This window comes from Nonomuraea sp. NPDC050394, assembly GCF_044459065.1.
In the GTDB taxonomy this organism is placed as follows: domain Bacteria; phylum Actinomycetota; class Actinomycetes; order Streptosporangiales; family Streptosporangiaceae; genus Nonomuraea.
Genome location: NZ_JBITIO010000014.1, coordinates 1 through 110,441 on the forward strand (window position 1 = coordinate 1; position 110,441 = coordinate 110,441).

The 110,441-nt window shown below is 70.7% G+C and carries 106 protein-coding genes and 1 riboswitch (1 of these 107 running past the window's edge); of the genes, 58 read left to right on the plus strand and 48 right to left on the minus strand.

From position 1 onward, the window contains the following. Positions 1-304: 304 nt before the first annotated feature. The gene (locus tag ACIBKY_RS40435; RefSeq protein ID WP_397105476.1) at positions 305-2,353 is read left to right on the plus strand and encodes a S9 family peptidase; all 2,049 of its coding nucleotides are present in this window, start codon (positions 305-307) and stop codon (positions 2,351-2,353) included. Continuing rightward, complete coding sequence (mgrA, locus tag ACIBKY_RS40440; RefSeq protein ID WP_397105478.1) at positions 2,350-3,339, plus strand: L-glyceraldehyde 3-phosphate reductase; 990 nt, start codon at positions 2,350-2,352, stop codon at positions 3,337-3,339. The genes ACIBKY_RS40435 and mgrA overlap by 4 nt, the downstream gene beginning before the upstream one ends. On the opposite strand, the gene ACIBKY_RS40445 is transcribed toward mgrA, so the two are convergent. Next, the gene (locus ACIBKY_RS40445; protein ID WP_397105480.1) at positions 3,336-5,741 is read right to left on the minus strand and encodes a YbhN family protein; all 2,406 of its coding nucleotides are present in this window, start codon (positions 5,739-5,741) and stop codon (positions 3,336-3,338) included. The two genes, mgrA and ACIBKY_RS40445, sit on opposite strands and share 4 nt — an antisense overlap. A 208-nt stretch (positions 5,742-5,949) precedes the next feature. Between ACIBKY_RS40445 and ACIBKY_RS40450 the strand changes: the two genes are divergently transcribed. The 3 genes from ACIBKY_RS40450 (at position 5,950) to ACIBKY_RS40460 (ending at position 10,938) form a co-directional block, all read left to right on the plus strand. Next, positions 5,950-7,245, plus strand: a complete 1,296-nt coding sequence (locus ACIBKY_RS40450; RefSeq protein ID WP_397105482.1) for a M28 family peptidase — start codon at positions 5,950-5,952, stop codon at positions 7,243-7,245. A 91-nt stretch (positions 7,246-7,336) separates the two neighbouring features. Next, positions 7,337-8,890, plus strand: a complete 1,554-nt coding sequence (locus ACIBKY_RS40455) for a M20/M25/M40 family metallo-hydrolase (RefSeq protein WP_397105484.1) — start codon at positions 7,337-7,339, stop codon at positions 8,888-8,890. Between the two features lie 56 nt (positions 8,891-8,946). Next, complete coding sequence (locus ACIBKY_RS40460) at positions 8,947-10,938, plus strand: molybdopterin-dependent oxidoreductase (protein ID WP_397105486.1); 1,992 nt, start codon at positions 8,947-8,949, stop codon at positions 10,936-10,938. Here ACIBKY_RS40460 and ACIBKY_RS40465 read toward each other — a convergent pair. After that, positions 10,925-11,854, minus strand: coding sequence for a GNAT family N-acetyltransferase (locus tag ACIBKY_RS40465; RefSeq protein ID WP_397105488.1), 930 nt, complete (start codon positions 11,852-11,854; stop codon positions 10,925-10,927). The two genes, ACIBKY_RS40460 and ACIBKY_RS40465, sit on opposite strands and share 14 nt — an antisense overlap. A gap of 75 nt (positions 11,855-11,929) precedes the next feature. On the opposite strand from ACIBKY_RS40465, the gene ACIBKY_RS40470 reads away from it, so the two are divergent. Continuing rightward, positions 11,930-12,370, plus strand: a complete 441-nt coding sequence (locus ACIBKY_RS40470; protein ID WP_397105490.1) for a hypothetical protein — start codon at positions 11,930-11,932, stop codon at positions 12,368-12,370. Here ACIBKY_RS40470 and ACIBKY_RS40475 read toward each other — a convergent pair. The 5 genes from ACIBKY_RS40475 to ACIBKY_RS40495 all read right to left on the minus strand — a co-directional run bounded on the left by ACIBKY_RS40475 (position 12,339) and on the right by ACIBKY_RS40495 (position 15,466). Next, positions 12,339-13,253: an NADPH:quinone oxidoreductase family protein gene (locus ACIBKY_RS40475; RefSeq protein ID WP_397105492.1), complete on the minus strand. Its 915-nt coding sequence runs from the start codon at positions 13,251-13,253 to the stop codon at positions 12,339-12,341. The genes ACIBKY_RS40470 and ACIBKY_RS40475 overlap by 32 nt on opposite strands. Further along, positions 13,250-13,717: an SRPBCC family protein gene (locus tag ACIBKY_RS40480; RefSeq protein WP_397105494.1), complete on the minus strand. Its 468-nt coding sequence runs from the start codon at positions 13,715-13,717 to the stop codon at positions 13,250-13,252. Before ACIBKY_RS40480 ends, ACIBKY_RS40475 begins: the two co-directional genes overlap by 4 nt. A 25-nt stretch (positions 13,718-13,742) precedes the next feature. After that, the gene (locus ACIBKY_RS40485) at positions 13,743-14,126 is read right to left on the minus strand and encodes a VOC family protein (RefSeq protein WP_397105496.1); all 384 of its coding nucleotides are present in this window, start codon (positions 14,124-14,126) and stop codon (positions 13,743-13,745) included. A 95-nt stretch (positions 14,127-14,221) separates the two neighbouring features. After that, the gene (locus ACIBKY_RS40490) at positions 14,222-14,548 is read right to left on the minus strand and encodes a DMT family transporter (protein ID WP_379613972.1); all 327 of its coding nucleotides are present in this window, start codon (positions 14,546-14,548) and stop codon (positions 14,222-14,224) included. 35 nt (positions 14,549-14,583) lie between these two features. Beyond that, a riboswitch (guanidine-III (ykkC-III) riboswitch) is annotated at positions 14,584-14,643 on the minus strand. A gap of 4 nt (positions 14,644-14,647) precedes the next feature. Next, positions 14,648-15,466 (minus strand): class I SAM-dependent methyltransferase, encoded by an 819-nt coding sequence (locus ACIBKY_RS40495; RefSeq protein WP_397105498.1) that lies wholly within the window; start codon positions 15,464-15,466, stop codon positions 14,648-14,650. A 103-nt stretch (positions 15,467-15,569) separates the two neighbouring features. Between ACIBKY_RS40495 and ACIBKY_RS40500 the strand changes: the two genes are divergently transcribed. The 3 genes from ACIBKY_RS40500 to ACIBKY_RS40510 are packed head-to-tail and all read left to right on the plus strand — an operon-like array spanning position 15,570 to position 18,654. Then, positions 15,570-17,375 (plus strand): acyl-CoA dehydrogenase, encoded by a 1,806-nt coding sequence (locus ACIBKY_RS40500; protein WP_397105500.1) that lies wholly within the window; start codon positions 15,570-15,572, stop codon positions 17,373-17,375. Between the two features lie 55 nt (positions 17,376-17,430). Continuing rightward, positions 17,431-18,369 (plus strand): MBL fold metallo-hydrolase, encoded by a 939-nt coding sequence (locus ACIBKY_RS40505; protein WP_397105502.1) that lies wholly within the window; start codon positions 17,431-17,433, stop codon positions 18,367-18,369. Between the two features lie 60 nt (positions 18,370-18,429). After that, entirely contained in the window at positions 18,430-18,654 is a 225-nt protein-coding gene (locus ACIBKY_RS40510) for a hypothetical protein (RefSeq protein ID WP_379613980.1), read from the plus strand. On the opposite strand, the gene ACIBKY_RS40515 is transcribed toward ACIBKY_RS40510, so the two are convergent. The 5 genes from ACIBKY_RS40515 to pdhA form a co-directional block, all read right to left on the minus strand. Continuing rightward, the gene (locus ACIBKY_RS40515; RefSeq protein WP_397105504.1) at positions 18,651-18,944 is read right to left on the minus strand and encodes a Dabb family protein; all 294 of its coding nucleotides are present in this window, start codon (positions 18,942-18,944) and stop codon (positions 18,651-18,653) included. The genes ACIBKY_RS40510 and ACIBKY_RS40515 overlap by 4 nt on opposite strands. 10 nt (positions 18,945-18,954) lie before the next feature. Then, entirely contained in the window at positions 18,955-22,122 is a 3,168-nt protein-coding gene (locus ACIBKY_RS40520) for a glycosyl hydrolase 2 galactose-binding domain-containing protein (RefSeq protein ID WP_397105506.1), read from the minus strand. Positions 22,123-22,254: 132 nt separating this feature from the next. Then, positions 22,255-23,670 (minus strand): dihydrolipoamide acetyltransferase family protein, encoded by a 1,416-nt coding sequence (locus ACIBKY_RS40525; protein WP_397105508.1) that lies wholly within the window; start codon positions 23,668-23,670, stop codon positions 22,255-22,257. Positions 23,671-23,684: 14 nt separating this feature from the next. Continuing rightward, positions 23,685-24,665 (minus strand): alpha-ketoacid dehydrogenase subunit beta, encoded by a 981-nt coding sequence (locus ACIBKY_RS40530; protein ID WP_397105510.1) that lies wholly within the window; start codon positions 24,663-24,665, stop codon positions 23,685-23,687. Beyond that, positions 24,662-25,753, minus strand: a complete 1,092-nt coding sequence (gene pdhA / locus ACIBKY_RS40535) for a pyruvate dehydrogenase (acetyl-transferring) E1 component subunit alpha (RefSeq protein WP_397105512.1) — start codon at positions 25,751-25,753, stop codon at positions 24,662-24,664. The genes ACIBKY_RS40530 and pdhA overlap by 4 nt, the downstream gene beginning before the upstream one ends. 295 nt (positions 25,754-26,048) lie before the next feature. Between pdhA and ACIBKY_RS40540 the strand changes: the two genes are divergently transcribed. From ACIBKY_RS40540 to purL, 5 genes are all read left to right on the plus strand, one after another. Next, the gene (locus ACIBKY_RS40540) at positions 26,049-27,494 is read left to right on the plus strand and encodes a hypothetical protein (protein WP_397105514.1); all 1,446 of its coding nucleotides are present in this window, start codon (positions 26,049-26,051) and stop codon (positions 27,492-27,494) included. Positions 27,495-28,684: 1,190 nt separating this feature from the next. After that, a complete protein-coding gene (gene purS / locus ACIBKY_RS40545; RefSeq protein WP_379613994.1) occupies positions 28,685-28,930 on the plus strand; it encodes a phosphoribosylformylglycinamidine synthase subunit PurS in 246 nt (81 codons plus the stop codon). 221 nt (positions 28,931-29,151) lie between these two features. After that, positions 29,152-29,535 carry an ATP-binding protein gene (locus ACIBKY_RS40550; RefSeq protein WP_397106002.1) on the plus strand — a complete coding sequence of 128 codons (384 nt, stop codon included), beginning with the start codon at positions 29,152-29,154 and terminating at the stop codon, positions 29,533-29,535. A gap of 178 nt (positions 29,536-29,713) precedes the next feature. Further along, complete coding sequence (gene purQ, locus ACIBKY_RS40555) at positions 29,714-30,394, plus strand: phosphoribosylformylglycinamidine synthase subunit PurQ (RefSeq protein WP_397105516.1); 681 nt, start codon at positions 29,714-29,716, stop codon at positions 30,392-30,394. After that, positions 30,391-32,646: a phosphoribosylformylglycinamidine synthase subunit PurL gene (gene purL, locus ACIBKY_RS40560; RefSeq protein WP_397105518.1), complete on the plus strand. Its 2,256-nt coding sequence runs from the start codon at positions 30,391-30,393 to the stop codon at positions 32,644-32,646. The genes purQ and purL overlap by 4 nt, the downstream gene beginning before the upstream one ends. Positions 32,647-32,695: 49 nt before the next feature. On the opposite strand, the gene ACIBKY_RS40565 is transcribed toward purL, so the two are convergent. After that, the gene (locus ACIBKY_RS40565; protein ID WP_397105520.1) at positions 32,696-33,616 is read right to left on the minus strand and encodes a hypothetical protein; all 921 of its coding nucleotides are present in this window, start codon (positions 33,614-33,616) and stop codon (positions 32,696-32,698) included. A 226-nt stretch (positions 33,617-33,842) separates the two neighbouring features. Here ACIBKY_RS40565 and ACIBKY_RS40570 point away from each other — a divergent pair, with 226 nt between their 5' ends. From ACIBKY_RS40570 to ACIBKY_RS40585, 4 genes are read left to right on the plus strand one after another with little or no spacing between them, the layout of a single operon-like run. After that, positions 33,843-35,852: an adenylate/guanylate cyclase domain-containing protein gene (locus ACIBKY_RS40570; RefSeq protein WP_397105522.1), complete on the plus strand. Its 2,010-nt coding sequence runs from the start codon at positions 33,843-33,845 to the stop codon at positions 35,850-35,852. A gap of 33 nt (positions 35,853-35,885) precedes the next feature. Beyond that, positions 35,886-36,548, plus strand: a complete 663-nt coding sequence (locus ACIBKY_RS40575) for a Crp/Fnr family transcriptional regulator (RefSeq protein ID WP_397105524.1) — start codon at positions 35,886-35,888, stop codon at positions 36,546-36,548. Positions 36,549-36,581: 33 nt separating this feature from the next. Beyond that, positions 36,582-38,024, plus strand: coding sequence for an MFS transporter (locus ACIBKY_RS40580; protein WP_397105526.1), 1,443 nt, complete (start codon positions 36,582-36,584; stop codon positions 38,022-38,024). Positions 38,025-38,042: 18 nt separating this feature from the next. After that, on the plus strand, positions 38,043-38,267 hold the full coding sequence (locus ACIBKY_RS40585; RefSeq protein WP_397105528.1) for a hypothetical protein: 225 nt from the start codon (positions 38,043-38,045) through the stop codon (positions 38,265-38,267). On the opposite strand, the gene ACIBKY_RS40590 is transcribed toward ACIBKY_RS40585, so the two are convergent. Then, positions 38,248-38,415 (minus strand): hypothetical protein, encoded by a 168-nt coding sequence (locus ACIBKY_RS40590; protein ID WP_397105530.1) that lies wholly within the window; start codon positions 38,413-38,415, stop codon positions 38,248-38,250. The two genes, ACIBKY_RS40585 and ACIBKY_RS40590, sit on opposite strands and share 20 nt — an antisense overlap. After that, positions 38,412-39,068 carry a TetR/AcrR family transcriptional regulator gene (locus tag ACIBKY_RS40595; RefSeq protein ID WP_397106003.1) on the minus strand — a complete coding sequence of 219 codons (657 nt, stop codon included), beginning with the start codon at positions 39,066-39,068 and terminating at the stop codon, positions 38,412-38,414. The genes ACIBKY_RS40590 and ACIBKY_RS40595 overlap by 4 nt, the downstream gene beginning before the upstream one ends. Before the next feature lie 73 nt (positions 39,069-39,141). Between ACIBKY_RS40595 and ACIBKY_RS40600 the strand changes: the two genes are divergently transcribed. Further along, positions 39,142-40,551 (plus strand): MFS transporter, encoded by a 1,410-nt coding sequence (locus ACIBKY_RS40600; RefSeq protein ID WP_397105532.1) that lies wholly within the window; start codon positions 39,142-39,144, stop codon positions 40,549-40,551. Here the strand turns inward: ACIBKY_RS40600 and ACIBKY_RS40605 are convergent. Then, complete coding sequence (locus ACIBKY_RS40605) at positions 40,515-42,395, minus strand: ABC transporter ATP-binding protein (protein ID WP_397105534.1); 1,881 nt, start codon at positions 42,393-42,395, stop codon at positions 40,515-40,517. The genes ACIBKY_RS40600 and ACIBKY_RS40605 overlap by 37 nt on opposite strands. A 44-nt stretch (positions 42,396-42,439) precedes the next feature. Continuing rightward, complete coding sequence (locus ACIBKY_RS40610) at positions 42,440-44,398, minus strand: PhoX family protein (RefSeq protein WP_397106005.1); 1,959 nt, start codon at positions 44,396-44,398, stop codon at positions 42,440-42,442. 202 nt (positions 44,399-44,600) lie between these two features. Here ACIBKY_RS40610 and ACIBKY_RS40615 point away from each other — a divergent pair, with 202 nt between their 5' ends. Then, complete coding sequence (locus ACIBKY_RS40615; RefSeq protein WP_397105536.1) at positions 44,601-45,038, plus strand: sterol carrier family protein; 438 nt, start codon at positions 44,601-44,603, stop codon at positions 45,036-45,038. Positions 45,039-45,040: 2 nt separating this feature from the next. On the opposite strand, the gene ACIBKY_RS40620 is transcribed toward ACIBKY_RS40615, so the two are convergent. Continuing rightward, positions 45,041-46,927, minus strand: a complete 1,887-nt coding sequence (locus ACIBKY_RS40620) for a hypothetical protein (protein WP_397105538.1) — start codon at positions 46,925-46,927, stop codon at positions 45,041-45,043. Between the two features lie 144 nt (positions 46,928-47,071). Here ACIBKY_RS40620 and ACIBKY_RS40625 point away from each other — a divergent pair, with 144 nt between their 5' ends. From ACIBKY_RS40625 to purM, 4 genes are all read left to right on the plus strand, one after another. Further along, positions 47,072-47,521, plus strand: a complete 450-nt coding sequence (locus ACIBKY_RS40625) for a MarR family winged helix-turn-helix transcriptional regulator (protein ID WP_397105540.1) — start codon at positions 47,072-47,074, stop codon at positions 47,519-47,521. Between the two features lie 40 nt (positions 47,522-47,561). Then, complete coding sequence (locus ACIBKY_RS40630) at positions 47,562-48,305, plus strand: SDR family NAD(P)-dependent oxidoreductase (RefSeq protein WP_397105542.1); 744 nt, start codon at positions 47,562-47,564, stop codon at positions 48,303-48,305. 51 nt (positions 48,306-48,356) lie between these two features. Beyond that, positions 48,357-49,793, plus strand: coding sequence for an amidophosphoribosyltransferase (gene purF, locus ACIBKY_RS40635; protein WP_397105544.1), 1,437 nt, complete (start codon positions 48,357-48,359; stop codon positions 49,791-49,793). 64 nt (positions 49,794-49,857) lie between these two features. Further along, positions 49,858-50,883, plus strand: a complete 1,026-nt coding sequence (gene purM, locus ACIBKY_RS40640; protein ID WP_397105546.1) for a phosphoribosylformylglycinamidine cyclo-ligase — start codon at positions 49,858-49,860, stop codon at positions 50,881-50,883. On the opposite strand, the gene ACIBKY_RS40645 is transcribed toward purM, so the two are convergent. Next, a complete protein-coding gene (locus ACIBKY_RS40645) occupies positions 50,880-51,701 on the minus strand; it encodes an SAM-dependent methyltransferase (protein WP_397105548.1) in 822 nt (273 codons plus the stop codon). The two genes, purM and ACIBKY_RS40645, sit on opposite strands and share 4 nt — an antisense overlap. A gap of 133 nt (positions 51,702-51,834) precedes the next feature. On the opposite strand from ACIBKY_RS40645, the gene ACIBKY_RS40650 reads away from it, so the two are divergent. From ACIBKY_RS40650 to ACIBKY_RS40670, 5 genes are read left to right on the plus strand one after another with little or no spacing between them, the layout of a single operon-like run. Then, complete coding sequence (locus tag ACIBKY_RS40650; RefSeq protein ID WP_397105550.1) at positions 51,835-52,719, plus strand: ATP-binding cassette domain-containing protein; 885 nt, start codon at positions 51,835-51,837, stop codon at positions 52,717-52,719. Beyond that, positions 52,719-53,444, plus strand: coding sequence for an ABC transporter permease (locus tag ACIBKY_RS40655; protein ID WP_397105552.1), 726 nt, complete (start codon positions 52,719-52,721; stop codon positions 53,442-53,444). Before ACIBKY_RS40650 ends, ACIBKY_RS40655 begins: the two co-directional genes overlap by 1 nt. Next, complete coding sequence (locus tag ACIBKY_RS40660; protein ID WP_397105554.1) at positions 53,441-54,559, plus strand: sensor histidine kinase; 1,119 nt, start codon at positions 53,441-53,443, stop codon at positions 54,557-54,559. The genes ACIBKY_RS40655 and ACIBKY_RS40660 overlap by 4 nt, the downstream gene beginning before the upstream one ends. Then, positions 54,556-55,149, plus strand: coding sequence for a DNA-binding response regulator (locus tag ACIBKY_RS40665; RefSeq protein ID WP_397105556.1), 594 nt, complete (start codon positions 54,556-54,558; stop codon positions 55,147-55,149). Before ACIBKY_RS40660 ends, ACIBKY_RS40665 begins: the two co-directional genes overlap by 4 nt. A gap of 16 nt (positions 55,150-55,165) precedes the next feature. Further along, positions 55,166-55,768: a GNAT family N-acetyltransferase gene (locus ACIBKY_RS40670; RefSeq protein WP_397105558.1), complete on the plus strand. Its 603-nt coding sequence runs from the start codon at positions 55,166-55,168 to the stop codon at positions 55,766-55,768. Here the strand turns inward: ACIBKY_RS40670 and ACIBKY_RS40675 are convergent. Then, positions 55,765-56,115 (minus strand): DoxX family protein, encoded by a 351-nt coding sequence (locus ACIBKY_RS40675; protein WP_397105560.1) that lies wholly within the window; start codon positions 56,113-56,115, stop codon positions 55,765-55,767. The two genes, ACIBKY_RS40670 and ACIBKY_RS40675, sit on opposite strands and share 4 nt — an antisense overlap. A gap of 87 nt (positions 56,116-56,202) precedes the next feature. Here ACIBKY_RS40675 and ACIBKY_RS40680 point away from each other — a divergent pair, with 87 nt between their 5' ends. Next, positions 56,203-57,093 (plus strand): LysR family transcriptional regulator, encoded by an 891-nt coding sequence (locus ACIBKY_RS40680; protein ID WP_397105561.1) that lies wholly within the window; start codon positions 56,203-56,205, stop codon positions 57,091-57,093. Positions 57,094-57,100: 7 nt separating this feature from the next. Here the strand turns inward: ACIBKY_RS40680 and ACIBKY_RS40685 are convergent, their stop codons facing one another. After that, positions 57,101-57,586, minus strand: coding sequence for a MarR family transcriptional regulator (locus ACIBKY_RS40685; protein ID WP_397105563.1), 486 nt, complete (start codon positions 57,584-57,586; stop codon positions 57,101-57,103). Between the two features lie 37 nt (positions 57,587-57,623). Between ACIBKY_RS40685 and ACIBKY_RS40690 the strand changes: the two genes are divergently transcribed. Next, positions 57,624-58,532 carry an NAD(P)H-binding protein gene (locus ACIBKY_RS40690; RefSeq protein ID WP_397105565.1) on the plus strand — a complete coding sequence of 303 codons (909 nt, stop codon included), beginning with the start codon at positions 57,624-57,626 and terminating at the stop codon, positions 58,530-58,532. Positions 58,533-58,798: 266 nt separating this feature from the next. Here ACIBKY_RS40690 and ACIBKY_RS40695 read toward each other — a convergent pair whose 3' ends face one another. After that, entirely contained in the window at positions 58,799-60,850 is a 2,052-nt protein-coding gene (locus ACIBKY_RS40695; RefSeq protein WP_397105567.1) for a BTAD domain-containing putative transcriptional regulator, read from the minus strand. Between the two features lie 59 nt (positions 60,851-60,909). Between ACIBKY_RS40695 and ACIBKY_RS40700 the strand changes: the two genes are divergently transcribed. Next, complete coding sequence (locus tag ACIBKY_RS40700; protein ID WP_397105569.1) at positions 60,910-62,388, plus strand: MFS transporter; 1,479 nt, start codon at positions 60,910-60,912, stop codon at positions 62,386-62,388. Here the strand turns inward: ACIBKY_RS40700 and ACIBKY_RS40705 are convergent. Continuing rightward, positions 62,368-63,354 (minus strand): sigma-70 family RNA polymerase sigma factor, encoded by a 987-nt coding sequence (locus ACIBKY_RS40705; RefSeq protein WP_397105571.1) that lies wholly within the window; start codon positions 63,352-63,354, stop codon positions 62,368-62,370. The two genes, ACIBKY_RS40700 and ACIBKY_RS40705, sit on opposite strands and share 21 nt — an antisense overlap. A 62-nt stretch (positions 63,355-63,416) precedes the next feature. Between ACIBKY_RS40705 and ACIBKY_RS40710 the strand changes: the two genes are divergently transcribed. Continuing rightward, positions 63,417-64,037, plus strand: a complete 621-nt coding sequence (locus ACIBKY_RS40710) for a maleylpyruvate isomerase family mycothiol-dependent enzyme (RefSeq protein WP_397105573.1) — start codon at positions 63,417-63,419, stop codon at positions 64,035-64,037. A 67-nt stretch (positions 64,038-64,104) separates the two neighbouring features. Further along, a complete protein-coding gene (locus tag ACIBKY_RS40715) occupies positions 64,105-64,641 on the plus strand; it encodes a dihydrofolate reductase family protein (RefSeq protein ID WP_397105575.1) in 537 nt (178 codons plus the stop codon). On the opposite strand, the gene ACIBKY_RS40720 is transcribed toward ACIBKY_RS40715, so the two are convergent. The 3 genes from ACIBKY_RS40720 to ACIBKY_RS40730 form a co-directional block, all read right to left on the minus strand. Further along, the gene (locus ACIBKY_RS40720; RefSeq protein ID WP_397105577.1) at positions 64,642-65,049 is read right to left on the minus strand and encodes a PPOX class F420-dependent oxidoreductase; all 408 of its coding nucleotides are present in this window, start codon (positions 65,047-65,049) and stop codon (positions 64,642-64,644) included. 80 nt (positions 65,050-65,129) lie between these two features. After that, complete coding sequence (locus ACIBKY_RS40725; RefSeq protein WP_379614054.1) at positions 65,130-65,363, minus strand: DUF3073 domain-containing protein; 234 nt, start codon at positions 65,361-65,363, stop codon at positions 65,130-65,132. Positions 65,364-65,513: 150 nt separating this feature from the next. Beyond that, positions 65,514-66,593, minus strand: a complete 1,080-nt coding sequence (locus ACIBKY_RS40730) for a Leu/Phe/Val dehydrogenase (RefSeq protein WP_397105579.1) — start codon at positions 66,591-66,593, stop codon at positions 65,514-65,516. Between the two features lie 108 nt (positions 66,594-66,701). Here ACIBKY_RS40730 and ACIBKY_RS40735 point away from each other — a divergent pair, with 108 nt between their 5' ends. Both ACIBKY_RS40735 and bldC read left to right on the plus strand, forming a co-directional pair. Continuing rightward, the gene (locus ACIBKY_RS40735) at positions 66,702-67,568 is read left to right on the plus strand and encodes a hypothetical protein (RefSeq protein WP_379614342.1); all 867 of its coding nucleotides are present in this window, start codon (positions 66,702-66,704) and stop codon (positions 67,566-67,568) included. Positions 67,569-67,903: 335 nt separating this feature from the next. Beyond that, positions 67,904-68,107, plus strand: a complete 204-nt coding sequence (gene bldC, locus ACIBKY_RS40740) for a developmental transcriptional regulator BldC (RefSeq protein ID WP_013133571.1) — start codon at positions 67,904-67,906, stop codon at positions 68,105-68,107. Positions 68,108-68,304: 197 nt separating this feature from the next. Here bldC and ACIBKY_RS40745 read toward each other — a convergent pair whose 3' ends face one another. Beyond that, the gene (locus ACIBKY_RS40745; RefSeq protein WP_397105581.1) at positions 68,305-68,976 is read right to left on the minus strand and encodes a TetR/AcrR family transcriptional regulator; all 672 of its coding nucleotides are present in this window, start codon (positions 68,974-68,976) and stop codon (positions 68,305-68,307) included. A 145-nt stretch (positions 68,977-69,121) separates the two neighbouring features. On the opposite strand from ACIBKY_RS40745, the gene ACIBKY_RS40750 reads away from it, so the two are divergent. The 4 genes from ACIBKY_RS40750 (at position 69,122) to ACIBKY_RS40765 (ending at position 72,941) form a co-directional block, all read left to right on the plus strand. Beyond that, entirely contained in the window at positions 69,122-70,159 is a 1,038-nt protein-coding gene (locus ACIBKY_RS40750) for a LacI family DNA-binding transcriptional regulator (protein ID WP_397105583.1), read from the plus strand. 94 nt (positions 70,160-70,253) lie between these two features. Then, complete coding sequence (locus ACIBKY_RS40755; RefSeq protein ID WP_379614062.1) at positions 70,254-70,502, plus strand: hypothetical protein; 249 nt, start codon at positions 70,254-70,256, stop codon at positions 70,500-70,502. Positions 70,503-70,530: 28 nt separating this feature from the next. Next, on the plus strand, positions 70,531-71,346 hold the full coding sequence (locus ACIBKY_RS40760) for an N-acetylmuramoyl-L-alanine amidase (protein WP_397105585.1): 816 nt from the start codon (positions 70,531-70,533) through the stop codon (positions 71,344-71,346). Then, complete coding sequence (locus ACIBKY_RS40765; protein ID WP_397105587.1) at positions 71,343-72,941, plus strand: beta-N-acetylhexosaminidase; 1,599 nt, start codon at positions 71,343-71,345, stop codon at positions 72,939-72,941. The genes ACIBKY_RS40760 and ACIBKY_RS40765 overlap by 4 nt, the downstream gene beginning before the upstream one ends. Before the next feature lie 26 nt (positions 72,942-72,967). Here ACIBKY_RS40765 and ACIBKY_RS40770 read toward each other — a convergent pair whose 3' ends face one another. Both ACIBKY_RS40770 and ACIBKY_RS40775 read right to left on the minus strand, forming a co-directional pair. Beyond that, positions 72,968-73,162, minus strand: coding sequence for a heavy-metal-associated domain-containing protein (locus ACIBKY_RS40770; protein WP_397105589.1), 195 nt, complete (start codon positions 73,160-73,162; stop codon positions 72,968-72,970). A 53-nt stretch (positions 73,163-73,215) separates the two neighbouring features. Further along, positions 73,216-74,661 (minus strand): DHA2 family efflux MFS transporter permease subunit, encoded by a 1,446-nt coding sequence (locus ACIBKY_RS40775; RefSeq protein WP_397105591.1) that lies wholly within the window; start codon positions 74,659-74,661, stop codon positions 73,216-73,218. A gap of 113 nt (positions 74,662-74,774) precedes the next feature. On the opposite strand from ACIBKY_RS40775, the gene ACIBKY_RS40780 reads away from it, so the two are divergent. Both ACIBKY_RS40780 and ACIBKY_RS40785 read left to right on the plus strand, forming a co-directional pair. Continuing rightward, on the plus strand, positions 74,775-75,485 hold the full coding sequence (locus ACIBKY_RS40780; protein WP_397105593.1) for a TetR/AcrR family transcriptional regulator: 711 nt from the start codon (positions 74,775-74,777) through the stop codon (positions 75,483-75,485). 68 nt (positions 75,486-75,553) lie between these two features. After that, positions 75,554-75,991 carry a DUF1772 domain-containing protein gene (locus ACIBKY_RS40785; RefSeq protein ID WP_397105595.1) on the plus strand — a complete coding sequence of 146 codons (438 nt, stop codon included), beginning with the start codon at positions 75,554-75,556 and terminating at the stop codon, positions 75,989-75,991. Positions 75,992-75,995: 4 nt separating this feature from the next. On the opposite strand, the gene lpdA is transcribed toward ACIBKY_RS40785, so the two are convergent. Then, positions 75,996-77,375 (minus strand): dihydrolipoyl dehydrogenase, encoded by a 1,380-nt coding sequence (gene lpdA / locus ACIBKY_RS40790; RefSeq protein ID WP_397105597.1) that lies wholly within the window; start codon positions 77,373-77,375, stop codon positions 75,996-75,998. A 78-nt stretch (positions 77,376-77,453) separates the two neighbouring features. On the opposite strand from lpdA, the gene ACIBKY_RS40795 reads away from it, so the two are divergent. Then, on the plus strand, positions 77,454-78,104 hold the full coding sequence (locus ACIBKY_RS40795) for a response regulator (RefSeq protein ID WP_397105599.1): 651 nt from the start codon (positions 77,454-77,456) through the stop codon (positions 78,102-78,104). A gap of 6 nt (positions 78,105-78,110) precedes the next feature. Continuing rightward, on the plus strand, positions 78,111-79,163 hold the full coding sequence (locus tag ACIBKY_RS40800) for a quinone-dependent dihydroorotate dehydrogenase (RefSeq protein WP_397105601.1): 1,053 nt from the start codon (positions 78,111-78,113) through the stop codon (positions 79,161-79,163). Between the two features lie 125 nt (positions 79,164-79,288). Here ACIBKY_RS40800 and ACIBKY_RS40805 read toward each other — a convergent pair whose 3' ends face one another. From ACIBKY_RS40805 to ACIBKY_RS40820, 4 genes are read right to left on the minus strand one after another with little or no spacing between them, the layout of a single operon-like run. After that, entirely contained in the window at positions 79,289-80,467 is a 1,179-nt protein-coding gene (locus tag ACIBKY_RS40805) for an ABC transporter permease (RefSeq protein WP_397105603.1), read from the minus strand. Continuing rightward, complete coding sequence (locus tag ACIBKY_RS40810) at positions 80,464-81,120, minus strand: ABC transporter ATP-binding protein (RefSeq protein ID WP_397105605.1); 657 nt, start codon at positions 81,118-81,120, stop codon at positions 80,464-80,466. The genes ACIBKY_RS40805 and ACIBKY_RS40810 overlap by 4 nt, the downstream gene beginning before the upstream one ends. Then, entirely contained in the window at positions 81,117-82,172 is a 1,056-nt protein-coding gene (locus tag ACIBKY_RS40815) for an efflux RND transporter periplasmic adaptor subunit (protein WP_397105607.1), read from the minus strand. Before ACIBKY_RS40815 ends, ACIBKY_RS40810 begins: the two co-directional genes overlap by 4 nt. Further along, the gene (locus tag ACIBKY_RS40820) at positions 82,169-82,669 is read right to left on the minus strand and encodes a hypothetical protein (RefSeq protein WP_397105609.1); all 501 of its coding nucleotides are present in this window, start codon (positions 82,667-82,669) and stop codon (positions 82,169-82,171) included. Before ACIBKY_RS40820 ends, ACIBKY_RS40815 begins: the two co-directional genes overlap by 4 nt. Positions 82,670-82,758: 89 nt before the next feature. Between ACIBKY_RS40820 and ACIBKY_RS40825 the strand changes: the two genes are divergently transcribed. Then, positions 82,759-83,403, plus strand: a complete 645-nt coding sequence (locus tag ACIBKY_RS40825) for a response regulator transcription factor (protein ID WP_397105611.1) — start codon at positions 82,759-82,761, stop codon at positions 83,401-83,403. Beyond that, positions 83,400-84,533: a sensor histidine kinase gene (locus tag ACIBKY_RS40830; RefSeq protein WP_397105613.1), complete on the plus strand. Its 1,134-nt coding sequence runs from the start codon at positions 83,400-83,402 to the stop codon at positions 84,531-84,533. The genes ACIBKY_RS40825 and ACIBKY_RS40830 overlap by 4 nt, the downstream gene beginning before the upstream one ends. 3 nt (positions 84,534-84,536) lie before the next feature. On the opposite strand, the gene ACIBKY_RS40835 is transcribed toward ACIBKY_RS40830, so the two are convergent. The 7 genes from ACIBKY_RS40835 to ACIBKY_RS40865 all read right to left on the minus strand — a co-directional run bounded on the left by ACIBKY_RS40835 (position 84,537) and on the right by ACIBKY_RS40865 (position 90,634). Continuing rightward, the gene (locus ACIBKY_RS40835) at positions 84,537-85,292 is read right to left on the minus strand and encodes a putative protein N(5)-glutamine methyltransferase (protein ID WP_397105615.1); all 756 of its coding nucleotides are present in this window, start codon (positions 85,290-85,292) and stop codon (positions 84,537-84,539) included. A 132-nt stretch (positions 85,293-85,424) separates the two neighbouring features. Further along, positions 85,425-86,132 (minus strand): NAD-dependent epimerase/dehydratase family protein, encoded by a 708-nt coding sequence (locus tag ACIBKY_RS40840; RefSeq protein ID WP_397105617.1) that lies wholly within the window; start codon positions 86,130-86,132, stop codon positions 85,425-85,427. Then, positions 86,129-86,878: a creatininase family protein gene (locus ACIBKY_RS40845; RefSeq protein WP_397105619.1), complete on the minus strand. Its 750-nt coding sequence runs from the start codon at positions 86,876-86,878 to the stop codon at positions 86,129-86,131. The genes ACIBKY_RS40840 and ACIBKY_RS40845 overlap by 4 nt, the downstream gene beginning before the upstream one ends. Beyond that, positions 86,875-87,807, minus strand: a complete 933-nt coding sequence (locus ACIBKY_RS40850) for a Gfo/Idh/MocA family protein (RefSeq protein WP_397105621.1) — start codon at positions 87,805-87,807, stop codon at positions 86,875-86,877. The genes ACIBKY_RS40845 and ACIBKY_RS40850 overlap by 4 nt, the downstream gene beginning before the upstream one ends. Then, positions 87,804-88,565, minus strand: coding sequence for an amidohydrolase family protein (locus ACIBKY_RS40855; protein ID WP_397105623.1), 762 nt, complete (start codon positions 88,563-88,565; stop codon positions 87,804-87,806). The genes ACIBKY_RS40850 and ACIBKY_RS40855 overlap by 4 nt, the downstream gene beginning before the upstream one ends. Beyond that, a complete protein-coding gene (locus ACIBKY_RS40860) occupies positions 88,562-89,404 on the minus strand; it encodes an NAD(P)-dependent oxidoreductase (RefSeq protein ID WP_397105625.1) in 843 nt (280 codons plus the stop codon). The genes ACIBKY_RS40855 and ACIBKY_RS40860 overlap by 4 nt, the downstream gene beginning before the upstream one ends. Positions 89,405-89,455: 51 nt before the next feature. Continuing rightward, positions 89,456-90,634 carry an enolase C-terminal domain-like protein gene (locus tag ACIBKY_RS40865; RefSeq protein WP_397105627.1) on the minus strand — a complete coding sequence of 393 codons (1,179 nt, stop codon included), beginning with the start codon at positions 90,632-90,634 and terminating at the stop codon, positions 89,456-89,458. A gap of 36 nt (positions 90,635-90,670) precedes the next feature. On the opposite strand from ACIBKY_RS40865, the gene ACIBKY_RS40870 reads away from it, so the two are divergent. Continuing rightward, complete coding sequence (locus ACIBKY_RS40870; RefSeq protein WP_397105629.1) at positions 90,671-91,396, plus strand: alpha/beta hydrolase; 726 nt, start codon at positions 90,671-90,673, stop codon at positions 91,394-91,396. Here the strand turns inward: ACIBKY_RS40870 and ACIBKY_RS40875 are convergent. Further along, on the minus strand, positions 91,371-92,210 hold the full coding sequence (locus tag ACIBKY_RS40875; RefSeq protein WP_397105631.1) for a Gfo/Idh/MocA family oxidoreductase: 840 nt from the start codon (positions 92,208-92,210) through the stop codon (positions 91,371-91,373). The two genes, ACIBKY_RS40870 and ACIBKY_RS40875, sit on opposite strands and share 26 nt — an antisense overlap. 94 nt (positions 92,211-92,304) lie before the next feature. Here ACIBKY_RS40875 and ACIBKY_RS40880 point away from each other — a divergent pair, with 94 nt between their 5' ends. Beyond that, positions 92,305-93,297: a Gfo/Idh/MocA family protein gene (locus tag ACIBKY_RS40880; RefSeq protein WP_397105633.1), complete on the plus strand. Its 993-nt coding sequence runs from the start codon at positions 92,305-92,307 to the stop codon at positions 93,295-93,297. Positions 93,298-93,405: 108 nt separating this feature from the next. On the opposite strand, the gene ACIBKY_RS40885 is transcribed toward ACIBKY_RS40880, so the two are convergent. After that, positions 93,406-94,332: a hypothetical protein gene (locus tag ACIBKY_RS40885; RefSeq protein ID WP_397105635.1), complete on the minus strand. Its 927-nt coding sequence runs from the start codon at positions 94,330-94,332 to the stop codon at positions 93,406-93,408. Then, a complete protein-coding gene (locus ACIBKY_RS40890) occupies positions 94,332-95,834 on the minus strand; it encodes a right-handed parallel beta-helix repeat-containing protein (RefSeq protein ID WP_397105637.1) in 1,503 nt (500 codons plus the stop codon). The genes ACIBKY_RS40885 and ACIBKY_RS40890 overlap by 1 nt, the downstream gene beginning before the upstream one ends. Before the next feature lie 159 nt (positions 95,835-95,993). Here ACIBKY_RS40890 and ACIBKY_RS40895 point away from each other — a divergent pair, with 159 nt between their 5' ends. From ACIBKY_RS40895 to ACIBKY_RS40915, 5 genes are read left to right on the plus strand one after another with little or no spacing between them, the layout of a single operon-like run. After that, a complete protein-coding gene (locus ACIBKY_RS40895; RefSeq protein WP_397105639.1) occupies positions 95,994-97,259 on the plus strand; it encodes an ABC transporter substrate-binding protein in 1,266 nt (421 codons plus the stop codon). After that, entirely contained in the window at positions 97,256-98,206 is a 951-nt protein-coding gene (locus ACIBKY_RS40900; protein ID WP_397105641.1) for a carbohydrate ABC transporter permease, read from the plus strand. Before ACIBKY_RS40895 ends, ACIBKY_RS40900 begins: the two co-directional genes overlap by 4 nt. A gap of 14 nt (positions 98,207-98,220) precedes the next feature. Further along, a complete protein-coding gene (locus ACIBKY_RS40905; protein WP_379614123.1) occupies positions 98,221-99,030 on the plus strand; it encodes a carbohydrate ABC transporter permease in 810 nt (269 codons plus the stop codon). Positions 99,031-99,032: 2 nt separating this feature from the next. Beyond that, positions 99,033-101,393: a DUF4838 domain-containing protein gene (locus ACIBKY_RS40910; protein WP_397105643.1), complete on the plus strand. Its 2,361-nt coding sequence runs from the start codon at positions 99,033-99,035 to the stop codon at positions 101,391-101,393. Beyond that, complete coding sequence (locus tag ACIBKY_RS40915; RefSeq protein ID WP_397105645.1) at positions 101,390-102,649, plus strand: mandelate racemase/muconate lactonizing enzyme family protein; 1,260 nt, start codon at positions 101,390-101,392, stop codon at positions 102,647-102,649. Before ACIBKY_RS40910 ends, ACIBKY_RS40915 begins: the two co-directional genes overlap by 4 nt. Positions 102,650-102,738: 89 nt before the next feature. On the opposite strand, the gene ACIBKY_RS40920 is transcribed toward ACIBKY_RS40915, so the two are convergent. Further along, positions 102,739-103,455, minus strand: coding sequence for a FadR/GntR family transcriptional regulator (locus ACIBKY_RS40920; protein WP_397105647.1), 717 nt, complete (start codon positions 103,453-103,455; stop codon positions 102,739-102,741). Between the two features lie 137 nt (positions 103,456-103,592). Here ACIBKY_RS40920 and ACIBKY_RS40925 point away from each other — a divergent pair, with 137 nt between their 5' ends. Next, on the plus strand, positions 103,593-104,768 hold the full coding sequence (locus ACIBKY_RS40925; protein WP_379614131.1) for a mandelate racemase/muconate lactonizing enzyme family protein: 1,176 nt from the start codon (positions 103,593-103,595) through the stop codon (positions 104,766-104,768). Beyond that, positions 104,765-105,637, plus strand: a complete 873-nt coding sequence (locus tag ACIBKY_RS40930; protein ID WP_397105649.1) for a dihydrodipicolinate synthase family protein — start codon at positions 104,765-104,767, stop codon at positions 105,635-105,637. The genes ACIBKY_RS40925 and ACIBKY_RS40930 overlap by 4 nt, the downstream gene beginning before the upstream one ends. Positions 105,638-105,642: 5 nt before the next feature. Here ACIBKY_RS40930 and ACIBKY_RS40935 read toward each other — a convergent pair whose 3' ends face one another. Together ACIBKY_RS40935 and ACIBKY_RS40940 are read right to left on the minus strand one after the other, a co-directional pair. Then, positions 105,643-106,542: an alpha/beta fold hydrolase gene (locus ACIBKY_RS40935; protein WP_397105651.1), complete on the minus strand. Its 900-nt coding sequence runs from the start codon at positions 106,540-106,542 to the stop codon at positions 105,643-105,645. A gap of 75 nt (positions 106,543-106,617) precedes the next feature. After that, positions 106,618-107,667, minus strand: coding sequence for a glucose 1-dehydrogenase (locus ACIBKY_RS40940; protein WP_397105653.1), 1,050 nt, complete (start codon positions 107,665-107,667; stop codon positions 106,618-106,620). 128 nt (positions 107,668-107,795) lie between these two features. Between ACIBKY_RS40940 and ACIBKY_RS40945 the strand changes: the two genes are divergently transcribed. Next, a complete protein-coding gene (locus ACIBKY_RS40945; RefSeq protein WP_397105654.1) occupies positions 107,796-108,380 on the plus strand; it encodes a TetR/AcrR family transcriptional regulator in 585 nt (194 codons plus the stop codon). Here ACIBKY_RS40945 and ACIBKY_RS40950 read toward each other — a convergent pair. Next, positions 108,377-109,486, minus strand: a complete 1,110-nt coding sequence (locus ACIBKY_RS40950; protein ID WP_397105656.1) for a serine hydrolase domain-containing protein — start codon at positions 109,484-109,486, stop codon at positions 108,377-108,379. The two genes, ACIBKY_RS40945 and ACIBKY_RS40950, sit on opposite strands and share 4 nt — an antisense overlap. Positions 109,487-109,624: 138 nt before the next feature. Between ACIBKY_RS40950 and ACIBKY_RS40955 the strand changes: the two genes are divergently transcribed. Together ACIBKY_RS40955 and ACIBKY_RS40960 are read left to right on the plus strand one after the other, a co-directional pair. Further along, positions 109,625-110,290, plus strand: coding sequence for a TetR/AcrR family transcriptional regulator (locus tag ACIBKY_RS40955; RefSeq protein ID WP_397105658.1), 666 nt, complete (start codon positions 109,625-109,627; stop codon positions 110,288-110,290). Between the two features lie 78 nt (positions 110,291-110,368). Beyond that, on the plus strand, positions 110,369-110,441 hold the 5' portion of the coding sequence (locus ACIBKY_RS40960) for a carboxylesterase/lipase family protein (protein ID WP_397105660.1). 1,541 nt of this gene lie beyond the right edge of the window; 73 of the gene's 1,614 nt are visible here — the first part of the coding sequence; its start codon is at positions 110,369-110,371; its stop codon lies off the right edge, out of view.

The window sequence follows — 110,441 nt, forward strand, 5'->3', positions numbered from 1 at the left end:
TCTTAATTCTTTCAGCCGGTCCGCTTGGTGTCAAATTGACACTCGCGGGCTGACCTGCGGGAATTTCGACCACCCCGTCTCCGGGGCAACCCCTCCAACTTACTCGCTCCGAGGCCGACAAGCAAATCGATCATCAGAACCAGCGCGTTGCAAGGGGATACCGACTCAGCACACGCCAGAGCCACCCGAGAGAGGTGGTTGGTTGCGCCGCACTGCGTCGGCTTTAGAAGATTAGCAGCGCCCCAGACCACTCGGGACACCTTCCGCAACACAGAACGATCACAGCCGAACATAGACTCCCCCCGTGAGCAGGAACACGCCGCCGACGGCGAAGAGGATCCCGACTGAGCGTCTCCATCACGGCGACACCGTGATCGACGAATACGCGTGGCTGACGGACAAGGAAGATCCGGACACGGTCTCCTATCTGGAAGCCGAGAACGCGTATCTCAAACAGGAGACGGCTCACCTGGGCGACCTCCAGGAGCAGGTTTTCCAAGAGATCAAGGGCAGGACGCAGGAAACCGACCTGTCCGTGCCCAGCCGTAAGGGGGCGTGGTGGTATTTCACCCGTACGGAGGAGGGCAAGCAATACGCCGTCTCCTGCCGGGTACCCGCCACCGGCGACGAACCTCCGGAGATCCAGCCGGGCAAGGTTCTCGACCACGAGCAGGTGCTGCTGGACGGCAACGCGCTGGCCGGCGACAGCCCGTTCTTCTCGGTCGGCACCAGCGCGGTCTCCCCCGACGGCACGATGCTGGCCTACTCCACCGACTACAAGGGCGCCGAGCGCTTCACGCTGCGCTTCAAGAACCTGACCACCGGCGAGACGCTCCCCGACGAGATCGAGGACATCTTCTACGGCGGCGCCTGGTCCGCCGACGGCTCGACGTTCTTCTACACCCGGGTGGACGACGCCTGGCGCCCCCACCAGGTCTACCGCCACACCCTCGGCACCCATGACGACGTCCTGGTGTACGAGGAGTCCGACGAGCGGTTCTGGGTCGGCATCGGCCTGACCCGCAGCGAGCGCTACCTGGTCCTGGGCGCCGGCAGCAAGATCACCAGCGAGGTGCGCCTCCTGGCCGCCGACGACCCTTCCGGCGAGTTCCAGCTGGTACGCCCCCGCGAGACCGGCGTCGAATACGGCGTCGAGCACGCCGGTGACTTCTTCTACGTGCTGCACAACAAGGCCGCCGAGAACTTCGAGGTCGCCACCGCCCCGCTGGGCTCCCCCGGCGACTGGACGCCGCTGATCGAGCACCGCGAGGACACCCGCCTGCTGGAGATCGACGCCTTCGAGAACCACGCCGTGGTGCACTTCCGCCGCGAAGGTCTCACCGGCCTGCGGATCCTGCCCAAGGACGCGGACGCGTACGAGATCGACTTCCCCGAGCCTCTCTACGACGTCGGCCCCGCGGGCAACCCCGAGTTCTCCACCGGCAGGCTCCGGCTGGCCTACACCAGCATGATCACGCCGCCCAGCGTCTACGACTACGACCTGGCCACGCACGAGCTGATCCTGCTCAAGCAGCGGCCGGTGCTCGGCGGCTACGACCCGGGCGACTACGAGCAGGTCCGCGAGTGGGCCACGGCCGAGGACGGAACCCGCGTCCCGATCTCGATCGTCAAGCGCAAGGACGCAGCAAAGCCCGCCCCCACCGTCCTGTACGGCTACGGCAGCTACGAGACCTCCATCGACCCGAGCTTCTCCGTGGCCCGGCTGTCCCTGCTCGACCGCGGGTTCGTCTTCGCCATCGCGCACGTGCGCGGCGGCGGCGAGATGGGCCGCCGCTGGTACGAAGAGGGCAAGATGACCCGCAAGAAGAACACCTTCACCGACTTCGTGGCCGCCGCGAAGCACCTGAAGGCGTCGGGCTGGAGCGAGCGGGTGATCGCCAGGGGCGGTTCGGCCGGCGGCCTGCTGATGGGCGCGGTCGCGAACCTGGCTCCGGAGGAGTTCGCCGGTGTGGTGGCTGAGGTGCCGTTCGTGGACGCGCTGAACACGATCCTCGATCCGTCGCTCCCGCTGACCGTGATTGAGTGGGACGAGTGGGGCGATCCGCTGCACAACTCCGATGTCTACGCCTATATGAAGAGCTACACGCCCTACGAGAACGTGGACGGCCGGCCGTACCCGCCGATCCTCGCGATCACGAGCCTGAACGACACACGCGTCCTCTACCACGAGCCGGCGAAGTGGATCGCCAGGCTACGGGCGGTCGCGAACGGCGGGCCGTTCCTGCTGAAGACGGAGATGGGCGCCGGGCACGGCGGCCGCAGCGGACGTTACGACGCGTGGCGCGAGGAGGCGTTCGCGCTCTCCTGGATCATCGAGAGGGGCACCGCATGACCTACCAGGCCGACGAGGGCCGGTATCAGGACCGCATGCCGTACAACCGGAGCGGGCGGAGCGGGCTCAAGCTGCCCGCGGTCTCGCTGGGGTTGTGGCACAACTTCGGCGACGACCGTCCGCTGGAGAACTCGCGCTCGATCCTGCGGCGGGCCTTCGACCTGGGCGTGACGCACTTCGACCTGGCCAACAACTACGGCGTGCCATACGGCTCGGCGGAGCGCAACTTCGGGACGATCTTCGCCCAGGACTTCGCGCGCTACCGGGACGAGCTGATCATCTCGACGAAGGCCGGCTATGACATGTGGCCGGGGCCGTACGGGGAGTGGGGCTCGCGCAAGTACGTGCTGGCCAGCCTCGACCAGTCGCTCGCCCGCATGGGGCTTGACCACGTCGACGTCTTCTACAGCCACCGGCCCGATCCGCAGACGCCGTTCGAGGAGACGATGGGCGCGCTCGACCACGCGGTGCGGTCGGGGAAGGCGCTGTACGCGGGCATCTCCAACTACTCGGCCGAGCAGACCGCGCAGGCGGCCAGGATCATGCGCGAACTGGGCACGCCGCTGCTGATCCACCAGCCCTCCTACTCGATGATCAACCGGTGGATCGAGGACGGGCTGCTGGACACGCTGGAGGACGCGGGGATGGGCTGCATCGTCTACTCGCCGCTGGCGCAGGGGCTGCTGACCGACCGCTATCTGAAGGACGTGCCGGCGGACTCGCGGGCGGCGACCAGCAGGTTCCTGTCGGCCGAGCGGGCGGAGCGCGACCGGGAGCTGGCCCGCGGTCTCAACGGCATCGCCGGGCAGCGCGGCCAGACGCTCGCCCAGATGGCCCTGTCCTGGGCCATGCGCGACCCGCGGGTCACCAGCGTGCTGATCGGCGCGAGCAGCGTGAAGCAGCTGGAGGACAACGTGGCCTGCGTGAACGGCCCAGCCTTCACCGAGGACGAGCTGGCCGGAATCGACAAGCTAACTGCCCGTTAGAGAGCCTCATGCTTCTGCAGCCAGGTGAAGGCCGCCCAGCCCGGTAGGACGGGGAGCCAGAACGTGAGCAGGCGGTAGAGGAGGACGGCGGAGGTGGCCACGGCGCTGTCGACGCCGGCCACCGTGAGGCCGCCCGCGAGCGCGAGTTCGACCGCGCCCAGGCCACCCGGTGTGGGCGCGGCCGAGCCGATCGCGTTTGCGGTCAGGAAGACCACGGCGACGGCGGTGAAGGAGATGTCGCCGCCGAACGCGGAGACGCAGGCGTCGAGGCAGGTCACGAACGCGATGGTGATCATCACGGTCCCGGCGAAGCCTTCGAACATCTTCCGCGGCGACTGCAGCACGTCCAGCAGGCGCGGCAGCACGTTCGAGAAGAGTGAGCGCAGCCGTTTGGTGAGCATCCTGCGCAGCGGCGGCACGCCGAGCACGGCCACGATCAGCACCGCGACGGCCAGCATCACCAGGACCAGCCCGCGCGTGGGCGTGAACGACGTGGCGGTGTTGGACCCGGTGATGTAGGCGAACAACAGCAGCAGGCTGATGTGCGCGATCAGCATGACGAGCTGCGAGGCGCCCACGCTGGCCACGGCCGAGGCGGGCGGAATGCCGCGCTTCTGCAGGTAGCGGGTGTTGATCGCGACGGCGCCCACCGCGGGCGGCGCGACCAGCTTCACGAACGACGAGGCGAACTGCACCAGCACCGTCCGCCACAGCGGCAGCGACTCCGGCACGAACCCGCGCAGCATGAGCGCGGCGGCGATGAAGCTGACGAAGGAGGCGGCCAGCGCCAGCAGCGACCAGGCCCAGTTGGCGGTGGTGACGACGGTGACGAGGTTGACCTGGCTGAGCTGGGACAGCAGGAAGTAGGCGGCCAGCGTGCTGGCGATGATCGTGACCAGCGTGCGCGGCCGGAACCGCTCCAGCCGGATCTCCTCGATCTTGGCCTGTGGCTTGAGCGCCTCGATCTGCTCCCGGATGGCCGACAGCAGGCCCTTGTCCTTGGCCAGCGCGGATCGTGTCTGGCGGGTCAGTGCGATCTTCTGCAGCAGCGGCATCGCCCCGGCCAGCGCGTCCTCGCCCACGACGCGGGCGGCGGAGGCGACCGAGCGTTCGGCCCCGACGCGCAGCGCGAGATAGGTGAGCAGCTGGACGACGTCGAGCCGCAGCAGCAGGTCGCCGGCGGCGATCTCGCCGCTTCTGGCGTCGGTGAGCACGACCCTGCCCTCGGCGTCGACGTGGATGCTGTCGCCGGTCAGCCGCCGGTGGGCCAGTCGTTGCAGGCGCAGCAGTTCGAGCTGCTCCCAGATCTGGGCGAGCAGGTCGTCGTCGATCTCGGAGTCGGGCAGCGCGTCGAGCGGGCGGGTGCTGAGGTGCTCGTAGGCGAGGAGCGCGGCTTCGGTGCCGACCTCGCTGGTGCCGAGCAGGCGCGGGGTCGAGGCCCCCGCCGCCTGCGCGGCGTAGGCCATGAGCGCCTCGCGTTCCAGCTCCGCGCGCAGCGACCTGATCGCCCTGCGCCTGGTCTCGGAGTTAAGCCTGATGCGCCGCCACAGCCGGTACGGCAGGCCGGCCACCTGCCGGTCACGGTCGAGAACGGTGACGTCGAGGCTGCTGCCGTCGTGGAGCCCGATGGCGTAGCGGCGGCTGCCCTGATGGTCGTCTTCGATCCGCCGGGCGCTGACCGGCTGGAAGGAGAGCTTGCGCAGGGCGGCGATCACCGCGGTGCCGGGGGGCCTGGTGTTGGGGCTGCCGACGCCGTACAGCGTGCCGTAGCCGATGGCCATGCCGGCCACGATGGTCACCATCGCGCTGGGCAGCGTGAGCTGCTTGCTGGTGAACAGCGAGAGCACGTCGAGCGCGATGACCGTCCAGATCAGCGCCCGCCAGGTGGGTCTGCGTGAGATGCGTACGGCGGTGCTGTAGGCGACCACCGAGGCGAGCAGGGTGTTGAACGGCTCCACCCCCGGCCGGTTGCCGGTGAGCAGTTGCCGCAGGTCGCCCGCGGCGTCGGAGGACATGACCCATTCGCCGATGAGGAACGAGCCGACCAGGCCGATGATCGCCGCGATGAGGCCCTCGGCCACGCGCAGGCCGTCGCGGTGGAAGACGCGCTCGACCGCGAAGGCGACCGGCACGACGAGCACCGCGCCGCCGCCGAGGAAGGCGGCGACCCGGCTGAGCAGGTTGGGCACGAGGTTGGCGCCCTCGGCCACGTCGCCGGCCAGGCCGTTCAGCGTCTGCTTGGCGACCAGCGACAGCAGGACGACCGCGGCGAGCGCGAGCAGGGCGGCGATGAAGCGGAGCAGGTCGGAGGGGCGGCGCAGGCGTTGCGGCAGGAGCGGTTCGACGACGTAGACCTCCGGGTCCTTGTCGTCGGCCTCCGTTTCATGGCGCGGCTCAGCCACGGCCGGTTCCCTCTCCGAGAGGTCCGCCGCGTTGTCGCGTTCTCTGATTTCCGCCACCGTCCGCGATTCTGCACCTTCCGGGCCAGACCGTACGATCTTTGGCCTCTAGTGTCCCCAATCGTCACCTGAGTCAACGCCCCGGGTAAGGACTCGACCAGCAACGACGCGTCTAACCCCGGTCCGCGGCCAACGTTGGCATCCTCAGGCCATGATCACTCATACGATGCTGATCCTGGCCCTAGCCGCGCCGGGCGAACCGCTCGTAGATGCGGTCAAGGTGGACAACGTACTAGGACATCTCCAGGCCTTCCAAGCCATCGCTGACGCACACGGGGGCACCCGGGCAGCCGGGACACCCGGATACGACGCATCTGCAGCCTATGTGGCCGCGCGGCTGCGTGACGCGGGTTACACCGTGCGGCTTCAGCCGTTCGCCTTCGACTTCTACCGGGAGCTGGCTCCGGCGGTGGTGGAGGGCGGCGGGCGGCGGCTCGCGGGGGTCACCACGCTGAGGTACTCCGGCGGCGGCGACGTGAGCGCGGCGCCGCAGGAGGCGGGCGAGGGGTGCGCGGCCCGTGACTTCAAGGGGTTTCGCGCCGGGCGGATCGCGGTGACGCGGCGCGGGACGTGCATGTTCGAGGTGAAGGCGCGCAACGCGGCGGCCGCGGGAGCCAAGGCGCTGATCGTGGTCGACCAGAAGGGCTCCTTCGCGGGGAGCGCGGGGACGCCGCAGCCGATCCCGGTGGTGGGGGTGCCGCCGGAGGCGGGCGCCCAGGTGACCAGGCTGAAGAAGGTCCGGGTCACGACGAAGACGGTGAGCGAGGAGCGCATCACGCACAACGTGCTGGCCGAGACGCGGGGCACGGGCAAGGTGGTGATGGCCGGGGCGCACCTGGACTCGACGCCGGACGGGCCCGGCATCAACGACAACGGCTCGGGCAGCGCGGCGATCCTGGAGATCGCGCTGCGGGCGGCGCGCACGCCGTTGCGGCAGCCGGTGCGGTTCGCCTGGTGGGGGGCGGAGGAGGTGGGCCTGCTCGGGTCCGGCCATTACGTGCGGAACCTGCCGGAGACCGAGCGCAAGAAGATCGAGGCCTATCTGAACCTCGACATGATCGCCTCGCCGAACCACACGTTCGCGATCTTCGACGGTGACGACTCCGAGCGCTCGGGCGCGGGAGCGGGTCCGAAGGGCTCGGCCAGGGTGGAGCGGGCCTTCCAGCGGTATTTCCGCGAGCGCGGGCTGCCCTTCCGCGCCGCCGACCTGACGGGCCGTTCGGACTACGGGCCGTTCATGGCGGCCGGGATCGCCTCCGGCGGCTTGTTCACCGGCGGCGACGAGAAGAAGACGGAGAAGGAAGCCGGTCTGTTCGGCGGTACGGCGGGCCAACCGCTCGACAAGTGCTACCACCAGGCCTGCGACACGTTGCGGAACGTCAGTGTGAAGGCGCTGGAGGTGACGGCGGATGCGGTCGCGGCGGTCGTCAGTCGCCTGGCCGCATAACAACTCCGGGGCAACACCTTCCCCAGTAACCCCCCTTCGGAATATTTTTCACGCTATCGGGGGGATCGTTTCGTCTTTACCGAGGAGCCATATGCGTCGTCGCCTGTCCGCAGGCGTGCTGGGTGCGGCCGCGCTCGCACTCGTCACCCCCCTGGCCCTGTCCGCTCCCGCCTACGCCGACCACGGCCGCGATCCCGCCCGCCAGCTCGTCCAGGCCGTCAAGGGCAAGCACGTCGAACGCCACCTGCGCGTGCTCGACCTGATCGCCAAGGCCGGCGGCGGCACCCGCGTCTCCAGCAGCCGCGGCTACGACCTGTCGCGTGACTACGTGGCCACGCTGCTGCGTGCCGTCGGTTACAAGGTGACGGTCCAGCCGTTCGAGTTCACCTTCGACGGCTACCGGACCAAGCCCGTGCTCGAACGGCTCTCGCCCAGTCCCAAGGCTTACAAGAACGGCTTCTTCAACGACTACGTCGCGATGGGCGACTCCCCCGCGGGCGGCGTCACCGGGCAGATCCAGGCCGTGGACCTCGTGCTGCCGCCGACGCCCCAGCCGTCGTCCACCTCGGGCTGTGAGCCTGCCGACTTCGCCGGCTTCGTCCAGGGGCGGGTGGCGCTGCTGCAGCGCGGCACCTGCAACTTCGGGGTGAAGGCGAAGAACGCGCAGGACGCCGGGGCCAGTGCGGTGATCGTCCTCAACGAGGGCCAGCCCGGCCGCACCGACGTGGACCTCAACCCGGCGCTCAGCGATCCGTCGATCACCATCCCGTCCTTCTTCACGAGCTTCGCCGTGGGCTCCGACCTGGCGGCGACGCCCGGTGCCACCGTGAAGCTGAACTGGGACCCGCTGGTCGAGCAGCGCACCACCTACAACGTGATCGCCGAGTCGCGCGGCGGCCGGGCCGACAACGTCGTGATGATGGGCGCCCATCTGGACAGCGTTCAGGAGGGGCCGGGCATCAACGACAACGGCTCCGGTTCCGCCGGCGTGCTGGAGGTGGCGCTCCAGATGGCCAGGTTCCAGCCGGTCAACAAGGTGCGGTTCGGGTTCTGGGGCGCGGAGGAGTTCGGGCTGCTGGGGTCGAAGCACTATGTCGAGTCGCTGTCGCAGGAGCAGAAGAACGCGATCGGGCTCTACCTGAACTACGACATGATCGGCTCGCCGAACTTCGCGTACCACATCTACGACGGTGACGGGGATGCGTTCGGGGTGCCGGGTCCGGCCGGGTCGGCGCAGCTGGAGAAGGACTTCCAGGGGTTCTACGGCGCTCGCGGCCTGCCGTTCAAGCCGAGCGAGTTCGACGGGCGCTCGGACTACAAGGCCTTCATCGACGCCGGGATCGCCGGCGGCGGGTTGTTCACCGGGGCCGAGAAGAAGAAGACCGAGGAAGAGGCCAAGCTCTTCGGCGGTACGGCGGGCGAGCCGTACGACCCGTGCTACCACAGTGAGTGCGACACGATCGAGAACGTCGACGAGACCGCGCTGGACGTGAACTCCGACGCGGTCGCGGCCCTGGCCGCCAAGTACACCTACAGCAAGGCGGCGCTGGACGCCATCCACAAGCCGGGGGCGCCGCACACGCCGCCCGCGGCGCGGATGGCCGCCACCGCCAGCCATGACAGGGTGCCCACGGCGGCGAGCTGACGGTGCCGGAGCGCCTCGGGGCAAGCCCTGAGGCGCTCTTTCGTAAGCTGTGCGTCATGGCGGGAAATCTGCAGGTTTTGGGGGCGTGTCCGCTGGACTGCCCCGACACGTGCTCCTGGGTCGTCACCGTCGAGGACGGCAAGGCCGTCAAGATGCGCGGGAATCCCGACCAGCCGTACACGCGGGGCGCGCTCTGCGTGAAGGTCAACCGGTATCTGGAGCACACGCGGGCGGCTGACCGGATTCTCCATCCGCTGCGCCGTACCGGGCCCAAGGGGTCTGGGCAGTTCGAGCGGATCAGCTGGGACGAGGCGCTCGACGAGATCGCCACCCGGTTGCGGAGCATCGTCGACGAGCACGGCGGCGAGGCGATCTGGCCCTACAACGGCACCGGGTCGCTCGGTTACGTGCAGGGGTGCGAGGGCGTGGCGGGGCGGCGGTTCTGGAACATGCTCGGCGCCTCCCGGCACTGGCTCAACATTTGCTCCTCGGCGGGCTCCTCCGGGCTGCGGCGCGCCAACGGCACCGCGGGCGGCATGGACCCGGAGAATCTCGCGCTGTCCAAGCTGATCCTGCTCTGGGGCACGAACACGCTGACCAGCGGGCACCACCTGTGGAAGTTCATCCAGGACGCGCGGGCCGACGGCGCGCACGTGGTGGCGATCGACCCGATCAGGACGCGTACCGCCGACCAGGCCGACGAGCACATCGCGATCCGGCCGGGCACAGACGCCGTGCTGGCGCTCGGCCTGCTCAACGTGGTGCTGGCCGAGGGCACACAGGACGAGGAATACCTGGCCGCCCATACCGAGGGCTGGGATGACTTCCGCGAAGAAATCCGGAAATATCCGGTGGAACGTGTGGCCGAGATCACCGGCATCCCCGCCGCGACCGTCCACAGCCTGGGGATGAGGCTCGCCCACACCCGCCCCACCGCTATCCGCGCCACGATGGGCATCCAGCGCCACGCCGGCGGCGGAACGGCCATGCGCACGATCACCGCCATCCCCGGCGTGACCGGCGACTGGCGCCACCCGGGCGGCGGCGTGGCGTACTCGACCAGCGACCACGTGCACTTCACCATCGACACCCGCGAGGACCTGCTGGCCCGGCCGGTGCGCACGCTGGCCATGACCCGCCTGGCGGCGGAGCTGCCGTCGGTGAAGTGCCTGTTCGTCTACGGCGCCAACCCGCTCGCCTCGACCTCCGACACCAACAGGATCCGCCGCGAGATGCTGCGCGAGGACCTGTTCACGGTGGTCATGGAGCACTTCCCCACCGACACCGCCGACCACGCCGACATCGTGCTGCCCGCGACCATGCAGACCGAGCACATGGACCTGCACGCCGGCTACGGCCACCTCTACCTGCTGTGGAACGAACCCGCGGTCGCGCCGCCCGGCGAGTGCCTGTCCACGACGGAGACCTTCCGCCGCCTGGCCGAGCGCATGGGCATGACCGAGCCGTCGTTGTTCGACACGGACCTGGAGCTGGCCGAGCAGCTCCTGTCGAGCGGGCATCCGTCGCTGGAGGGCGTCACGCTCGACCGGTTGCGCAAGGAGGGATGGATGCGGATGAGCTACCCCAAGCCCTTCGCGCCCTTCGCCGGCGGCTTCCCGACCCGGTCGGGACGGCTGCGCTTCCCGCCGCCGGGCAAGGCCTACGTGCCGCCGTACTCGGCGGGCAAGGACGGGCTGACGCTGATCACCCCGGCCGCGCACACGTTCCTCAACACGGTCTTCGGCAACAACCCGGAGCTGCGCAGAAGAGCGAAGGAACCCATCGTGCTGGTCAACGCGGCCGACGCGGCGGCGCGCGGGCTGGCCGACGGCCAGCGGGTGCGCGTGCACAACGCCAACGGCGAGTTCCTGGCCGACGTGGAGATCAGTGACCGGGTGGCCGCCGGGGTCGTGGCCTCGCCCAAGGGACGCTGGCCGAAGTTCTCCCCCGGCGGCGCCGGCCCGAACGCCGTGGTGGACGAGCGCGACGCCGACATGGGCAAGGGCGCCGTCTACCACGACAACATCGTCGAGATCACGCCGGTGTGAGCGGCAGCTTGAACCCTTCGTGGGACTGGGCGTAGCCGAGTGAGCGGTAGAAGCGGTGCGCTTCCTCGCGCTGCTTGTCCGAGGTGAGCTGCACCATCACGCAGCCGCGTGCCCGGCCCTTGGCGTGCGCCCACTCCATCATCTTGCGGCCCCAGCCCTGGCCGCGCAGGTGGGCGGCGACGCGTACCGCCTCGACCTGGAGCCGGGTTGCGCCGTTGCGGGAGATTCCGGGGATGTAGGTGAGCTGCATGGTGCCGACGATCTCGCCTTTCAGCTCGGCCACGATCAGCTCGTTGTTCGGGTCGGCCTGGATGGCGGCGAAGGCGGCCTCGTGGGCGGGGCCGTACGCGCCGGTGCGCCGGGCGGCGACCGCGTCGTCGGCGATGAGGGCCACCACGGCGGGGACGTCCTCGGATCTCGCCTCGCGGAACACCAGCGACAGCACGTACTGGGAGTCCTGGAGCGACGGGTTGGACGGCAGTCCCATGACCTTGCCCGTGGGCACGAACCCCTTGCCCGCGTACAGGGCGCGGGCGGCGGTGTTCACGTCGACGGCCCAGAGCTCGACCTCCTCGGCCTGCCTGCCGCGCGCCCAGGCGATCACCTCGTCCACCAGCCGCGAGCCGACCTTGGCTCCCCTGGCCTCCGGGGCGACCCACATGGACAGCAGGTGCACGTGTTCCGGCCGCTCGGCGAGGCCGTAGACCATGCCGTGGATCGCACCGTCCGCTGTGGCGGCGAAGAACACCGAATCCGGATTCTCCAGGCGTTCGACCCATTTCTCCGCGGGGAAGGCGGCCTCGCGTTCATAGGTGGATCCGAACGCGTCGGGAGAGTCGGCGAGGGCGCGCAGCCGTACCTCGCGCAGGCGCCCGGCGTCGGCCGTGGTCAGGCGTTCAATGGTGAATTCAGGCATGTCCGCATCATGTCAGGGACGGGTCAGGGTCCATCCCCGATGTGAACAGGGGCTGCGAAGGGGCAACCTGAGTCCATGAGCGAAATCAGCCGACGCGACGAGATGTCGCTTTCCGGCGCCGCCCTCCGCGGCGCCCCCTGGAAGGCCGCCGTGGTCGGTGGCGGCGCCACCGCCGCCATCGCCTGGGTGTTCTCCGGGTTCGACGACATGGCCTGGGCGCTCGGCCTGGGCATCAATCTGTTCGCGCTGATCGCCGCGATCGGCGCGATCGCCAAGCCGGACGTGAGCGACCGGGTGACCCGGCAGGCCAGGATGTGGTCGCTGAAGCACCCGTGGAAGTTCGCGCTCCTGCCGGCCGGAATCTCGGCGGTCCTGGACTACCCGGTGCAGCTGGTGCTCGACGGCGAGGGCGTCTTCGGGGCCGCATGGGGCGCGCTGTGGCACGGCGCGCTTGTCTACCTGATCGCGGCCGTCATGACGTTCGTCATGCAGGGACGAGCACGATCTTCCCAGTGACCCGACGCTCCACCAGATCCGCCATGGCCTGCCCCGCCTGCTCCAGTGGCCGCACCTGCGGCGCCACGGGATCGATGCCCGGCATGGCCAGCAGTTCCTCCAGCATCGCCCGGTTCTCCGCCGCATGGGTCATGGACCACGCGCCCCAGTCCAGGCCCATGGCGGACCGGCTGCGCAGCAGCATCTGGTTGGCGGGGAGCCGCGGGATCTCCCCGGAGGCGAAGCCCACCACCAGCAACCGCCCGCGCTCGCGCAGCGCGCGCAGGGCCTGCTCCGACAGCGCGCCGCCGACAGGATCGACCGCCACGTCCACTCCCCAGGCGCGCGCCGTGGCCTTGAGGTCGTCGTAGCCGACGGCCTCGTCCGCCCCGGCCCTGATCGCCACCTCGCGCTTGGCCGCGCTCGACGCCGCCGCCAGCACGTCGGCGCCCAGCGCCTTGGCCACCTGAACCGCCGCCAGCCCGACCCCGCCGCCGGCGCCCAGCACCAGCACGCGCTCGCCCGGTTGCAGCCCCGCCCGCTCCCGCAGCGCGAACAGCGCCGTGCAGTGGCTCTGCGCGAAGGCCGCCGCTCGCGCGGCGTCGAGATGATCAGGCAGCGGTACGGCCTGCGCCGCGTGCACCAGCACATGGCTGGCGAACCCGCCCAGCCCGGTGATGGCCAGGACCCGCGTGCCGTCGGGAGTGCGCCCCGCCACCTCGTACCCGGGTGTGAACGGCAGCGGCGGCCTGATCTGGTAGCCGCCGCGCACCATGAGCCCGTCGACGAAGTTCACCCCGGCCGCCTCTACCTCGATGAGCACCTGCCCGGGTCCCGGGACGGGGTCGGGGGCCTCGACGAGTTCGACCGGCTTGCCGTACCCGGTGCAGACGATCGCCTTCATCGGCGCTCCGCCACGCGCTTGAGGTTCTCCAGCGTCGTGGCCATGTTCGCGGTGTTGTGGCTGACCCGGTCGGGCACGTTGGTGGCCCAGCCGGCGACGACCCGCATGAGGGCGCCGCGGGTGTCCCAGGTCTTCTGCTCGACCAGGCAGCCGTCGTCGGTCGGGGTCAGGTCGAAGCGCCAGACGGCCACGTCGATCACTCCGGCGGCGCGCACGTGGTAGGCGAAGGCGCGGCCGGGTTCCGCGGCGGTGACCGTGCATCGGGTGGACCAGCGGCGGGCGCCGTTGCGGTTGCTGCCGACGAAGCGCGCGCCCCTTCTGGGCTCCTTGACCTCGCCGACCCAGCGTGCCCTGCGGCACTCGGAGTTCCACGTGCCGAGGTTGGCGAGGTCGGTGATGAGCTCGTAGACCCGCTGTGCGGGGGCGGCGATCTCGATGCGTGCGGACGCGCTTGGCTCGCTCATGCCGCCCAGTCTGATCGACCGAACTTTATTCGGGCAAGTTTCTCTCGGCCTGGCTTCTGCAGACGTCGAACTCGTTGCCCTCGGGATCGCGCATGACGACCCAGCCGACGCCGTCCTCGGTGCGGCGGTCGTCGAAGATCGTGGCGCCGAGGCCGACCAGGCGCTCGACCTCCTGGTCGCGGGTGCGGCCCTCGGTGCCGTTGACGTCGAGGTGGACGCGGTTCTTGACCGTCTTGCCCTCGGGGACCTTGACGAACAGCAGGTAGGGGTCCTGTTTGGTGCGCAACATCACTTCGTCGTCGCCGGGGACGTCGCCTTCGCCGAGCGGCAGGCCGGTGGCCTCGGACCACCAGGCGGCCAGCTCGTAGGGGTTGGCAGCGTCGATGGTGATGGCATGGATCTCAATCATGCGACCCACCTAATCGAACACCACCAAAGCCGTCAAGCAGGTTATGCGGCCGTGCGGCAGGGGAACCGACCGCACGGCCGAGCCCGTGAGGGGGGTCAGTGGGCGGCGCCGCCCGCCAGGTTGAGGCCGATGACGCCGATGACGATGAGCGCGATGCTGGCGACCCGGGCGAACGACACGTTGTCCCCCATGGCGAGCATGCCCACGATCGCGGTGCCCACCGCGCCGATGCCCGTCCAGACGGCGTAGGCGGTGCCGACCTCAAGCGACTTGAGGCTGTACGCCAGCAGGCCGAAGCTCAGGACCGCGAAGCCCAGGAACGAGATGGTCCACCACAGATGCGACAGCCCGTTGCTCATCTTGAGCGACAGGGCCATCACCACCTCGAAGGCGCCGGCGATGATGAGCAGGATCCACGCCATGACGATGCACTCCCTTGCGAACGAGTCGACAATGTCGTGCGTCGTCTTGGCGAACCGGGTACGGCGCGTCTCGTCCGGGAGCTTTGTCGCTCATTTCCTCTAACGGCCGGCGTTCTCCGATGATTCCCACCAGATCGTGACCCAGCGGTCACGCGGCACCGGCCACATGCCGAGCTCCATCGCGGTCTCCGCCACCTCGGGGGCGCGGGCGGGGTCGAGGCAGATGCGGTGGCAGGCGGAGACGGCCAGTTCCTCCAGCGTGCCGAAGCGCTCCAGCGGCGACTCGCGCTCCTCCACCCGCACGTCGAAGCCCATCGCCGCGGCCAGCGCCACCACGTCTTCCGCGACGGGCCGCACGGGGCGGCGTACGTCGTGGAAGTGCTCCCACAGCGGAGCGAGCCAGCTCATCGGGTGGCGGTGGGTGAGCTCCAGCACCACGCGGCGGCGGGCGTGCGCGTCGAGTTCGCGCAGGAAGCCGGTGAGGTCGGGCACGTTGTAGACGACGTGCGCGGCCACGGCCACGTCGGCGACGGGCACCTCGGGGGCCACGTCGGGCCAGCGGCCCTCGACCCGGATGACCTCGACGCCGAGCTTGTCCGCCTTGGGGCCGAGTGCGGCCAGCATCTCGGGCGAGGTGTCCACGGCGATCACCGCGGCCAGGTGCTCGTGCAGCGGCAGCGAGGCGGCGCCGGCGCCCGCGCCGACGTCCAGGATCGTGCCGCCCTCGGGCAGCGCCTCGGCCAGGCGTGTCATCGTCGGGCCATGGTCCGGCTCGGCCAGCGCGCGGTCGGTGCGCGTGGCGAATCTGGCGGGATGGTGGCCCCACGGATCGGCCGGGGCCTTCTCCAGGATTTCCGGAGGAATGGCCCACGAACCCAGGCGCTCCCGCCACAGGGCGGAGAGCTCTTCGGCGTTCATGCAGACGAGCATGCCACGCATACCAGTGGTTACCCGCGGGTAGCATTTCTAGTAAGGTTACTGGCCAGTAGACTAACGCCGCGGTTCAAGGAGATCAGCAGCCATGGGCCACTACAAGAGCAACGTGCGCGACCTGGAGTTCAACCTCTTCGAGGTGTTCGGCCGCCGTGACATCCTCGGCACCGGGCCCTATGCGGAGGTCGACGAGGACGTCGCCCGGAGCATTCTCGACGAGGTCAACCGACTGTCCACGACCGTCCTTGCCGATTCGTTCGAGGAGGGCGACCGCACCCCGCCGGTCTTCGACCCCGCCACGAGCACCGTGACCGTCTCCGACGGCGTCAAGAAGTCCTACAAGGCGCTGGTGGACGGCGGCTGGGCGCACCTCGACCTGCCGGTCGACCTGGGCGGCCCCGGCATCCCGCGTACCCTCGCGTGGGCCACGGCCGAGATGGTCCTGGGCGCCAACCCGGCGCTGTACATGTACGCCGCCGGCCCCAATTTCGCCTACACCCTGTGGAAGACCGGCACCACCGACCAGAAGCGCTTCGCCGAACTGGCCATCGAGCGCAACTGGGGCGCCACCATGGTGCTCACCGAGCCCGACGCCGGTTCCGACGTCGGCGCGGGCCGCGCCAAGGCGATCCAGCAGCCCGACGGCACCTGGCACATCGAGGGTGTCAAGCGCTTCATCACCAGCGCCGAGCACGACATGTCGGAGAACATCTTCCACCTCGTGCTGGCCCGCCCCGAGGGCCACGGCCCCGGCACCAAGGGCCTGTCGATGTTCCTGGTGCCCAAGTACCACGTGAACCTGGAGACCGGCGAGCTCGGCGAGCGCAACGGCGCCTACGTCACCAACGTCGAGAAGAAGATGGGGCTCAAGGTCTCCACCACCTGCGAGCTCACCTTCGGCGACAAGCACCCGGCCATCGGCACCCTGGTCGGCGACGTGCACGAGGGCATCAAGCAGATGTTCATGGTCATCGAGCACGCCCGCATGATGGTCGGCACCAAGGCCATCGCCACCCTGTCCACCGGCTACCTGAACGCGCTGGAGTACGCCAAGTCCCGCGTCCAGGGCGCCGACCTGACCAAGATGACCGACAAGGCCGCCCCTCGCGTCACCATCACCCACCACCCCGACGTACGCCGCGAGCTCATGCTGCAGAAGGCCTACGCCGAGGGCATGCGCGCTCTGGTCATGTTCACCGCGACCTACCAGGACGCCATCCAGATCAACCCGGACGACCAGGCCGCGCACGCCATGAACGACCTGCTCCTCCCGATCGTCAAGGGCGTCGGCTCCGAGCGCTCCTACGAACTGCTCTCCCGTTCGTTGCAGACCCTGGGCGGCTCCGGCTACCTGCAGGACTACCCGATCGAGCAGTACATCAGGGACGCCAAGATCGACTCCCTCTACGAGGGCACCACCGCGATCCAGGGTCTCGACCTGTTCTTCCGCAAGATCCTGCGCAACCAGGGCGCCGCCGTCGGCTCCCTGCTGGCCGACATCAACGCCTTCGCCGCCTCCGAGGCCGGAAACGGCCGCCTGAAGGAGGAGCGCAAGCTCCTCGCCGAGGCCGCGGCCGAGGTCAAGACCATGGGCGACACGATGGCCGGCTGGGCGCTCGGCTCGCTGGAGGCTCCGGGTGAGCTCTACAAGGTCGGCCTGAACTCCACCAGGTTCCTGCTGGCCCTCGGCGACCTCATCATCGGCTGGCTGCTGCTGCGCCAGTCGGAGGTGGCCCTGGCCCGTCTGGCCGAGGGCGAGGACGCCTTCTACCAGGGCAAGGTCGCCGCCGCCGCCTTCTTCGCCGGCACCGTCCTGCCGAGGATCGCCACCGAGCGGCGCATCCTCGACGCGACCGGGCTGGAGCTGATGGAGCTGCCGGAAGAGGCCTTCTGACCCAGGGGTCAAGGAAGACCGCCCGCCACGTCGGCGGGCGGTCTATTTTCGCTTCATGAGCTCATCGCGGCACGATCACCCTCTGGCTCCGGCCCGTGCGCACGAGGTCTCGGACGGCGTCCACGCCTACGTCCAGCCCGACGGAAGCTGGTGGATCAACAACGCCGGCTTTCTCGTCGGCCGGCGCGGCGTGGTCAGCATCGACGCCTGCGCCACGGAACGCCGGACCAGGGCGCTGCGCGATGCGGTCGCGCGGGTGACCGACCGGCCGATCACCACGCTGGTCAACACCCACTACCACGGCGATCACACGTTCGGTAACTACCTGTTCCCCGAGGCCACGATCGTCGGGCACGAGCTGGCCAGGCGGATGATCCTGGCCGAGGGCATCCCCGGCTACCGCGCGGCCTGGTCGGCCGAGGTGGAGTGGGGCGAGCTTGAGGCGGTGCCGCCGTTCCTCACCTTCACCGACCAGATCACGCTTTACGTGGATGAGCTGAGGTGCGAGGTCAGGCATCCGGGGATGGCGGCACACACGACGAACGACGTGTACGTGTGGATTCCGGAACGCCGGGTGCTGTTCTCCGGCGACCTGGTGTTCAACGGCGGCACGCCGTTCATGCTGACGGGCTCGGTGGCCGGGACGGTCGAGGTGCTCGACCAGATCAGGGAGCTCGGCGCGGAGACGATCGTCCCGGGGCACGGCGAGCCGTGCGGGCCCGAGGTGATCGACCGGGTTCAGGAGTACGCGCGGTTCGTGCTGGCCACGGCCGAGCAGGGGCGCGCGGCCGGGCTGACGCCGCTGGAGGCGGCCAGGGAGACCGATCTGGGGCCGTGGGCGGAGCTGCTGGATCCCGAGCGCCTCGTGGGCAACCTTCACCGCGCCTACGCCGAACTGGACGGCCTGTCCAGAGGCGGACAGATCGACGTCGTGGCCGCCGTCATGGACATGATCACTTACAACGGCGGCCAGCCACTTACCTGCCTGGCGTGACGATCACCCATACTCGGGTATGACCGAGTGCGTACGCGCTCTTTCCCTCCGGAGGTCGCCATGGGTGTCGGGGTCAGCATCTTCTTCCTCACGCTTGGCGCGATCCTGAGATTCGCGATCGATCCCAACGTGTTCGGCAGCGCCGTCCGCATGGACGTCATCGGCCTGATCTTCATGATCGTCGGCGGCGTGGGGGTGGTGCTGAGCATCGTGCTCGCGCCCAAGCGGGGCCGTACCTCCGAGGACCGGCTGATGCACCGGGAGAACAACCCCCCGGAGGTCTAGAGCTCGACCTGGAGCGCCGCGCGGGCGGCGAGGATGGGCTTGATGCGCTCGGCGATGACGGCCTGGTGCACGGGGTGGTCCCGGTAGACCTCGTAGTCGGCGACCGAGTCGAACTCGGCCACGACCGCGAAGTCGGAGTTGCCCGCGCCCAGGCCGAGGTCGGTGCCGAGGTCGTAGCGGCGCAGCTGCGGGATCGCCGCGGGCAGCGCCGCCAGCCCTTCGGCCACGGCGGCCTTCTGGTCGTCGGTGGCCTCTTCTGACCAGGTCAGCAGCACGATGTGACGGATCATGCCGGTCAGCCTAGGGGCCGATCGACAACCGGTCGACGTTGGGTCCTCCGTTCCCGGTGGTGGCGGTGGCCCTGATCTTGTTGACGCCCGCCTGGAGCTGGAGCGGCACCGTCGTCGTCCGCCACGTCGTCCAGGCCCCGGTGCCGGGGAAGCCGGCCGTGGTGCCGTTGACGTTCAGCGGGCGGTTGGCCGTCGTGCCGTTGGCGTAGCGGATCACCGCGTTCACGGTGCCCGCGGCGGCGGCGGTGACCGTCCACTCGACGTAGGAGCCGGTGACGTTGTCGTAGTTGACGAAGCCCGTGCCGGTGTAGCCGGCGTGGTTCGACTCCACCGCCCCACGGGAGATCACGGCGTCCTCGGCCTGGTACTCGGCGGGAGCGCTGCCGGTGGTGGCCTGGACCTCGTTGGAGGGGTCGGAGACGAGACCCGCCGCGTCACGGGCGCGGACGGTGAAGGTGTACGGCGTGCCCGGCTGAAGACCGGAGACCGTGGCGGTGGTACCGGTCACCGACGGGCCGCCCCGCACGTCGTAGCCGACGACGCCGACGTTGTCGGTCGCCGGGTCCCAGGCCAGGGAGACCGACGACGAGGTCGTGCCGGTGACGCGCAGGTTCGCCGGCGGGGTGGGCCGCTCGACGTCCGGCGGACCGGTCGGGACGGTGACCGTGGCGGTGTTCCAGCCCGAGACCCTGGCGTTGGCGCCGGTGCCGCCGGCGGTCAGCGTCCTCGACTCGCCCGGCCACAGGCTGATCGCGTTGTCGGACCAGGTGATGGGCAGGACCGGCGTGCCCGCGGCGTCGACCATCCTGACGTCCAGGTAGAGGGCGGGGGCGGTGCCGGTGTTGGTGATCGTGACCGTGTTCGTGGCCGCCGTGACGCTCAGGGAGGTTCTGGGCATCGAGTTGAGGCCGGTCAGGTTGGCGTAGCTGGAGGTCGGCACGTAGTACCAGGTGTTGCCCGGCCAGTCGATGACGTCGTCGGAGGTGGACAGCCAGTAGACGTTGCGGTCGATCTCCTCGCCGCCGCGCAGGAGCGTCAGCCGTACCAGGTAGGTGGCGCTGAGGCCGGAGATGGACGGGATCGTGACCGCTCTCGCCTTGCCGCCGTCGGCGGGGACGTCGACGGTGGCGGTGGCGGAGTACTTCGCGGTGCCGTCGAGGTTGAAGACGTCGGTCTTGACCTGGAGGTTCTGGGCGGCGTTCGGCGTGGAGTTCACCACGACGACCGAGTCGTCGTCGTAGGAGTACTGGACGTGCAGCGGCTTGTTGGCCTCGCGCGCGCCCCAGTAGGAGCCGCCCTGGTCGAGGTAGTAGTCGAACAGCTGCCAGTGCAGCGAGGACCAGCCGCTGTTGAGCATCCAGTAGATGACGCCGGTGGAGGGGTTGGTGGAGTCGGTGAAGTTACGGCCATAGGCCTCGAACTGGGCTCTCACCGCCTCGTACTGGGCCAGTTGCGCCTTCTTCACGTAGTCCTCGCGGCCGGTGGGCACGCCGTACCTGCCTCTGAGGGCGTTGTGGTAGATCGACAGGTTGTTGAAGGTGCCGGAGGGCGAGCGGTGGTACTGCGTGGCGTCCGGGTTCTGCCAGAGCGAGTCGATCTGGGCCGGGGTCATCATGCGCTTGAGCGAGTCGAGCGTGGGCACGTCGGGCCCGGCGCCGGTCTCGGAGTTGAAGCCGAACGCGCCGCCTTCGCGCTTGTTGTACCAGTAGTTGGGCGGCACCCAGTCGTACGGCCCCGGCATCTTCATGCCCGAGTTGCCCAGTCGCGGACTGGACTTGTCGCTGGCCACCGGGACGATCGGCAACTGCCACTCGGCCTGGTTCAGCGCGTCCAGGTAGCCGGTCTCCTTCTGCGCGGGCGGCGGGTTGTCCGAGCCGATGAGGAAGGAGATCACGCTCGGGTGGTTGCGCAGCCGTACGGCTTCGGCCAGCATCGACGCCTTGGCGATCGGGTAGTCGGCGCCGGAGAAGGAACCCTCCCACTTGTTGCAGCACTCCCAGCCGGGCAGGGTCAGGATGCCGTGCTTGTCGGCCAGGTCGTAGAGCTCGTCGCCCTCCAGGTGTCCCTCGACCCTGATCGTGTTGAGGCCGAGGTCCTTGACGTAGCGGAGCTTGTCCTCGAGGTAGCCGATCTTGGGGCGCAGGAAGATGTCGGGTGACCAGCCGCCGCCCCTGATGAGGAGGTTCCGGCCGTTGATCTTGTAGTAGCGGCGGCCGGAGGCGTTCTTGGCCGACTCGACCTTGCGGACGCCGAAGCGCTCGCTGACGACGTCGCTGGTGACGCCGCCGGCCACGGCGGTGAGGCCGAGGTCGTAGAGGGGCTGGGCGCCCATCGCGTACGGCCACCAGACCCGCGGGTTGCCGATCGTCTGGTTGAACGTGATCCGCTTGGTCTCGCCCGCGGCCAGGGAGACGTCCTGGCTGAACGTGAGCGCGCCGATCGTGCCACGGACCGTGGTGGTCACCGGGCTCGTGGTGTGGTTGCGTACGTCGGCCTTGATCGTCAGGTCGGCGCGGTCCAGGGCGGGCACGGTGAGGTTCGTGATCACGTGCGGGTTGTTGAGTGAGACCGCGGCGGTCCGCTTGATCAGCACGTCGCGGAAGATGCCCATGTTGTCGTCGCGCGGCAGTTGCACCCAGTCGATCCAGCCGATGGTCAGATGGCTGTTCGGGTTGTTGGGGTTGATCCGGAAGGCGATGGAGTTGACGCCGGCGCGTACCTGGGCGGTGATGTCGCGCTCGTGCCGCGTGTACGCCCCGGCCGCGCCGCTGACCACCTGGGTCCCGTTGACCCAGACGTCGGCGCCGGAGATCACCCCGCTGAAGTCGAGCAGGGTGCGCATGCCGCTCTCGGCGCCGAGTGTGAAGTCGGCCCGGTACCACCACGCCACGTCGAAGTCGGCGGTGGGGATGGACCGCATGTTCGTGGAGTAGAAGGGGTCGGGGTGGACGCCGTTCTCCAGGAGGCCGGCGAGGACCGTGGAGCGCGGGCCGACCGGGTACCAGCCGGTGGCGGCGTACCCGGGAGTGGAGATGGCGGCGCCGGAATCGCTCACCTTGGCCGAGGACTGGATCTTGTAACCGGGCAGTGCGGTCACGGACGGCGCCTCGGCACGGGCGGGAAGTGAGATTCCGAAAGCGGCCATGAGCAGCGCCAACACGACGAGTAATCGGGCCATGGGCACCCCGCTGGGATGAGTCCGTTTGTTAATAAACCTTCTTAACAACCAGATCGGATCTCGTAAATCCCCTTGAAGCCACAGAACACAACAGGCCGTCACCCTTCGCGGGCGGCGGCCTGTCGCGTGGCGTCAGCTCCAGGCGAGCATCCGCAGCGGATCCTCCAGCATCGCGCCCACGTCACGCAGGAACAGCGAGCCCAGTTCGCCGTCGATGATCCGGTGGTCGAACGACAGCGCCAGCGTCGTCACCTTGCGCACCGCCAGCTCGCCGTCCACCACCCACGGCATGTCGCGCACCTGGCCGAACGCCAGGATCGCCGACTCGCCCGGGTTGATGATCGGCGTGCCGGTGTCGACGCCGAACACGCCCACGTTGGTGATCGTGAACGTGCCGCCGGACATCTCCGCCGGCTGCGTCCTGCCCGCCCTGGCCGTCTCGGTGAGCTTGCCGAGCGCCCCGGCCAGCTCGGGCAGCGACAGCGTGTGGGCCGACTTGACGTTCGGCACCACCAGGCCGCGCGGCGTGGCCGCGGCGATCCCCAGGTTCACGTAGTGCTTGACCACGATCTCCTGGGCTTGCTCGTCCCAGGCCGAGTTGATCATGGGGTAGCGGCGGGCGGCCACCAGCACCGCCTTGGCCACCAGCAGCAGCGGCGAGACCTTGACCTCGGCGAAGTCCGGCACCTCGCGCAGCCGCCGGACGGCCTCCATGGTCGCGCTCACGTCGAGCTGCAGGAACTCGGTGACGTGGGGGGCGGTGAAAGCGCTGGCCACCATGGCCTGCGCGGTCATCTTGCGCACGCCCTTGATCGGAATGCGCTCTTCCTGTACGGCCGGCCGACCGCCCACCGCCTCCTCCTGGGTGGCGGCGGCGTGGATGTCCTCCCTGGTGATCGAGCCCTCGGGACCGGTGCCGCTGAGGGTGGTCAGGTCGACGCCCAGGTCCTTGGCCAGTTTCCGCACCGGCGGCTTGGCCAGGACCATCACGCGGCCGCTCTCCGAAGCGGGCGCGCCCGCCGGAGCGGGCCCGGTGACCTCGGTGCGGGCCGGGTTGGCCACGGGCGTCACGGGCACGGCAGAAGCCGCGGAAGCCTCGGGAGCCGGGCTTGACGGCGCCGCGGTGGCGGGCTGCTTGCGTGGACGGCGCTGGGCGGCGCCGGTCTTGACGCCGTAACCCACCAGGACGGCCTGGCGCTCCTCCTTGGGCGCCGGGCTCCCGTGGGCGCCCGGCTCCACGGCGCCCTCGGCCGGCGGGCTGGGCACCATGTCGTCGGCCAGCGCCTCGACACGCTCGCCGGCCTGCTCGGCGGCCGTGTCGATGGCGATGATGGGCAGGCCCACGTCGACGGTCTGGCCCTCCTCGGCCATCAGGCCGGCGACCACCCCGTCCCACGGGATCGGCAGCTCGACGATGGACTTGGCGGTCTCGATCTCGACCACGATCTGGTCGACCTTGACCGCGTCACCCGCCTTCACCTTCCACCGGACGATCTCCGCCTCGGTCAGTCCCTCGCCGACGTCGGGGAGCTTGAACTCGCGTCGCATACGGGATCCCCCTCTCAGTAGGCGTAGGCGCGGTCGACGGCGTCGAGCACCCTGTCCAGGTCGGGCAGGTAGTGCTCTTCGAGCTTCGACGGCGGGTAGGGGGTGGAGAACCCGCCGACCCGCAGCACCGGCGCCTCCAGGTGGTAGAAGCACTGCTCGGTGATCCGGGCGGCGAGCTCGGCGCCGAAGCCGCTGTAGACGGGCGCCTCGTGCACGATGACGACCCGGCCCGTTCTGCGTACCGAGTCCATGAGGCGCGGGGAGTCCAGGGGGTTGAGTGAGCGCAGGTCGATGACCTCCAGGGAACGGCCTTCCTCGGCGGCGGCGCCCGCCACCTCCAGGCAGGTCTTGACCATGGGGCCGTAGGCGACGAGCGTGAGGTCGGTGCCCTGCCGTACCACGGAGGCCTGGTCGAAGGGGGTCCACCAGTCGGTGGTGCTGGTGTCGACCTCGGCCTTCTCCCAGTAGCGGCGCTTGGGCTCGAAGAAGATGACCGGGTCGTCGCTGCTGATGGCCTGCTGGATCATCGAGTAGGCGTCGAGCGGGTTGGAACAGGCGACGACGCGCAGCCCGGCGGTGTGCGTGAAGTACGACTCGGGCGACTCGCTGTGGTGCTCGACGGCGCCGATGCCGCCGCCGCAGGGGATGCGGACCACGATGGGCAGCTTGATCGCCCCGAGCGAGCGCATGGGCATCTTGGCCAGCTGGGTGATGATCTGGTCGGCGGCCGGGAAGACGAAGCCGTCGAACTGGATCTCGCACACCGGGCGGAAGCCGCGCAGCGCCAGGCCGATGGCGGTGCCGATGATGCCGGACTCGGCGAGCGGGGTGTCGATGACCCGGTCGTCGCCGAAGTCCTTCTGCAGGCCGTCGGTGACGCGGAAGACGCCGCCGAGCTTGCCCACGTCCTCGCCCATGATGAGGACCTTCGGGTCGTTCTCCATGGCCTTGCGCATGCCCTCGTTGAGCGCCTTGGACAGGCTGAGCACCGTCATGCCTCGAAACCTTCCAGGTAGGCGGCGAACTGGGCGCGCTCCTCGTCGATCAGGGCGTGCGGCTCGCGGTAGACGTGGTCGAAGATGTCGAGCGGCCGGGGGTCGGGCATCTCCAGGCAGCGCCGGCGCACGTCCGCGCCGAGTTGCTCGGCCTCGGCGTCGATGGCGTCGAAGAACGCCTGGTCGGCCATCTCCTGCTTGAACAGGTACGCCTTGACCCGCTCGATGGGGTCCTTGAGCTTCCAGGCTTCGAGCTCGGAGGCGACCCGGTAGCGGGTGGGGTCGTCGGTGGTGGTGTGGGCGCCCATGCGGTAGGTGAAGGCCTCGATCAGCGTGGGCCCCTGGCCGCTGCGGGCGTCCGCCAGCGCCTTGCGGGTGACCGCGAGGCAGGCGAAGACGTCGTTTCCGTCGACCCGCAGCCCGGGGAAGCCGAAGCCGGAGGCGCGCCGGTAGAGCGGGATGCGGGTCTGCTTCTCGATCGGCTCGGAGATGGCCCACTGGTTGTTCTGGCAGAAGAAGACGACCGGGGCATTGAAGACGCTGGCCCAGACGAACGACTCGTTGACGTCACCCTGGGAGGAGGCGCCGTCGCCGAAGTAGACGATCGCGGCGCCATCGCCGCCGTCGCGCTGGATTCCCATGGCGTAGCCGACCGCGTGAAGGGTCTGGCTGCCGATCACGATCGTGTAGAGGTGGAAGTTGTGCTCGACGGGATCCCAGCCGCCGTGGTTGACGCCGCGGAACAGACCCAGGAGCTTGACGGGGTCGACGTCGCGGCACCAGGCCACGCCGTGCTCACGGTAAGTCGGGAAAGCCATGTCGGCGTCGGTGAGCGCCCGCCCTGAACCGATCTGAGCGGCTTCCTGGCCGAGCAGCGATGCCCAGATGCCCAGTTCGCCCTGGCGTTGCAGCGCCACCGCTCCGAGGTCGATACGGCGGACGAGCACGAGATCGCGGTAGAGCGACCTGACCTCTTCCGGTGTCAGGTCGATGTCGTAGTCGGGGTGCTCGACTCGCTCGCCCTCGGGGGTGAGCAACTGGACGAGCTCTGGGGGTGCTTCAGCACCACGAGAGGCGTCGACGGTCACGAGCCCTCCTTCGTCGGTCTCATGACCACGGTGCTGTGTCTAATGATGACCTCGGCAAGCTCGCTCATGGCCACTCCTGTGCGGTCGGGGCCGGGGTGGGTGGGGTTGCCACCGGCGCTCGGCCTTCTGGGCGTCCAAACCACTTGGTGGTGATTCGTCCACATATGGGGACATGGTGGCAGAAGTCACAGCCCTTCGCGCAAGCCCCATGTCGTCCAAGTTCCCCACGTAACGGGCGTGAACCCTTTCGACAACAGGCGGCAAGAAGAGGTAAACGACCGCCAAAGGAGCCGACGTGATATCGACATCACGTGTCTTTGTGCTGCCCGGAAACCACTGGTTTCTGCTCGCGGCACTGGTCCCGGCCGTGGTGTTGCGCGTTCTGACCATGGCCGGGCATCCCCCGGCCCTGCTGTTCTTCGCCGATTCCTTCACCTACCTCCGCGAGCCCGCCCCTGGAACGTTCCGGCCTGCGGGTTACTCCATCTTCCTGCACCTGCTCCGCCCGGCGCACAGCCTGGCCCTGGTCACCGCGGCACAGCACCTGATCGGGCTCGTCGTGGCGGTTTCGGTCTATGCATTACTACGCCGCCGCGGCCTGCCCGGGTGGGGCGCCACGCTGGTCGTCACGCCGCTGCTGTTCGATGAGTTCCTCATCCTCATGGAGCACATGGTGATGGCCGACGCGCTGTTCGCCGCGCTGCTGACGGGCGGCGTGCTCACCCTGCTCAGCGGCCGGTACGGCACGGCCGGCCTGCTGCTCGGAGCCGCCGCGCTCACCAGGACGATCGGCCTGCCGGTGCTCGTCCTCGGCGTGGCCTACCTGGCTGCGCGCAGGGTGGGCCCCCGGCCGGTGCTGCGACTGGCCGCGGCCGGGCTGGCGCCGCTGCTCGCGTACTCAGCCTGGGCGTTCGCCGAGACCGGATCACCGGCCCTGACCAGGGCGGACGGGATGTTCCTGTGGGCGCGGACCATGAGCTTCGCCGACTGCCGGGTGATCAGGCCCTCCGACACCCGTCTCTGTACGGACCAGCCCGCCGGGCAGCGGGCGGCGCCGCCGTTCTGGCTGTGGGGCGGGACGCTCGATCGCATCCCGGTCAAGGAGCGCAACGCGGTGGCCGGGCGTTTCGCCCGCGAGGCGATCACCGCCCAGCCGGGGGCGTACCTGACGGCCGTGGGCAGGGATCTCGGCGAGTTGCTGCGCTGGGAGCGCACCTCTTCGCGGGTGGTGCCCGGCAAACGCAATCCGTACCAGTTTCCGCGCGAGGAGCGGCGGGTGAAGGACCCCGGGCCCGCGAGCTACGAGCGGGGCCCCGCGGACACGCGCCTCATCGAGCCGTACGCCGGGTGGATGCGCGCCTACCAGCGCTTCGGCTACCTGCCGTACCCGCTGCTCACGCTGGCTCTCCTCGGCTCGCTGGCGGCGGCGGCGATCAGGCGGCGGCCCGAGGCGCTGCTGCCCGGACTGGCGGCTGTGACGCTGGTGGCCGGTCCGCCGTTCGTGAGCGGATACGACATCCGATACGTGCTCGCGGCCATCCCGCTGACCTGTCTGGCGATCGGGATGGTGACATTTCCTATTAGCCTGGATCGCGGTCTCCCGAGGAAGAGAAGTTCCCGTGTCAGCACACCGCGCCCTGATCCTCACCCTGATACCCGCGATCGCGCTGCGCCTGCTGGCCGTCCTGGGCTATCCCCCGTCGCTGCTGTTCTTCGGCGACTCCTTCGCCTTCCTGAGTGAGAAGCTGGCCCCCGGCACCACCCGCCCGTCGGGCTACTCCCTGCTGCTGGCGCTGCTGCGCCCCGCGCACAGCCTCACGCTGATCACCGTCGCGCAGCACCTGCTCGGCCTGGCCCTCGCGGTCGGCGTCTACCTGCTGCTACGCCGCCGCGGCCTGCCCGGCTGGGGTGCCACGCTGCTGGTCACGCCCATCCTCTTCGACGAGTTCATGGTCCTGCTCGAACACATGATCATGGCCGACCTCGTCTTCATCGTGCTGGTCTGCGGCGCGATCACGCTCATCGTCTGGCGGGTGACGCCGGCCACCGCCGCCGTGGGCGGGCTACTGCTCGGGCTCGCCGGCATCACCCGCACGGTCGGCCTGCCGCTGCTCATCCTCACCGCCGCCTACCTGCTCATCCGCAGGTACGGCTGGCGCCCCCTGCTGGCCCTCGTCGTGGCCGGGGCCATCCCGCTCGGCGCGTACGCCACCTGGACCAAGGTCGAAAAGGGGAAGTTCGCGCTGACCGAGGCGGACGGCAACTTCCTGTGGTCCAGGACCATGAGCTTCGCCGACTGCGCGGTGATCAGGCCGCCGGAGCGCCTGGCCGTGCTCTGCCCGGACATGCCGGTGGAGCGGCGCCCCTACCCGCCGTACTGGCTGTGGGAGAGCTTCTCGCCCCTGCTCAAGGTGCCCGGCACCGCCAACCGCAACCAGCTGGCCGGCGAGTTCGCCAGGAAGGCGATTCTCGCCCAGCCCGGCCCCTACCTCGGCGCGGTGGCCACCGACCTCACCAAGCTGCTGCGCTGGGAGCGCACCGCCGCGGCGGAGAAGACGCCCTACAAGTTCCCCGCCGCCGAGCGCCCGCTGAACGGCTCGGTGAAGCGGATCGCCGAGTCCTACGAGGACGGCCCGGCCGCCACCCGCGTCGTCGAGCCGTTCGCCGGATGGCTGCGCGCCTACCAGCGCTTCGGCTACGTGCCCTTCCCCGTGCTGATGCTCGGCCTGGCCGGCGCGCTCGGCGCCGCGCTGGTCCGGCGGCGCTGGGACGCGCTGCTGCCGGGGGTGGCGGCGCTCGCGCTGGTCGTCTCGCCGCCCTTCCTGGCCGCCTATGACGTACGTTACGTCATCCCGGCGATTCCGCTGGTCTGCCTGGCACTAGGCTTGACCCTCGGCACCCGACCACCATCGCCATCGCAGGAGGACCCAAGTGGCGCGCGTCATCGTCGACGTCATGCTGAAGCCGGAGATTCTCGACCCGCAGGGGCAGGCGATCGCCCGGGCCCTGCCTAGGCTGGGCTTCGCCGGGGTCTCCGCGGTCCGTCAGGGCAAGCGCTTCGAGATCGAACTGGACGGCCCCGCCGACGAGGCGGCACTTGCGGACGTCCGAAAGATGGCCGAGACGCTCCTGGCCAACACCGTCATCGAGGACTACGTCGTGCGGGTTGAGGGGTAGAAGCGTACGTTTGGCACCAGAATTGCCCCTGGCGGCTTAAAGCCGGGTTTTGCTGTGCCACAATCCCACGGGCTTACCAATACTAAATAACAACAACGTGATTTTGCGGTTAGCCCTGATTTCTCGGGGAAACCTACTCCAGGTGACGTTCTGGCGCCGGGAGGGGTCCGGTGGATATTGAGTTCTCGTTGGCACTGCCTCGGGATGCGATCGGCATACCGATGGTCAGGCGAGTGCTCGGCGATGCTATGCGCTCACTCAGCGTAAGCGAAAGCTGCATCGCCGACATGCTGCTCGCCGTCTCCGAGGCATGTTCCAACGCGGTGCGGCACGGGGGTCCCGCCAACCGCTACGAGGTCACGGCCGCCATCGGCTACGGCCGGTGCGACGTCCGCGTCGCCGACAACGGCGGCGGACTGCCCTCGATGCCCCTGCACTTCCCGCCTCCCGAGACCGAGAACGGCCGCGGCCTGCTGATCATGCGCTCTGTCGTGGACGAGATCTCCTTCGGTGTCACGCCCGGCCAGGGCACCACGGTCCACCTGCGCAAGCAGCTGGCGTGGGACGAGGCCGGCACCCGGCCGCGCGAGCTCGCCGCCGTCTGACAATCCCCCCATTCCGTACGGCAGGCCGCCGCCTCGCCGTACCAGCGGCATGTCCGCATCCGGAGGCCCTCACAGAGGCACGCCCGCGCACCCGATAGATTGTGGGCACCGCCGCAGACCGCCATCCGCCAGCAAGAGATGGTGGCGCGCGCGTGCGCATCCTCGGAGGGACGAAGTCATGAGCGCTGCCCGAGTGGGCATTGTCACGTTTCCCGGCACACTCGACGACCAGGACGCGGCGAGAGCCGTGCGCCTGGCCGGTGCCGAGGCCGTTCCGCTGTGGCACGCCGACCACGATCTCAAGGGAGTGGACGCGGTCTTCCTGCCCGGCGGCTTCTCCTACGGCGACTACCTGCGGTGCGGGGCCATCTCCCGGTTCGCGCCGCTGATGGACGAGCTGATCCCGGCGGCGAGGGCGGGTCTGCCCGTGCTCGGCACCTGCAACGGGTTCCAGATCCTGTGCGAGGCGCACCTGCTGCCCGGGGCGCTGACCCGCAACGCCTCACTGCACTACGTCTGCCGCGACCAGCGGGTGCGCGTGGAGTCGGACCGCACCGCCTGGACCCACGACTTCGCGGCCGGCCAGGAGATCGTCCTGCCGGTCAAGCACGGCGAGGGGCGCTACGTCGCCTCCGACGAGACGCTGGCCGGGCTGGAGGCGGATGGCCGGGTGGTCTTCCGCTACCTCGGCAACCCCAACGGCTCGCTCAATGACATCGCGGGCATCACCAACGAGGCCGGCAACGTCGTCGGCCTCATGCCGCACCCCGAGCACGCGGTCGAAGACCTGGTCGGCGCCCCGTCGACCGACGGCCGCGGCTTCTTCACCTCCATCCTGCGGAAGCTGGTGAACTCATGACCGACAGCGTGAAGCGAGCCGCGGAGACCCCCGATGAGGCGATGCCGTTCGCCGAACTCGGGATGAAGCGGGACGAGTACGACCGGGTCAAGGAGATCCTGGGGCGCCGGCCCACCGGGTCCGAGCTGGCCATCTACTCCGTCATGTGGTCGGAGCACTGCTCGTACAAGTCCTCCAAGGTGCATCTGCGGCAGTTCGCCACCAAGGCACCGAAGTCCGAGGCGCTGCTCGTCGGCATGGGCGAGAACGCCGGCGTCGTCGACATCGGCGACGGCTGGGCCGCCACGTTCAAGATCGAGTCGCACAACCACCCGTCCTACGTCGAGCCGCACCAGGGCGCGGCCACCGGCGTCGGCGGCATCGTGCGCGACATCATGTCGATGGGCGCGCGCCCGATCGCCGTCATGGACGCGCTGCGCTTCGGCGGCGCCCACCAGCAGGACACCAGGCGGGTGCTGCCCGGCGTCGTCGAGGGCATCTCCTCCTACGGCAACTGCCTCGGCCTGCCCAACATCGGCGGCGAGGTCGTGTTCGACCCCTGCTACATCGGCAACCCGCTGGTCAACGCCCTCTGCGTCGGCCTGCTGCGCAAGGACCAGATCAAGCTGGCCACCGCGCCGGGCCCCGGCAACAAGGTCGTGCTGTTCGGCGCCTCCACCGGCCCCGACGGCATCGGCGGCGCCTCGGTGCTGGCCTCGGCGACCTTCGAGGACGAGTCACAGGCCAAGCGGCCCGCCGTACAGGTCGGCGACCCGTTCATGGAGAAGCTGCTCATCGAGTGCTGCCTGGAGCTCTACGCGGCCGACGTGGTCGTCGGCATCCAGGACCTCGGCGCGGCGGGCGTCTCGTGCGCCACCACGGAACTGGCCGCCAAGGGCACCGGCGGCATGCACGTCGACCTCAACCTGGTCCCGCTCCGCGATCCCTCGCTCCGGCCGGAGGAGATCCTGATGAGCGAGTCGCAGGAGCGGATGATGGCGGTCGTCACGCCGTCGGACATCCCGGCCTTCATGGCCATCTGCGAGAAGTGGGACGTGCCCGCCGTCGTCATCGGCGAGGTGACCGACACCGGCCGCCTGATCATGACCTGGGACGGCGAGGTCATCGTGGACATCCCGCCGGGCACCGCGGCCGACGACGGACCGGTGTACGAGCGGCCCTACCACGAGCCGGTCGGCCAGCCGGCGCTCAACGCCGACACGCCCGACCGCCTGGAGCGCCCGGACAACCTGCGGGCCGCGCTCCTGCAGCTCCTCGGCTCGCCGAACCTGGCCTCCAAGGAGTGGGTGACCTCCCAGTACGACCGCTACGTGCGCTCCAACACCGTGCTGGCCCAGCCGGCCGACGCGGGCATGCTGCGTATCTCCGAGGTGATGGTGGGCTCGGAGCCCACCACCCGCGGCATCGCGCTGGCCACCGACGGCAACGGCCGCTACGCCAAGCTCGACCCGTACGCGGGGGCGCAGCTGGCGCTGGCCGAGGCCTATCGGAACGTGGCCGTCACCGGGGCCAAGCCGCTGGCCGTCACCAACTGCCTCAACTTCGGCTCGCCCGAGGACCCCGAGGTGATGTGGCAGTTCGCCGAGGCGGTACGCGGCCTGGCCGACGCCTGCAAGATCCTCGGCGTGCCGGTGACCGGCGGCAACGTCTCCTTCTACAACCAGACCGGCAGCACCGCCATCCACCCGACGCCGGTCGTGGGCGTGCTCGGCGTCATCGACGACGTGGCCAAGCGGGTGCCGTCCGGGTTCCCCGCCGAGGGGCTGCGGGTCGCGCTGCTGGGTGAGACGAAGGCCGAGTTCGGCGGGTCCGAATGGGCGCACGTGGCGCATGGCCACCTGGGCGGGCTGCCGCCCGAGGCCGACCTCGTCGCGGAGGCCGCGCTGGCCACCGTGCTGGTCGAGGCGGCTCGGCGCGGGCTGCTTCAGGGGTCGCATGACCTGTCGGACGGCGGTCTCGGGATCGCGCTGGCCGAGGCCTGCCTGGCCGCCGGGGTCGGCGCCACGGTGTCGGCTTCGCTGACCGGGGACACGTTCACCGACCTGTTCAGCGAGTCGTCGGCGCGGGCGCTGGTGGCGGTCAGGCCGGAGGCGTTCGACGAGTTCGCGGCGCTGTGCGCGCGGCACGAGGTGCCCTGTTACGGGCTCGGCGTGACCGGTGGGCCGGCGCTGGTCGTGGAGGGCGTGTTCGAGGTGCCGCTCGCGGAACTGCGCGAGACGCACGAGGGGACGCTGCCGGAGCTGCTGGGCTAGTACGGGTTCTGAGGGGCCGGTGGCGTGACCACCGGCCCCTCAGCGCGTGTCAGACCTTCTTGAGGCAGACCACGTAGACGGTGCCCTTGTTGCCGTGGCTTCCGCTCTTGTCGTGGTCGTTGTCCAGCTTCTCGACCGACACCGACCAGCCGGAGCCCGAGGGCATGCTGCTGGTCACGGTGTAGCGCGAGGAGACGCCGGAGAAGCCGCCGCCGGTGACCGCGTCGTTGCCGTTGCACGAGACGCTGCCGGTGCCGTAGCCGCCGATGGAAGCGGACTTCGTGTAGGTGGTGTAGGTGCCGCCGCCACCACCCGGCTCGCCCTTGGGACCCTGAGGACCCTGGGGTCCGGTGTCGCCCTTGTAGCCGCGGGGCCCGGTCTCGCCCTTCTCACCAGGCTTGCCGGGGGCGCCCGGGGTACCGGGCTTGCCGTCGTCGCCCTTGGGGCCCGCCGGCCCGGTCAGGCCGCGCTCGCCGTCCTTGCCCGGGGCTCCGTCCTTGCCCGGGAGGCCGTCCTTGCCATCCGCGCCCTTGGGGCCGGTCGCGCCGTCCTTGCCGTCGGCGCCCTTGGGACCGGTCGCGCCGTCCTTGCCCGGGGCGCCGTCCTTGCCGTCGAGGCCCTTCGGGCCCTGCGGGCCGGTGGCGCCCTTCAGGCCGGGCACGCCCTTGGGGCCCTGCGGGCCGGTCGCGCCGGTCGGGCCGGCGGGGCCCGCGGGGCCGCGCTCGCCCTGGGGGCCCTGGACGCCGGACGTGCTGTGCCCGCCGCTGCCCCCGATGAGCACCCGGACCTCGGTCTTCCTGCAAGGCGTGGCCGGGTTGACGATGCGGGCGTACCGGGTCTTCTTGTGCACGCACGCGTGCACCTCGGCCGCCGAGGAGGTGGAAGCGGTGGCGACGCCACCGACGGTCAGCAGTGAGGCGGCCAGCGCGCCTGCGGCGGCGAGCGGGAGCACGCGAGTCTTGAGGGCCACGGTTGTCCTTCCAGGGGAATCTGAGGCTCATGGTGAGCATGAGGTTCACGCTTCAACCGTTCCAACGGATGACAGGAATCACATAACGTGTTCATAACTAACAGAGAGTGACGAACTGGGCTTACCAACTCTGACTGACGGACTGCGTAAAACGACGCACCGCTCCGCGCCGGACTTAGGGATAATCAGGACTGATCGGGGCCCACGTCACTGCGGAGGCCGCACGTTGCCTACCGACCGTCCCTACCTCCCGCCAGCCACCCAGCCGGTCAGAGCCGTCGTCTGGGCGATCCATCTAGCGCTGCCCCTGCTCGGACTCTGGCTTCTCCTCGCGCAGGAGAAGCTGAACATCATGTGGCAGCACAATCCCAGCCACTTCTGGATGATCCTCGCGGTCGCCGGACTCAACGTGACACTCGGCCTGATGGTCAGCGAGGCCTCGCGCCGGCGGCAGGACGCACGGCTGTTCCTCGTGTCCATGGTGTTTCTGACCAGCGCCGGGTTCTTCTTCCTGCACGGCCTGGCCACTCCGCAGGTGATCCTTCCGGTCGGCTCGCTCGGATTCGACATCGGGCAGCAGGTCGGGCTCACGCTCGCGGCCGGGTTCGCGTTCGCCTCCGCCCTGCCGATGGGCGAGCGCGCGGCGGCGCGCGTACTGGAGGCACAGCACGTCATCCGCGGCGCGCTCATCGGCTTCATGATCCTGTGGGGTCTCGCCTCGCTGCTGCCCGGCCTCACCGCGCTCAGCGACCCGCCGCTCGGCGAGCACGCCGACTGGCTGGTCTGGGGCTCCATCCCCGGTGTCCTGCTGTACGGCGCCGCCACCGTCATGATGTTCCTGATCCACCGCAGGCGCCCCGCGGCCATGCTGATCAGCCTGATCACCGCCTACGCGCTCCTGGGCGAGGCGATGCTGGCCGGGATGTCGCAGCTCAACTGGCACCTGACCTGGTGGCTCTGGCACATCCTGCTGACGCTGGCCTTCGTCTTCGTCGGCTACAGCTCCTACCTGAAGTTCCGGCGCGAGGGATCCAGCGCCGGCCTTTTCGACGCCGTCGCCCTGTCGGCGACGGTGGCGCGCGTCAAGGCCGACTACGACCGTGCCCTGGAAGAGGTCGTCGAGCACGTACGGCGCGGCGAACCCCTGGCCGCCACCCGCCTGGCCGGCAAGTTCGACCTGACCGAGAGCCAGGCGGCCGTCCTTGACCGGGCCGGCGAGGCCCTGGCCAACGAGCGGCGGCTGTCGGAGCGCCTGGCCGCCCTCGTGGACGTCAGCGCCCAGACCCGGGTCGGCCTGCCGGAGACGGAGCTGCTGGCCACGGCGCTGGAACGGGTCCGCCAGGCGTACGGGGACGTCAGGATCGGCCTGGTCTCCGACGGGCAGGTGGACATCGGCTCACGCGAGTACGTCTTCGAGGGCCACGCACCGGTGCACCGGGACCAGCTTGTCGCCTACCCGCTGACCGTGAAGGGGCATCTGGCCGGAGCGCTGGAGGTGCCGCTGGGCCGTACCGCGCAGGACGAGGCGCTCGCGGCCACGCTGGCTGGGCAGCTGTCGATCTCGCTGGAGAACGCCCGCCTCTACCACGAGCTCAACACGTTGTTCCGGCAGTACATGTCGCCCGACGTGGCCAACGCGCTGCTCGCCGATCCGGACCAGGCGGCGCTCGGCGGGCAGCTGAAGCAGCTCACCGCGTTGTTCGCCGACCTCAAGGGGTTCACGACGTTCTCCGAGCGGGTCACGCCCGGCGAGATCGTGGAGATGCTCAACCGCTACCACACCGCCGCGGTGCCGTGCATTCTCGACAACGGCGGCACGATCGTGCAGTTCGTCGGGGACGCGCTCCTGGCGTTGTTCAACGCGCCGGCCACCCAGCACGACCACGCGGCGGCGGCCTGCCGGGCGGCGCTGGCGATGCAGGAGGCGGCGGAGGTGATCGCCGCCGAGAGCCGGGGAGCCGATGTGGAGTGGCCGACGTTCCGTGTCGGGGTCAACACCGGTCCCGCCCTCGTGGGCAACATCGGCAGCCCGGAGCTGCGCGGGTTCAACGCGATGGGCGACTGCGTGAACGTGGCCGCGCGGCTGCAGGGTGTCGCGGAGCCCGGCTCGGTGGTCATCGGCGCGACCACCCTGGCCCAGCTGGGCGCCGGCGCGGCGACCCGGCCGCTGGGAAGGCTGGAGCTCAAGGGCAAGGATGAGCGGGTGGAGGCTCACGTTCTGCTGACAATGCCATAGAAGGGGCGGCGGCCGTACAGTCATAATCGCGGCATGAACCCAGAGCCTGGCGAGTTCACCTCCTTGCTCACCCCGGAAGAGATCGCCGCGCTGCGCGCGGCGGGCCGGCCGCGCCGATGGGAGCGCGGCACGACCGTCATGACCGAAGGCGACACCTCCGACTGGGTGCTGGTGCTGACCGAGGGCCGGGTCAAGTGCTCCTCGCACACCAGCAGCGGCACCGAGGTCGTGCTGGCCATCCGCGGGCCGGGCGCGCTGATCGGCGAGATGTCCTCGATCGACGGCTGGCCGCGCTCGGCCACGGTGGCGGCGCTGGAGCCGATCGAGGGCATCGTGGTGCGGGACTTCCCCGCCTACCTGCGCGAGCACGGGCGGGTGGCGGTGCTGCTCATGCAGTCGGTCACCGAGAAGCTGCGCGACGCCGACCGCAAGCGGATCGAGTACGGCGCGTTCGACACGACGGGGCGGGTGGCGACCCGGCTGATCGAGCTGGCCGAGCGCTACGGCGAGAAGACCAACAGCGGGGTACGCGTGGCGCTGCCCCTGTCCCAGGACGAACTGGCCGGCTGGACCGGCGCCTCGCGGGAGGCGGTCAGCAAGGCACTGCGTTCGCTGCGCGACCGCGGGCTGATCGAGACCGGGCGGCGGCGGGTGATCATCCACGACCTGGAGGGGCTGCGCAAGCGGGCCAGGTGAAAACGGACGTACGTCGTACGTCATAGTGGGGGCATGGTCGCGGTCTCCCCCGATTACGCCAGCCGCCTCCGGTATGCCTGGAAGGTGGTGTCGGTCACCAGCCTCGGGCTTGTCCTGATCGGCATCGCCGGGAGCACGCTCAATGTGGCGCTGCCCGCGGTCGTCCGGCACTTCCGGGCGGGGCCGTTCGAGTCGGGCTGGATCCTGCTGGCGTTCCTGCTGGTCAACACCGCCAGCCTGGTCTTCTTCGGCCGGGTCGCCGACCTGCTCGGGCGGCGGGAGATCTATTTGGCCGGGTTCGCCCTGTTCACCGTGGCCTCACTGCTGGCCGGGTTCTCGCCGAACGTGTGGTTCCTGGTGGCGATGCGGGTCGTCCAGGCCATCGGCGCCGCCATGATCCTGGCCAACGGGACCGTCATCATCACCGACGCCTTCCCGCCCGACCGGCTGAGCCAGGGCATGGGCGTCTACATCGGCACCCTCTCCGTCGCCCAGCTCGCCGGCCCCACGCTGGGCGGCCTCATCGCCGACACCGCGGGCTGGCAGTGGATCTTCTGGGTGAACGTGCCCGCCGGGGTGATCGCGCTGGCGTGGGGTGCGGTGACACTGCGCAAGATGCCGCGCGGGCCGCGCGAGCCGGTGGACGCGCTGGGCAACGTGCTGGTCTTCGCCGCCCTGTCCGCGGTACTGCTGGCGTTGTCGGAGGCCGGTTCCCGCGGCCTGTCCAGCCCCGTCGTGCTCACCGGCGCCGCCGTCTTCCTGGTGCTGGCCCCGCTGATCGTGGTCGTGGAACGGCGGGCCTCGCACCCGGTGCTCAACATGGGGTTGTTCGCGGGGCGGATGCTGGCCTGCGCGAACCTGGCCTCGTTCTGCAACGCCCTGGCCCGCTCGGCGCTGATCCTGGTGGTCGCCCTGTACTTCCAGGCCGCCCGGGGCCTGGACGCCTTCACCGCCGGTCTGAGCGTCCTGCCGGTGCCCGTGGGCATGGCGCTCGCCTCGCCCATCGCCGGGGCGCTCGGGCGCCGCCTGTCTCCCCATGCGTTGTCGATCGGGGGGTCGGTGTTCAGCGCTCTGGGTCTCGGGACGCTGATGCTGACGGCGGATCCGGCGACGCCGTACTGGATCATCGGGGTGGGGCTCTTCCTGGCCGGGTGCGGGAGCGGGACGTTCCTGACCGGCAACACCACGCAGGTGATGTCCGCGCTGCCCGCCGGCAGCCTGGGGGTGGTGAACGGCTTCCGCATCATGATCATGAACGTGGGGGTCGTGCTGAGCGTGGGCATGTCGCTGAGCCTGATCACCAGCTCGGTGGGCCCGGAGCTGCGCGACCAGGTGTACGCGGCCACGCTGGCCAAGCTGTCACCCGTGGCCGTGGACCAGCTCATGACCGGCTTCCAGCGCGCCTACACCGTCCTGTTCGCCGTCGCCCTCCTCGGCGCCCTCCTGGCCGCCCTCGCACGCGACCCCAGGCCGTAACGTGTCACACTCGCCACGATGGGAACTCTCACCGTGCGGACCGACGAGGCCGTGGAGACGGCGCTCCGCGCACTCACCGGCGACCATCGCACCCGCTCCGAGGCCGCTCGCTACGCGATCCTGCGGACATATGGGGAACTCCAGCTTGAGCAGGCGGGCGAGGATGCCGAGCGTCTGCGAAACGACCCGGACGACCAGGCGGAGATGCTCGCGATCCAGCGCTTTATGGGCGTCGCGGAGTGATCTTCGGCGGTGTGGCCGGGGTCAGGGTGTGGTTGTCGGGGATGAGGAAGGAGTGCGCGATCTTGCTCAGCGTGCCGATCTGGTGCCTGACGTGCTTCAGATCGGGCTTGGTGGGCGGTTCGATCTCGCAGATCAGCTCGAAGGTCATGTCCGTGATCCTGCCAGGGCGGCGATGCCGCTGAGGATCAGCTCGACGCCGAAGGAGTCGTAGAAGCCGGGGTCCAGGTCGCCGACCATGGGCGCGGCCATCGCCACGATGTTCGGGTAGCGGTCGGCGGGCAGCGACTCCAGGCCCACCCGCTTGACCCTGAGCATCTCGCTCGCCTCCTCCGGGGTGCGGGCGGCGCGGAAGTGCACGGGGGCGTCGGCGATGGCGATGGCGCTCTGCAGGATGTACTTGGTGATCAGGCAGCTCTCCTCCACGCCGAACCCGCCCTCGCGGGCCAGGCCGAGCGCCAGGTCCCAGACGGCCAGGAACCGCGGCACCTGGGTCTGGTCGATCTGCTCCAGCACGTTCTTGGCGCACGAATGCCGGCGCAGTGTCCTGATCAGGCCCTCCACGAGGTCGCGCAGCTGGTCGAGCCAGGGCCGCCCGTCGTCGTGGCCGACCTGGAAACCGGCGATCAGGTGGTCGGCCATGCCGATGAGCAGCAGTTCCTTGTTCTTGAAGTGCCAGTAGAGCGCCATCGGCGTGACGCCCAGGTCGGTGGCCAGCCGCCGGATCGTGACCGCGTCGAGGCCTTCGTCGTCGCCGATCTCCAGGGCGCGTTCGACGATCGCCTCGGCGCTCAGTTTTCCCATCACGGTTGACAACTATACGCCGTACAAGGTCTCCTGTACGTCGTACAAGTACGGCGTACAGGAAGGATTGATCATGCGCAGATGGTGGGCCCTGGGCGCTGTGACGCTCGGGACGACGATGACCTACCTGGACAACAACATCCAGAACACGGCACTGCCGACGATCCAGCGGGAGCTCGGTCTCACGATCTCCGGGCTGGAGTGGATCACGACCGCGTACATCCTGGTCTTCGCCGGGCTCATGCTGGTCGGCGGGCGGCTGGCCGACCTGTTCGGCGCGCGGCGGATCTTCCTGGTCGGACTGTCGCTCTTCACGCTCTCGTCCCTGGCGGCGGGCCTGTCGGACTCCGGCGGCACCCTGATCGCCGCCCGCGCCGCCCAGGGCATCGGGGCCGCGCTGCTCACGCCGACCTCATTGGCGCTGCTGTCGCAGATCTTCCGCGACCCCGCGGAACGCGGCAGGGCGGTCGGCATCTGGAGCTCGGCCGGCGCCCTCTCGATGGCGCTCGGCCCGGTCACCGGCGGCTTCATCAGCGAGTATCTGCACTGGGGCTGGATCTACCTGATCAACGTGCCGCTCGGCGTCGCCACGTTCTGGCTGGCCTGGTGGGCGGTGCGCCCCGCCTTCCAGCCGGTACGGCACAGCCTCGACCTGCCCGGCCTGGCCAGTTCCACCATCGCCCTGTTCGCCCTGACCTTCGCGCTCATCGAAGGTTCGTCGGCCGGCTGGACCTCACCCCTGATCCTGGCCGCCTTCGCCGTCGCCCTGGCCGGTGCGGTGTTCTTCGTGCTCGTGGAGTCACGCTCGGCCGAGCCGATGATCGACATGTCGCTGTTTCGCAGCCGGGTCTTCAGCGGCGGCATCCTGAGCATGGGCGTCTGGTCGTTCGGCGTGTTCGGCATCTACTTCTTCAGCGCGCTGTGGCTGCAGAACGTGCTCGGCTTCTCCCCCACCGAGGCGGGCGCGGCGTTCGTGCCGATGGCGCTGGTCATGGCCGTCGTCGCCCTCCTGTCACAGCGGCTGGCCCGGCTCATCGGCATCGGCCCCACCGTGGCGCTCGGCCTCGTGCTGATGGCGGCGGCCATCTTCATGCTCTCCGGGGTGGGGGCCGGCGGCCGCTACCTCGACGTGCTGCCCTGGTTCCTGGTCTACGGGCTCGGCGGCGGCATGCTGGTGCCGCTGACCACCGCCATCCTCGACGCGCTGCCGGAGGGACGCTCGGGCGTCGCCTCCGGCGTGCTGAACGTCTCCCGGGAGGTCTTCGGGCTGCTCGGGATCACGGTGCTCGGCGCGATCCTGACCTCCAGGCAGAGCGGCAGCGGCCTGGCCCCGCTGCCCGCCTTCCTCGACGCCTACCAGTTCACGCTGGTGATCGCGGCGGTCATCGTGCTCGTCGGGGTGCCGGTGAGCCTGTCCGCCATGCGGCGCCGGCCCCGTACGCCCGATCACGCCGCGGCGGAGATGGCCGGATCGGCGAACTGAGTGCGGTAGAGCTCCTCGTAGCGGCCGCCGGCGGCCAGCAGTTCCTCGTGGGTGCCGCGCTCGGCCACCCGGCCGTCCTCGATCACCAGGATCTGGTCGGCGGCGCGGATCGTGGACAGGCGGTGCGCGATCACCACGGCGGTCCGGCCGTCGAGCGCCTCGGCCAGCGCCGCCTGCACGGCCGCCTCGCTCGTGGAGTCGAGCGCGGCGGTGGCCTCGTCCAGGATCACCACCTGGGGCTTGGCCAGCAGAAGGCGGGCGATGGTCAGGCGCTGGCGCTCGCCGCCGGACAGGCGGTAGCCGCGTTCGCCGACCACGGTGTCCAGCTTGTCGGGCAGCGACTCGATGAGGGTGGACAGGCGGGCCCGGCGCAGGGCGTCCCAGATCTCCTCCTCGGTGGCCTCCGGGCGGGCGAAGAGCAGGTTGCCGCGGATGGAGTCGTGGAAGAGATGGCCGTCCTGGGTGACCATGCCGAGGGTCTGGCGGATGGAGTCGGCGCTCAGGTCGCGTACGTCGACGCCGCCGAGCCGTACCGTGCCTTCGTCGACGTCGTAGAGGCGCGGCAGGAGCTGCGCGATCGTCGACTTGCCCGCGCCCGAGGATCCCACCAGGGCGATCATCTGGCCGGGCTCGGCGGTGAAGGAGATGCCGTGCAGCACCCGCTCGCCGCCGCGGGAGTCGAGCGTCGCGACCTCCTCCAGCGAGGCGAGGGAGACCTTGTCGGCCGACGGGTAGGCGAAGCGCACGTCGTCGAACTCCACGGTCACCGGCCCATCAGGTACGGCCCGCGCCCCCGGCCTGTCCTTGATCAGCGGCTCCAGGTCGAGCACTTCGAAGACCCGCTCGAAGCTGACCAGGGCGCTCATGACGTCCACGCGGGCGCTGGCCAGGCTGGTCAGCGGCGCGTACAGGCGGGTCAGCAGCAGCGCCAGAGCCACCACCGAGCCGGGGTCGAGCTGGCCGCGCAGGGCGTAGAAGCCGCCGAGGCCGTAGACGAGCGCCAGGGCGAGGGCCGAGACGAGGGTGAGGGCGGTGACGAAGAAGTACTGGGTCATCGCAGTGCGCACCCCGATGTCGCGCACCCGCCTGGCCCTGGCGGAGAACTCCGCCGACTCCCTGGCCGGCCGCCCGAACAACTTCACCAGCGTCGCGCCGGGCGCCGAGAACCGCTCGGTCATCTGGGTGCTCATGGCCGCGTTGTGGTCGGCGGCCTCGCGGCGCTGGTCGGCGATCCTGAGACCCATCCTGCGGGCGGGCAGCACGAAGATCGGCAGCAGGAGCAGCGCCAGCAGCGTGATCTGCCAGGAGATACCGATCATGACCGTGAGGGTGAGCACGAGCGTGACCACGTTGCCGGCGACGCTGGAGAGCGTGTCGGTGAAGGCGCGCTGGGCGCCGATGACGTCGTTGTTCAGCCGGCTCACCAGCGCGCCGGTGCGCGTCCTGGTGAAGAAGGCGATCGGCATGCGCTGGACGTGGTCGAACACCGCGGTACGCAGGTCGAGGATCAGCCCCTCGCCCAGCCCCGATGACAGCCAGCGGCTGATCAGGCCGAGCCCGGCCTCGGCCAGCGCCAGGCCGGCGATGAGCACGGCCAGCCAGATCACCACGCTCAGGGGCTGCGCCTTGACGATGGCGTCCACCACCCGGCCCGCCAGGACGGGGGCCAGGACGGCCAGGCCCGCCATCACCACGCTGAGCGCCAGGTACACGGCGATCCTGCGGCGGTGAGGGCGGGCGAAACCGCCGATCCGTTTCAGCGTGGCCTTGGACAGGCGTCTTCGGTCCTGCTGGTTGTTGTTCATCGAGTACAGCTGGTGCCAGGCGGTCATCTCCATGCTCATGGGGAGACCGTACGAGCTCAACCAAACTTGAGGTCAAGCCATTTTCAGGAACCGATCTTGCGGCCCCGGCCGTGCCAGACGACGGCGACCGACGGGCGGGGCTGCTCGCCGTCGGGCCAGCGGCTGGCGGGGTTGTCCGGGGTGGCGCCGTCGATCTCGCCCGGGTGCTGGACCGCGACGAAGACGCTGCGCTGGTCGTCGGTGACCATCGGGCCGCAGGTCTCCGCGCCCACCGGCACCGTGAGGAACTGGCGGACGTGCCCGCGCTCACGGCCGCGCATCGGCGTGACGAACAGTCCGTCGTTGGCGCCCAGCGCGTTGCCGTCCGTGGAGATCCACAGGTTGCCGTCGCGGTCGAAGGCCAGGTTGTCCGGGCAGGAGATCGGGGAGACCTTCGTCTTGTCGTATCCGGCGAAGTAGGTCGAGGCGTCGTTCGGGTCGCCGCAGACCAGCGGCAGCGACCAGGCGAAGCCGTTGCCACGGCCCTCGACGATCTCCAGCACGTGGCCGTGCTTGTTCGACGGGCGCGGGTTGGCCTCGTCGACCTGGGCGGGGGTGCGGGCGGTGTTGTTGGTCAGCGCCACGTAGACCGCGCCGGTGACCGGGTTGCGCTCCATGTCCTCGGGCCGGTCCATCTTGGTCGCGCCCACCTTGTCGGCGGCGGTGCGCGTGTAGATCAGCACTTCGGCCGCGCTCATCCCCCGCACGTGCGACTCATCGCCGGACACCAGCGGAATCCACTCGCCGGACCCGTCGAAGGCGCCGTCGGCGGGCAGCTTGCCGGAGCCGTCAATCTCCTCCTTGGGGCTGTCGCCGCTGAACCGGGCCACGTACAGCGTGCCCTCGTCGAGCAGCGTGCGGTTGTGCCGGTCGAAGCCCGGGATGTAGCGCTTCTTCGAGACGAACTTGTAGATGTACTCGAAGCGCGAGTCATCGCCCATGTACACCACGAGGCGGCCGTCGCGCGAGATCGAGGTGGTGGCGGCCTCGTGCTTGAAGCGGCCGAGCGCGGTGCGCTTGAGCGGCGTCGAGTCCGCGTCGAACGGGTCGATCTCCACGATCCACCCGAACCGGTTGGCCTCGTTCGGGTGCTTGGCCAGGTCGAAGCGCTCCTCGACCTTGTCGAAGCGGCGGTTGGACGCCTGGATGTTCGTCGGGATCGTGTAGCGGGCGATGTTGGGGTTGTTCTTGTCGCCGTTGACGAAGTACTGGTCGAAGTTCTCCTCGGCGGTCAGCACGGTGCCCCAGGGGGTGGTGCCGCCGGCGCAGTTGTTCAGCATGCCGACCGGCTTGCGGCCGGCCGGGTCGGCCGCCGTCCTGAGCAGGTCGTGGCCCGCGGCGGGACCGGTGAAGCGCATCGGCGTCTGCGCGGTGACGCGCCGGTTGTAGCGCCGCCGGCCCCTCGTCACCAGCTTCCACTCACCGGTGCCACGGACGCGCTCGACCTCCACGACCGAGCCGCCGTGCGCGGCCAGCGCGATCTTGATCTGCTCGGGGGTCGCCGTCGCCGCCGTGTATCCGCGGAACATCAGCGACTCGTCGGTGTACTCGTGGTTGACCCAGAGCAGCCCGCGGTCGCGCCCCATCTCGAACAGCGTCACGAAGTCGCAGTTGTAGCCGAACTGCTTGGCCTGCGCCTCGGCCGTCTGGTTGTCGAAGTCGAAGGCGGGGGCGTCGGGCAGCACGGGGTCGCCCCAGCGGACCACGACGGAGGAGCGGTAACCGTCCGGGATGCGCAGCGCGTCGTCCTTGTTCGGCGGCACCGGCGTGAAGCGCAGGTCACCGTGGTGCCAACCGGCCGCGGACAGCTCTCCGTCCGGCTCCCCCGGCTCCGCCATAGCGGGTACGGCTCCCGCCACACCCGCCCCGACCACCAGCGCGCCCAGAGCGCCCGCGCGCAGGGCGCCGCGACGGGACAGGGCTTCGGTGGCGATGTCGCTGAAGTAGGCGTTGCCGCTGCGGTTGGCGACGTCGTGCGCGCACGCGTTGCCGCATCGGAACATGCACGTCAGGGCCGACCGGCCGCCCTTGTGCGAGTCGTTGAGCAGGGGCAGCAACACGGGGTTCCTCCAAGGTGGTGCGCAATCGTTCCGCCGGGACGCTACGGCCGCATTCGGAACCACCGGTGAACGACGGTCACCGCCTCGATGAACGCTGGCTGGGGGTATACCACCCGCGTCGGGGTCGCGGCTGGAGAATAGGGGGATGGCAGCCAGGAAGATCGACCCCGACAAGCTGAGGTCCGCGCTCGACGCGCAGCTGATCGCCAACGACCAGCCGGAATACGACGGCCCGGCGGCCGGTCTCGCCGACACGTTGGTCGGGGCCGTGGTGACCGCCTACGACCGGGGGTCCGCTCCCGAGCGGGCCGCCGAACGGCTGGCCGTGCGGTATCTGCTGGAACGGCTGGCGTCCGGGGCGCCGGGACGGACCGTCGAGGTCAGGGTGCCGCCGCACGCCGCCGTGCAGGCGATCGAAGGGCCCAGGCACACCCGGGGGACGCCGCCCAACGTGGTCGAGACCGACGCGCGGACGTGGATCGACCTGGCGCTCGGCCGGATCGGGTGGGACGAGGCCATGGCGAAGGGCGCCGTCTCAGCGAGCGGCGCCCGTGCCGACCTATCCGAATTCCTCCCCCTCTGACGTCAGGGGGTGCTCCACGGGAGCTTGTTCTGCACGCAGCGCTCGCTGAGCTGCGGCGGCAGGTTGGCGCACTCCGAGAAGTAGGCGCGGATCGCGAAGAACCCGCACACCGCCAGGACCAGCGTGGCGATGCCCAGGCCGATGCCGGTCCATGACATGCCCTTGCTGCCGCCCTTGGACAGCGCGACCGCGCCCAGCACGATCGCGATGATCGCGGTGAGCACGCCGGTGAAGCACACCAGCAGCAGGAACACACTCGCCACACCCAGCACCAGCGACGCCACCGCCAGGCCGTTGCCGGGCTTCTTGGGCTGCCACTCCGGCTGGTAAGGCCCGGGGCCGCCGGTAGGCGGGGTGTAGGCGCCGCCGCCCGCGGGCGGGTAGGCGGGGCCGCCCGGGGCGCCGCCGTACGGGCTGGACGGGGTGGAACCGGGGACGGACGGGTCGGCGCCGCCGTACGGGGAGGCGCCGGGGACCGGGCCTTCCGCCGGGCTCTGGGCAGTCGCGTAGGGATCCCGAGGCGGCCCCGCCCCGTAGGGCACCTCCCCCGCACCTTGACCACCGGCACCTTGACCACCGGTGCCCTGGCCGCCGATGCCCTGATCGCCTTGCCCCTGGCCGCCCTGGCCGCCCTGGCCGCTCTGTCCGCTCTGTCCGCCTTGACCTTGGCCGCCTTGGCCCTGTCCGCCTTGACCTTGGCCGCCTTGGCCCTGTCCGCCTTGACCTTGGCCGCCTTGGCCCTGTCCGCCTTGGCCCTGGCCGCCCGGACCGCCCTGGCCGCCTTGGCCGCTCTGGGCTGCGGCGCCGAAGGCCGCGCCCGCTGCGGCGGCACCTGCCGCGCCTGCCGCGCCTGGGCCACCGGGTGTTCCGGTGCCCGGGGCGCCGCCTTCCGCGGGATCGCCGTAGGTGGCGCCGGTGCCGTACTCCTTGGGTCCGCCCTCGTACGGGCTGGCCGGAGCGAACGTCGGGCGTTCCGGCGGCGTCGGCGGGTCGTAGCGCGAAGGCTGCGGGCCCGATGACGATGAGCTGCCCGGACCCTCCCAGCTCGACGCCGGCGAGGAGCTCTCCCAGCCCGGGTAGGAAGGCGTGGAGCCCGGGACCTGGTACGCCTGCGTCTCCTCCGCGCCCGGCTGCCCGGAACCCTGCGGCTCCGGCGCGTCCCAGGACCGGGTGGGCTCGGGTGTCCCGGCCGGAGGCGTGTCGTCGCGTGCCCACTCCGGGATCTCGTACGCGGTGGTGCGCTCGGCGTCCTGCGGCCCGGGCACGTCCGGCTCGTTCCACGGGGACGGCTCCGGCGCCGGTGGTGGTGGCGGCACCACGGGCGGCGGCACCACCGGTGGCACCGGTGTGATCGGCTCCTCCGCCGCCGCACCTCCCCACGCGTCGGGCTCCCCCGCCCCACGCTCTTCCCGGCCGCCGTCGCCCTGTCCGGACGCGCCGTAAGAACTGGCCTCACCCTGGCCGCCCTGTCCGGGCGCACCGTAAGAACTGCTCCCACCCTGGCCGCCCTGTCCGGGCGCACCGTAAGAACTGCTCCCACCCTGGCCGCCCTGTCCGGGCGCACCGTAGGGACTGCTCTCACCCTGGGTGTCCTGCCGGGGCGTGTCGTATGGGGCGGGCTCGCCGTTGGAGGCGGGCTCCTGCCGCCCGTACGGCGGCGCCGCCGCGGTCTCGTCCTCCCCCCGCACCGTCTCCTCCACCCACCACGAGGCGGGCGGCTCGTCGGAGTCGGGCGGCTCGGGCAGGTCGTCGTCCGGCCCAGACGCGCGCGGCTGCGAGGGCGGCGGCGTGGGCGGTGCGGGCGGCGGCGACGGCTGGTCTGGCGCGTCTGGTGCGGGACGGCCGTGCGCAGGTGGGCGCGGCTCGTCCGGGTCCCCAGGTGTGGTCACGTCTGCGTCTCCCGACGGGGTCGTCATAGCCGGATACCCCACCTTCGCGCGCGCCCGGTCCCCGCAACCGCGCGACACGGTAAGAGTCCGCCCACGGTTGCTTCACTTTGCGCCAAAACCGCTGGCGGCGGGCAAGATGAAGGCATGCTTGACGAGACCCTCACCTACGCGCTCATCAAGATCACCAAGGTGCACCGCTACCGGGTGGCGGCGGAACTGACCGAGCTGGGCCTGCACGTGGGCCAGGAGATGCTGCTCAACCAGTTGTGGCGCGAGGACGGGCTGTCGCAGAGCGAGCTGATCGCCCGGCTGGGCGTGGAGCCGCCCACGGTGACGAAGACGATCCAGCGGCTGGAGCGGGCGGGGTTCGTGCGCCGCACGCCGGACCCGAAGCGGCCCCGGCTGAGCCACGTCCATCTGACGGAGGCGGGCAAGGCGCTGCGGGGGCCGGTGGAGGAGATCTGGGAGCGCAACGACCGCGAGGTGCTGGCCCAGCTCGCCCCGGAGGACCGCGCGACCTTGGTGCGATTGGTCGGCCAGTTGTGGGCCTGCCCTTCCGCCGAGGGCGAAACTCCCTTGCACCGTTGCGATTAGCCGACTAATTAGTTGGCTAAGAGCAACGAATGGAGTCCTCATGCATGTTCTCGTCACCGGCGGTTCTTCCGGCATCGGCGCCGCCACCGCCCGCGCGTTCGGCCGCGCCGGGCACCGTGTCACCCTGACCTACAGGTCCGGCCCCGACCGTGCCGAGCGGGTCGTGAAGGAGATCGAGCAGGCCGGCGGGACGGCGGCGGCCGTACACCTGGATCTGGGTGAGCACGGGAGCGTCCGGGCGGCGGTCGCCGCGGCGGGGCCGTTCGACTCGGTGATCGCCAACGCGGTGATGTGGGGCGGGGACGCGCCCCGGACGGAGAGGTTCGAGGAGATTCCGATCGAGCACTGGAGCGAGATGCTCCACGCCAACGTGCTCGGCAACGTGGTGCTCGCGCAGTCCGTGTTGCCCGCGATGCGGGAGCGGGGTTTCGGACGGGTCGTTCTGGTCTCCTCGGGGATCGCCGAGGAAGGTACTCCCGGCGCCGGCCCGTACGGCACCGCCAAGATGGCCCTGCACGGCCTGGCCCGCACGCTGGCCTGGCAGGCGGGCATGGACGGCGTCCTGGTGAACGTGGCCGCCGTCGGCCTGACCAGGACGGACAGCAGTCCGATCCCCGGGCAGGTGTTCGACGCGGTGGCCGGCCGTACACCCAGCAAGAGGTTGTCCACCGCGGACGACGTGGCGGCGCTCCTGCTCTTCCTCGGTTCGGCGGCCAACCACAACCTCACCGGCGAGATCATCCGAGAAGGGTCGAACGCGGCACGATCCGCCCATGTCACCTGATCTCGCACCCGGGTGTGCGAGCATGGAAGTGGCCGACCTAAACTGAGGCATGTGCTGAAGGGCGACGGCCGACTCGGCCATGACCTGGACCCCCAAGACCGTGCTCCCAAGGATGCCTGCGGTGTCTTCGGCGTGTGGGCCCCAGGCGAGGAAGTATCCAAACTCACCTACTACGGGCTGTACGCGTTGCAGCACCGCGGCCAGGAGTCCGCGGGCATCGCGGTCAGCGAGGGCAGCAGGATCCTCGTCTACAAGGACATGGGGCTCGTCGCCCAGGTCTTCGACGAGTCGGTGCTCGGAACCCTGCGCGGTCACCTGGCCATCGGCCACTGCCGCTACTCCACCACCGGTTCCAGCGTCTGGGAGAACGCTCAGCCCACGCTGAGCTCCACCGACCAGGGCGGGCTCGCGCTCGCCCACAACGGCAACCTGATCAACACCCCGGTCCTGGCCCAGCGCCTGGAGCCGGGAACCACCAGGGCCACCACCGACACCGAGGTGCTCACCACCCTGCTCGCGCAGGACCGCAGCCGCTCCATCGAGGACGCCGCCGCGGAACTGCTCCCGCAGGTGCTCGGCGCCTACTCGCTGGTGTTCATGAACGAGAAGACCCTCTACGCGGCCCGAGACCCGCAGGGCATCCGCCCGCTGGTCCTGGGCCGCCTGGAGCGGGGCTGGGTCGTCGCGTCGGAGACGGCCGCGCTCGACATCGTCGGCGCCACGTTCGTGCGCGAGGTCGAGCCGGGCGAGCTGCTCACCATCGACGAGCGCGGCGTGCGCTCGCGCAGGTTCGCGGTCGCCGAGCCGAAGGGCTGCCTGTTCGAGTACGTCTACCTGGCCCGCCCCGACACCACGATCGCCGGGCGCGGCGTGCAGGTCACCCGCGTCGAGGTCGGCAGGGTGCTGGCCCGCGAGCACCCGGTCGAGGCCGACCTGGTCATCCCGACGCCCGAGTCGGGCACCCCCGCCGCCGTCGGCTACGCCGAGGAGTCCGGCATCCCCTACGGCCAGGGCCTGGTCAAGAACTCCTACGTCGGCCGCACGTTCATCGAGCCGTCGCAGACCATCCGCCAGCTCGGCATCCGGCTCAAGCTCAACCCGCTGCGCGAGGTCGTGGAGGGCAAGCGGCTGGTCGTCGTCGACGACTCGATCGTGCGCGGCAACACCCAGCGCGCGATCGTCAAGATGCTGCGCGAGGCGGGCGCGCGCGAGGTGCACGTGCGCATCTCCTCCCCGCCGGTCTCCTGGCCGTGCTTCTACGGCATCGACTTCGCCACCCGCGCCGAGCTGATCGCCGGCTCGCTGTCGGTGGAGGAGATCCGGGCCTCCCTGGGCGCCGACTCGCTCGGCTACATCTCCCTGGAGGGCCTGACCGAGGCCACGACCATCCCCGCCGACCGCCTCTGCCGCGCCTGCTTCGACGGCAGCTACCCGATCCCGATCGACCAGGACAACGTCGGGAAGTACGTGTTGGAGAGCAGCAAGTGACCGAGCGGAGCGAGGGCACCATCAGACACAGCGCTCTTGTCGCAGTGCCGACGAAGGAGGCACTGTGACAACCTACGAGGCCGCAGGCGTGGACATCGCGGCGGGCGAGCGCGCCGTCGAGCTGATGAAGGCCAAGGTCGCGCGCTCGCGGCGGCCCGAGGTGGTCGACGACGCCAGCGGCTTCGCCGGGTTGTTCGACGCCTCGCTCCTGCTGCGCTACAAGCGGCCGCTGCTGGCCACGTCGACCGACGGCGTGGGCACCAAGGTCATGATCGCGCAGCAGTACGGCAAGCACGACACCATCGGCATCGACCTGGTCGGCATGGTCCTCGACGACCTGGTGGTCTGTGGCGCCGAGCCGCTGTTCATGACCGACTACATCGCCTGCGGCAAGGTGGTGCCCGAGCGCGTCGCCGAGATCGTCGGCGGCGTGGCCGAGGGCTGCCGCCTGGCCGGGGCGGCGCTGGTCGGCGGCGAGACCGCCGAGCACCCCGGTGCCATGGGCGCCGACGAGTACGACCTGGCCGGTGCCGGCACGGGCGTGGTCGAGGCCGCGGACATGCTCGGCCCCGACCGGGTGCGCGCGGGCGACGTGGTGCTGGGCCTGGCCTCGTCGGGCATCCACTCCAACGGCTACTCGCTCGTGCGGCACGTGGTGAAGAACGCCGGGCTGTCGCTGGACGACGAGCTGCCCGAGCTCGCCCGCCCGCTGGGCGAGGAACTGCTGGAGCCCACCCGCGTCTACTCCCTCGACTGCCTGGAGCTGGCCCGCTCGGTCGAGGTGCACGCCTACTCCCACATCACCGGTGGCGGCATCGAGGGCAACATCGCGCGTTCGCTGCCGCCCGGTCTGGACGCGGTGCTGTCGCGGGAGTCGTGGACGGTGCCCGCCGTCTTCCAGGTCCTGGCCGGGCACGGTTCGATCGAGCAGCAGGCCATGGACCGCACGTTCAACCTGGGTGTGGGCATGGCCGCGATCGTCGCCCCCGAGGCGGCCGACGCGGCCCTGCGCCTGCTGGAGTCGCGCGGGCTGCCCGCGTGGGTGCTGGGCGAGATCGTCCCCGGCACCGGCGCCGCCCGCTACTCCTAACCCGCCATCCGGCCCACTCCCGCGTCGATGAGCACGTGGGGTGGGCCGTCCAGCAGCGGTACGGCCGGCACCTCGTCCTCCGGCATGCGCCATTCCTGCACGGGCACCAGTCCCGGCCCGATCAGCTCGAACCCGTCGAAGAAGCCGAGCACCTGCTCGCGCGTGCGGAACACCGACTGGATCGGCGAGCCGGCGGTGGCGACGCTCAGCTGCCGTTTCGCCTCGGGGTGGCTCTCGTCCATGGCGTGGGTGAGCACGAGATGGCTGCCCGGCGCCATCCGCTCGCGGAAGCGCTTGACGATGCCGTGGGGGTCCTCGCCGTCCAGGACGAAGTGGAGCAGCCCGACCATCAGCACCCCGACCGGCTGCTCGAAGTCGATGAGGCCGCTGACGTGCGGGTCGGTGAAGATGGCGTCGGGGTCCCTGGCGTCGGCCAGGATGCCGGCCACGCCGGGCGCGCTGGCCAGCAGCACCTCGGCGTGCAGCCGTACGACGGGGTCGTAGTCGACGTAGACGACCCGGCAGGCGGGGCTGGTCCGCCTGGCCACCTCGTGCACGCTGGGCGAGGTGGGGATGCCGGTGCCGAGGTCGATGAACTGGCGGACGCCCTGCTGGGCCATGTGGTGCACGGCGCGGGTGAGGAAGGCTCTGGAGGCGCGGGCGACGAGTCTCGTGTCCGGCGCGAGCGCCAGTAACTTGTCGGCGACCGCTCGATCCACCGCGAGGTTGTCCTTGCCGCCGAGCAGGTAGTCGTAGACACGGGCGGAACTGGGGACGGTGGGGTCGACGCCGGGCGGAACACGTTCGAGCTCGGTCACAGGAACCATCGTATGCCGCGCAGGTCCCATGATCGTGGGATCATCCCGGATATTCCGCCCATGGTCTCGGCGTCGCCGGAACACTGACATACGGCACTACCCGCCTGCATCGCCCATCGAGCAGCCTTTTTTCATGGCAAACGCCCTGGAACTCACGGCCGTCGGCAAACACTACGGCCAGACCAGAGCCCTCGACGGCGTCGATCTGACCGCCGAGCAGGGCCAGACGATCGCGGTGCTCGGCCCGAACGGCGCGGGCAAGAGCACCCTGCTCTCCATCGCCCTCGGCCTGCTCCCGCCCACCTCGGGCACCGCCGCGGTGTTCGGGCACCCGCCGGTCGAGGCCCTGCGCAAGGGCCTGGTCGGCGTCCTGCTGCAGGAGTCCGGCCTGCTGGAGGACGTCCGGGTGGACGAACTGGTCACGGCGACCGCCGGCATGTACCAGAAGCCGATGCCGGTGGAGCAGGCCCTGCGCGCCGCCCGCGCGGACGGCTTCGCGGCCCGGCGGATCGGCAGGCTGTCCGGCGGACAGCGCCAGCGGGTGCGCATCGCCCTCGCCCTGATCGGCGACCCGCGCCTGCTCGTGCTGGACGAGCCCACCGTCGGACTCGACGTGGACGGCCGCCGCGCCCTGTGGCAGGAGGTACGGGCGCGCACCGCCCAGGGCCGCACCGCGGTCTTCGCCACCCACTACCTCGCCGAGGCCGACGACTACGCCGACCGGGTGATCCTCCTGGCCCAGGGCAAGGTCGTGGCCGACGGGCCGGTCGAGAAGATCAAGGAGCTGGTCGGCGGCAGCGAGGTGCACGTCACGCTGGACGCCGCCGAGGTGGGGGCGCTCCAGGCGTTGCCCGGGGTGCGCCAGGTGCGGGTGGAGGGCGGCGCCGCCGTACTGCGGACCAATGACTCCGACGCGACGCTGCGCGCGCTGTTCGCGACATTCGCCGACGCCAGAGACGTCCGCACGGCCGGAACCGACCTCGAAAGCGCCTTCGTGAGCCTGACGGGAGGCAACTGATGGGCTCCTACGTCAAGCTCGAACTGCTGCGGTCCCTTCGCAACACCACCAGCCTCGTCATGCTGACCGTCTTCCCCCTCGTGCTCTACCTGGTGTGGACGAAGGTTCTGCGGGTCGTCCCGGCGGGGCCGCAGCAGGTCGACTTCGCCGCGTACACGATGGTCTCGATGGCCGTCTACGGCGCGATGGGCGGCGCGCTGTTCATCGGCGGCGCGATCGCCATGGAGCGCTCGAAGGGCTGGCTGCGGCAGCTCGCCGTCACGCCGCTGCCCGCCCACGGCTACATCTCGGCCAAGCTGATCGCGGGCGCGACCGGGGTCCTGCCGAGCATCCTCGTCGTGCTCGGCGGGGGCGCCCTCATCTCCGGTGTACGGCTGCCGCCCGGCACCTGGCCCGCGCTCGTGGTGCTGATCTGGGTGGGCGTGGTGCCGTTCGCCGCCCTGGGCGTCACCTTCGGCTACGCGATGAACGGGCAGGCGGCGAACCTGGCCATGATCGGCGTCTTCTTCGGCCTGTCCGTCCTGGGCGGGTTGTGGCTGCCGGTTCAGCTCATGCCGGAGTTCATGCGGACGCTGGCCGAGTACAGCCCCGCCTACCAGGCCGGATCCCTCGGCTGGCGGGCTCTGGCGGGCGACTGGCCGACGGCCAAGTCGCTGCTCGTGCTGGCCGGGTGGACGCTGCTGTTTTCCGGGCTGGCCGCCTGGCGTTACCGTCGGGCCTTGTGAAGGTGGCGGCGCGCGGCGAGTTCGGCAACGGCCGTGGCCAGGTCAGGGCGGGCTCGGTGGCCTGGCTGCTGGTGACGCTCTGGCCGCTGTGGACGTTCCTGTCCACCGGTCCGGCCCTGCCGCGCGTCCTGTGGGCGTTCGGCGGGCTCGCGGTGCTGTCGGGCTGCTGGATGGCGATCATGTGGCGGATGCTCAGCGAGCACGACGGCATGCCCCGGCGCTGGCCCATGGCCGGGCTGGTCGCCGCCGCGCTCGCGCTGCTTCCCGTGCTCGGGCCGCCCTGGGCGTTCATCGCGTTCATCTACGTCATCACCGGGCTGGCCGCGACGACCGGGGGCGCCGGGTTCGTCGCCGGAGTGCTGCTGACCATCGCCGTGACCATGGGCGTCCTGCTCGCGCACGGGCTGAGGGTGTGGTGGCTGGTGCTCGTCATCCTGGCCCAGGCCGGTGCCGTACACGGCATGAAACAGATGGGCCACCTGCTCGTCCGGCTCGCCGCCGCCCGCGCCCAGGTGGCCCAGCTCGCCGTGGACAACGAGCGGCTGCGCTTCGCCAGGGACCTGCACGACACCCTCGGCCACACCCTGACCTCGATCACCATCAGGAGCCAGCTCGCCGCCCGGCTGGCCCGCACCGACCCCGACCGCGCCGCGCGGGAGATGGGCGACGTGGAGGCCGCCGCCCGCCAGGCCCTCGACGAGGTACGGCACGCCGTCGCCGGATACCGGGTCCCGGCGCTGTCGGAAGAGCTGGAGAAGGCGGCGCGGGAGCTGGAGCTGGCCGGGATCGAGGTGGAGGTCTCCCCCGCCGGCGGCCCGATCCCCGGGGCGGCGGAGACTCTGCTGGCGTGGGCGGTGCGCGAGGCCGCCACCAACGTCCTGCGCCACAGCGGCGCCCGGCACTGCTGGATCACGTTGCGCGTGGACACGACCTGGGCGGAACTGGAGGTCCGCGACAACGGCCCGGCCGGGCTTCCAGACGGGACGGCCGGGCGGGGGAACGGGTTGACCGGGCTGGCCGAGCGGGTGGCCGGGGCCGGTGGATCGCTGGATGTGGGTGCGCTGCCGGAGGGCGGGTACCGCCTGTATGCCCGCGTCCCGCTGGAGGCAGCGTGATCCGCGTGCTCATCGCCGACGACCAGGACCTCGTCAGGGGCGGGCTGGCCGCGCTGCTCGACCTGGAGGCCGACATCGAGGTGGTGGCCCAGGTGGGCCGGGGCGACCTGGTCGAGGCCGCGGCGGCGGAGCACCGGCCCGACGTCATCCTGCTCGACATAGAGATGCCGGGGATGTCCGGGCTGGAGGTGGCCGAGCGGCTGCCGGGCCACCGGGTGGTCATCGTGACCACGTTCGGGCGCCCCGGCTACCTCAGCCGGGCCCTGGACGCCGGGGTGGCCGGGTTCGTGGTCAAGGACGCTCCGGCCGTGGAACTGGCGGCAGCCGTACGGCGGGTGATGGCGGGTGAGCGCGTGATCGACCCCAAGCTGGCCGTGAGCGCGAGCGCCGTGGGGCCGAGCCCGCTCACGCAGCGGGAACGCGAGGTGCTGCGCACGGCCCGCGACGGCTCGACCGTGGCCGACATCGCCCGCCGCCTGTTCCTGACCGAGGGGACGGTGCGCAACTACCTGTCGTCGGCGATCGGCAAGACCGGCGCCCGAAATCGTGCCGAAGCGGTACATATGGCCGAGTCGCGGGGCTGGCTGTAGCTGTACAGTGCCACGCATGACTGAGGGGCTTGTGCAGATCGCGGCAGAGGTGGAGACGTTCCTGGCGAGCCTGCCGCCGGGGGCCGGGCGGGTGACGCTGCGGCCGGTGACCAGGCACGACGAGGACGAGTTCACCAGGCTTACCAAGGCCAGCGCGCATTTGCACCATCCTTGGATGTCGTTGCCCGGCACCGCCGAGGAGTACCAGGCGTATCTGGCCGGCTTCGACCCCGCGACCACCCGCCGCCTGCTGGTGTGCCTGCGCGACAGCGGTGACATCGCCGGCATGGTCAACATCAACAGCATCATCCGCGGCCGTTTCCAGAACGGCTCGCTGGGCTATGCGGCCTTCGCCCCCACCGCCGGCCACGGCTACATGAGCGAGGGCCTGGCCCTCGTCCTGCGCTACTCCTTCGAGCAGCTACGGCTCCACCGCCTGGAGGCCCAGATCCAGCCGGGCAACCACGCCTCGCTCAAGCTCGTCAAGCGCCTCGGCTTCCGCCATGAGGGTTTCTCCCCCGGGATGCTGTTCATCGACGGCGCCTGGCGCGACCACGAACGCTGGGCCATCCTCAACCCCGACCCCTGGCCGGCCCACCCCTCGCTGCCCAACCCCTAGACGGCGGCGGGCGCCAGCGCCAGGCAGGCCGCGGCCAGCACGAGGAAGGTTCCGGGAAAGGGCAGGTGCGAGTGGACGCGGGCGCGCGCGACGGTGAACACGGCGCCGGCGAAGAAGAGCGCCAGCCCGGCCGCCGCGGCGATGCCCATGGCGGGTACGGCCAGCCCGGCCAGCAACCCGACGGCCCCCGCCAGCTTGGCCACGCCCAGCCAGGTGACCCACGAACGCGGCACGCCGTACATGTCCATGTTGGCGAGGACCCACTTGGCGCGGGCGAAGTCGACGGCGGCCGCCGCGAAGTTGCATGCGGCGGCCACGACGACCACCACGACATAGGCGGTGAACACCGGACGTTCCCCCTTAGCTGGATGTGTGTTCCACCCTTGCCGAGCCGCGCCGAAGGCGTCCAATAGCTGTATCGATAACCTGATGGAATGGATGTGGACACGCGGCTCGTCCGCTCCTTCCTCGCCGTCGCCGAGGAGGGCAACCTGACCAGGGCGGCCGAGCGGCTCTACGTGTCCCAGCCCGCGCTGACCAAGCAGATCAAGAGCCTGGAGACGCAGCTCGGCGTGCGGCTGTTCACCCGCTCGCGGGCCGGGATGGCGCTCACCGAGGCCGGGCGGGCGCTGCGCGAGCGGGCACCCGGCATGCTGGCGGCCTGCGACCAGGTGCTGCGCGAGACGAAGAGCGCCGCGAGCATGGCCGCCCGCGTGCTGAGGGTCGGGTTCCTGGCCAGCGCGGCCAACGAGGCCACGCCGGACATCGTCGCCGCGTTCGGCCGGTCGCGTCCCGGCTGGCGGGTGGAGATGCGGCAGGCCGCCTGGTCCGACCCGAGTGCCGGGCTGGCGGATGGCGAGGTGGACGCGGCCCTGCTCCGCCTGCCGTTCCCCGGACAGGAAGCGATGCGGCACGAGGTGCTGCTGGAGGAGCCGCGCTGGGTCGCGCTGCCCTCCTCCCACCCGCTCGCCGCGCGCGCCGAGATCGCCTTCGCGGACCTGTGGGACGAGGCCTTCGTCGCCGCGCCGCAGGAGACCGGCCGGTGGCGCGACTTCTGGCTGGCCGCCGACGAGCGCGACGGCCGCCCGCCGCGTGTCGGCGCCACCACCGACCAGCCCGACGCGTGGCTCCAGGCCATCGCCAACGGGTACGGCGTCGCCCTGGCCCCTGCCTCATCGGCCCGCTACTACGCCCGGCCCGGCGTCACCTACCGCCCGGTGACCGGCGTCAGCCCGACCCGGGTCGGCGTCGCCTGGCCACCCGCCGCCGACACCGACCCCGTCATCCAGGACTTCGTACGCTGCTGCCGGGAGGCCTGCGGGTAGGGCTCCTTCAGTCGCCGGCGAGCTGCTCGGTGGCTGTGCGGCCGGCGCCTGTGGTGCGCTGGAGGAATCCGGCGATGAGCGCGAGCTCGCTGTCGGTGTAGTCCTCGCAGAGCGCGTCCATCTGCGCGTTCATGCCGGAGAAGAGGCGGTAGACCTCCCGGTTGCGTTCGCGGCGGGCCCGCACGGTGATGGCGCGGCGGTCGGGGCCGTCGGGGTCGCGTTCGCGCACGATCCAGCCGCCGCGCTGGAGCCGGTCGAGGATGCCGGTGAGCGTCGCGGGGTGCAGACCGGCCTTGCGCGCCAGCGCGCTGGGGGTGAGCGGGCCGTGCCGGTTGAGCAGGTCGAGGCAGCTCCAGTCGACGTCCTTGAGGTTGACCTGCGTACCGATCTGGCGGTTGAGCAGTGCCAGCTGGATGTTCAGGTCACGCAGGGACTCCTTGACCGCCCTGACGACCCGCCTCCGCTCGCGCGGATCATCTTCTACGAAACTCATATCGTATGACTCTCAAACTATATGTTACGGTTTCCATATGATACGACTTCCGAACGCCACCGTCCTGGTCACCGGAGCCACCGGCCTCGTCGGCCGCCCGCTGATCGACCTCCTGCTCGCCCAGGGAGCCAAGGTGCGCGCGGTGACCCGCGACGCGCGCGCCGCCGCCCTGCCCGAAGGCGTCGACGTCGTCGAGGGCGACCCGGCAGGCGCCCTGGACGGCGTCTCCAGCCTGTTCCTCAACCCGCGCGCCCTCGGCGCGCACCCCGACCCGCGCACCGTCACGGCCGCCGCCGACCGGCTGCTGAGCCTGGCCCGCGAGCACGGGGCCGGCCGGGTGGTCACCCTGTCCGCCCTGAACGTCGACCACGACCTCGACGAGCAGCCCTCCCGGCTGCGCGGCGAGTACAACAAGGAGACCGAGGCGGCGGTCACGGCCTCCGGCATGGAGTGGACGGCGCTGCGCTCCGGCTACTACGCCGTCAACACGATCGGCTCGTGGGCCGCCCAGATCCGCGCCGGTGACACCGTGCGCGGCGCGTACGCCGCCGCGGCGTGGGCGCCCCTGCACGAGCGTGACCTCGCCGCCGTGGCAGCGCACGCCCTGCTCACCGGCGACCTGGCCGGCGAACGCCCGGTCCTGACCGGCCCGCGCGCCCTCACCCAGCAGGAGATGATCGAGACCATCGGCGCGGCGATCGGCCGGCCGCTGCGCTTCGAGGAGGTGGCGCCGGAAGCCGCGCGGCAGGGGTTCCTGCGCGGCGGGGTGCCCGAGGCGCTGGCCGACGGCTTCCTGACCCTGCAGGCCCGCTCCTACCTGCAGCACGACCTGGTCACCGGTGAGGTCGAGAGAATCCTCGGCCGCCCCGGACTCACCTTCGCCGAATGGGCCACCGAACACGCCGCCGACTTCCGCCCTCAGCCACCGCAGACCTCAAGAGCCTGAAGCAGCCCAAAGGGCCTCGGAGCCCTCAGAGAAGCCAAGGCAGTGGAAGCCGGGAGACCGGGGAAACCGGGCAGTGGAGCCGGGCAAGCTGGGCAGTGGAGCCGGGGAAGCTGGGAAACCGGAGAGACCGGGAAAGCCGGGGAGACCGGAGAAGCCCGGGGAGCCGGGGAAACCGGGAGGCGGGAAACCCGGAGGCGGAAAACCCGGAGAGCCGGGGAAACCGGAGAGCCGGGGAAACCGGAGAGCCGGGGAAACCGGGGAGGCTCCTAGAGAATTGCGGCCGGTTCGTCGATGTGTGTGCCCAGTCGTCCCGTCTGGGTCCAGTACCAGCCGAGCGAGCCGGTCAGCCGGGTGGCCAGGCGGGTGTCGCCCAGCAGTTCGGCCGCCTCCCGCGCGCCGCGCAGGTTGGCGCTCTCCACGTCCAGCCGGCCCACCCAGCGGTGCCGGGCGGGCCCCGACCTGTACGCCTCGGCACACTCGGCGAGCTGCGTGTAGTACGTGGCATACCACCGCAGGACAAGGTCGTGCTCGCCGGACTCGCGCAGCCGTTCCATGCCATAGGCGGACACGGACTCCAGCAGCCGGTACCGCCCATCGGTGCGCAGGACCAGCGACCGGTCCACCAGCCGGGCCAGCAGGTCGGCGACACCGGCCGGGTCGAGGTGGTCGGGCCCGAGCCCGGCCGCCTGCGCCTCGGCGGCCAGCTCGACGTCACCGGGCGGGCCGCCGGGCAGCGGCATGGGCACCGCGCACACCCGTTCCGCCGCCTCCAGCGTGCACCCACCCACCTGTACGGCCAGCCGCCGCAACACCACGCGCTCCGGCTCGCTGAGCAGGTCCCAGCTCCAGTCGATGGCCGCCTTGAGCGTCCGCTGATGGGCGGGCCCGGCCCGGCGTCCGGCCGACAGCAGCCGGAACCGGTCGTCCAGCCGCTCGGCAAGGGCGCGCATGCCCATCGACCGCACCCGGGCCGCCGCCAGTTCCAGGGCCAGCGGGATGCCGTCCAGGCGGCGGCAGATCACCTCCACGGCGTCGATGTCCTCGGGCGGCAGCGGCGTACCGGGGAGGGCACGGGCGGTGAACAGGCGTGCGGCGGCGGCGGGGTCCAGCGGCACGACCTCCCGCACGACCTCGCCGGCGACGCCCAGCGGCTCCCTGCTGGTGGCCAGGACGCGCAGGTCCGGTGCGGCGCGCAGCAGCAGGTCGGCGAGCTTGGCCACGGGCTCGACGACGTGCTCGCAGTTGTCGAGGATCAGCAGCGCCCGCCGCGTACCCAAGGCGGCGGCGATCTCGCCGTCGTCACGCAGCCCGAGCGCCGCGGCGACCATCCCGGGCACCTCTGACTCCGAGGAGGCGGACAGCTCCACCAGATGGGCGCCGTCGGGGAAGCCGTCGGACAGGTGGCGGGCGGCTTCCAGAGCCAGGCGGCTCTTGCCCACCCCGCCGCTGCCGGTCAGCGTGATCAGGCGGGCAGCGGCGGGCAGGCCGAGCAGGTCGGCGAGCGCCTCCTCCCTGCCGACGAGCTCGGTCAGCGGCTCGGGCAGGCGGGCGGGCGCGGGCGCCGGGGCGGGCGCGGGGCGGCGGAGGGCGGGGCGTTGTTCGAGGATCGCCTGGTGCAGGGCGGCGAGTTCGGGGGCGGTGTCGAGGCCCAGCTCCTCGCGCTTGCGCTCACGCAGGGCGCGGTAGACCTCCAGGGCGTCGGCCTGCCGTCCCGACCGGTAGAGGGCGCGCATGAGCAGCGCGTGGAAACGTTCCCGCAGCGGATGCTGGGCGGTGAGCTCGCTCAGCTCGCCGACCAGCGCGGCGTCCTGGCCGAGCGCGAGCCGTACGTCGGCATAGTCCTCGACGGCGGCCAGGCGCTGCTCCTCCAGCCGGACGGCGGTCCTGTGCACGAGAGGCGAGTCGGCGAAGTCGGCGAACGCGGGCCCGCGCCACCACTCCAGCGCCTCGGCGAGCACGGCGGCCCGCTCGCCGGGGCCGCCCGTGGACGGAAGGCGGTCCAGCGTCGCCTGGAAGCGGTGCGCGTCGGTGTCGGCCTCGATCAGGTAGCCGGGCGCGCGGGTGACGACGATCAGCCTGGCCCCGGGCTCGGCCTCCTCCAGCGCCCGGCGTAGCTGCGACACCTTGGCACGCAGCGCGGCCAGCGGGTTGCCCGGTGGTTCTGGACCCCAGAGGCTCTCGATCAGCCGTACCGCCGGGACGATCCGCCCGTTGTGGGCGAGCAGCCCGGCCAGCAGGGCCCGCACCTTGCGCTCGGGCACCCCCACGGCACGGCCGTCGGCGATCACCTCAAGCGGCCCCAACACGGCGAAGCGCATGAAGCTCACCCTAAACACCTCCGAACATTTCCCGAACGTCCGCCCTTGAGGCTGATCACATGACTACTACTGTTTCCCGTACCGGGGCCGGGGCGTGGCTGGGACTGTCCGTGCTCGCCATGGCCACGTTGTTGCTCGCTGTGGACAACACCGTTCTGCTGCTGGCTCTGCCCCATCTGGCCGCCGATCTGAATCCCAGCGCCACCGAACTGCTGTGGATCACCGACGTGTACGGCTTCATGATCGCCGGATTCATCATCACCATGGGCTCTCTCGGCGACCGGATCGGACGGCGCAGGCTGCTGCTGATCGGCTCGGTCATGTTCGGCGCCGCCTCCGCGCTGGCCGCCTACTCCACCTCGACGACCATGCTGATCGTCGCGCGGGTGCTCCTGGGCGTCGCCGGGGCGGCGATCGGGCCGTCGGCGCTGGCGCTGGTGGCCGGGTTGTTCCCGGGGGCCAGGCAGCGGGCCATCGCGATCGGCGTGTTCACCGCCTGCTTCATGGGCGGGGCGGCGGCCGGGCCGGTGATCGGCGGGGTGCTGCTTGAGCACTTCTGGTGGGGGTCGGTGTTCCTGATGGGCGTGCCGATCATGGCCTTGGTCGTGCTCGGCGGGCTCGCCTATCTGCCGGAGACCGGGGGCGGCGGCTCGGCGCGGCTCGACCTGGCCAGCGTGGCCCTGTCGATGGCCGCGCTCCTGCCGCTCGTCTACGGGCTGAAGGAACTGGCCGACGATCCTGGCCAGGTGGTGGCGTACGTGGCCGTCCTTGCCGGGCTGGCGTGCGGCGCCGCGTTCGTACGGCGGCAGCGCACGCTGGCCGAGCCGCTGCTGGACATGAGCCTGTTCGCCAACCGGTCCTTCAGGACGGCCCTGCTGATCCTCGCTCTGGCCATGGTGACGCAGGGCGGCGTGTACCTGTTCGTGAGCCAGCACCTCCAGCTCGTCGAGGGCCTGTCTCCGCTGAGCGCCGGGCTGTGGATGGCGTTGCCCGCGCTCGGCCTGGTCGGTGGTTCGCTCGCGGCACCGGTGATCGCCGGGAGGTTCCGGCCCGGACTCGTGGTCGGGGTGGGGCTCGTGGTGTCGGCGGCCGGCTTCGTCGTGATGGTGGCCGGCGACGGGCTCGTCGTGCTTTTCACCGGCGTCACGATCGCCTTCCTCGGCATGGCTCCCGTGGGCGCCCTGGGCCTCGGTCTCATCGTGGGTTCCGCGCCGGAGGAACGGGCCGGGTCCGCCTCCGCCATCGGGGAGTGCGGCGGAGAGCTGGGCATCGCGCTCGGCGTCGCGCTGCTCGGCAGCGTCGGCACCGCCGTCTACGGCAGCCTCGCCACCTCACCGCAGGCGGGCGACTCGCTCGGCGAGGCACTCGACACCGCCTCCGGCCTCGCGCCGGCGCAGGCCGCCGCCCTGATCGCGGAGGCGCAGGGCGCGTTCACCCAGGGACTGGTCGTCGTCTCGATCATCAGCGGGGTGATCGTGCTCGCCCTGGCCGTCTCCTCCCTGACCCTGCTCAGGCACCTACGCCCGATCGGGCACTGACTCGGGCAGCCCGAAGGCCGGGAAGTGTTCTGCGCCGAGGAACGAGGTGATCTCGGCGATCCGGTCGCCGCGCAGCCCGAACACCGTGATCGACCAGGCCTGATGCGTCGCGTCGGCCGACTCGCCCAGGTAGAAGGCCGCGGCGGGCCGGCCGTTGGCGCTGGTGAGCAGGTGCCGGAAGCTGGGGCATCGGGTCAGCGGAACCTGGACCGCGAAGTCGGTGACCGCGGGCAGCCCGCCGTACCACTGAGCCAGGGGCGGCATCGACCAGGTGACGTCGGCGGTGAGCAGCGCGACCAGAGCGTCGGCGTCGCCGCGTTCGAGCGCGGTCGCGAACCCCGTGACGAGCTCACGGACCCGGACGTCCTCGAGAGTCCGCAAGGCCCGGCCGGGTCCGGGAACCCGGTCGGCGACGACCCTGCGCGCGCGGGCGAGCGCGGAGTTCACCGAGGTCGTGGAGGCGTCCATCATGGCGGCGATCTCCGCGGCCGAGAACCCCAGCACGTCGAACAACAGCAGGGCGGCGCGCTGGTTCCCCGGCAGATGCTGCAGCGCCGCCACGAAGGCGAGCTCGACCGCCTCGCGCTGCTCATACCCCAGCCCCACGTCCGGGTACGGCCCCAGCCACCGCTGCCCGGTCACCGGAGCGGCGTCGAGCACCACGTGCCCGCTCGACGGCCCGAGGTCGACGGGCAGGGCCCGCCGGTCACGATCCTTCACCAGATCCAGGCACGTACGGGTGGCCACCGTGTACAGCCAGGACCGCAGCGCCGAACGGCCCTCGAACCGGGCCAGCCCGCGCCAGGCCCGCAGCAGCGCCTCCTGCAGGGCGTCGTCGGCGTCGTGGACGGAGCCCAGCATGCGGTAGCAATGGGCGTGCAACTCAGGCCGGAGCGGCTGGACGAGCCGGGTGAACGCCGCGTCGTCCCCCTCCCGGGCCCGTGCCAGATCGTTGTTTTCCGTCACGGCGACGATTCTGCGGCATGCCCGCAGTCCTACCTGTCAACGACAGCAGGAGGTGCTCTGACATGACAGATTCCGGGCTTTGGACGCTGATCTTCGCCGAGCGGGCGGCTCTGGCCGACGATCTCGCGGCGCTGACGGACGAGCGGTGGGCGACGCCGTCCCTGTGCGAGGGCCTGAGCGTGCGCGAGGTGCTGGCGCATCTGACCTCGGCCGCGCGGCTCACCCCTGTGCGGTGGCTGGCGGGCGTGGTGCGCTGCCGGTTCGACTTCGACCTGCAGGTGGCGATGCGGCTGCGTGAGCAACTGGGCGCGTCGCCGGAGGAGACGCTGGAGCGCTTCCGCGGGGCCGTGACGAGCAGGACCAAGCCGCTGTCCGCCATCGCCATGCTGGGCGAGACGGTCGTCCACGGCGAGGACATCCGCCGCCCGCTGGGCATCCGCCGCGACCATCCGATCGGCACGCTCACCCGCCTGGCCGGGTACTACGTGGGCTCCAACCAGGTCGTCCCGGCCAAGGGACGGGTGCGCGGGCTGCGGCTGGCGGCCGACGACGGGCCGTTCGCGAGCGGCTCGGGACCGTTGGTGACCGGCTCGACGCTCGCGCTGATCATGGCGATGGCCGGGCGCGGTGACTACCTGGACGAGCTGTCGGGCGATGGCACGGCGATCCTGCGCGAACGCTGACCCGCGAGCGTTCCCTGTCACATCTCCCGATCGACGTGGTAGCAGAACCACCGAGAAGGAGAAACCCATGAGAAAGATCGTCGCCGGCCTGTTCGCCTCGCTGGACGGAGTGGTGGAGGCGCCGGACAAGTGGCACTTCCCCTACGTCAACGACGAGATGACCGGGGCCGTCATGGCCCAGCAGCAGGGCGCCGACACCCTGCTGCTCGGCCGGGCCACCTACGAGGTGTTCGCCTCGTCCTGGCCGCACCGCAGCGACCCGATGGCCGACCACCTCAACAACGTCCGCAAGCTCGTCGTCTCGACCACGCTGCGCAGCGCGGACTGGAACAACTCCACCCTGATCAGCGGCGACGCGGTCGAGGAGCTGCGCCGGATCAAGGAGGGACCCGGCGGGAACATCGGCATGACCGGCAGCGTCACGCTGACCCGCGCCCTGCTCGGCGCGGGTCTCGTCGACGACCTGCACCTGTACGTCCACCCGATCGTGCTGGGCGCGGGGACCCGCCTGTTCGACGAGTCGGCGGAACGGCTGCCGCTCAAACTGGCCGGTTCCGCCACCTTCGCCACCGGCGTCGTCCACCTTCACTACCAGCCGGCGTGATCAGCCCGTGTGGCCGATCACGCGCTGCGGAGTCAGCCGGATCACCACGCGGACCGTCTCCTCGGGCAACTCCAGGTATGCCCGGCCGGCGCCCTCGCCCTCGTACTTCTCCGCCAGCTCCACCGCCAGCCGCCGGCCCTCGTCCCCGGTGACCGTCGTCACGCCGCGGACCTCGACGTACAGGTCGGGGTCCGTGAGGTCGAACACGCTCAGGCTGGCCCGCGGGTCGCGCTCCAGGTTGCGGACCTTGCGGCGCCCCGCCTCGGAGGAGATCACGACGTCGTCACCGTCCGTGCCCACCCACACGACGGAGGTCTGCGGACTGCCGTCGGGGTTGAGGGTTGCCAGAACGCCGATGTTGGGAGCGTCGAGGATCTTTCTGGCGGTGTCACTCAGAGGCGTGTTCATGAGTGGATCACATCACACAGGCACCCGGCGCGGGGATCCCGCACCGGGTGCCTGCCACAAGACGTCAACCGGGAGAACGGCTACCGGCGGCCGGACGTACGGTCATCGTCGTCGTCCTCAGCGCCGTAGTCATCGGCGTAATCGGCATAGCGATCCGCCAGCTCATCGTTGAGGTCGTCGGCGTCGTCGTCGGTCTGGCCGGAGTCTCCGACCCCGAGTTCATCGCGAAGACGTTCAAGATCTGTGCCACCGCTGTTGTACTTCAGCTGGCGAGCAACCTTGACCTGCTTGGCCTTTGCTCGGCCGCGCCCCATTGGCTCGACCCCCTCGTGTGGGGTCGTCCCCGACCCCTCGTCGCTAACGCACCACTCGCTGACGCCGCTGTCTTCGGACGTCAGCCTCTCGTTCGCCTATTACCGTACCTGTTTTGTGCCCAGCTCGGTACGTCGTATGGGCGCGGGGCGTCAGGCGCCCAGCCAAATACCCCTGATTCGCCCGACTTCCGACATTCTGCGCTCTGCCAGCCTATCGGCTGCCACCGCAGGAGGTACGCCCTCCTCGGCGGCGATTCCGAAGATCTTCAAGGTCGTGTCGTAGATCTTGGCGGCCCTGGACCGCGCGCGGTCCATGTTGAAGCCCTCGATCTCGTCGGCGACCTGGATGACCCCGCCGGAGTTCACCACGTAGTCGGGAGCGTAGAGGATGCCCCGGTCGGCGAGCTGCTTCTCCACGCCGGGGTGGGCGAGCTGGTTGTTGGCCGCGCCGCACACGATCTTGGCGCGGAGCGTCTCCACCATCGAGTCGGTCAGCGCGCCGCCCAGGGCGCACGGGGCGAAGACGTCGATGTCGGAGACGGCCATGGCGGCGGCGTCGGCCACCACCTCGACCTCCGGATGGCGCTGGCGCACCCGCTCGATCGCCTCCTGGCTGACGTCGCAGACGACCACCTCGGCGCCGTCCTCACGCAGCAGGTCGACGAGCCGGTGGCCGACCTTGCCCACGCCCTCGACGCCGACCCGCCTGCCGTGCAGGGACGGCGTGCCGTAGACCCGCTCGGCCGAGGCGCGCATGCCCTGGAAGACGCCGAACGAGGTGAGGATCGAGGAGTCACCGGCACCGCCGTGCTCCACGGTGCGGCCGGTGACGAAACGCGACTCCCTGGCGACGATGTCCATGTCGGGGCTGTAGGTGCCCACGTCGCAGGCGGTGATGTACCGTCCGCCGAGCGACTGGATGAAGCGGCCGTAGGCCCGCAGCAGGGGCTCGGACTTCTGTGTCGCGGGGTCGCCGATGATGACGGCCTTGCCGCCGCCGTGGTCGAGGCCGGCGAGGGCGTTCTTGTACGCCATGCCCTTGGCCAGGTTGAGCACGTCGGCCAGCGCGGCCGCCTCGCTCTCGTAGGGGTAGAACCGTGTCCCCCCGAGTGCGGGCCCGAGCTGGGTGTTGTGGATCGCGATGATCGCGCGGAGGCCGCTCTGCTCGTCGGCGCAGAAGACGACCTGTTCGTGAACGTCCTTGTGGGACGTGCCGAAGACGTCGGTCACGGTAGTGACTCCCTGTCCGGTTCCGCCGCATCTTCGCGGCGGAGATCACCTCTCAGGGTAGTGGCAGCAACGGTGCAAGCAGGCTGTCTTCATGACACGATGCCTTCCGTGCTGCCCTACGCCGCGTACCTCCGCGTCTATGAGCCGCTGACCGCCTTCAGCGAGTCTGAGCGGAAGGTCTGGGCCGAATACGCCGAGTCGCGTGACCGTCCCCGCCGGGCGAACGCGCTGCAGGCCGAGCACGGCGAGTCCGTCCGGCGCCTGCTCGGCATGCCGCCGAACCCCGCACCGGCCCAGGAGAGCCCCAACGCCTATTTGCGCCGCGTTGAGGATCGCCTCTATGTCTGCCCCTGGCAGACGCGGCTGCGCTCGTGGCTGGCGTTCTCACGGCTGCGCGGGACGGTTCCCGTGAAGATGATGGACCGGTTGGTCCCGAAGACGATCGCCGAGCAGACGGCCGACGACTTCGACCGGTTCAAGCGCACGGGCGGCTCCTCGGTGCTGCGGACCCACATCAGGACCACGACCTGGCACGTGCCACCGGCGTGGTTCATCCCCTTCGACGGCAACGAGCGGTGGCTGGTGCTGGGCTCGACGCCGCCCAAGGGCCAGGACCTCACCACCACCACCGGCCGCAACCTCATCTACGTGACCTCCATGGCGCAGGCCAGGCGGCGCTCGGCCAAGGCGCTCCAGGTGCTGCGCAAGCATCTGGGTGACGTGGCGGCGGGGCTGGACGTGGAGGACGTGGCCCGCTGGCTGGAGGAGTTCCACCCGCACTCGCTGGTGGAGCTCGACTACGGCGGCCTCGTCCATCTGATGGACGACGACGCGCTCCAGGCGGACCAGTCTGTAGCGGAGCTTTCGGCTGCTTTGACCGGTTTGGACACGGGTCAAGAAGAACTTGCGTTCGCGATGTATCAGCGGGTGATCTTGCGCTGGAAGTCAATGCAACTTCTGGAATCTGCCAACTGAACCCCATACAGGGGTCCTGACCAGCAAGAGCACGGCATGAGTGGGTCACGTGTCACGCCTGCTGGCTTCTGCGAACTGAGTAGTTTGCCGTTTTCACTGCGATACCACGAAACGTGTCGCTAGAATCACCGAGCGTGACATCGCCATGTGGGCGGGCAGTTGGGTCAAAGAAGGGCTCGCCAATCGCTCTGCGTGGCGGTATGGTCACTTCGGGTGATGCCGCATATGGCTCAGAAAAGCCGCACGCTCTGGGCCATAGGGGGACATCCGTGACACGCGCAAAGGCAGTCGCAGGGATCGCAGATGCCGGTCCACACGGAGGAGAGGCCGCACAAATGTCAGCTCGTACACCCGAGGCCGAGCCACTGCTCACGCCCGCCGAGGTCGCGACCATGTTCAGGGTCGACCCCAAGACCGTTACCCGGTGGGCCAAGGCGGGCAAGTTGACGTCGATTCGCACCCTCGGCGGTCACCGGCGATACCGGGAGACCGAGGTCCGCGCGCTGCTGGCGGGGATTCCGCAGCAGCGCTCGGAGTAACTCCGAGGTCGTCACGGACCTATAGGGGGGTTTCACGGTGGGCCAGGGTCTCCGGCCCGGTCCACCCGCGTGACGACGTCATGTCGCCCCGCGCGTCGGGGGACGCATACGGGAGTTGGCGCCGCCCGCCCGGCGCCATCCTTCCCACTCCTGGGCGGCCCGCTCTCCTGGCGCGAGAGCGTGGCGCGGCCGCCCGTTCAGGCGGGGAACTGCTTGTGGGCCAGGCCCTCGAAGAGGGTCCGCACCTCGCGGTCGTAGTTCGCCGCGACGCCGAGCAAGGCGATCATGTGGTCCACGAGCATTTTCTCCAGCACGGGACGCTCGATGTCGCGGTGTTCCAGCCAGTCCAGCCCCGCCGTCTCCACGGAGGCGATCCACGACACGATCGTGGTGCGCAGTACCGGCGAGGGCTGCTCGACCCGCATCTGCTTCTGGATGAGGCGGAACAACCGCTGCCGGACCCCGTCGACGATCTCGCCGACCTCGCCGGCCCGGTTGGCCGGCCCCCCGCGCAGCAGCGCGGCGAACCCGGCCGCGTGCTCTTCCACGAAGTCGAAGTAGCGCCTGAGCCCGGCGGCCAGCTCGTCGAGCGGCCTGCCGCCCTCCTGCGGCCGAAGCCGGGACTCCAGCTGTTGTGCCGCGCTTTTCAGCGCGGCGACATAGAGCTCCTGCTTGCCGCCGAAATAGTGGTACACGAGCGCCCGTGAGGCGCCCGCGGCGCTGGCCACGTCGTCGATGGAGACGTCTTCCGCATCGCGCTTACTGAACAGCTCAAGCGCCGCGGCCATGAGCTCTTCGCGACGCCGGTCGACGCTGAGCCTGCGCCGTGCAGGGCGCGCTGCTTCGGCGGAGGACTTCCCGGGTGTCACACCTGCACAGTATCCGACTCCATGCCCAATAACGGCCGCCTGCCGTCCGGGTCAACATCAGGCTTACCTCATGAAAGCCGTACCCTGCGGCGAACTCGATCGTTCTGTGAGGCAGGTGCCCGTATCCGCATCGCGGGGGAGACACATGTCAGGACCGCCCGTCAACACGACCGTCGCCGAGGTAGACACCCTGCCCCGGCCCAGGCCAACCATCCGCAACGTCGCCGAGCGAGCAGGCGTCTCGAAATCGCTCGTCTCACTCGTGCTGCGTGGGTCCCCCCACGTGAGCGAGCATCGGCGACAGGCGGTGCTAGCCGCCGCACGCGAGCTCGGCTACCGCCCCAATGCCGTGGCGCGCAGCCTCGTCGAAGGCCGTACCCATCTCGTCGGCGCGCTCGTCGCCGACCTACACAACCCGTTCTACGCCGAGTTCCTGGACGGTCTCCAGGAAAGTCTGCACGGCGACGGGCTACGCATGCTGATCGGCAACAGCCAGTGGGACCCCGCCTTCGAGGACGAAGCGGTGGAAGCCTTCCTGGAGCTCCGGGTCGACGGCCTGGTGCTCTTAGGCATAGCCCCGACCAGCGAAACCCTCATCGAGGCGACCTCCTACACGCCCACGGTCGTCGTAGGGGAACGTGACATTGAGCTCGACGGCGTCGACATCGTGGTCGACGACGATCAACTCGGCGCCCGGCTGGCCATCGACCACCTGGTCGAACACGGCCACAAACGCATCGCCCACATCGAGGGCAACCGCTCCTCGCGCTGCGAGGGGTATCTGGTCGCGATGCGGCGGCACGCGCTGGCGCCGTACATCATGGTCGAGCACGCCGAGTGCTCGGAGGAAAGCGGCAGGGAGGCGGCGACGGCGCTGCTGACCCGTGAACCGCGGCCCACCGCGATCTTCGCGGCCAATGACATGGTCGCGCTGGGTGTCATGTCGGCGGCGGCGGATCTGGGGCTGCGCATCCCCGAGGATCTGTCCGTGATCGGCTACGACAACACGCATCTCGCGGCCTCACGCCACATCTCTCTCACCTCGGTCGACCAGCCCAGGCGTACGATGGGCCGCTCGGCCGCCGCCCTGCTCAGCGACCGCATCGGCGACCCCGCGAAGGCCTCACGGCTGCGCGAGGTCACCCCGGAGCTGATCGTACGGCGGAGCACGGGACCGGCCTAAAGAGCTACCCAAGGGCTGGTCAATCCCGGATGCCATGGCGAGTCTCCCCGCTTTACTCGTCAGCGTCATGGCGTCATTTCCGGGGGGAACAGTCATGCGTGATCCAGAACTGGTGTCCTGTGCCCAGCGCGCGGCGGCCGAGCTCGAACGCGCCTGGGCACACTGGCGCGCCGGCAGGGGCAGGGGGAGCGACGTCGGCGCCGAGTCCGTGGCCAGTTACGTCGCCCACTCCCTCGACCATCCGTGGGGCCGCCCGCGCGTCGTTCTCGGCCTCGACGCGGAGGACGCGAGGGACCTCGCGGCCCTCCTCCAGCGGCAGGAAGTGGGGGAACACGTCTGGTGAGACCGGATCGTGACGTACCTTGGAGCTCATGCGTGCTCTACCTGCCACCGTTCTCGCCCTGCTCGGCCTGACCGCCACCGCTTGTGGCGGCGTCGCCAACAGTGACGCCGCGGGCGGTCAGGACCTGGCCGTGTCGGCACAACCACAGCAACCCGCGCAGGCCGCGCCCACCAAGGCCGGGAAGCCGCTCGACGGCAAGGTCATCGTCATCGACCCCGGCCACAACGGCGGCAACTTCCGCGACCCCAAGGCCGTGAACCGCAAGGTGAACGTGCTGACCAAGTGGAAGGCCTGCGACACGACCGGCACGGAGACCGCCGACCGCTACACCGAGGCGGCCTTCACCTGGGACGTGTCCAACCGCCTGGTCAAGATCCTCAAACAGCGCGGCGCGAGCGTGAAGCTGACCAGGGCCGACAACGACAGCGTGGGCCCGTGCATCACCCAGCGCGCGGCGATCGGGAACAAGGCCAAGGCCGACGCCGCGCTCTCGGTGCACGCGGACGGCTCCTCGCCGGGCAACAAGGGCTTCCACGTGATCATGCCCGAGAAGATCAACGGGCCGGTCGACCCGGTGGTGGGCGACTCCAAGAAGCTCGGCCTCGCGGTACGGCAGGCGTTCAAGACCGGCACTGGCCTGCCGTACTCGACCTACATCGGCAAGGACGCCCTCGACTTCCGCAACGACCTCGGCGGGCTCAACCTCTCGACGGTTCCGAAGATCTTCGTCGAGTGCGGGAACATGAAGAACGCCGGCGAGGCGGCGAAGTTCCGCGACCCCGAGTTCCGGCAGCGCATCGCGTTGGCGTTGGCCAACGGGTTGCAGCAGTATCTCAAGGCATGATTCCTCGCCCCAACCTGCTCAGCCAGCTGTCCGGCTCCTACGAGCTGTCCACGGGCGCCGTGGTGTCCGGCCCCGCCGACCTCGTCGAGGCGGTACGCCTGGCGCTGCCCGTCCTCGACCTGCGGCCGGGCGACTCCGGGGCCGTCGACATCCGGCTCGACCCGGCCCTGGGACCCGAGTCGTACCGGCTGACGGCCGGCTCGCGGGGCGTCGAGATCTCGGCCGGCGACCGGGCGGGGGCGTTCTACGCCGGGCAGTCGCTGCACCAGTTGCTGCCCGACGCCTCCTACCGGCAGACGCCGGGGGCGGAGTGGCGGGTGCCCGGCGTGCGGATCGAGGACGCGCCGCGCTACTCCTGGCGCGGCCTGCACGTGGACGTGGCGCGGCACTTCTTCCCCAAGCGGGAGATCCTGCGCGTCGTCGACCTGATGGCCGTGCACAAGCTGAACAGGCTCCACCTCCACCTGGTCGACGACCAGGGCTGGCGGGTGGAGAGCCGGGCCTTCCCGCGCCTGCACGAGGTGGCCTCGCACCGCCCGCGCACCGCGACGCACCACTACCGGGAGCCCGAGTCGTTCGACGACCTCCCGCACGGCGGCTACTACACGCTGGACGACCTCGCGGAGATCGCCGAGTACGCGCGGGCACGGGCGGTCACGATCGTGCCGGAGATCGACGTGCCGGGGCACGCGTCGGCGATCCTGGCCGCCTACCCCGAGTTCGGGGCCACGGGTGAGCCGGCCGAGGTGCTGGAGCGGTGGGGCATCTCCCCCGCGATCCTGTCTCCGCTGCCGCCGACGGTCGGCTTTCTCACCACGATCTTCGACGAACTGCTGGGCGCGCTGGGCGAGACGCCGTACGTGCACGTCGGCGGGGACGAGGTCGTCCTCGACCAGTGGGACGCCTCCCCCGAGATCACCGCCTACGCGCGGGAGCTGGGGCTGGAGTCGGTGGCGGCGCTGCACGCCTGGTTCCTGCGGCGGCTGGCGGACGTGCTGGCAGAGCGGGGCACGCGGGCCGTGGTGTGGGACGAGGCGTTCGTCGCCGGTGACCTGCGGCCGGACACGCTCGTCATGCCGTGGCGCGGCATGACGGTCGGCCGGCGGGCCGCGGCGGCCGGCCACGACGTGGTGGCCACACCGGTCTTCCCGCTGTACTTCGACTACGCCGAGGCCGCCTCGTCCGACGAGCCGATGGCGATCGGCGACACGGTCACCGTCGCCGACGTGGCCGCCTTCGATCCCGCGCCGGCCACCTGGTCGCTCGCCGAGCGCAGGCACGTGCTCGGAGCGCAGGCGCAGCTGTGGAGCGAGCGCATCCCCGACGCCCGCACGCTGGACTACAAGGCGTGGCCCCGGGCGTGCGCGCTGGCCGAGGTGGGCTGGTCGGGCGCCGCGGGTCCCGACTTCCCCGAACGGCTCCGCGCCCACCTGGGCAGGCTGGACGCGCTCGGGGTGGAGTACCGGCCGCTGGAAGGGCCGAAGCCCTGGCAGCGCCGCCGTCCCCACCGGCCGGGCGTGGTCTCGGTGACCGACGTCATGGACCACGTCGAGCAGATGGCCCAGAGCGCGACCTCCACCCGGCCCAGCATGTGACGCCTCCTCGCCGGACGAGGGCCGGGTCAGGCGACCTGGTAGCCGGCTTCCTTGATGGCGGCGCGGATGAGGGAGTCGTCGGCCGCGCCGGTGACGGAGACGCGGCCTGAGGCCAGGTCGACGTCCACGGCGGTGACGCCGGGGACCTCCCCCACCTCTTCCTTCACGGAGGCGACGCAGTGGCCGCAGGTCATGCCGGTGACGGTGTACGTGGTGCTCATGGGAACAAGCGTATGCCCCCGGCCGGTATGCGGGGGGCGCTTGCCGTACAACCTCAGTGTCCTCCTTCTTCTCTGGCGAACCTGGGGAGCAGGAACGAGAGCGCGAACGTGGCGGCGAGCAGGCCGATCTCCACGGCGATCGTGATCTGGAGGGCGTCGGGGAAGGCCATCCGGCTCTTGAGCAGGTTGAAGAACAGCGTCCCGAGTACGGCGGCGCCGAGCGCGCCACCGAGCTGCTGGACGGCGGTGAGGGTGCCCGAGGCCGAGCCGGACTCGTGGGGTTCGACGCCGGCCAGGATGATGTCGAAGAACGGGGCCATGGTCAGGCCCATGCCGATGCCGACCAGGGCGAGCCCGGGGGCCAGCTCCCAGTAGCCGATCTGCGTGCCGTTCAGGTGGATGAACAGGGCGAGGACGGCCGCGCCGAGCGCCATCACGACCGCGCCGATCTGCATGAGGCCGCGGCCGAGCTTGGCCTGCAGGCCCGACATCGCGAGGCCGAAGCCGATCACGCCGCCGATGGCCTGCGGGAGGCCGGCCATGCCGGCCTGGAGCGGTCCCCAGCCGAGTCCGACCTGGGTGAAGAGGTTGAAGACCACGCCGAACCCGACCATGCCGGAGAAGAACGCGAGCCCGGCGATGAGGCCGGTGGTGAAGGCGCGCTTGCGGAAGAGGGCGGGCACGACGAGCGGGTCCTTGCCGTCGCGGACGCGGGCGCTCTCGTAGCGGCCGAAGAGGGCGAAGACGACGATCGAGGCGGCCATGGAGACGAAGGTCCAGGCGGGCCAGTCGTGCTCCTGTCCCTGGATGAGCGGGAAGATCAGCAGGAACGCGGCCACCGAGACCAGGAGCATGCCGACGAGGTCGAGCTTGGTGGCGTTGGAGAGCCGGTACTCCGGCAGGAACTTGATCGCGGCGAAGGCGGCGGCCAGGCCGAGCGGCAGGTTGATCAGGAAGATCATGCGCCAGCCGGTGCCGAAGAGGTCGGCGTCGATGAGCCAGCCGGCCAGCACGGGGCCGCCGACGGACGAGATGGTCATGACGGGCCCGAAGGCGGCGAACGCCTTGCCGATCTCCTTCGGCGGGAACATCTCCTTGATCAGGCCGAGGCCCTGGGGGATCATCACGGCGCCGAACAATCCCTGCACGACGCGGAAGACGATCAGCATCTCGGGAGTGCCGCTGATACCGCACAGCAGCGACGCGGCGGTGAAGCCGAAGGCGCCGATCACGAACATGCGCTTGCGGCCGTAGAGGTCGCCGAGGCGGCCTCCGGTGATCAGGCCGACGGCCATGGCCAGCGCGTAGCCGGCGGTCAGCCACTGGACCATCGCGTTCGAGCCGCCCAGCTCACGCTGGATGGTCGGGGCGGCGATCGTGGTGATCAGCGCGTCGAGCAGGTCCATCACCTCGGCGGCGAGGATGACGAAGAGGGCGACCCAGCGCCATCTGTAGGGCTGGGGGTCTGTGAGGGTCCCCGCGGGGGCGGTGACGGTCATGCGAACTCCTTGGCAGGAACAACGTTCTTAGGACGAACAGCGTTCGTATACAGACACTGTTCTAATGACGAACGGCGTTCGTGTCAAGTACACTGTTCCGGGAGGAGGAAAACATGACGTCAGTGCCCACCCCGCCGTGGCGCAAGTCACCCAGGCCGGTGAAGCAGCAGCTCAGTCAGGCGTTGATCGTGGAGACCGGGTTGCGGATCCTCGACGCGGAAGGATTCGACGCGCTGAGCATGCGCAGAGTCGCCCAGGAGCTCGACACGGGCCCGGCCTCGCTGTACGCGCACGTGTCCAGCAAGGACGAACTGCTGGAGCTGATCTACGACCTGGTTCTCGGCGAGATCGAGGTGCGCGAGCCCGACCCGGCCAACTGGAAGGCGCAACTGCGCGAGTACGCGATGGAGTCGCACCGGGTGCTGGGCAACCACGCCGACATCGCCAGGGCGGCCATGGCGGCGGTTCCGACCGGGCCCAACGCGCTGCGGCTCGGCGAGTACATGATGGCGTTGCTGATCTCGGCGGGGATGGATCCGCGCGACGCCTCGTTCGGGGTGGACCGGCTGTCGTTGTACATCGCGGGAGACGCCTACGAAGGCTCGCAGCACTACGCGCGGATGCGCGCCAAGGGCCTGAACGACCGTGAGAGCTACCTCAACAGCTTCGTCGGCCAGATCAAGGACTACTACAGGTCACTGCCGCCCGAGCGGTTTCCCATGCTCGTGACCTACGTGGACGAGCTGACCGACCCCGACGGGGAGGCCCGGTTCGAGTACGGGCTCGACCTTTTGATCGACGGCATGGCGGCCCGGATGAAGTAGACGCGCTCGTATGCGATTAAGCGTTCAGGCCATGGACCGTCTCAGTGCGCGTGCGCCACGATAGTCGCATGATGACACTCGCTCTGATCACCCTCGTCCTGCACGGCGCCATCGCCGGCCTCTTCTACACCTTCTCGATGTCGGTCATGCCCGGACTCAACGCGATCGACCCCGCTCAGGCCGAGACGGCCATGCGGAGCATCAACCGGAAGATCCTCAACCCCTGGCTCTACATCCCCTTCATGGGGGCTCCGGTCGCGGCCCTGGCGGCCGGGTTCCTCGCGGGTTCCCCGGCCGCCCTGTGGTTCTTCCTCGCCGCGGGCGTCAACTTCGTCGGCTCGTTCCTGGTCACCGTCGCCATCAACGTGCCGATGAACAACAAGCTCGACGCGGGCACGATGACCTACCCGGAGTACTCGCCCCGGTGGACGGGGTGGAACACGCTGCGAGCGGTGGCGGGCTTCGCCTCCGTCGTGCTGGTCGGTGTCGGCATCGCCTACCTGTAGGCGGCTACATGTTGATCATGTGGCCGGCCAGACCGTGGACGGCCTCCTTGACGGCCTCGCCGAGCGTGGGGTGGGCGTGGATGTTGCGCCCCACCTCATGCACGGTGAGGTCCCACTGCTGGGCCAGGGTCAGCTCGGGCAGCAGCTCGGTGACCTCGGGGCCGATCAGGTGGGCGCCGATGATCTCACCGTGGGTGTCGTCCGCGATGATCTTGACGAAGCCGTTGGCGTCGCCCAGGCCGTGGGCCTTGCCGTTCGCGGTGAACGGGAACTTCTGCACCTTGACGTCGTAACCCAGGTCGCGGGCCTGGGCTTCGGTGTATCCGAAGCTGGCCACCTGCGGCTGGCAGTACGTGGCGCGCGGCACCATCGCGAAGTCGATCTCCATGGTCTCCGCGCCCGCGATCGTCTCGGCCGCGACGACCGCCATGGCCTCGGCGGCATGCGCCAGCATGAGCTTCGCCGTGACGTCGCCGATGGCGTAGATGTGCGGCACGTTGGTACGGCCCCGGCCGTCCACCTGGATGGCGCCCCTGTCGGTGAGCGCGACCCCGGTCTTCTCCAGGCCGTAGCCCTCGACCCGCGCCTGGAAGCCGATCGCCTGCAGTACCTTGTCCGCTTCGAGCACCTGGGTCTGCTGGTCGCGGGTGACCGTGACCTTGACCGAGGAGCCGGTGTCCTCGATGTTCTCCACGCGGGTCGAGGTGAGCACCTCGATGCCGAGCCGCTTGTAGCGCTTGGCCAGCTCCGCGGAGACCTCTTCATCCTCAAGTGGTACGACCCGGTCAAGGAACTCCACGATCGTGACCTTGACGCCGTAGTTGTGCAGCACGTAGGCGAACTCGACGCCGATGGCGCCAGCTCCGGCGATGATGATGCTGGCCGGCAGGTCCTCGCTGAGGATCTGCTCCTCGTACGTCACGACCCGCTCCGACAGCGAGGTGCCCGGGATGAGCCGGGTGGTGGCGCCGGCCGCGATGATGCAGTGGCCGAAGGTGACCGTCTCACCGTTCACCTGCAGGGTGTTGGCGTCGAGGAACTGGCCACGGCCGTTGTACTCCGTGATGCCGTTCTTCTTCATCAGGAAGTGCACGCCCTTGACCCGGCCGTCGGCCACCTTGCGGCTGCGCTGGAAGGCGGCGCCGTAGTCGAAGGTGACCTCGCCGTTGATGCCGAAGGTCTTGGCCTCCTTGGTGAAGATGTGGGCCAGCTCGGCATTGCGCAGCAGCGCCTTGGACGGGATACAGCCCACGTTCAGGCAGACGCCACCCCAGTACTTCTCCTCGATGACCGCAGCCTTGAGGCCAAGCTGGGCGGCGCGGACCGCAGCCGTGTATCCCCCGGGTCCGGCGCCGAGAACGACGACGTCATAGTGAGTGCTCATGCGTCGGACGATACCGCCCGCCGGACCTCCACCCGGTACGGCACTGCCACCTGTGCGAGGTCGGCCAGTATAGAGACCGTGATTCGCATCCTCCTCGCCGACGACGAGGCCATGATCAGGGCGGGCATCAAGGCCATCCTCGGCTCCGACCCCGAGCTTGAGGTGGTCGCCGAGGCCGCCGACGGCAAGGAGGCCGTCGACCTGGCCATCAGCCACCATCCCGACGTGGTCCTGCTCGACATCCGCATGCCCAGGATGGACGGCCTGGCCGCCGCCGCCGAGATCCGCCGGGCCGCGCCGGGCAGCGCGGTCGTCATCCTGACCACGTTCGGCGAGGACGACTACATCGCCAAGGCGCTCGACGTCGGCGCCGGCGGCTTCCTGCTCAAGTCCGGCGACCCGCGCGAACTCCTGACCGGCATCCACGCCGTCGCCGGTGGCGCCGCCTACCTGTCACCCAAGGTGGCCCAGCGGGTCATCACCCAGCTCGCCGGCGGCCAGATGTCGCGCGGCGCCGCGGCCCGCGACCGCATCGAGCCACTCACCGAACGCGAACGCGAGGTCCTCGCCCTGGTCGGCGCCGGCCTTTCCAACGCCGAGATCGCCGCCAGGCTCTTCATCGTCGAGGGCACCGTCAAGGCGTATGTGAGCGCCATCCTGACCCGTCTCGGCGTGCGCAACAGAGTGCAGGCCGCGATCATCGCCCACGAGGCCGGATTGGTAGCCTGACCTGTGATGTACCGCCTCTTCTTCACGCTCGTCCTGCGCCGGTTCGACGCCGAGAGCGTGCACCACGCCACCGTCCGGGCGCTCGCCGTGCTGTCCGCGCTGCCGTTCGTCAAGCGCCTGCTGCACCGGTGGCTCGCGCCGCACGACCCGGCGCTGCGGGTCAGCGCGTTCGGCGTGCACTTCCCCGGGCCGTTCGGGCTGGCCGCCGGGTTCGACAAGGACGCCGCCTGCGCCGAGGCGATCTCCGCGCTCGGCTTCGGGCACGTCGAGGTCGGCACCATCACCGCCCACGCCCAGCCGGGCAACCCCCGGCCGCGGCTGTTCCGCCGGGCCGGGCAGGCCGCGATCATCAACCGGATGGGGTTCAACAACCACGGCGCCGCTGCGGCCGAGCGGCGGCTGCGCCGTACGCGGGGGCTGCCGGTGGTGGTCGGGGTCAACATCGGCAAGACCAAGGTCGTGCCGGAGTCCGACGCCGCCGCCGACTACGTGGCCAGTGCCAGGCGGCTGGCGCCGCTGGCCGACTATCTCGTGGTCAACGTGAGCTCGCCCAACACTCCCGGGCTGCGGAACCTGCAGGCGGTCGAACTGCTGCGGCCCCTGCTGTCGGCCGTGAAGGAGGTGGCGGACGGGACGGCGCGCCGTACACCTTTGCTGGTGAAGATCGCGCCCGACCTCGCCGACGAGGACGTCGACGCCGTGGCGGACCTCGCCCTTGAGCTGGGGCTCGACGGCATCATCGCGACCAACACCACGATCAGGCACGACGGCGAGCAGGGCGGCCTGTCCGGCCGCCCGCTGAAGGCGCGTTCGCTGGCGGTCCTGCGCCGCCTGCGCGCCAGGGTCGGCGACCGCCTCACGCTGGTGTCCGTGGGCGGCGTCGAGGACGTGGACGACGTGTGGGAACGCCTGCTCGCCGGCGCCACCCTGGTCCAGGGCTACACGGGCTGGATCTACAACGGCCCGTTCTGGCCCTCCCGCATCCACCGCCAGCTGAGCCGCCGACTGCGCCGTCACGGCATGAAGTCCATCACCGAGGCCATCGCCCGCACCGCCTGAGCCCCTTTCCCGCCATCGGGCCGCAACGGCAGTCCGGGCTTCCCCTTGCCGCCCTCGCGGCCCAGGAGCCGATCGGCTCCGGGCCGCACTGGAGTGGTTTCGCCTCCCGGTGCCGTGAGCCGTCGCTAGGCCGTCAGGGCGACCGTCGGGGACAGGCGGGCGGCGCGCATGGCCGGGTAGATGCCGGCGATGGTGCCGATCAGGAGGGTGGCGGCCACGGCGCCGCCGATCGCCCAGGGCGGGACCACGGGGGGCCAGTCGCGGGAGACGGCGTAGCCGACGGTGGCCACGGCGCCCAGGAAGGCTCCCGCCACTCCGCCCAGCGCCGACAGCAGCAGCGACTCGGCCAGGAACTGGATGCGGACCTGGCCTCTTGTGGCGCCCAGCGAGCGGCGCAGGCCGATCTCCTTGCGGCGTTCCAGGACGGAGATGACCATGGTGTTGGCCACTCCCACCCCGCCCACCAGCAGGGCCACCGCGCCCAGGCCCAGCAGGAGGTTGGTGAAGGCGCCCGCGGCCGCGGCCTTGGCGGCCAGCGCGTCGGAGGGACGGCTGACCTCCACCTCGTTCGGGTTCTCCGGGTTGACGGTGCGGGGCAGGGCCTCGCGGACCGCGCCGACCGCCGCGTCGTCGGAGCGCTCGTAGATGGTGGACGGGTGACCGTCGAAGCCCAGGTACTTCTCGGCGGCGGGGAAGCCGACCAGCGCGGAACGCTCGATCTCGGGGGCCAGCGGCATCGGGCCGAGGATGCCGAGGACGGTGAACCAGCGGTTGCCGATCCACACCCGCACGCCGGTTCTGGTGATGCCCAGCCGTTCCGCGGCCTTGGCGCCGAGCACGACGGCCGGCTGGCGGCCGGTGGCGGCGTTGAGCCAGGCCCCCTCCACCACGCTGCCTTCCAGGGTCTTGAGCAGCGGAACCGTCGCAGCCTGTACGGCGATGCCCCCGGTGACCGCCTCCGGGATGTGCCCGGTCCTGCGCACGCTCGTCTTGATCGAGCCGGTGGCCCCGGCGGTCCGCACGTGCTCCATGCGCGCGACCATGCCCGCGGCGTCCTCGGGCAGCTTGGCCTGCTGGCCGAAGAGCGTCTGCCCGGCCGAGACCGTGAGCAGGTTGGTGCCGAGCTGGTCGAGCTGGCGCAGCAGTTGTTCCCTGGAGGACGAGGAGATCCCGATGACCGCGATCATCGTGGCGATGCCGATGGCGATGCCGAGCGCGGACAGCACCACCCTGGTCGGACGGCTGCGCAAGCCGGCCGCGCCGACCCGGAGGACGTCAGAAGGGCTGAGCCTGGCGGGCTTCATGACACGGCTCCGTCCCGCACCTTGACCTGGCGCGGGCACCAGGCGGCCACGTCCATGTCGTGGGTGATGATCGCGATCGTGGTGCCGGAGGCGTGCAGTTCGCCCAGGATGCGCAGGACCTCGGCGCCGGAGGCGGAGTCGAGGTTGCCGGTCGGCTCGTCGGCCAGGAGCAGCGGCGGGTCGCCCGCGACCGCCCTGGCGACCGCCACCCGCTGCTGCTCGCCGCCGGACAACTGGTTGGGCCGGTGGCCGAGCCGGTGGCCGAGGCCCACGCGTTCGAGCGCCGCGGCCGCCTTCTCGCGGCGTACACGCCGGGGCGTGCCGGTGTAGAGCAGGCCGTCGGCCACGTTGTCCAGCGCGCTGACGCCGGGCGCCAGGTGGAACTGCTGGAAGACGAAGCCCAGGTTCTTGGCGCGCAGCGCCGACAGCTCGCGGTCGCTCAGCTCGGAGATGTCGTGCCCGGCGATGCGTACCACCCCGCTGGTCGGCCGGTCGAGCGTGCCGATCAGGTTGAGCATCGTGGACTTGCCGGAGCCGGAGGGCCCGACGATCGCGACCAGCTCGCCGTAGTCGACCTTGAGGTCCACGCCGCGCAGCGCGTGCACGTCGCCGTTGTAGGTCTTGGTCACCTCGCGGAGCTCGATGACGCTCATGCCGCGGGCACCCCGACCTTCATGCCCTCCGCGAGCCCTGAGCCGGTGACCTCGACCCGGCCGCTGCCGAACGCGCCGAGCTCGACCGGCACGACACGGCTGCCGGAACCCTCGACGACCTCGACGCCGAAGCCGCCCTCGCGGGTGGCCAGCAGCGCCTCGACCGGGACGGTGAGCACGCCCTTGACCCGCTTGCTCTCCAGCTCCACGTCCACGGGCGCCTGGTCGAGCTTGGTCTTGGGCTTCTTGTTCAGCGTGATGTCCACGTCGATGGTGGTGGTCTTGTCGTCGTCGCGGCCGGAGGTCTGGGCGACGGTGCCGACCTCGGTGATCTTTCCCTTGGCCCGCTCGCCGCCGGGCAGCTCGACGGTGACCTTGGCTCCCTTCCTGGCGAGATGCTGCTCGTCGGTGTCGAGGTCGACGTGGACGAGCCGCTGGGTGCCGGTGACCTTGAGCGCCTCCCGGCCGGGCATCGCCTTGCCGCCGACGGTGGCCTTGACGTCGCCGACGCGTACCTCGCCGGGCTGGAAGACCACCTGCGTGGCGTCGACCTTGCCGGTCTCCTCCAGGTCGCGGTCCTCCTGCCATTCGAGGACGGCCAGGTAGGTGGCGTAGGTGAACTCGTCGTCCACGGTCAGGTCGTCGCCGTAGCCGAGTGCCTTGAGGTTGCGCTCCAGCTGGGTCACGTCCGGGCCTTCGACGCCGCGTTCCAGGGTGCGGTAGAGAGGCAGCTTGCCGTACATGAGCGTGACGGGCCTGCGGTCCACCTTGAGCAGCGAGCGGCCGCGCTTGATCAGCGTGCCTTCCTCCGGCACCCAGGTCACGGTGCCCCTGGCGTCGGTGGTGATGGCGCGCTCGTCGTTGTAGGCGAGCGTGCCCTCCACGGTCTGGGTGTCGACGAGGTCCTGCTTGGTGATCTCCGAGGTGGCCGGCGCGGGCGGGCGTGTGGGCGCCGCCGTTCCCGTGCCACCGTCACTCAGTACGGCTGTCGCCGTCCACGCGGCGGCCGCGCCCACGAGCGCGACCGCCGCTGCCGCCAGGAGCTTTCTCACGACTGCTTCTCCGCGCCCGGCTGGAACTGCTTGCAGGCCTCCTGGGCCTTCTTCATCTTCTCTTCGTCGCCGGGCCCGCCGGTCATCATGATGCCGCCGCCTTCCGTGGGGTCGGCCATGTCGATGCCGTTCTCCCGCATGCACTGGGCGAACTTCACCATCTGGTCGCGGCGCTTCGGGTCCATGGCTCCGCCCTGGTCGCCCATGACGCCCTTGAGGTGCTTCTGGCACTCCTTCTGCGCCTTCTCGATCTTGGACCGGTCGGTGCGCTGACCGGCCCTGAACTGGATGCGGCCGTCCTCGGAGGGGTCGTCCATCTCGATGCCGTTCTCCCGCATGCACTGGGCGAACTTGAGCTGGGCGTCGCGGGCGTTGCCGGACGGGCTGGCGGAGGCGCCGGAGGTGGTGGCGCCGGTGCTTGTGGTGGCGCCGGTGGAACCGCAGGCGGCGAGCGCCAAGAGCATGGCCGCTGCGGCCGGAATGAGGCGAAGGTTCATGGCACCGCACTTCATCGGAGCGGGTGCTAAACGCGGATAAGCCGCCGGACTTACTCCCCGTTAACACCGCATCGGTGAGTCTGTGCAGCATGCGGGTGCTTGTCGTGGAAGACGAGGAACAGATGGCCGACGCCATCGCACGGGGGCTGCGACTGAACGCGATGGCCGTCGACGTGGCCTACGACGGGCAGGAGGCGCTCGATCTGGCCTCCTACGTCGACTACTCCGTCATCGTCCTGGACCGGGACCTGCCCGAGGTGCACGGGGACGACGTCTGCCGCGAGCTCATGGCGCGCAGCCGGATCATCATGCTCACCGCCGCCGGGCAGCTGCACGACCGGGTGGACGGGCTGACCATCGGCGCGGACGACTACCTGGTGAAGCCGTTCGCGTTCGCCGAGCTGGTGGCCAGGGTGCGTACGCTGGCCCGCCGTACGGGCCGGGCGAGCGCGCCGGTCGTCGAGCGGGCGGGCATCCGGCTGGACCCGGCCTGCCGTACGGTCACCCGCGACGGCAGGGACGTGAGCCTGAATCGCAAGGAGTTCGACGTGCTGCACGAGCTGCTGCGCGCGGACGGAGAGCTGATCACGTCGACCGGGCTGCGCAGGAGCGTGTGGGACGAGTTCGCGGAGAGCGGCACGGGGGTGCTGCGCGTCACGCTGACCTCGCTGCGCAGGAAGCTCGGCGCGCCCGGCGTGATCATGAACGTGCCCGGCCAGGGGTATCGCCTGTGAAGCGCCTCGGGCTGCGCATGCGGCTCACCCTGATCTACGGCGGCCTGTTCTTCGTCGCCGGCTCGGCCTTGTTGTGGATCACCTATCTGCTGACCGCCCGCTCGCTCGACGCGAAGTTCGTCAAGGTCATCGGAACCGGGCCGCCACCCCAGACCAGTGCCCAGTCCAAGGATGCCCTGTTCTTCCAGGCCCAGGTCCAGGCTCAGGCGGAGGTGGGGCAGCGCGCGGACAAGGTGCTCAACGAGATCCTGCAGTGGTCGGTCAGCGCCATGGTGATGATCGGGCTGGCCGCGGTGGTCATCGGCTACCTGGTCGCCGACCGGGCGCTGAAGCCGCTGAACAGGGTGACCGAGACCGCGCAGCGCCTGTCCGAGAGCACGCTGCACGAGCGGATCGCGCTGGAGGGCCCGCAGGACGAGGTCAAGCGGCTGGCCGACACCTTCGACGCGATGCTCAGCCGCCTGCACCGGGTCTTCGACGCGCAGCGCAGGTTCATCGCCAACGCCTCACACGAGCTGCGCACCCCGCTGGCGATCAACCGGACGGTGCTGGAGGTGTCGCTGGAGGAGCCGGAGGCCTCTCCCGACCTGAAGGCGCTGGCCCGGGCGCTGCTCGGCACCAACGCGCGCTACGAGCGGCTGATCGAGGGCCTGCTGCTGCTCGCGCAGTCGGAACAGGAACTGACCACGCGCAAGCCGGTCCGGCTGGAGCGGGTGGTGCGCACCGCGCTGGAGCTCACGCCGGCCAAGCGGGGGGTGACGATCGTCGAGGACCTGCGGCCCGCCGTGGCCGAGGGCGATCCGCTGTTCCTGGAGCGCTGCGTGTTCAACCTGGTGGAGAACGCGATCAAGTACAACGTCCGCGGCGGGCAGGTGTGGATCACCCTGCGCGAGTCGTACGGCGGCGGCGGAACCGTCACCGTCGAGAACACCGGGCCCGTGGTCTCCCCGTTCGAGGTGGATGACCTGTTCGAGCCGTTCCGGCGCAACGGCGACCGGGTGCAGTCCGGGCGGGGCGCGGGGCTCGGCCTGTCGATCGTGCGGGCGATCACCGAGGCCCACGGCGGCACCGTGACCGCCAAGCCCCGCCCCGAGGGCGGGCTCTCGGTCACCCTGCGCCTGCCCGCCTGACCGTCAGGGCCGCAGGCCCGTGACCACCGTCGCGTGGAACTCCTCGGAGCGCAGCACCCGCGCCTTCAGCCCGCTGTCGGTGACCGCGCCGACGGCCCGATCGGCCTGGCGTTCGCTGGTCTCGAACAGCAGCAGCCCGCCGGGGGCCAGCCAGCGCGGGGCGCCCTCGGTGACCCGCCGCAGCACGTCCAGGCCGTCGGGGCCACCGTCCAGCGTGACCCGCGGCTCGTGGTCCCTGGCCTCGGTCGGCAGCAGGGCCAGGTCGGAGGTCGGGACGTAGGGGACGTTCGCCAGCAGCACGTCCACCCGGCCGCGCAGCCTCGGCGGCAGCGGGTCGAACAGATCGCCCAGGTACACGTTCTGGCCCAGGTTGCGGCGGGCGCAGGCGACCGCCGCCGGGTCGACGTCGGCCGCGTGCAGTTCGCCGCCGGTCAGGACGGCCAGCGCGGCGCCCATGGCACCGGAGCCGCAGCACAGGTCGAGGATCACACCGGGGCCGGGGGCCAGCGCGGCGGCCCGCCGTACCAGGAACTCGGTACGGCGGCGCGGCACGAACACGCCGGGATCGATGCGCACGCGCAGGCCGCAGAACTCCGCCCAGCCCACGACCTGTTCCAGGGGGAAGCCCTCGGCCCGCCGGGCCACCATGGCGGCCAGTTCGCCGGGGTCGGCGGCGGTGGAGAGGATGAGCTCCGCCTCGTCCTCGGCGAACACGCAGCCGGCGGCACGGAGCTTGGTGACGACTTCTTCGGGTGACACGGAAACGCCTCTCGGAATTACCCGCGGGCGTCTCCGAACATCATTGGTGAGATCGCCCGCGTCTCGGTTGCGGAAATCGGTCTCACCTCCTCAAGTCACTCACAGGATATGACGCTTAAGCATAGGGGGACGTCACCGGCGGGCTCGGGGGCTCCAACCGAGGTCGCGTTCGGCCGGTGTCCAGTCGAGGATCCGCCGCTCGTGGTCGCCGGTGATCGTGTACGCGGCGAAGGCGGGCCGCGGGTGGTCCAGGGCGGCCAGGAAGGCGGCGGCCACGTCGCTGCCCGCCGTCATCACCGGGGAGACGTCCGGCGCCGCCCACTCGTCGTCGCTCATCGGCCCGACCAGGCGCAACGCGGTCGCGGTCAGGCCGTGGGCGGTGACGGCGGCGGCGCACACCTGCTCGCCCAGGCGTTTGCTGAGGCCGTAGGCGTCGGTGTTGTCGGGCTCGGGGTCCGTACTGTAGTCGCGGGACTGGTAATCGGCGAAGACGGACATGCTGCTGGCGTAGACGACGTGCCGGACGCCGGCCGCCGCGCAGGCCTCGATGGTCAGGTAGAGGCCGGTCACGCTGACGGTGAAGTGGGTGCGTGCCCATTCGAGGCCGTCGCGCCAGCCCGTCTTCCTGCCCATGGCCAGGTAGAGGAGGGCGTCCTGGCCGTCGGCCGCCCGCTTCAGCGCGGCCGGGTCGGTGACGCTGCCTTCGACGAACTCCACGTATCCGACGGGCTCGGCGGGCGGGCGCAGGTCCAGGACGCGCACCGTGTGGCGGGCGGCCAGGGCCGGCAGCACCAGCGCGCCGACCGCCCCGGAGCCTCCGGCGACCAGGACGCGCATCATTCCTCCTCGGCGAAGGCGCGGGCGAACTCCAGCGCCCGGCCGTAGGCGGTGTCGACGATCTTGTGGCCCATCTCGGGCGTGGCCAGCCTGGCGTCGCCCAGCGCGCCCGTGGCCGACAGGCGGTGGTAGGCGAGCGCGAGGTCCACCCTCGGCGCGGGCGGGGCGGCGTGCGGGAGGACGGGCAGCGGTTCGGCGGGCGGGCCGATCCGGTCGGCGCGTACGAGGTGCGGCGCGAGCACCATGGCCACGGAGGTCTCGCCTTCGCAGGCGTGGCCGTAGCGCTCGCTGCCCATGAGTCCGGCGATGACGTCGCCGGCCAGGCCCGCCCACATGACGTGGGCCATCGTCACCCCGTGGTCGCGGCGCAGCACGCGGGCGGCGAGCCGGACGGCGTCGACGTTGCCGCCGTGGCCGTTGACCACGAGGACCTTGCGTACGCCCGCCTCGGCCAGCGACTCGGCCAGATCGCGCAGCAGGGCCAGCAACGTCTCGGGCCGCAACGTCATCGTGCCGGGGAATCCGAGGTGGTGCTCCGACAGCCCGTACGGCACGCCGGGACACAGCACCGCGTCAGGACCGAGGCCGGCGGCCAGCCTGCGGGCGAACGCGGCGGCGATGGCGAAGTCGGTCTCCAGCGTCAGGTGCCTGCCGTGCTGCTCGGTCGCCCCGATCGGCAGCAGCGCCAGCCTGGCGGTGCGCAGCGCCAGCGCCGCCTCCTCGGCGACCATGGCGGCCAGTTCGTTCATCGTGCTCCCCACTCGTGCAGCACCCGCGTCGCGGGCAGGATGTCGGCCGCGGAGCAGCCGGGCGGCCGTCCGAGGGTGATCGCGTCGAGGAAGTCGGCGTCCTGGCGGGCCAGGCCGTCGGCTTCCATCCGGTCGCCGCAGTCGAGCAGGACCGTGCCGTCGTGCTCGCGCAGCAGGCCGCCGGACAGGTGCAGGGTGCGTTCTTGCCCGATGATCGTCAGTTCGCGGGCGGGCAGCCGCGAATGGTAGGACAGCGCGATCGTGGCCAGCGCGCCGCCGGGCACGCGCAGCACCGCTCCGGCGTCCATGGGCGGGCCGCCCCGCCAGGGCTCGCCGCGGGCCCCGTGCACGTCGGCCCGCGTGGCGCCGAGCAGCCACAGCGCCGCGTCCACGGTGTGCGCGCCGTGGTGCCAGAGCACGTCGTCGGTCCAGTCGCGCGGCCGTCCGCCCATGCCGGTGTCGTCCTGGCGCAGCATCAGCGTTCGCGCCACGACGTGCGTGACGCTCAGCGCGCCCCGCTCGATCTCCTCACGCACCCGCAGGTACGGCAGGCAAAAGCGCAGCGTGTGCGCCACCGCGACCAGCCTGCCGGTGGCGCGCGCCCGCTCGGCCACCGCCTCGGCGTCGGCCAGGCTCAGGGCCAGCGGGATCTCGCACAGCACGTGCAGGCCGGCGTCGAGCGCGGCCAGGGTCTGCGCGGCGTGGCAGGCGTGCGGGGTGGCGATGACGACCGCGTCGAGACCGGGGTGGGCGTAGAGGTCGCCTGCGGTGCCGTACACCTGCTTGATCCCGAAGCGCGCGGCGAACGCGGCGGTCTGAGCGCGATCGGGACCGGCGACGGCGACCAGGTCGGCGCCGGCCGCGGCGAGGGCGGCGGCGTGCCGCTCCGCGATGGCGCCGGGGCCGACGATGCCCAGGCGGGGTGTCATCCGCCCATGCCGAACAGCGCGGCGCAGGCGCCGCCGAGGATCCAGCGCTTGTCCTCGTCGGTGAGGTAGGGGCGCTCCAGCACGTGGTCGATCGCGGACTTGTAGTCGCCCGGCCCGGGGTCGGGCCGGTTCCAGTCGCCGCTCCAGGTGACCCGCCGGGCACCGTAGGCGGCGACCGCCTCGCGCAGGAAGGGATCGGCGTCGGGGTGCGGGTACGGCCGGCCGCTGTTGGCGTGGAAGCCCGCCCACATGGTGTGGACAAGGGGGCGTTCGGCCAGCGCCAGGAACCTTCCGAAGTGGGCCGGGTCGGCGTCGGGATAGGTGGTGAAGCCGAGGTGCTCCAGGCGTACCGTGAGGCCGGGCACCTCGTCGAGCAGCGTGGCGAAGGCCGGGTCCGCGATGTCGGCGAGCGGGCCGCGCACGCTGGCCACGAGCCCCGCGGCGGCGATGGCCCGCCACAGCGCGTAGGGGTCGGGGCCGGGTGAACGGGTGGCCGCCCACAGCCGCACGCCCTTGACGTGGGGGGATGCGGCCAGGCGGGCGACGTGCGCGGGCGCGCCGTGCGTCTCGGTGTCGACCATGGCGACGACCGCGAACCTGCCGGGATGGGCCTCGGCGCAGCGCAGCAGGTAGGAGTTGTCGGTGTTGCCGACGAACTGGACGAGGACGGCGGCGTCGACGTCGGTCATCCACGGGAGGTAGGCGGAGATTTCGGGGTACTTCCAGGTGCCGACGTGCACGTGGGAATCGATGATCATTCGGCCGCCTTGATCAGCGCCTGCGTGCCCCGGTCGCCGCCGTGGACGGCTCTGACCCGCTCGGCCACCTCGATCACGTTGGCGAGACCGGACAGGTCCAGCCCGCCCGCGGCCTCGCCGGCCAGCGTGAGGTCCTTGATGAAGTGGTCGAGCTTGAAGCCGGGCTCCAGGTCGCCCGCACGCAGCCTGCCCCACAGGAAGTCCAGCAGAGGCGAGCCGGCCACGCCCGGCCGTACGGAGGCCAGGACCTTCTCGACGTCGAGCCCGCCGTGCCCGGCCAGCGCGTACGCCTCGCAGGCTGCCAGCGTCACCCCGGCCACCAGCGTCTGGTTGACCAGCTTGGCCAGTTGCCCGGCGCCCGGCCCGCCATGGTGCACCACGGTGCCGGCGAAGGCGGCGAGCACCGGCCCGACTCGTTTCAGGGCCGTGGCATCACCGCCGGCCATCACCGACAGGGTGCCCGCCTGGGCTCCGGCGGGGCCGCCGCTGACCGGCGCGTCCAGGACGGCGACGCCGCGCGCCGCGCCCCGCTCGGCCAGGTCCCGGGCCAGCGCGGGTGAGGAGGTGGAGCAGTCCACGGCGACCAGGTCCGCGCCCGCGTGGTGGAGGACCTCGCCGTAGACGCGCTCGACGTCGGCCGGGTAGGGCAGCGTCGTGACCACCACCTCGCTGCCCGCCACGGCCGCGCCGACCGACCCGGCGACCTCGGCTCCCCTGGAGGCCAGGTCCGCTGTCCTGGCCGGTGTCCTGTTGAAGACCGTGACCCGATGGCCCGCCTCCAGCACCCTTCGTGCCATCGGCTCGCCCATCAGCCCGGTGCCTATCCATGCCACTCGCACGGCCCCGACTCTAGGCGGACATCGACCAGAAGAAAAGACCTAGGTCCTATTTCATCGGATGCCGGGATGGGGTGGTTCCAGGGTGATCTGGCCCTCCCGGACCGCCATGAACGCCAGGCCGTCATTGGCCCGCGGCGCGTACTGCCTGCTGTTGCACTCGAACGGCGGCCACGACCACGGCAGCGTCGCGGCCAGCCGGGCCGAGTGCGCCAGTGCCAGGTCCACGGCGGTGAGGTCCTGGACCATCACGGCCAGGCCATGCTCCCTCGCGTAGGCCCAGCTGCGCAGGGCGAGGCTCTGACCCTTGGCGGCCTTGACGACCACACCGCTCCAGCCGCCCTCCGCGAGCCGGTCGAGGTCGGCGACGCCGGCCAGCGACTCGTCGGCCAGGACGGGGGCGCGGCGGGCCAGTTCCCGCATGCCGTCAGGGTCGGGGGCCGCGTCCCTGGGTACGGGCTGTTCCAGGTAGACCACATCGGCGAGGACCTCGGACGGCAGGGCGTCCAGCATCGCGGCGGCCTCGGCGGCGCTCCCGCAGCCCTCGTTCGGGTCCACGGATACACTTCCGCCGCGGCCGAGAAGGGCGTGGACCGCGGTGATCCGGGCGGCGTCGGCCCGCGGGTCCCGGCCGGCGACCTTGACCTTGACGTGCCGGATGCCGTCGCGTTCGAGCCAGGCGCGTACCTCGTCGAGTGGGTCGCCGACGCCCACCACGTGCTGGACGGGCAGGCGGGTCCTGGGCTCGCCGAGCCCCTCCTTCAGCAGGGCCGACAGCCGGGTGTCGGCCAGCGCCTCCGGGTACAGCTCGGCGGCCGGGCGGCCCGCCGCGCGGGCCCAGCCGTCGTGCACCGCGTTGTCCACCGCCCCCAGCACCAGCGACGCCGCCAGCCTCGGCACCCCGCGCGGCCCGGACAGGCGCGCTTCCAGCTCGGCGCAGATCTCCAGCGGGTCGCCCGGCGCCGACCCGGTGTCCGCGCACAGGCCGGTGACCATGTCGCGCAGCGTCTGATCGCGCGCGTGCCAGCTCAGCGGCGAACGCGGCCAGGCCCATGGGACCGACAGCACGCTCGCGCCGCGCCCCTCGGCCAGGCGCCCGTCCGTGGTCTCCACCTCGACCGTCACCACCGCGAGCGTGAACCGGTCGACCGTGGCGCCGGCCAGTCTGAGCGGGTGGTCGAGGATCACCTCCTTGAAGTCGGCACCGGCCTGTCTGATGCGCACATTCGTCATCTGCCGTCCTCCAAACTTAGGACCTAGGATCTAGCCATGAGCATTCGTGTCCTGCCGTACGACGGCCCGCCGCACCCGCGCCGCCGGCTCGACCTGCTGCACCCGCCGGCCGCGCACGCACCCTACGCGCTGTGCTTCGTGCACGGCGGCGGCTGGCGCGCGGGCGAGGCCGCCCAGTGGCACAAGCAGATGCGGCGGGCCGGGGCGCGGGGCGTCATCAGCGCCTCGCTCGGCTACCGGGTGGGCGAGCGGCTGCCCGCGCTGCTGGACGACGTCGCCGACGGGTACCGGCGTCTCCTGACCCACCTGCACGAGCGCGGGCTCGGCGAGCTGCCGGTGTTCCTGGTCGGCAGCTCGGCCGGCGCCCACCTGGCCACGTTGCTGTCGCTGGCGCCCAACGGCCTGGAGCCCGCCGGGTGCGTCAGCCTCAACGGGCCGGGCGCGAGCCTGCGGCCCTGGCCGGGGATGGATCCCGGGATCCGCGCGGCCGTCGAGCACCTGGCCGACGGCGACTACGCCGCCGCCTCGCCCGCGCACCACGCCGACCCGGCGACCGCGCCGCCCATGCTGTTCATCGTGGTCGGAAAGGAGCGCTTCTTCCCGCACGAGCACGTGCGCGAACTGGCCGCGACGCTCCCCGGCGCGCGCGTGGTGCTGCTGCCGGGCGCCGAGCACGGCTTCTTCTACGAGCCGGGCGGCAAGGACAGCGCGCGGGCGCAGGCCGAGATCGAGGTGTTCATCGCGGAGGTACTGCGCGGGTGAGTGCCTCCAGCATCCGGACCGGCGCCAGCAGGGCCTCCTCGTCCAAGGGCCGCTTCCCGCTCTCCACCATCTCGGCGAACCGGCGCAGCGCGGGCAGCGTGTAGTCCTTGCCCAGCGAGAGCCGCTCGGCGAGGACCCCGCGGGTACCCGTCACCTGGACGGCGAAGGGGACCGCGCCGTCGGCGTCGCGCTCGACCAGGTTGAGCACCGCGTGAGCGGCACCCGCCCGCGCCACGGCCAGCACCCCGCCGGGCAGCACCGAGATCTGCGGCTCACCCTCGGGCGGGGGCAGCAGGTGCAGGGCCATCTCCACGACGTGCACGCCGTAGAAGGCCACTCCGCCGTACGGGCTCTCGCGCTGCACGGGGCCGGTGGCGACCACGGAGCGGATCGGCCCGAGCTCCTCCAGCCGGTCGCGCATCGCCTCCACCGCCCAGCGCAGCGCGCTGGAGGAGGTCACGGGTACGCCGCCCGTCCTGGCCGCGGCCAGGATCGCCTCCGCGTCGGCCGATGTCCCGGCCAGCGGCTTGTCCACGAAGACCGGCACGCCCGCCTTGAGCAGGGGTTCGGCGTGGGGCCTGTGCAGGTCGCCGTCCCTGTCCATGACGATGGCCGCGTCGATCCGGCCGATCAGGTCCTCGGGCCGGTCCACGCCGAACTCGACGCCGCCCTGGCCGGAGAGCTGGGCGGTGCGCTCCGCCGTACCTCCGCAAAGGGCCACGATGCGGACGTCGCCCAGGGCGCGCTCGGTGTTGAGGTGGCGGATGGCGTGGTCGGCGTGGGTGTTGTCGAGCCCGATCAGTCCGAGCCTCATGGTGCACTCCTTCTCTCGTTATACCGGCATATTGACCTATTTCCCGGAAGACATCTAGAGTCCTAGGTCATAAGTTACGACGTGGAGGTGGTCCGTGCGGTTCGGGATCGTCGGGAGCGGAGTCATCGGCGGCTTGCACGCCAGGCTCATCGCGGACATGGCAGGAACGGCGGAGCTCGTCGCCGTCGCCGACAACGACCTGGCGCGGGCGAAGGAGCTCGCCGGAAAGCACGGCTGCGCGGCGCTCGGCTCGACGCAGGAGCTCTACGCCCGCGACGACGTGGACGCCGTGGTGATCTGCCTGCCCAGTGGCCTGCACGCGGACGCGGCGGTGCCCGCGCTGAAGGCGGGCAAGCACGTGGTCGTCGAGAAGCCGATCGACATCTCGCTGGCCGCGGCCGACCGGATCATCGCGGCCGAGCGCGAGAGCGGCAAGAGCGTGACCGTGATCAGCCAGCGCCGCTTCGAACCGTCCTTCCGCGCGGTGAAGGCGGCCGTCGACAGCGGCGAACTGGGCCGGCTGACCTCCGGGACGGCCGAGGTCACGTTGTGGCGTCCCCAGTCGTACTACGACTCGGGCGGCTGGCGCGGCACCTGGGCGATGGACGGCGGCGGCGCGCTCATGAACCAGGGCGTGCACGTGGTGGACCTGCTGCTGGCCCTGCTCGGGCCGGTGGAGTCGGTCAGCGCCTACTCGGGGCTGCTCGCGCACGAGAACATCGAGGTCGAGGACACGGTCGTGGCCGCCATCCGGTTCGCGAACGGCGCGCTCGGCCGCGTCTTCGCCAGCACCGCCGCGTACGGCGGGGCCAGCGTGCGCGTCTCCGTCCATGGCGACGCCGGGCACGCGATCGTGGACAACGAGGTGCCGACCAGCTTCCGGGTGGGCGAGGAGGACCGCGCCCAGAACGCCCCCGCCCGCCTGGGTCCGGAGTCGCACCGCGCCCAGCTCACCGACTTCATCGCCGCGGCCGCCGAGGGGCGCGCCCCCGAGGTCACCTCGGCCGACGGACGGGCCGCGCTCGCGCTGGTCCTGGCCGTGTACGAGTCCGCCCGCAACGGCGGCGCCCCCACCAGGCCCGCCTGAGGCCTCTCCAGATTTCCCTGCCTTCCGAGGCCGCTAAAGGCAGGGGAAACCGGGGCGGGAGGGAGAAAATACCGCATCCCCCTCCCGCCCCGGTCACCTACCAAACAGTCATTCCGGGTAACGGATGCGATAGACCGCGTCCAGCCGCCAGATGTCGCCGGGCGCCACCTGCTCGCTGCCCGGCTTGCTGACCCGGGTCGGATAGACCTTGTTGTACGTGTCGCCGTCGTAGACCCAGACCCCGCGCCCGTCCGACTGCGCGTAGCCGTTGAAGAACCCGGGCTCGACCTCGACCGACATCGTCGCCCCGTTGACCGTGTTGTACAGCTCCGCGCCGTAGCTGTCGGCCGGCGGCGCCCGATGCCCCGGCGTGCCGATCTTGTGCTCGATCGCCTGGTCCAGGTAGCGGAACCGGGTGGTGACCCCCTCGGCCCTGACCGCCGGGAGCATGGCACCGTACGCGAACTCGATGGCCCGCGCGGCCCGCCAGCGCAGCACCCACCGGATCCGCAGCCCGGCGGCGGTGAAGATGTGGCGCACGTTCATGTCGCCGAGGACCGTCGGCGCCTCGACGGCCGGATCGAGGACCTGGGTGTCCTGGGTCAGCTCGAACTCCCCCGCCCGGATGATGCCGGACGGGACGGCGGCGCGGCCGTCCACGAGGAAGAGCAGGCTCCGCAGGAGCTCGTCGCCGTGGAGGCCGCCGAAGTGGTCGGGCGCACCGGCCGGTTTGATGGCGTACGGGTAGGCGGCGGCCGTGGCGAGCTGGATGCCCTCGGCCGTGGCCGGCGGCGGGCCCGCCTGCCGTACGGCGGTGATCTCCTGGATGCGCCAGGCGTCCATGCGCTTGGTGGTGTCGGTGAAGTGGCGCAGGTCGTAGCGGATCCACAGGTGGCCGGGCTCGCGGGTCCAGACCATGAGCTGCCGGGCGCCGAGCCGTTCCACGTAGAGGCCTGCGGCGTCGCCGGGGGCGGCGAGCACGAGCCCGCTCGCGGCCAGCGCCGCGGTACCGCCGAACAGGGCGCGGCGGTCCATCAGGCCGGACCCGGGAGGGGCAGCCAGGTACCGGGCTTGCCGGAGACGGTGCACACCCAGCCGAACGGCTGACCGGCGGCGGGGTTGCGGTTCTGGACGACCATGCCCTTCTCCCACCAGCCCTCGGTGGGCGCGGCGGCGCGGGTCACGGTGAAGGAGTAGCTGACGTCCTCCTGCGTGCCGGTGCGGAACATGCCCTCCTTGTTGCCGGTGAGCGTGTTGGCGCCGATGTCCACGCCGCGGGTCCTGGCGTGGATGAAGATGCCGTAGTCCTGGGTCTTGACCTCCTGGTCGTCGAAGCTGCGGTTGCCGCTGATGACCACGTTCTCGGCCTTGAAGCCGGTGCGGGCGTAGGTCCTGATGCCGCCGCGCGGCTCGTTGCTGAGGCCGCCGCCGTAGTTCTGGTGGTTGTTGTAGACGACGTTGCCGGTGACGGTGACGTCGTTGGACTGCCAGACGTTGATGCCGACGGTGTTGCAGTGGCCGACGATGTTGTCGGAGATGACCAGCTTCCTGCAGCGGTCGGTGGACAGGCCGGCGTCGCCGCCGTAGAAGAGCGTGTTGCGCTCGAAGATGCCGTCGAAGATGTCGTAGACGGCGAGCAGGTCGGCGTTGCCGCCCTGGCCGTAGGCGAGCTTGTTGCCGATGACCAGGTTGTCCATCGCGCGCACGAAGCGGTGCTTGTGCGCGGCCGGGTTGTTGCCGCCGCAGGTGATGTAGATCGGGTAGCCGACCTGGCCGGGCTTGCCGCCGATGCGTTCGAGGCGGTTGCGGCTGACCGTGAGGTACTCGGTGTGCGACTCGGTGTTGCCGAGCACGTGCAGGCCGAACTGGGTGACGTCCTGGAAGTCGCAGTCGTCGACCGTGATGTTGGTTCCGTTGCCGTTGACGTTGATCCCGACGTAGGCCTTGCTGATCCGGCAGCCGCCGACGTGGACGCGGTGGCAGTCGGTCAGGCGCAGCAGCGCGGTGGAGGCCGTGCCGGGCAGGGGTTCGTACGCGCCGGCCTTGAGTCCCTCCAGGTGCACGTTCTCGATCAGCACGTCCTTGCAACCCGTCAGATGTACGGCCCGCGTCAGGGAGGCCCGATCGTCGCAGAGGATCGCCAGGTTCCGCAGGCCCACGACGGACAGCCCGCTCCCGTCGATCACGTGGCTCTGGCTGTATCCCGCGGAGAGCACGAGCGTGGCCCCGGTCCGCTCCGACCGCAGGCTCACCCCGTTCTTGAGGCGCAGAGGGGATCCGAGCAGGTAGCGCTTGCCCGCGCCGAGATGCACCGATCCGCCGCCGGCGGCGGAGGCGGCGTCGATCGCGCGTTGTAACGCCGCGGAGTCGTCGGTGGTGCCGTTGCCCACCGCGCCGAACGCGGAGGCGGGGTAGACGTTGAGATCGTTCTCCTTGAACCGGGTCTGGGCCTGAGCGGGGCTCGCGGCCAGCGGGACCACCGCCGCCGCCGACACTCCCAGCAACCCCAGCACACGCCGTCGATCCGTTGAAGTCACGATAAGTCCTTTCAAGTAGGACCTAGGACGGAAGATTGAGCGGAATGTATGCCTCGGCGACATGTCCGTCAAGTGGGCTATTGACCCACCAGCATTGAGCTGTACCGTGAGCACACACGATGGTCTGTCCTATGTCTTACTTGGCGAGAGGCAAGAAACATGAGGTTAAGAATCGCTGCGAGCCTGCTCGCCCTCCCCCTGGCCGCCACCGCCTGCGGCTCCGGAGGAAGCGGCGAGAAGGCGGCGGAACTGCGCGTCTGGAGCATGTGGTCGGAAGGCGAGCCGAACCAGAAGGTGCTCGCCGAGGCGTTCAAGGACTTCGAGAAGGCCACCGGCGTCAAGGTCAGGGTGCAGTGGAAGGGCCGCACCGCGATGAAGTCGTTCCTGCCCAGCCTGAACACCGCCAACGTGCCCGCCGACCTGATCGAGGGCAACAACAGGGAGCTGACCCGCCAGTTCGCCGCAGCCAAGGGCGCGCTCGACCTGTCCGACGTGTACGCGGCAACGGTCCAGGGCGAGCAGGCCACGGTCGGGCAGACCGTCGGAGACGCCTACAAGCGCATGGCCACCTCGTCGCAGGGCGTGCTGGCCCAGATGCCGTACCAGGTCTCCACGTACGGCTGGTTCTACAACGGCAAGGACTTCCCCACCACGCCCAAGACCTGGGAGGAGTTCGTGAAGGTCCTGGACGAGCGCAAGGCCCAGGGCCGCAGGCCGCTCGGCCAGGACGGCAGCATCCCCAACTACAACATGCGCTACCTGGAGCACTTCGCCCGCGCGATCATGGGCGACGAGGGCTGGCACGCGCTGGCCCCCGACAAGAGCGGCCAGGGCTGGCTCAAGCCCGAGGTGCTCAAGGCGGCCCAGATGGTGGAGGCGCTGGCCAAGGGCGGCTACTTCCCCGACGGCTTCAACGCCGCCAAGTTCCCCGCCATGCAGCAGAAGTGGGCCAACGGCGAGTCCGACTTCCTCTACCAGGGCACCTACCTGCCCAAGGAGGTCGCACCGTACGCCAAGCCCGGCCTGGAGTTCCGCGCGTTCCGCTTCCCGTCCGTCGAGGGCAAGGCGCCCACGATGAACGTCACCACCACCGGCTTCGGCATCCCGGTCAAGGCGGCCAACCCTGACGCGGCCAAGAAGTTCCTGGCCTTCTTCCTGCAGAAGAAGTACCAGGACAAGGTGGCCGGGGTGGCGCTGGAGATGTCGGTGCGCAAGGACGTGCCCGCCGCGCCGCAGGTGGCCGACCTGAAGGCCGCCCTCGACAGCGGCGAGATCAACAAGGCCGACGTCCTGGACATGGGCGACTTCAACACGAAGGTCCTGCTGCCGCTCAGCGACCAGCTCCTGTTCGGCAAGATCGGCGCCGCCGACTTCACCAAGCAGATGGCCGAGCAGTCGGCCGCCTACTGGAAGTCCAAAGGATGACCGCGGTCCTGGAGCGGCCTCCGGTCACGGCCGCTCCCCGATCACGGCGTGGCGGCAGCCCGTTCGAGGCCGCGCGGCGGCGGATGATCGGCCCGTTCCTGCTGCCCGCGCTGCTCGTCTACGCGCTGGTGATGATCGTGCCGAGCGTGATCACGGTCTGGATCAGCTTCAACGAGTGGGCCGGGGTCGGCGCCATGGAGTGGGCGGGGCTGGCCAACTACCGTGAGATGGTCGCCGACCCCGTCTTCGGCACCTCCTTCGCCAACACCATGAAGATCCTGGTGCTGGTGGGCGCGGCGGTCTTCGTCATCGCGTTCACGCTGACCATGCTGCTGCAGGACATGGTCGGCAGGAAGTTCGTGCGGGCGGTGATCTTCTTTCCGAGCCTGGTGCCCGGACTGGTGATCGCGATCCTGTGGGGCTTCCTGCTGGACCCCGACGGGCTGGCCAACTCGGTGCTGAAGTCGCTCGGGGTGGCGGAGCCACCGCTGTGGCTGGCGCCGGAGAACATGTTCACCACGGTCATGGCCGGGATGACCTGGCTGGCCGCGGGCACGTACACGGTCATCTTCATGGCCGCGGCCGACCGCATCCCCCGCTACTTCTACGAGGCCGCCGAACTCGACGGCGCCGGTCCGCTCACGCGCTTCTGGCACATCACGCTGCCGCTGATGTGGGACGTCATCGGCGTCTGCGCGGTGCTGTGGGCGATCGGCGCGCTGAAGACGTTCGAGTTCGTGCTGGTCTTCGCCGGGGCGACCGGCAGCCTGCCGCCGACCGGCCTGTGGACGTTCTCCGTCTACGCCTACGCCGGCGCCTTCCCCTCCGACGGCGTCCCCAGGTACGGCATCGCCTCGGCGGCAGCCGTCCTGACCATGCTGCTCACGGTCGTGCTCACCGTCCTGGTCCGGCGGGTCATGGGCCGCCGCGAGCAGGCCACCTACTGACGCAAGGAGGTCACATGAGACTCCTCGCCATGCCGCTGGCCTGGTCGCTGGCGTTGTTCGACCTGTTCGTCGTGGCCTGGATGGCCCTGTCGTCGCTGAAGACCACGCGGGAGGTGGTCCAGGACCCCTGGGGCCTGCCCGCCTCCCCGCAGTGGGGCAACTACGGCGAGGCCTGGACCTCGGCCGCCTTCGGCGACGGCGTCGTCAACTCGCTGCTGCTGGTGATCGGCAGCGGGCTCGGCACGATCGTGCTGGCCGCGCCCGCCGCGTACGTGCTGGCCCGCTTCCGCTGGCGGCTGTCCGGCCCGGTCACCATCTTCTTCGCGCTGGGACTCGGCATCCCCGCCCCGGCCATCATGATCCCGATCTACCTGGGCCTCGACCGGGTCGGGCTGATCGACTCTCTCGGCGGTCTGCTGATCGTCTACATCGCCACCAATCTTCCGTTCGCCGTCTTCTTCCTGACCGCCTTCTTCTCCTCGCTCCCCCGCGAGCTGGAGGAGGCCGCGGCCCTCGACGGCTCCGGCCCCTACCGCACCTACTGGCGGATCATGCTGCCGCTGACCAGGTCGGGACTGCTGGCGCTGTTCATCCTGCAGGCCATCGGCGACTGGGGTGAGACGTTCTTCGCCCTGTCGTTCCTGCAGGAGAAGAAGACGATCTCGCTCACGTTGCTCAACTTCATCCAGACCATGCAGTACACCGGCGCCCGCTGGTCGGTGCTGTTCGCCGGGATCTGCATCGTCGTCATCCCCCTTCTGCTGCTCTATCTGTGGATGAGCAGCCGCCTCATCGAGGGCATCGCCGCCGGATACGGGAAGTGATCATGAGACGCCGCCAGTTGTTCGGTCTCGCCGGGGCCGTCGCCGCCACACCGTGGATCCGCCCCAAGGCGGGCCTGCCGATCGTGCGTTCGGGCAGGGCGATGGCCGCGGTCATCGCCCCGCCCGACGCGGAGGAGGCCGCCGCCGAGCTGGTCGCCTACGTCGAGCGCGCCACCGGCGTGCGCCTGCCCAGGACCGCGGCGCCCGGCCTGACGCCCGTCCACGTGGGCTCGCCCGGCCCCGATCCCGCCGTTCCCGGCCTGCTGGCCAAGCTCGACAGGGACGGCTTCCTGATCCGGCCCTACCAGGGCAGCCTCACCGTGGTCGGACCAAGCCCCACCGGCACCGCCAACGGCGTGCGCGAGTTCCTGGAGCGCTACGCCGGGGTGCGCTGGCTGATGCCGGGCCCCGACGGCGACGACGTTCCGGCCCTGTCCGGCTTGGAGGTGCCCGCGGTCGCGCTCTGTCAGAAGCCCTCCTTCGCCATGCGTTCCTTCAGCCCGCTGCGCGACACCCGCTACCCGCTCCAGCAGCTGTGGGCCCGCCGCAACCGCATGCAGGGCACCACCACCGAGCCCATCGCCTTCCACCACAACCTGCACGCGCTCTTCCCCGTCGAGCGCTACGGCGTGTCGAATCCCGAGTTCTACCCGGGCGGCAAGCCCCCGCCGCCCGGCAAGCTGACCGGCTGGCAGCCCGCCTTCACCGTTCCCGGCACGATCGACGCCGCCGTCACCGGGATCCTGGAGTACTTCACCGCCAACCCCGGGGCGAGTTCGTACTCGCTCGGGGTCAACGACGGCGAAGGCTTCGCCGAGGCCGATCCGGTGCCCGCCTACTACGCCTGGGTCAACGAGGTCGTGCGCCGGGTGCTGCTGGAGCGTCCCGGCAAGCGGTTCGGGCTGCTGGCCTACCGCAAGCTGGAGACGCCGCCGTCGTTCAAGCTGCACCGGCAGGTGGTGCCCTTCCTCACGCAGGACCGCTACGCCTGGACCGACCCTGCCGTCGAGTCGGCCGGGCACGCGCTGGTCGAGCGGTGGCTGGCGGTCAGCTCGCAGCTCGGGTTCTACGACTACCTGTACGGCGCGCCGTACCTGCTGCCGAGGATGTTCACCCGCCGCTACGCCAAGACCATGCGCTACGCGAAGGCACGCGGCATCGTCGCCCATTACGCCGAGCTCTACCCGAACTGGGGCGAGGGTCCCAAGCCGTGGGTGAGCGCCAAGCTGCAGTGGAACGCCGACGCCGACCCGGTGGCGCTCCAGCGGGAGTGGTGCGAGCGCGCCGTCGGCCAGGCGGCCGCCGGGGATCTGCTGGCCTATTTCGATTTATGGGAGAAGTTCTGGGCCGAGCGGGCGCCCGGCTCGGCGTGGTTCCTGCCGGACGCCACGTACCAGACCTTCAACCTGCCGCACTACCTGGAGCTGGTCCAGGACGGTGACATGACGCGCAGCCGTACCCTGCTCGACTCGGTGGTGGCGCGGGCGGCCACGGCGCCGCAGCGGGCCAGGGCGACGGTGCTGCGGCGCGCGTACGAGTTCTACGAGGCCTCGGCGCTCAGCTACCCGCGCGCGGTCACCCCGCCCGCGACGCAGGAGGCCGCGCTCGCGATGCTCCAAAGCAGCGCGGACGCGCATCAGCGGCGCCTGGACCAGGCGGCGCGGCGGCTGGCGCTGATCAAGGAGTTCGCCACCGACCCGGTGCTGGTGCTGCAGATGAACCCCGCCTCCCACCCGAACCTGGTCTGGACGGGCTGGAACGCGGGCGAGTACTGGGGCGTCGTGGCCTACATCCGCGCCCACGAGCCCACCGGCGGCCCGGTCACCGACCTGGCCAGGAGCCTGTCGGCGGCCAACCCCTACGCCGCGCTCGTGCTGCGCGGCCTGCCCGCGCCCAACCTCGTCGTCAACCCGGACCTCACCTCCGGCCTGCCCCCGTGGACACTGCTGCCCCGTTCCAACGGCACCAGGGCCGTCTCCCGCCCGCCGGACCAGGCGGTGCTGCGGGTGAGCGGCGAGGGCTGGGGCGGGCCGTGCCAGAAGATCGCCGTCACGCCCGGCCTGGCCAGGTTCACCGCCTCCTACCGGGCACCGGCGGGCACCGCGGCGTCGGTGCAGCTCGCGCTCGACCTGTGCGACGCCGCGGGCACCCCCATCCCGAGCAGTTCCGTGCGCTCCCCCGTGATCAGCCTGCGCGCCAACGACACCTGGACCCCGCTGCGGCTCGACTGCGAGATCCCCGACAAGGCGCGCAACATCCCCGTCGGCGGGGTCGAGCTCATCTTCCTGGTGGACAGCGCCGCCGAGGTCACGGTGGACTTCGACGACATCTCCCTGCTCAACATCGCCAAGGAGGCTCCGTGAGCCTGCGCGTCACCGCCGTCGAGCGCGTCACCCTGCGGGTGCCGTTCAGGGAGCGCTCGCGGACGTGGAACGAGATCCTCGTCTCCGAGTTCGCCGTCGTGGAGGTGGTGCGGGTCCGCACGAGCTCCCCCGGCCTCATCGGGTACGGCGAGAGCCTGCCCCACTACACCTGGGCCAGGACCACCGACGCGTCCGTGGCCCGGGTCCTCGACCGCCACCCCGCCGAACTGATGGGCGACGACTCGCTGGGCGCCGGCCTCCAGATGGCTCTCTATGACGTGGCGGGCAAGGCCCTGGGCGTGCCGGTGTACCAGTTGCTCGGCCAGCCGATGGTCCGCCAGTGGTGCCCGCTGGCCTGGTGGAGCACCAAGATGCCCGCCGGCGTGCTGGCGGAGGAGGCCAAGGACGCGCTGGCCGAGGGCTACCTGGCGCACAAGCTCAAGGCCAGGCCGTGGTTCGACATCCACGAGCAGGTGGCCGCCATCTCCGCGGTCACGCCCGGCACCTACGTCCTCGACCTCGACTGGAACGGCATGCTGCGCACGCCCGGCGAGGCGGTCGAGGTGCTGCGCGAGCTCGACCGCAGCCCGCGCGTCGGGGTCTACGAGTCGCCGGTGCTCCAGTCGGACGTGGCCGGGCAGAAGGCGCTGCGCGCCCGCGTCGACCGGCCGCTGGCCGAGCACTACAACAAGGCGCTGTTCCCCGTGTGGATGCGCGAGGACGCCATCGACGGCTTCGTCTCGTGCAACGCCGGCGTGGCCGGGACGATCGCGCAGGGCCTGCAGGCCGCGGCCTTCAACAAGGATCTGTTCCTGCAGATCGTCGGGCCAGGACTGACCACGGCGTGGACGCTGCACCTGGGCGCCGTGCTCACCCACGCCCGCTGGCCGGCGGTCACCTGCCTCAACGTCTACGCCGACGACCTGATCACCACGCCCATCGAGATCAGGGGCGGCTACGCGAGGGTGCCCGAGTCGCCGGGGCTGGGCGTGGAGTTCGACGAGGAGGCGCTGGAGCGCTGGCGGGTGCCGGACGGGTTCACGCCGACGCCGTCGCGCAAGCTGCTCGGCTTCCACCTCGGCGACGGCCGGGTGCGCCGCTACGCCGGGATCAAGCAGCTGTTCGAGGAGTGCAGGTACGTGGGCAACCTGCCGGTGCAGCCGCGCGGGGCCGATCTGGAGGTATGGGAGGACGACGGCACGGCCGAGTTCGACCGCCGCTACCGGGAGGCGGAGCGGGCACCGGTCTGGGAGTGACCTGCCGGAGTGCCACGGACCGTGGCACTCCAGGCAGTGGTCGGCTCCAGGGTGTGGCCCGCTTTGGTCACGGCCTGCTCCGGGTGGCCCTACTCCAGGTCGTCGCCGCGGAAGGTGCGCTGCACACGTTCCAGGTGGGCGCGCATCTGCTGCTCGGCCAGCGCCGCGTCGCGGGTGCCGAGGCCGAGCAGCAGGGCTTTGTGCTCGGCGTCGCTCTCGGCGTGCGTCTCGCCGAGGAACTCCGTCAGCTCCTTGCCCTTCTCGCGCTCGTTGGCCAGCACGTCGGACAGGGCCTCCAGCACCGCGGTGAAGAAGCGGTTGCGGGCGGCCTTGACGATGCCGAGGTGGAAGGCGAGATCGAGCTCCACCCGCCGCCGCAGGTCGTCGCCGACCGCGTCGGCCTCCTCCAGCAGTGCGCGCAGGCCCTCCAGCTCGCGGTCGGTGATCCTGGCCGCGGCCAGCCCGGCCGCCTTGGTCTCCAGGGCCAGGCGCATCTCGACCAGCTCGTCTATGGCCGAGCCGTCGGCCTCCATGGCCAGGCGGAAGTAGCTGTGGACGGCGACCGGGCGCAGCTCGCTGACCACCGCGCGCTTGCCCTGCCGGGTGCGGATGACGCCCTGCTGGCTGAGCGAGCGGAAGGCGTCGCGGACCACGCGCTGGCTCACGCCGTACTCCTCGGCCAGCCTGGCCTCCGACGGGAGCTCGTCGCCCTCCTTGAGGCCCTGCTTCCTGATGTAGTCCGTGATCAGGGCGGCGACTCGGGTGCCCAGCAGCGCGCGCCCGCGCGGCAATGCCTCGGTGTCCACGTCTCGCCTCCACTCATGTCCTATGTTCCACGTCATCGTAGACCATCAGCCCAATTTTGGCCGCAAAACTTGAGACTCTTGACTTAGGTCCTTTCTGTTCGGACGATGAGGACATCATCGGGAGAAGGAGCCATCTCATGCGCGTGACCGCCGTCCGGCAGTGGATCGCCGAGTTCGGGTACTACAACGCGATCTACGTCAGGATCGAGACGGACGAAGGCGTGGAGGGAGTGGCCGAGGTCGCGATGCGCCGCCGGACCAAGACCGTCTCCGCGATCGTCGAGGAACTCGGCGAGTACCTCGTCGGCAAGGACCCCACCCGCATCGAGCAGCACTTCGAGCGCATGTACCGCGACTCCTTCCTCGGCGGGACACTGCTGACGATCGGGATCTCCGCCATCGACGTGGCGCTGTGGGACCTCAACGCCAGGGCTCTCGGAGTACCCGTGCACCGGTTACTGGGCGGGAAGTTCCGCGACTCCGTGCCCGTCTACACGCACGCCAGGGCGACCGAGACGCCCGAGCAGTTCGCCGACGAGATCGCCGACCGGCTGGCCATGGGGTTCACCGCGATCAAGACCACGCTGCCCGGCTTCTACACGAAGGTCTCCAGCGTCCACCACGAGACACCGGCCGCCATCCCCGCCCGGCAGACCGAGACCGAGCTGCTGCCCAACTGGTTCTGGCCGCTGCTGGCCGAGTACTTCGAGGCGGCGCGGGAGGTCGCCGGGCCCGACGTGCACCTGATGCTCGACTGCCACGGACGGCTCAACGTGGCCAACTCGATCCGGCTGTGCGAGGTGCTGGAGCCGTACCGGCTGGCGTTCGTGGAGGAGCCGGTGCCGCCGGAGCGGCCGGAGTGGCTGGCCGAGGTGACGCGCCGGTCCACGACGCCGATCGCCGCCGGGGAACGCTGGGCCGGGCCGTACGCGGCGGCGCCGTTCCTTGAGCGGCGCGCGCTGTCGGTGGCACAGCCGGACGTGATCTTCTGCGGCGGCATCACCGCGGCCAAGCGCATCGCGACGCTGGCCGAGGCGAACGCGGTGTCGATCGCCTTCCACAATCCCTTCGGGCCCCTGGCCAGCGCGGCGACCTGGCAACTCGGCGCCACGCTGCCCAACCTGCTCATCTCCGAGTCGATGCTCACGCCGGAGCAGATGGTGTTCTGGGAGCGCTACACCGAGGACCCGCCCCAAGTGCGCAACGGCGAGTGGGTGGTCTCCGACGCGCCCGGCCTCGGGCCCAAGCTGCGCATCGAGGAGATCGTCAAGCACCCCTTCCGCCCCGAGTACGACGCCGGCGGCACCCGGTGAACGGCGTCTACCCGGCCGCGCTGACCATGTTCGACCGGTCCGGGCGCCTGGACCTGGACGCGACCGCCGACCATCTGGACTGGCTGGTCGGCGAGGGCGCGCACGGGCTGGTCGTCGGCGGCACCAGCGGCGAGTTCGTGGCGCTGACCGGCGAGGAGCGCAGGGCGCTGCTGGAGGCGGCCATGGCGACGGTCGCCGGCCGGGTTCCCGTGCTGGCCGGGACCGGCGCCTACACCACCGCGGAGACCGTCGCGCTCACCGCCCACGCCGAGGCGGCGGGTGCCGCGGCGGCGCTGGTCGTGCTCCCCTACTTCCAGCGGCCCTCGCGCGAGGAGGTGCTGGGCCACTACCGCGCGGTGGCGGCGGCCGGCGGGCCGCCGATCTGGGTCTACAACATCCCGGCCAACGCCGCCGTCCCCGCGCTGGACGTCCCCGACCTGACGGCGCTGCACGCCGACGGGGTCATCCAGGGGGTGAAGAGCACGCTGCCCACCGTGCACCAGTTGAGCGAGCTGTCGGCGCTGCCCGGCTTCCACGCCTTCTACGGCGGGTTCACCTCGCCGGTGGAGGCGCTGGCCGGCGGTGCGCACGGGTGGATCAGCGGGCTGCTCAACATCGTCCCCGCCGCCGCCGTGGGCGTGCGGGACGCCGTGCGCGCCGGCGATCTGTCCCTGGCCCGCGCCCGGTGGGCTGAGCTGCTGCCGCTGCGCCGCATGCTCTTCCAGCCGCCGGTACGCGGGGTGGGCGACCTGGCGCTCTACCGCGGCGTCCTGCGGATCAGGGGCAGAACGGCCGGATACTGCCGCGCCCCGCTGCGCGACCTCGGCACCGAGGAACTGCGGGTGCTGGAGAAGGCCATCTCCGGCTGAGGTGGTCAGCGCCCCTTTTCCGCGCGCCGGACCAGGGCGGCGATCCGCGCGGCCAGATCGGGCCACAGCTGCCTGGGGAAGTTGTGGCCCATGCCCTCGACCACCACGAGCTCGGCCCCCGGGACGGCCGCCGCCGTGGCCTTCCCGCCGCTGACGTCGAACATCACGTCGTCGGCGCCGTGGATCACCAGCGTGGGCGCCACGACGTCCCGCAGCCTGCCGGTACGGTCCCCCGAGGCGATCACCGCGACCGCCTGACGCGCCATGCCGGCCGGATCCCATCCCCGGTCGTAAACCCGCTCCGCCCGTTCCCGCGCCCCGGCCAGATCGGGCTCGAACCCCGGCGACCCGAGCACGCTCATCGCCCTGACGGCCTGGTCGGCGTACTCCTCCCGGCTGGCAGGCGGCGCGCCGCCGCCCATCGCGCGCAGCGCCTCGGCGTTCGAGCGCCCCACGGAGGGGTCACCGGTCGTGGACATCATGGAGGTCAGCGACCGGACCCGGCCGGGGTGCTCGATCGCCATCGTCTGCGCGATCATCCCGCCCATCGAGGCGCCGGCGACGTGGGCGCTGCCCAGCCCGAGCGTGTCCAGCAGGCCGGCGCAGTCGGCGGCCAGGTCGGACAGCGTGTAGGCGACCATGGACAGGTCTCCGGCCATGGCGGCGGCCACGTCGGGAACGGGCGCGTCGCGCAGGTGCGTCGAGTGCCCGCTGTCCCGGCTGTCGAACAGGATCACGTGCAGGCCGCGGGCCACCAGTTCCGCCACCAGGCCGCCCGGCCAGGACACGAGCTGGCCGCCGATGCCCATGATCATCAGCAGGGGCGGGTCGTCGGGGTCGCCGTGGCGCTCGTAGGCGACCTCGATGCCGGCCGGCCCCACGTTCAGCGCCTTTTCCTCAGCCATCGGCTTCCCTTCAAGAAAGACCCGGGAGAAAAGCTAGCAGCATTCCACCTTTGCGTTTCGTCTTCGGGAAAGGCGCTACTTACCGAAATCGAGGACCACTTTGATGTCGTCGCCGGGCTCGAAGGCCTCGTGCGCGCGCTCCAGCGGGACCCGGCGGGTGATCAGCCGTTTCAGCCAGTCGTGGTCGGCTTCGGCGAGCGCCGTGGCGGCCTGCTCATAATGGTGGCGATTGGCGTTGACCGACCCGAAGATCAGGTCGTTCTCCAGCACGATATTGCGGTTGAGCGTGCCGGCGTCGACCCGCAGCGGACGGCCGGTCGGCGTGACCCCGGTGAGGCAGACGATGCCCGCCGGGCCGTTGGTCGCCATCACCCCGACGGCCACCTCGGAGACGCCGGTGGCCTCGACGACGATGTCCGGGGCGATCCGCTCGGCCACCTCGATGACGTCGCCGGTGTGGTACGTGCCGCCGAGGTCGCGGACCAGGTCCGGCTTGGGTCCGTCGGCGACCCGGTCGAACACGTGCACCTCCAGGTCACGCCGCCGGCCGAGCAGCGCCGCCAGCAGCCCGATCGGGCCGGCGCCGGTGACCAGGACGGTACGCGGGCCGTACCAGGCGCGTTCGCCGATGCGCTCGATCTGGTCCCACACCTTGGCCAGGACGGTGGCCGGCTCCATCAGCACGCCGACCTCCTCCAGGGACGGGGCCAGCTTGACGGCGTAGTCGGTCTCGACGGTCCACAGCTCGGAGCCGAAGCCGTCGATCTCCTTGATGCCCCGCTCGGTGTAGCGGCCGTTGCGGCACATGTCGAACTCGCCGTGGGCGCAGGCTCCGCACGGCTCCGGGTCGGGGCGGCGGACGATGCCGACCACCAGGTCGCCCGCCAGGAAGCCGCTGCCCCGCGGCGCCTCGCGGACCCGGCCCAGGCTCTCGTGGCCGAGGATCAGCCGGTCGCGGCCGGGCGGGGCCCAGCCGTACTCGCCGTCCGCGATCTCGCGGTCGGTGCCGCAGACGCCGAGCGCGATGGCCTCGACCAGCAGGTCGTTCGCGCCGGGGACGGGGTCGGGCACGTCCTCGACGCGCAGGGAACCGGTGGCGCCGGGGGCGATGGTGAGTGCACGCATGAGCCTGTCCTTGTCCGTTCGCGGGGTTCGACCCGATAACTGCCCGCCATCTGCCCTGTGTGCGGTCAAGGACGCCAAGAATTGGCACAGGCCTGGGACCCGGGGGCGCTGCCGTACGATGCGGAGCTATGCCGAAGGTGGTCGATCACGACGCGCGCCGCGAGGAGCTGATCGCGGCGACCTGGCGGACCATCCGCAGGCTCGGGCTGGCCGGCACGACGACGCGGGAGATCGCCAAGGAGGCCGGGTACGCGCACGGGCTGCTCGCCTACTACTTCCCCGACAAGGACGCCATCCTCGAAGCCGCGCTGGAGCGCGCCTACGCGGTGGCCCGCGAGCAGCTCGGCGCGCGCATGGCCGGTCGCTCCGGCCGCGACGCGGTGCGTGAGGTGCTGCTGGCGGCGCTGCCGATCGGCGCGGCGACGGTGGAGACGCAGGTGCTGGTCCTGTCGTGGGGCGCGATGGTGACCTCGCCCGCGCTGCGGGAGCGGCGCTTCGCCAGCTTCCGCGAGTGGCGGGACACGGTACGCCTGCTGGTGCGCATCGCGATCGCGGTGGGCGAGATGAGCGCGGAGCAGGAGCCGGAGGAGATCGCCGACGCCCTGGTGGCGGTGGTGGACGGGCTGACGCTGCACGGAGTCATGAATCCCGGTGAGTATCCGCCACAGCGGCTGATCGCCACGCTCGACAACGTGCTCGACCGCTACCGCTAGTCGCTCAGGGCGCAGAGAACGCGCGGTGCCACCTGCTTGATCAGCACCAGCTTGTCCAGGCCGGGATGGGCGTTCACGCCGAAGGTCACGGTCGCGCCGCCGTCGTCGAGCGCCGCGGCCAGCGTGCGGTAGCCGGGGAAGCTGCCGCCGTGGCCGTACCAGGTGCGCTCGCGCGCGCAGCCCTGCGCGGGGCCGAGGCTGTCGGCGAACAGGCCGAGGCCGGCCCGCGCGCCCGGCCACATGCGGGCCGGGTCGGCGGGGACGAGCGTCTTCATCCGCGCCAGCTGGGCGGCGGGGACGACCCGGCCGGCGAGCAGTTCGCGGTAGAAGCGGTTCAGGTCGGGGGCGGTCGAGATGAGCGCGCCGGCGGCGTGGGCGGTGGTGGGGGTCCAGCGGGTGACGTCGTGCCAGGTGCCGTCGTCGTTGAGGTAGCCCTTGGCGTGCGGGCCTCGGATGGTGGTGCGGGCGCCGGGCCAGTAGGTGCCGCGAAGCTTCAGCGGCCGGATGATCCGGCCGGTGACGAGGTCGCCGAACGGCCTGCCGGTGACCTTCTCGGCGATCTGGGCGGCGATGACGTAGCCCGTGGAGGAGTAGGCCCAGCCTCGCGGGCGGGGCAGCTTGAGTCCGGCGGCGACCAGTTCGGCCGGGGTGAGCTTGGTGAAACGCTGCTCCTCGGTGAGCTGTTCGGCGAAGTCGCCGAGCCTGGCCTCGTGGGACAGCAGCTGGCGTACGGTCACGCCGGGCGGCGGCTCGGGCAGATAGCGCGAGACCGGGGCGTCCAGGTCGATCCTGCCCTCGGCGGCCAGTTGGAGGACCACGGCGGCGGTGAAGGTCTTGGTAAGGCTGCCGACCCGGAAGCGGTCGTGCGGCCGCATCGGGCGGGCACGCTCGCGGTCGGACAGACCGGCGGCCAGGTTCCAGGTGCCGCACCGGGCGCCGGAAACGGTCGCGGTCAGGCCGGGGATCTTCGTCTCGCGTACGACCCGGTCCAGGGTCGCCCCGACCTCGGCGCGCACACCCGCACAGGAGGTCACCGGGGCGGTCGGGGTGAGGGTGGTGGTCAGGGTCGCGGCCAGGACGACGGGCAGGATGGCGAGGGTTGGCATGCCATCGATCCTCACGGCCGGGGCGGCGTCGCACGATCGGCCGTCCGGTCATGGCGATCCCTTCCCGGAGCGGGGTCCGTCTCATCCTTCAGGAGGGGTGGCCCTGGGGTGACGTACGACCGTGGAAGGATTGGGGCCGTGAGTGCCGACGCCGACGAGGGATCCCGCAGCACCCCTGACGCCGAGCGCGCGCCCGGCAGGCGGCAGGCGAACAGCAAGGCCAAGCGGGGGTCGAAGGCCACGCAGAGCCGGGCGGCGACCGAGGCGGCGCTGATGGCGGCGGCGCTGCGGCTGCTGGAGCGTGACGGGGTGCTGGCCGGGCTCAGCCTTCAGGCGGTCGCCGACGAGGCCGGGGTCAACCGCGGCCTGATCCACCACTACTTCGGCAGCCGCCAGGCACTGCTGCGCGCGGCGCTGGAGGCCAGGAAGAACGCCGGAGAAGTGCCGTTCGAGCAGGTACGCGAGGACGCCCCGGCCGACAAGGAGGCGTGGTCCTTCGAGGCGCACGCCCGGGATTCGAGCTATGCCCGGGTGGTGGCGCTGCTGGCGCTGGACGGGGACGAGGAGTTCGCGCCCATGCCGTACGTGGAGCGCCGCCTGGCCGATCTGCGCCGCGAAAGCGACGAGGGCCGGCTGCCCCAGGACGTGGATCTGGCCGCGATCTTGGTCATGTGGGACAGCTTTTTCTACGGATATTTCGTCATGCGTACGGCTCTCGCCCGGCAGCTCGGCGTGACCCCCGAGCAGCTCGATCAGCGTGTCGTCGGCACCTACAACCGTCTGACCGGGCGCGACCACGGTTAGCGTTTCGCTAAGTAAGGGATTGACCGGCGATCTCGTCATGTGTTCCGATTTAGCGAAACGCTAATTTCTGGAGGACGGATGAGGACGACCCTCGCCTTGCTCACCGCTGCCCTGGCCCTCGGCGCCGCCGCCCCGCCGGCCGCCGCGATCC

What these genes read in the sequence shown, in the direction of transcription:
- ACIBKY_RS40490 (WP_379613972.1), bottom strand. Translation starts at nt 14,548, where the DNA reads ATGGCGTGGATCCTGCTCATCATCGCCGGCGCCTTCGAGGTGGTGATG.
- ACIBKY_RS40475 (WP_397105492.1), bottom strand. Translation starts at nt 13,253, where the DNA reads ATGAAGGCGATCGTCTGCACCGGGTACGGCAAGCCGGTCGAACTCGTC.
- ACIBKY_RS40780 (WP_397105593.1), top strand. Translation starts at nt 74,775, where the DNA reads ATGACGTCAGTGCCCACCCCGCCGTGGCGCAAGTCACCCAGGCCGGTG.
- ACIBKY_RS40450 (WP_397105482.1), top strand. Translation starts at nt 5,950, where the DNA reads ATGATCACTCATACGATGCTGATCCTGGCCCTAGCCGCGCCGGGCGAA.
- ACIBKY_RS40940 (WP_397105653.1), bottom strand. Translation starts at nt 107,667, where the DNA reads ATGCGTGCACTCACCATCGCCCCCGGCGCCACCGGTTCCCTGCGCGTC.
- ACIBKY_RS40455 (WP_397105484.1), top strand. Translation starts at nt 7,337, where the DNA reads ATGCGTCGTCGCCTGTCCGCAGGCGTGCTGGGTGCGGCCGCGCTCGCA.
- ACIBKY_RS40655 (WP_397105552.1), top strand. Translation starts at nt 52,719, where the DNA reads ATGGGCTCCTACGTCAAGCTCGAACTGCTGCGGTCCCTTCGCAACACC.
- ACIBKY_RS40950 (WP_397105656.1), bottom strand. Translation starts at nt 109,486, where the DNA reads ATGCCAACCCTCGCCATCCTGCCCGTCGTCCTGGCCGCGACCCTGACC.
- ACIBKY_RS40715 (WP_397105575.1), top strand. Translation starts at nt 64,105, where the DNA reads ATGAGAAAGATCGTCGCCGGCCTGTTCGCCTCGCTGGACGGAGTGGTG.
- ACIBKY_RS40885 (WP_397105635.1), bottom strand. Translation starts at nt 94,332, where the DNA reads ATGGACCGCCGCGCCCTGTTCGGCGGTACCGCGGCGCTGGCCGCGAGC.
- ACIBKY_RS40585 (WP_397105528.1), top strand. Translation starts at nt 38,043, where the DNA reads ATGGGAACTCTCACCGTGCGGACCGACGAGGCCGTGGAGACGGCGCTC.
- ACIBKY_RS40615 (WP_397105536.1), top strand. Translation starts at nt 44,601, where the DNA reads ATGGCAGCCAGGAAGATCGACCCCGACAAGCTGAGGTCCGCGCTCGAC.
- ACIBKY_RS40840 (WP_397105617.1), bottom strand. Translation starts at nt 86,132, where the DNA reads ATGATGCGCGTCCTGGTCGCCGGAGGCTCCGGGGCGGTCGGCGCGCTG.
- ACIBKY_RS40805 (WP_397105603.1), bottom strand. Translation starts at nt 80,467, where the DNA reads ATGAAGCCCGCCAGGCTCAGCCCTTCTGACGTCCTCCGGGTCGGCGCG.
- ACIBKY_RS40680 (WP_397105561.1), top strand. Translation starts at nt 56,203, where the DNA reads ATGGATGTGGACACGCGGCTCGTCCGCTCCTTCCTCGCCGTCGCCGAG.
- ACIBKY_RS40700 (WP_397105569.1), top strand. Translation starts at nt 60,910, where the DNA reads ATGACTACTACTGTTTCCCGTACCGGGGCCGGGGCGTGGCTGGGACTG.
- ACIBKY_RS40870 (WP_397105629.1), top strand. Translation starts at nt 90,671, where the DNA reads ATGAGCATTCGTGTCCTGCCGTACGACGGCCCGCCGCACCCGCGCCGC.
- lpdA (WP_397105597.1), bottom strand. Translation starts at nt 77,375, where the DNA reads ATGAGCACTCACTATGACGTCGTCGTTCTCGGCGCCGGACCCGGGGGA.
- ACIBKY_RS40910 (WP_397105643.1), top strand. Translation starts at nt 99,033, where the DNA reads ATGAGACGCCGCCAGTTGTTCGGTCTCGCCGGGGCCGTCGCCGCCACA.
- ACIBKY_RS40810 (WP_397105605.1), bottom strand. Translation starts at nt 81,120, where the DNA reads ATGAGCGTCATCGAGCTCCGCGAGGTGACCAAGACCTACAACGGCGAC.
- ACIBKY_RS40630 (WP_397105542.1), top strand. Translation starts at nt 47,562, where the DNA reads ATGCATGTTCTCGTCACCGGCGGTTCTTCCGGCATCGGCGCCGCCACC.
- ACIBKY_RS40525 (WP_397105508.1), bottom strand. Translation starts at nt 23,670, where the DNA reads ATGCGACGCGAGTTCAAGCTCCCCGACGTCGGCGAGGGACTGACCGAG.
- ACIBKY_RS40825 (WP_397105611.1), top strand. Translation starts at nt 82,759, where the DNA reads ATGCGGGTGCTTGTCGTGGAAGACGAGGAACAGATGGCCGACGCCATC.
- ACIBKY_RS40485 (WP_397105496.1), bottom strand. Translation starts at nt 14,126, where the DNA reads ATGATTGAGATCCATGCCATCACCATCGACGCTGCCAACCCCTACGAG.
- ACIBKY_RS40935 (WP_397105651.1), bottom strand. Translation starts at nt 106,542, where the DNA reads ATGGCTGAGGAAAAGGCGCTGAACGTGGGGCCGGCCGGCATCGAGGTC.
- ACIBKY_RS40605 (WP_397105534.1), bottom strand. Translation starts at nt 42,395, where the DNA reads ATGAGCATGGAGATGACCGCCTGGCACCAGCTGTACTCGATGAACAAC.
- ACIBKY_RS40760 (WP_397105585.1), top strand. Translation starts at nt 70,531, where the DNA reads ATGCGTGCTCTACCTGCCACCGTTCTCGCCCTGCTCGGCCTGACCGCC.
- bldC (WP_013133571.1), top strand. Translation starts at nt 67,904, where the DNA reads ATGTCAGCTCGTACACCCGAGGCCGAGCCACTGCTCACGCCCGCCGAG.
- ACIBKY_RS40465 (WP_397105488.1), bottom strand. Translation starts at nt 11,854, where the DNA reads ATGCCTGAATTCACCATTGAACGCCTGACCACGGCCGACGCCGGGCGC.
- ACIBKY_RS40755 (WP_379614062.1), top strand. Translation starts at nt 70,254, where the DNA reads ATGCGTGATCCAGAACTGGTGTCCTGTGCCCAGCGCGCGGCGGCCGAG.
- ACIBKY_RS40820 (WP_397105609.1), bottom strand. Translation starts at nt 82,669, where the DNA reads ATGAACCTTCGCCTCATTCCGGCCGCAGCGGCCATGCTCTTGGCGCTC.
- purQ (WP_397105516.1), top strand. Translation starts at nt 29,714, where the DNA reads ATGAGCGCTGCCCGAGTGGGCATTGTCACGTTTCCCGGCACACTCGAC.
- ACIBKY_RS40775 (WP_397105591.1), bottom strand. Translation starts at nt 74,661, where the DNA reads ATGACCGTCACCGCCCCCGCGGGGACCCTCACAGACCCCCAGCCCTAC.
- ACIBKY_RS40765 (WP_397105587.1), top strand. Translation starts at nt 71,343, where the DNA reads ATGATTCCTCGCCCCAACCTGCTCAGCCAGCTGTCCGGCTCCTACGAG.
- ACIBKY_RS40470 (WP_397105490.1), top strand. Translation starts at nt 11,930, where the DNA reads ATGAGCGAAATCAGCCGACGCGACGAGATGTCGCTTTCCGGCGCCGCC.
- ACIBKY_RS40505 (WP_397105502.1), top strand. Translation starts at nt 17,431, where the DNA reads ATGAGCTCATCGCGGCACGATCACCCTCTGGCTCCGGCCCGTGCGCAC.
- ACIBKY_RS40750 (WP_397105583.1), top strand. Translation starts at nt 69,122, where the DNA reads ATGTCAGGACCGCCCGTCAACACGACCGTCGCCGAGGTAGACACCCTG.
- ACIBKY_RS40460 (WP_397105486.1), top strand. Translation starts at nt 8,947, where the DNA reads ATGGCGGGAAATCTGCAGGTTTTGGGGGCGTGTCCGCTGGACTGCCCC.
- ACIBKY_RS40895 (WP_397105639.1), top strand. Translation starts at nt 95,994, where the DNA reads ATGAGGTTAAGAATCGCTGCGAGCCTGCTCGCCCTCCCCCTGGCCGCC.
- ACIBKY_RS40550 (WP_397106002.1), top strand. Translation starts at nt 29,152, where the DNA reads ATGGTCAGGCGAGTGCTCGGCGATGCTATGCGCTCACTCAGCGTAAGC.
- ACIBKY_RS40720 (WP_397105577.1), bottom strand. Translation starts at nt 65,049, where the DNA reads ATGAACACGCCTCTGAGTGACACCGCCAGAAAGATCCTCGACGCTCCC.
- ACIBKY_RS40710 (WP_397105573.1), top strand. Translation starts at nt 63,417, where the DNA reads ATGACAGATTCCGGGCTTTGGACGCTGATCTTCGCCGAGCGGGCGGCT.
- ACIBKY_RS40875 (WP_397105631.1), bottom strand. Translation starts at nt 92,210, where the DNA reads ATGAGGCTCGGACTGATCGGGCTCGACAACACCCACGCCGACCACGCC.
- ACIBKY_RS40575 (WP_397105524.1), top strand. Translation starts at nt 35,886, where the DNA reads ATGAACCCAGAGCCTGGCGAGTTCACCTCCTTGCTCACCCCGGAAGAG.
- mgrA (WP_397105478.1), top strand. Translation starts at nt 2,350, where the DNA reads ATGACCTACCAGGCCGACGAGGGCCGGTATCAGGACCGCATGCCGTAC.
- ACIBKY_RS40480 (WP_397105494.1), bottom strand. Translation starts at nt 13,717, where the DNA reads ATGAGCGAGCCAAGCGCGTCCGCACGCATCGAGATCGCCGCCCCCGCA.
- ACIBKY_RS40495 (WP_397105498.1), bottom strand. Translation starts at nt 15,466, where the DNA reads ATGAACGCCGAAGAGCTCTCCGCCCTGTGGCGGGAGCGCCTGGGTTCG.
- ACIBKY_RS40500 (WP_397105500.1), top strand. Translation starts at nt 15,570, where the DNA reads ATGGGCCACTACAAGAGCAACGTGCGCGACCTGGAGTTCAACCTCTTC.
- ACIBKY_RS40610 (WP_397106005.1), bottom strand. Translation starts at nt 44,398, where the DNA reads ATGTTCCGATGCGGCAACGCGTGCGCGCACGACGTCGCCAACCGCAGC.
- ACIBKY_RS40725 (WP_379614054.1), bottom strand. Translation starts at nt 65,363, where the DNA reads ATGGGGCGCGGCCGAGCAAAGGCCAAGCAGGTCAAGGTTGCTCGCCAG.
- ACIBKY_RS40945 (WP_397105654.1), top strand. Translation starts at nt 107,796, where the DNA reads ATGCCGAAGGTGGTCGATCACGACGCGCGCCGCGAGGAGCTGATCGCG.
- ACIBKY_RS40695 (WP_397105567.1), bottom strand. Translation starts at nt 60,850, where the DNA reads ATGCGCTTCGCCGTGTTGGGGCCGCTTGAGGTGATCGCCGACGGCCGT.
- ACIBKY_RS40925 (WP_379614131.1), top strand. Translation starts at nt 103,593, where the DNA reads ATGCGCGTGACCGCCGTCCGGCAGTGGATCGCCGAGTTCGGGTACTAC.
- ACIBKY_RS40850 (WP_397105621.1), bottom strand. Translation starts at nt 87,807, where the DNA reads ATGACACCCCGCCTGGGCATCGTCGGCCCCGGCGCCATCGCGGAGCGG.
- ACIBKY_RS40590 (WP_397105530.1), bottom strand. Translation starts at nt 38,415, where the DNA reads ATGACCTTCGAGCTGATCTGCGAGATCGAACCGCCCACCAAGCCCGAT.
- ACIBKY_RS40515 (WP_397105504.1), bottom strand. Translation starts at nt 18,944, where the DNA reads ATGATCCGTCACATCGTGCTGCTGACCTGGTCAGAAGAGGCCACCGAC.
- ACIBKY_RS40685 (WP_397105563.1), bottom strand. Translation starts at nt 57,586, where the DNA reads ATGAGTTTCGTAGAAGATGATCCGCGCGAGCGGAGGCGGGTCGTCAGG.
- ACIBKY_RS40690 (WP_397105565.1), top strand. Translation starts at nt 57,624, where the DNA reads ATGATACGACTTCCGAACGCCACCGTCCTGGTCACCGGAGCCACCGGC.
- ACIBKY_RS40785 (WP_397105595.1), top strand. Translation starts at nt 75,554, where the DNA reads ATGATGACACTCGCTCTGATCACCCTCGTCCTGCACGGCGCCATCGCC.
- ACIBKY_RS40770 (WP_397105589.1), bottom strand. Translation starts at nt 73,162, where the DNA reads ATGAGCACCACGTACACCGTCACCGGCATGACCTGCGGCCACTGCGTC.
- ACIBKY_RS40865 (WP_397105627.1), bottom strand. Translation starts at nt 90,634, where the DNA reads ATGACGAATGTGCGCATCAGACAGGCCGGTGCCGACTTCAAGGAGGTG.
- ACIBKY_RS40600 (WP_397105532.1), top strand. Translation starts at nt 39,142, where the DNA reads ATGCGCAGATGGTGGGCCCTGGGCGCTGTGACGCTCGGGACGACGATG.
- ACIBKY_RS40670 (WP_397105558.1), top strand. Translation starts at nt 55,166, where the DNA reads ATGACTGAGGGGCTTGTGCAGATCGCGGCAGAGGTGGAGACGTTCCTG.
- ACIBKY_RS40595 (WP_397106003.1), bottom strand. Translation starts at nt 39,068, where the DNA reads ATGGGAAAACTGAGCGCCGAGGCGATCGTCGAACGCGCCCTGGAGATC.
- ACIBKY_RS40800 (WP_397105601.1), top strand. Translation starts at nt 78,111, where the DNA reads ATGTACCGCCTCTTCTTCACGCTCGTCCTGCGCCGGTTCGACGCCGAG.
- ACIBKY_RS40625 (WP_397105540.1), top strand. Translation starts at nt 47,072, where the DNA reads ATGCTTGACGAGACCCTCACCTACGCGCTCATCAAGATCACCAAGGTG.
- ACIBKY_RS40905 (WP_379614123.1), top strand. Translation starts at nt 98,221, where the DNA reads ATGAGACTCCTCGCCATGCCGCTGGCCTGGTCGCTGGCGTTGTTCGAC.
- ACIBKY_RS40520 (WP_397105506.1), bottom strand. Translation starts at nt 22,122, where the DNA reads ATGGCCCGATTACTCGTCGTGTTGGCGCTGCTCATGGCCGCTTTCGGA.
- ACIBKY_RS40650 (WP_397105550.1), top strand. Translation starts at nt 51,835, where the DNA reads ATGGCAAACGCCCTGGAACTCACGGCCGTCGGCAAACACTACGGCCAG.
- ACIBKY_RS40510 (WP_379613980.1), top strand. Translation starts at nt 18,430, where the DNA reads ATGGGTGTCGGGGTCAGCATCTTCTTCCTCACGCTTGGCGCGATCCTG.
- ACIBKY_RS40855 (WP_397105623.1), bottom strand. Translation starts at nt 88,565, where the DNA reads ATGATCATCGATTCCCACGTGCACGTCGGCACCTGGAAGTACCCCGAA.
- purL (WP_397105518.1), top strand. Translation starts at nt 30,391, where the DNA reads ATGACCGACAGCGTGAAGCGAGCCGCGGAGACCCCCGATGAGGCGATG.
- ACIBKY_RS40530 (WP_397105510.1), bottom strand. Translation starts at nt 24,665, where the DNA reads ATGACGGTGCTCAGCCTGTCCAAGGCGCTCAACGAGGGCATGCGCAAG.
- ACIBKY_RS40845 (WP_397105619.1), bottom strand. Translation starts at nt 86,878, where the DNA reads ATGAACGAACTGGCCGCCATGGTCGCCGAGGAGGCGGCGCTGGCGCTG.
- ACIBKY_RS40900 (WP_397105641.1), top strand. Translation starts at nt 97,256, where the DNA reads ATGACCGCGGTCCTGGAGCGGCCTCCGGTCACGGCCGCTCCCCGATCA.
- ACIBKY_RS40580 (WP_397105526.1), top strand. Translation starts at nt 36,582, where the DNA reads ATGGTCGCGGTCTCCCCCGATTACGCCAGCCGCCTCCGGTATGCCTGG.